The organism is Cupriavidus sp. 01L43, assembly GCF_056399925.1.
In genome coordinates this window covers 1-113,020 of the sequence record NZ_JBFTSH010000002.1, presented here as the reverse complement: position 1 = coordinate 113,020, position 113,020 = coordinate 1, and the positions used below count along the sequence as shown (strand labels likewise).

General features: G+C 67.5%; 97 protein-coding genes (1 of these 97 cut by a window edge). 36 read left to right on the top strand and 61 right to left on the bottom strand.

All coding sequences use genetic code 11. The features are described 5' to 3' along the window. The 6 genes in view from AC1DP9_RS03625 to AC1DP9_RS03600 are tightly spaced (at most 40 nt apart) and all read right to left on the bottom strand, a layout consistent with a single transcriptional unit that may run on beyond the window. On the bottom strand, positions 1-1,845 hold the 5' portion of the coding sequence (locus AC1DP9_RS03625; RefSeq protein WP_477106641.1) for a hybrid sensor histidine kinase/response regulator. It extends 126 nt beyond the left edge of the window; 1,845 of the gene's 1,971 nt are visible here — the first part of the coding sequence; its start codon is at positions 1,843-1,845; its stop codon lies off the left edge, out of view. Then, complete coding sequence (locus AC1DP9_RS03620) at positions 1,838-2,755, bottom strand: sensor histidine kinase (RefSeq protein WP_454757040.1); 918 nt, start codon at positions 2,753-2,755, stop codon at positions 1,838-1,840. The genes AC1DP9_RS03625 and AC1DP9_RS03620 overlap by 8 nt, the downstream gene beginning before the upstream one ends. Before the next feature lie 40 nt (positions 2,756-2,795). After that, positions 2,796-3,842 (bottom strand): ATP-binding protein, encoded by a 1,047-nt coding sequence (locus AC1DP9_RS03615; RefSeq protein WP_477106640.1) that lies wholly within the window; start codon positions 3,840-3,842, stop codon positions 2,796-2,798. Beyond that, positions 3,817-4,242, bottom strand: a complete 426-nt coding sequence (locus AC1DP9_RS03610; RefSeq protein ID WP_477106639.1) for an anti-sigma regulatory factor — start codon at positions 4,240-4,242, stop codon at positions 3,817-3,819. Before AC1DP9_RS03610 ends, AC1DP9_RS03615 begins: the two co-directional genes overlap by 26 nt. Position 4,243: 1 nt before the next feature. After that, positions 4,244-4,606 (bottom strand): STAS domain-containing protein, encoded by a 363-nt coding sequence (locus AC1DP9_RS03605; RefSeq protein ID WP_092293251.1) that lies wholly within the window; start codon positions 4,604-4,606, stop codon positions 4,244-4,246. A gap of 13 nt (positions 4,607-4,619) precedes the next feature. Next, on the bottom strand, positions 4,620-5,468 hold the full coding sequence (locus AC1DP9_RS03600; RefSeq protein ID WP_092293253.1) for an STAS domain-containing protein: 849 nt from the start codon (positions 5,466-5,468) through the stop codon (positions 4,620-4,622). A 276-nt stretch (positions 5,469-5,744) separates the two neighbouring features. On the opposite strand from AC1DP9_RS03600, the gene AC1DP9_RS03595 reads away from it, so the two are divergent. Genes AC1DP9_RS03595 through pdeM form a run of 5 tightly spaced genes read left to right on the top strand, consistent with a single transcriptional unit; the run spans position 5,745 to position 12,197 of the window. Beyond that, positions 5,745-6,002 carry a hypothetical protein gene (locus AC1DP9_RS03595; protein WP_092293255.1) on the top strand — a complete coding sequence of 86 codons (258 nt, stop codon included), beginning with the start codon at positions 5,745-5,747 and terminating at the stop codon, positions 6,000-6,002. 36 nt (positions 6,003-6,038) lie between these two features. After that, positions 6,039-7,115, top strand: coding sequence for a ligase-associated DNA damage response exonuclease (locus tag AC1DP9_RS03590; RefSeq protein WP_092293257.1), 1,077 nt, complete (start codon positions 6,039-6,041; stop codon positions 7,113-7,115). Then, positions 7,112-8,812, top strand: a complete 1,701-nt coding sequence (locus AC1DP9_RS03585) for an ATP-dependent DNA ligase (RefSeq protein WP_477106638.1) — start codon at positions 7,112-7,114, stop codon at positions 8,810-8,812. The genes AC1DP9_RS03590 and AC1DP9_RS03585 overlap by 4 nt, the downstream gene beginning before the upstream one ends. Next, a complete protein-coding gene (locus AC1DP9_RS03580) occupies positions 8,809-11,508 on the top strand; it encodes a ligase-associated DNA damage response DEXH box helicase (RefSeq protein WP_477106637.1) in 2,700 nt (899 codons plus the stop codon). The genes AC1DP9_RS03585 and AC1DP9_RS03580 overlap by 4 nt, the downstream gene beginning before the upstream one ends. Then, the gene (pdeM, locus tag AC1DP9_RS03575) at positions 11,505-12,197 is read left to right on the top strand and encodes a ligase-associated DNA damage response endonuclease PdeM (RefSeq protein ID WP_477106636.1); all 693 of its coding nucleotides are present in this window, start codon (positions 11,505-11,507) and stop codon (positions 12,195-12,197) included. The genes AC1DP9_RS03580 and pdeM overlap by 4 nt, the downstream gene beginning before the upstream one ends. 1 nt (position 12,198) lies before the next feature. Here pdeM and AC1DP9_RS03570 read toward each other — a convergent pair whose 3' ends face one another. Then, positions 12,199-12,720, bottom strand: coding sequence for a CinA family protein (locus tag AC1DP9_RS03570; RefSeq protein WP_477106635.1), 522 nt, complete (start codon positions 12,718-12,720; stop codon positions 12,199-12,201). A gap of 327 nt (positions 12,721-13,047) precedes the next feature. Between AC1DP9_RS03570 and AC1DP9_RS03565 the strand changes: the two genes are divergently transcribed. Then, positions 13,048-14,133 carry a flavodoxin family protein gene (locus tag AC1DP9_RS03565; RefSeq protein WP_477106634.1) on the top strand — a complete coding sequence of 362 codons (1,086 nt, stop codon included), beginning with the start codon at positions 13,048-13,050 and terminating at the stop codon, positions 14,131-14,133. Between the two features lie 16 nt (positions 14,134-14,149). On the opposite strand, the gene AC1DP9_RS03560 is transcribed toward AC1DP9_RS03565, so the two are convergent. After that, a complete protein-coding gene (locus AC1DP9_RS03560; RefSeq protein ID WP_477106633.1) occupies positions 14,150-16,096 on the bottom strand; it encodes a PAS domain-containing hybrid sensor histidine kinase/response regulator in 1,947 nt (648 codons plus the stop codon). Between the two features lie 243 nt (positions 16,097-16,339). Between AC1DP9_RS03560 and AC1DP9_RS03555 the strand changes: the two genes are divergently transcribed. Further along, the gene (locus tag AC1DP9_RS03555; RefSeq protein WP_441591016.1) at positions 16,340-17,479 is read left to right on the top strand and encodes a Rieske 2Fe-2S domain-containing protein; all 1,140 of its coding nucleotides are present in this window, start codon (positions 16,340-16,342) and stop codon (positions 17,477-17,479) included. Between the two features lie 25 nt (positions 17,480-17,504). Here the strand turns inward: AC1DP9_RS03555 and AC1DP9_RS03550 are convergent, their stop codons facing one another. Beyond that, a complete protein-coding gene (locus AC1DP9_RS03550; protein ID WP_477106632.1) occupies positions 17,505-18,584 on the bottom strand; it encodes an alkene reductase in 1,080 nt (359 codons plus the stop codon). A gap of 130 nt (positions 18,585-18,714) precedes the next feature. Here AC1DP9_RS03550 and AC1DP9_RS03545 point away from each other — a divergent pair, with 130 nt between their 5' ends. The 3 genes from AC1DP9_RS03545 to AC1DP9_RS03535 all read left to right on the top strand — a co-directional run bounded on the left by AC1DP9_RS03545 (position 18,715) and on the right by AC1DP9_RS03535 (position 21,939). Beyond that, a complete protein-coding gene (locus tag AC1DP9_RS03545; protein WP_477106631.1) occupies positions 18,715-20,304 on the top strand; it encodes a phospholipase D family protein in 1,590 nt (529 codons plus the stop codon). Positions 20,305-20,366: 62 nt separating this feature from the next. After that, entirely contained in the window at positions 20,367-20,702 is a 336-nt protein-coding gene (locus tag AC1DP9_RS03540; RefSeq protein ID WP_477106630.1) for a helix-turn-helix transcriptional regulator, read from the top strand. Further along, positions 20,692-21,939, top strand: coding sequence for a type II toxin-antitoxin system HipA family toxin (locus AC1DP9_RS03535; protein ID WP_477106629.1), 1,248 nt, complete (start codon positions 20,692-20,694; stop codon positions 21,937-21,939). Before AC1DP9_RS03540 ends, AC1DP9_RS03535 begins: the two co-directional genes overlap by 11 nt. Before the next feature lie 36 nt (positions 21,940-21,975). Here the strand turns inward: AC1DP9_RS03535 and AC1DP9_RS03530 are convergent, their stop codons facing one another. The 9 genes from AC1DP9_RS03530 to AC1DP9_RS03490 all read right to left on the bottom strand — a co-directional run bounded on the left by AC1DP9_RS03530 (position 21,976) and on the right by AC1DP9_RS03490 (position 32,139). Then, on the bottom strand, positions 21,976-23,043 hold the full coding sequence (locus AC1DP9_RS03530) for a 2-aminoethylphosphonate aminotransferase (RefSeq protein WP_477106628.1): 1,068 nt from the start codon (positions 23,041-23,043) through the stop codon (positions 21,976-21,978). Then, positions 23,030-24,235, bottom strand: a complete 1,206-nt coding sequence (gene aepY, locus AC1DP9_RS03525) for a phosphonopyruvate decarboxylase (RefSeq protein ID WP_477106627.1) — start codon at positions 24,233-24,235, stop codon at positions 23,030-23,032. Before aepY ends, AC1DP9_RS03530 begins: the two co-directional genes overlap by 14 nt. Continuing rightward, positions 24,232-25,941 (bottom strand): phosphoenolpyruvate mutase, encoded by a 1,710-nt coding sequence (aepX, locus tag AC1DP9_RS03520; protein ID WP_454757048.1) that lies wholly within the window; start codon positions 25,939-25,941, stop codon positions 24,232-24,234. The genes aepY and aepX overlap by 4 nt, the downstream gene beginning before the upstream one ends. Continuing rightward, the gene (locus tag AC1DP9_RS03515; RefSeq protein ID WP_477106626.1) at positions 25,938-26,723 is read right to left on the bottom strand and encodes a phosphocholine cytidylyltransferase family protein; all 786 of its coding nucleotides are present in this window, start codon (positions 26,721-26,723) and stop codon (positions 25,938-25,940) included. Before AC1DP9_RS03515 ends, aepX begins: the two co-directional genes overlap by 4 nt. Positions 26,724-26,804: 81 nt before the next feature. Further along, the gene (locus AC1DP9_RS03510; protein WP_092301090.1) at positions 26,805-27,806 is read right to left on the bottom strand and encodes a flippase-like domain-containing protein; all 1,002 of its coding nucleotides are present in this window, start codon (positions 27,804-27,806) and stop codon (positions 26,805-26,807) included. Next, positions 27,803-28,630: a HalD/BesD family halogenase gene (locus AC1DP9_RS03505; RefSeq protein WP_477106625.1), complete on the bottom strand. Its 828-nt coding sequence runs from the start codon at positions 28,628-28,630 to the stop codon at positions 27,803-27,805. The genes AC1DP9_RS03510 and AC1DP9_RS03505 overlap by 4 nt, the downstream gene beginning before the upstream one ends. A 7-nt stretch (positions 28,631-28,637) precedes the next feature. Then, complete coding sequence (locus AC1DP9_RS03500) at positions 28,638-29,312, bottom strand: CDP-alcohol phosphatidyltransferase family protein (protein WP_092301098.1); 675 nt, start codon at positions 29,310-29,312, stop codon at positions 28,638-28,640. 195 nt (positions 29,313-29,507) lie between these two features. Next, a complete protein-coding gene (locus tag AC1DP9_RS03495) occupies positions 29,508-30,770 on the bottom strand; it encodes a cytochrome-c peroxidase (RefSeq protein ID WP_477106624.1) in 1,263 nt (420 codons plus the stop codon). 64 nt (positions 30,771-30,834) lie between these two features. Next, positions 30,835-32,139: an alkaline phosphatase family protein gene (locus tag AC1DP9_RS03490; protein ID WP_477106623.1), complete on the bottom strand. Its 1,305-nt coding sequence runs from the start codon at positions 32,137-32,139 to the stop codon at positions 30,835-30,837. Between the two features lie 151 nt (positions 32,140-32,290). Between AC1DP9_RS03490 and AC1DP9_RS03485 the strand changes: the two genes are divergently transcribed. From AC1DP9_RS03485 to AC1DP9_RS03475, 3 genes are read left to right on the top strand one after another with little or no spacing between them, the layout of a single operon-like run. Next, positions 32,291-32,914, top strand: coding sequence for a TetR/AcrR family transcriptional regulator (locus AC1DP9_RS03485; protein ID WP_092301320.1), 624 nt, complete (start codon positions 32,291-32,293; stop codon positions 32,912-32,914). A gap of 54 nt (positions 32,915-32,968) precedes the next feature. Further along, positions 32,969-33,325 carry an ArsR/SmtB family transcription factor gene (locus tag AC1DP9_RS03480; protein WP_092301107.1) on the top strand — a complete coding sequence of 119 codons (357 nt, stop codon included), beginning with the start codon at positions 32,969-32,971 and terminating at the stop codon, positions 33,323-33,325. Beyond that, a complete protein-coding gene (locus AC1DP9_RS03475; RefSeq protein ID WP_477106622.1) occupies positions 33,309-34,274 on the top strand; it encodes an SRPBCC domain-containing protein in 966 nt (321 codons plus the stop codon). Before AC1DP9_RS03480 ends, AC1DP9_RS03475 begins: the two co-directional genes overlap by 17 nt. Positions 34,275-34,307: 33 nt before the next feature. Here the strand turns inward: AC1DP9_RS03475 and AC1DP9_RS03470 are convergent, their stop codons facing one another. Continuing rightward, a complete protein-coding gene (locus AC1DP9_RS03470) occupies positions 34,308-36,314 on the bottom strand; it encodes an FUSC family protein (RefSeq protein WP_477106621.1) in 2,007 nt (668 codons plus the stop codon). A gap of 135 nt (positions 36,315-36,449) precedes the next feature. Here AC1DP9_RS03470 and AC1DP9_RS03465 point away from each other — a divergent pair, with 135 nt between their 5' ends. Then, positions 36,450-37,340: a LysR family transcriptional regulator gene (locus AC1DP9_RS03465; protein WP_441644214.1), complete on the top strand. Its 891-nt coding sequence runs from the start codon at positions 36,450-36,452 to the stop codon at positions 37,338-37,340. A gap of 74 nt (positions 37,341-37,414) precedes the next feature. Here the strand turns inward: AC1DP9_RS03465 and AC1DP9_RS03460 are convergent, their stop codons facing one another. From AC1DP9_RS03460 to AC1DP9_RS03360, 21 genes are all read right to left on the bottom strand, one after another. Next, positions 37,415-42,529, bottom strand: a complete 5,115-nt coding sequence (locus AC1DP9_RS03460; RefSeq protein ID WP_477106620.1) for an ESPR-type extended signal peptide-containing protein — start codon at positions 42,527-42,529, stop codon at positions 37,415-37,417. A 146-nt stretch (positions 42,530-42,675) separates the two neighbouring features. Further along, positions 42,676-43,842: an ABC transporter permease gene (locus AC1DP9_RS03455; RefSeq protein WP_092301122.1), complete on the bottom strand. Its 1,167-nt coding sequence runs from the start codon at positions 43,840-43,842 to the stop codon at positions 42,676-42,678. A gap of 22 nt (positions 43,843-43,864) precedes the next feature. Further along, complete coding sequence (locus tag AC1DP9_RS03450; RefSeq protein WP_092301125.1) at positions 43,865-45,019, bottom strand: ABC transporter permease; 1,155 nt, start codon at positions 45,017-45,019, stop codon at positions 43,865-43,867. Positions 45,020-45,053: 34 nt separating this feature from the next. Further along, the gene (locus AC1DP9_RS03445) at positions 45,054-45,767 is read right to left on the bottom strand and encodes an ABC transporter ATP-binding protein (protein WP_441590997.1); all 714 of its coding nucleotides are present in this window, start codon (positions 45,765-45,767) and stop codon (positions 45,054-45,056) included. Positions 45,768-45,804: 37 nt separating this feature from the next. Further along, on the bottom strand, positions 45,805-47,013 hold the full coding sequence (locus AC1DP9_RS03440) for an efflux RND transporter periplasmic adaptor subunit (protein WP_477106619.1): 1,209 nt from the start codon (positions 47,011-47,013) through the stop codon (positions 45,805-45,807). Between the two features lie 76 nt (positions 47,014-47,089). After that, on the bottom strand, positions 47,090-48,502 hold the full coding sequence (locus AC1DP9_RS03435; protein ID WP_441590993.1) for an FAD-binding oxidoreductase: 1,413 nt from the start codon (positions 48,500-48,502) through the stop codon (positions 47,090-47,092). Between the two features lie 28 nt (positions 48,503-48,530). After that, the gene (locus AC1DP9_RS03430; RefSeq protein ID WP_092301134.1) at positions 48,531-49,238 is read right to left on the bottom strand and encodes a FadR/GntR family transcriptional regulator; all 708 of its coding nucleotides are present in this window, start codon (positions 49,236-49,238) and stop codon (positions 48,531-48,533) included. Between the two features lie 133 nt (positions 49,239-49,371). Continuing rightward, entirely contained in the window at positions 49,372-50,385 is a 1,014-nt protein-coding gene (locus AC1DP9_RS03425; RefSeq protein ID WP_477106618.1) for a cytochrome c-type biogenesis protein CcmH, read from the bottom strand. Then, positions 50,378-50,917, bottom strand: coding sequence for a DsbE family thiol:disulfide interchange protein (locus AC1DP9_RS03420; RefSeq protein ID WP_477106617.1), 540 nt, complete (start codon positions 50,915-50,917; stop codon positions 50,378-50,380). Before AC1DP9_RS03420 ends, AC1DP9_RS03425 begins: the two co-directional genes overlap by 8 nt. Further along, the gene (locus AC1DP9_RS03415) at positions 50,914-52,923 is read right to left on the bottom strand and encodes a heme lyase CcmF/NrfE family subunit (RefSeq protein ID WP_477106616.1); all 2,010 of its coding nucleotides are present in this window, start codon (positions 52,921-52,923) and stop codon (positions 50,914-50,916) included. The genes AC1DP9_RS03420 and AC1DP9_RS03415 overlap by 4 nt, the downstream gene beginning before the upstream one ends. After that, entirely contained in the window at positions 52,920-53,375 is a 456-nt protein-coding gene (ccmE, locus tag AC1DP9_RS03410; RefSeq protein WP_477106615.1) for a cytochrome c maturation protein CcmE, read from the bottom strand. Before ccmE ends, AC1DP9_RS03415 begins: the two co-directional genes overlap by 4 nt. Beyond that, positions 53,372-53,524, bottom strand: a complete 153-nt coding sequence (locus AC1DP9_RS03405; protein ID WP_477106614.1) for a heme exporter protein CcmD — start codon at positions 53,522-53,524, stop codon at positions 53,372-53,374. Before AC1DP9_RS03405 ends, ccmE begins: the two co-directional genes overlap by 4 nt. An 18-nt stretch (positions 53,525-53,542) precedes the next feature. Continuing rightward, entirely contained in the window at positions 53,543-54,304 is a 762-nt protein-coding gene (locus tag AC1DP9_RS03400) for a heme ABC transporter permease (RefSeq protein WP_477106613.1), read from the bottom strand. A gap of 4 nt (positions 54,305-54,308) precedes the next feature. Continuing rightward, entirely contained in the window at positions 54,309-54,974 is a 666-nt protein-coding gene (gene ccmB / locus AC1DP9_RS03395; RefSeq protein ID WP_092301152.1) for a heme exporter protein CcmB, read from the bottom strand. Next, complete coding sequence (gene ccmA / locus AC1DP9_RS03390; RefSeq protein ID WP_477106612.1) at positions 54,974-55,609, bottom strand: cytochrome c biogenesis heme-transporting ATPase CcmA; 636 nt, start codon at positions 55,607-55,609, stop codon at positions 54,974-54,976. The genes ccmB and ccmA overlap by 1 nt, the downstream gene beginning before the upstream one ends. Positions 55,610-55,666: 57 nt before the next feature. Continuing rightward, positions 55,667-56,257, bottom strand: coding sequence for a NapC/NirT family cytochrome c (locus tag AC1DP9_RS03385; RefSeq protein ID WP_477106611.1), 591 nt, complete (start codon positions 56,255-56,257; stop codon positions 55,667-55,669). Positions 56,258-56,276: 19 nt separating this feature from the next. Next, entirely contained in the window at positions 56,277-56,750 is a 474-nt protein-coding gene (locus AC1DP9_RS03380) for a nitrate reductase cytochrome c-type subunit (protein WP_255370982.1), read from the bottom strand. 30 nt (positions 56,751-56,780) lie between these two features. Further along, complete coding sequence (napA, locus tag AC1DP9_RS03375) at positions 56,781-59,276, bottom strand: periplasmic nitrate reductase subunit alpha (RefSeq protein ID WP_477106610.1); 2,496 nt, start codon at positions 59,274-59,276, stop codon at positions 56,781-56,783. Next, positions 59,248-59,631, bottom strand: a complete 384-nt coding sequence (locus AC1DP9_RS03370; RefSeq protein WP_092301167.1) for a chaperone NapD — start codon at positions 59,629-59,631, stop codon at positions 59,248-59,250. Before AC1DP9_RS03370 ends, napA begins: the two co-directional genes overlap by 29 nt. 86 nt (positions 59,632-59,717) lie before the next feature. Then, positions 59,718-59,876, bottom strand: a complete 159-nt coding sequence (napE, locus tag AC1DP9_RS03365; protein ID WP_092301325.1) for a periplasmic nitrate reductase, NapE protein — start codon at positions 59,874-59,876, stop codon at positions 59,718-59,720. Between the two features lie 167 nt (positions 59,877-60,043). Then, complete coding sequence (locus AC1DP9_RS03360; protein WP_477106609.1) at positions 60,044-61,174, bottom strand: L-talarate/galactarate dehydratase; 1,131 nt, start codon at positions 61,172-61,174, stop codon at positions 60,044-60,046. A 213-nt stretch (positions 61,175-61,387) separates the two neighbouring features. Here AC1DP9_RS03360 and AC1DP9_RS03355 point away from each other — a divergent pair, with 213 nt between their 5' ends. Beyond that, positions 61,388-62,392, top strand: a complete 1,005-nt coding sequence (locus AC1DP9_RS03355; RefSeq protein ID WP_477106608.1) for a LacI family DNA-binding transcriptional regulator — start codon at positions 61,388-61,390, stop codon at positions 62,390-62,392. Positions 62,393-62,401: 9 nt separating this feature from the next. Here AC1DP9_RS03355 and AC1DP9_RS03350 read toward each other — a convergent pair whose 3' ends face one another. Further along, positions 62,402-63,889: a SulP family inorganic anion transporter gene (locus AC1DP9_RS03350; protein WP_477106607.1), complete on the bottom strand. Its 1,488-nt coding sequence runs from the start codon at positions 63,887-63,889 to the stop codon at positions 62,402-62,404. A gap of 146 nt (positions 63,890-64,035) precedes the next feature. Between AC1DP9_RS03350 and AC1DP9_RS03345 the strand changes: the two genes are divergently transcribed. The 4 genes from AC1DP9_RS03345 to AC1DP9_RS03330 all read left to right on the top strand — a co-directional run bounded on the left by AC1DP9_RS03345 (position 64,036) and on the right by AC1DP9_RS03330 (position 67,741). Further along, complete coding sequence (locus AC1DP9_RS03345) at positions 64,036-64,752, top strand: ABC transporter ATP-binding protein (RefSeq protein WP_477106606.1); 717 nt, start codon at positions 64,036-64,038, stop codon at positions 64,750-64,752. Continuing rightward, complete coding sequence (locus tag AC1DP9_RS03340) at positions 64,749-66,023, top strand: ABC transporter permease (protein ID WP_477106605.1); 1,275 nt, start codon at positions 64,749-64,751, stop codon at positions 66,021-66,023. Before AC1DP9_RS03345 ends, AC1DP9_RS03340 begins: the two co-directional genes overlap by 4 nt. Before the next feature lie 5 nt (positions 66,024-66,028). Further along, a complete protein-coding gene (locus AC1DP9_RS03335; RefSeq protein ID WP_477106604.1) occupies positions 66,029-66,682 on the top strand; it encodes a DUF3299 domain-containing protein in 654 nt (217 codons plus the stop codon). A gap of 135 nt (positions 66,683-66,817) precedes the next feature. Next, positions 66,818-67,741, top strand: a complete 924-nt coding sequence (locus AC1DP9_RS03330; RefSeq protein ID WP_477106603.1) for a LysR family transcriptional regulator — start codon at positions 66,818-66,820, stop codon at positions 67,739-67,741. Between the two features lie 30 nt (positions 67,742-67,771). Here AC1DP9_RS03330 and loiP read toward each other — a convergent pair whose 3' ends face one another. Together loiP and AC1DP9_RS03320 are read right to left on the bottom strand one after the other, a co-directional pair. Further along, the gene (gene loiP, locus AC1DP9_RS03325) at positions 67,772-68,521 is read right to left on the bottom strand and encodes a metalloprotease LoiP (RefSeq protein WP_477106602.1); all 750 of its coding nucleotides are present in this window, start codon (positions 68,519-68,521) and stop codon (positions 67,772-67,774) included. Positions 68,522-68,697: 176 nt separating this feature from the next. After that, entirely contained in the window at positions 68,698-70,416 is a 1,719-nt protein-coding gene (locus tag AC1DP9_RS03320) for a cation:proton antiporter domain-containing protein (protein ID WP_092301184.1), read from the bottom strand. Positions 70,417-70,623: 207 nt separating this feature from the next. On the opposite strand from AC1DP9_RS03320, the gene AC1DP9_RS03315 reads away from it, so the two are divergent. After that, positions 70,624-71,049 (top strand): DUF1801 domain-containing protein, encoded by a 426-nt coding sequence (locus AC1DP9_RS03315; protein WP_477106601.1) that lies wholly within the window; start codon positions 70,624-70,626, stop codon positions 71,047-71,049. A gap of 9 nt (positions 71,050-71,058) precedes the next feature. On the opposite strand, the gene AC1DP9_RS03310 is transcribed toward AC1DP9_RS03315, so the two are convergent. Continuing rightward, entirely contained in the window at positions 71,059-72,771 is a 1,713-nt protein-coding gene (locus tag AC1DP9_RS03310; RefSeq protein WP_477106600.1) for a sigma-54 interaction domain-containing protein, read from the bottom strand. Between the two features lie 165 nt (positions 72,772-72,936). On the opposite strand from AC1DP9_RS03310, the gene AC1DP9_RS03305 reads away from it, so the two are divergent. From AC1DP9_RS03305 to AC1DP9_RS03285, 5 genes are read left to right on the top strand one after another with little or no spacing between them, the layout of a single operon-like run. Next, a complete protein-coding gene (locus AC1DP9_RS03305; RefSeq protein ID WP_092301194.1) occupies positions 72,937-74,484 on the top strand; it encodes an acyl-CoA carboxylase subunit beta in 1,548 nt (515 codons plus the stop codon). Positions 74,485-74,540: 56 nt separating this feature from the next. Then, positions 74,541-75,527, top strand: coding sequence for a tripartite tricarboxylate transporter substrate binding protein (locus AC1DP9_RS03300; protein WP_477106599.1), 987 nt, complete (start codon positions 74,541-74,543; stop codon positions 75,525-75,527). A gap of 3 nt (positions 75,528-75,530) precedes the next feature. Beyond that, positions 75,531-77,648, top strand: coding sequence for an acetate--CoA ligase family protein (locus AC1DP9_RS03295; RefSeq protein ID WP_477106598.1), 2,118 nt, complete (start codon positions 75,531-75,533; stop codon positions 77,646-77,648). Further along, positions 77,645-79,066 (top strand): acetyl-CoA carboxylase biotin carboxylase subunit, encoded by a 1,422-nt coding sequence (locus tag AC1DP9_RS03290; RefSeq protein ID WP_477106597.1) that lies wholly within the window; start codon positions 77,645-77,647, stop codon positions 79,064-79,066. Before AC1DP9_RS03295 ends, AC1DP9_RS03290 begins: the two co-directional genes overlap by 4 nt. Beyond that, positions 79,066-79,278: an acyl-CoA carboxylase biotin carboxyl carrier protein subunit gene (locus tag AC1DP9_RS03285; RefSeq protein ID WP_092301205.1), complete on the top strand. Its 213-nt coding sequence runs from the start codon at positions 79,066-79,068 to the stop codon at positions 79,276-79,278. The genes AC1DP9_RS03290 and AC1DP9_RS03285 overlap by 1 nt, the downstream gene beginning before the upstream one ends. Positions 79,279-79,299: 21 nt before the next feature. Here the strand turns inward: AC1DP9_RS03285 and AC1DP9_RS03280 are convergent, their stop codons facing one another. The 6 genes from AC1DP9_RS03280 to AC1DP9_RS03255 form a co-directional block, all read right to left on the bottom strand. After that, positions 79,300-80,238 carry a tripartite tricarboxylate transporter substrate binding protein gene (locus AC1DP9_RS03280; RefSeq protein ID WP_477106908.1) on the bottom strand — a complete coding sequence of 313 codons (939 nt, stop codon included), beginning with the start codon at positions 80,236-80,238 and terminating at the stop codon, positions 79,300-79,302. Positions 80,239-80,316: 78 nt separating this feature from the next. Further along, on the bottom strand, positions 80,317-81,648 hold the full coding sequence (gene eno / locus AC1DP9_RS03275) for a phosphopyruvate hydratase (RefSeq protein WP_477106596.1): 1,332 nt from the start codon (positions 81,646-81,648) through the stop codon (positions 80,317-80,319). Positions 81,649-81,673: 25 nt separating this feature from the next. After that, positions 81,674-83,092 carry a pyruvate kinase gene (pyk, locus tag AC1DP9_RS03270; RefSeq protein ID WP_477106595.1) on the bottom strand — a complete coding sequence of 473 codons (1,419 nt, stop codon included), beginning with the start codon at positions 83,090-83,092 and terminating at the stop codon, positions 81,674-81,676. A 13-nt stretch (positions 83,093-83,105) separates the two neighbouring features. Continuing rightward, positions 83,106-84,398 carry a glycerate kinase type-2 family protein gene (locus AC1DP9_RS03265; protein ID WP_477106594.1) on the bottom strand — a complete coding sequence of 431 codons (1,293 nt, stop codon included), beginning with the start codon at positions 84,396-84,398 and terminating at the stop codon, positions 83,106-83,108. A gap of 22 nt (positions 84,399-84,420) precedes the next feature. Then, the gene (locus AC1DP9_RS03260) at positions 84,421-85,785 is read right to left on the bottom strand and encodes a dicarboxylate/amino acid:cation symporter (protein ID WP_092301217.1); all 1,365 of its coding nucleotides are present in this window, start codon (positions 85,783-85,785) and stop codon (positions 84,421-84,423) included. A 144-nt stretch (positions 85,786-85,929) separates the two neighbouring features. Further along, the gene (locus tag AC1DP9_RS03255; RefSeq protein ID WP_092301220.1) at positions 85,930-87,018 is read right to left on the bottom strand and encodes a tartrate dehydrogenase; all 1,089 of its coding nucleotides are present in this window, start codon (positions 87,016-87,018) and stop codon (positions 85,930-85,932) included. 116 nt (positions 87,019-87,134) lie between these two features. Between AC1DP9_RS03255 and AC1DP9_RS03250 the strand changes: the two genes are divergently transcribed. Beyond that, positions 87,135-88,058, top strand: coding sequence for a LysR family transcriptional regulator (locus AC1DP9_RS03250; RefSeq protein ID WP_144195318.1), 924 nt, complete (start codon positions 87,135-87,137; stop codon positions 88,056-88,058). A 14-nt stretch (positions 88,059-88,072) separates the two neighbouring features. Here the strand turns inward: AC1DP9_RS03250 and AC1DP9_RS03245 are convergent, their stop codons facing one another. The 5 genes from AC1DP9_RS03245 to AC1DP9_RS03225 all read right to left on the bottom strand — a co-directional run bounded on the left by AC1DP9_RS03245 (position 88,073) and on the right by AC1DP9_RS03225 (position 92,819). Beyond that, a complete protein-coding gene (locus tag AC1DP9_RS03245) occupies positions 88,073-89,176 on the bottom strand; it encodes an NAD(P)H-dependent flavin oxidoreductase (RefSeq protein WP_441590959.1) in 1,104 nt (367 codons plus the stop codon). Positions 89,177-89,190: 14 nt separating this feature from the next. Further along, positions 89,191-90,099, bottom strand: coding sequence for a LysR substrate-binding domain-containing protein (locus tag AC1DP9_RS03240; protein ID WP_477106593.1), 909 nt, complete (start codon positions 90,097-90,099; stop codon positions 89,191-89,193). A gap of 91 nt (positions 90,100-90,190) precedes the next feature. Then, positions 90,191-90,898, bottom strand: coding sequence for an SDR family NAD(P)-dependent oxidoreductase (locus AC1DP9_RS03235; protein ID WP_441590956.1), 708 nt, complete (start codon positions 90,896-90,898; stop codon positions 90,191-90,193). A 247-nt stretch (positions 90,899-91,145) separates the two neighbouring features. After that, complete coding sequence (locus tag AC1DP9_RS03230; protein ID WP_441590954.1) at positions 91,146-92,198, bottom strand: alpha/beta fold hydrolase; 1,053 nt, start codon at positions 92,196-92,198, stop codon at positions 91,146-91,148. Between the two features lie 147 nt (positions 92,199-92,345). Then, positions 92,346-92,819, bottom strand: coding sequence for an aminoacyl-tRNA deacylase (locus AC1DP9_RS03225; protein ID WP_477106592.1), 474 nt, complete (start codon positions 92,817-92,819; stop codon positions 92,346-92,348). Positions 92,820-93,108: 289 nt separating this feature from the next. On the opposite strand from AC1DP9_RS03225, the gene katG reads away from it, so the two are divergent. Next, positions 93,109-95,361: a catalase/peroxidase HPI gene (katG, locus tag AC1DP9_RS03220; protein WP_477106591.1), complete on the top strand. Its 2,253-nt coding sequence runs from the start codon at positions 93,109-93,111 to the stop codon at positions 95,359-95,361. Positions 95,362-95,400: 39 nt separating this feature from the next. On the opposite strand, the gene AC1DP9_RS03215 is transcribed toward katG, so the two are convergent. Then, entirely contained in the window at positions 95,401-96,339 is a 939-nt protein-coding gene (locus AC1DP9_RS03215; RefSeq protein ID WP_477106907.1) for a VirK/YbjX family protein, read from the bottom strand. A 468-nt stretch (positions 96,340-96,807) separates the two neighbouring features. Here AC1DP9_RS03215 and AC1DP9_RS03210 point away from each other — a divergent pair, with 468 nt between their 5' ends. Both AC1DP9_RS03210 and AC1DP9_RS03205 read left to right on the top strand, forming a co-directional pair. After that, positions 96,808-97,809: a hypothetical protein gene (locus AC1DP9_RS03210; RefSeq protein WP_477106590.1), complete on the top strand. Its 1,002-nt coding sequence runs from the start codon at positions 96,808-96,810 to the stop codon at positions 97,807-97,809. Positions 97,810-97,926: 117 nt separating this feature from the next. Then, positions 97,927-98,313: a hypothetical protein gene (locus AC1DP9_RS03205; RefSeq protein WP_477106906.1), complete on the top strand. Its 387-nt coding sequence runs from the start codon at positions 97,927-97,929 to the stop codon at positions 98,311-98,313. 8 nt (positions 98,314-98,321) lie between these two features. Here AC1DP9_RS03205 and AC1DP9_RS03200 read toward each other — a convergent pair whose 3' ends face one another. Then, positions 98,322-99,125, bottom strand: a complete 804-nt coding sequence (locus tag AC1DP9_RS03200) for an SDR family NAD(P)-dependent oxidoreductase (protein WP_477106589.1) — start codon at positions 99,123-99,125, stop codon at positions 98,322-98,324. A 69-nt stretch (positions 99,126-99,194) separates the two neighbouring features. Between AC1DP9_RS03200 and AC1DP9_RS03195 the strand changes: the two genes are divergently transcribed. Beyond that, positions 99,195-99,803: a TetR/AcrR family transcriptional regulator gene (locus AC1DP9_RS03195; RefSeq protein WP_441590948.1), complete on the top strand. Its 609-nt coding sequence runs from the start codon at positions 99,195-99,197 to the stop codon at positions 99,801-99,803. Here AC1DP9_RS03195 and AC1DP9_RS03190 read toward each other — a convergent pair. Next, positions 99,769-100,662 (bottom strand): LysR family transcriptional regulator, encoded by an 894-nt coding sequence (locus tag AC1DP9_RS03190; RefSeq protein WP_477106588.1) that lies wholly within the window; start codon positions 100,660-100,662, stop codon positions 99,769-99,771. The genes AC1DP9_RS03195 and AC1DP9_RS03190 overlap by 35 nt on opposite strands. A gap of 111 nt (positions 100,663-100,773) precedes the next feature. Here AC1DP9_RS03190 and AC1DP9_RS03185 point away from each other — a divergent pair, with 111 nt between their 5' ends. From AC1DP9_RS03185 to AC1DP9_RS03170, 4 genes are all read left to right on the top strand, one after another. Next, on the top strand, positions 100,774-101,940 hold the full coding sequence (locus AC1DP9_RS03185) for a mandelate racemase/muconate lactonizing enzyme family protein (RefSeq protein ID WP_441590944.1): 1,167 nt from the start codon (positions 100,774-100,776) through the stop codon (positions 101,938-101,940). 196 nt (positions 101,941-102,136) lie between these two features. Beyond that, a complete protein-coding gene (locus tag AC1DP9_RS03180) occupies positions 102,137-107,248 on the top strand; it encodes a trifunctional serine/threonine-protein kinase/ATP-binding protein/sensor histidine kinase (protein ID WP_477106587.1) in 5,112 nt (1,703 codons plus the stop codon). A 78-nt stretch (positions 107,249-107,326) separates the two neighbouring features. Next, entirely contained in the window at positions 107,327-108,190 is an 864-nt protein-coding gene (locus AC1DP9_RS03175) for an alpha/beta fold hydrolase (RefSeq protein ID WP_477106586.1), read from the top strand. A 12-nt stretch (positions 108,191-108,202) separates the two neighbouring features. Continuing rightward, a complete protein-coding gene (locus AC1DP9_RS03170; RefSeq protein ID WP_477106585.1) occupies positions 108,203-109,606 on the top strand; it encodes an amidase family protein in 1,404 nt (467 codons plus the stop codon). Between the two features lie 68 nt (positions 109,607-109,674). On the opposite strand, the gene AC1DP9_RS03165 is transcribed toward AC1DP9_RS03170, so the two are convergent. Both AC1DP9_RS03165 and AC1DP9_RS03160 read right to left on the bottom strand, forming a co-directional pair. Continuing rightward, complete coding sequence (locus AC1DP9_RS03165; RefSeq protein ID WP_441590937.1) at positions 109,675-110,016, bottom strand: DHCW motif cupin fold protein; 342 nt, start codon at positions 110,014-110,016, stop codon at positions 109,675-109,677. 16 nt (positions 110,017-110,032) lie between these two features. After that, complete coding sequence (locus tag AC1DP9_RS03160) at positions 110,033-110,923, bottom strand: LysR family transcriptional regulator (protein WP_477106584.1); 891 nt, start codon at positions 110,921-110,923, stop codon at positions 110,033-110,035. 150 nt (positions 110,924-111,073) lie between these two features. Here AC1DP9_RS03160 and AC1DP9_RS03155 point away from each other — a divergent pair, with 150 nt between their 5' ends. Continuing rightward, positions 111,074-111,466 carry a carboxymuconolactone decarboxylase family protein gene (locus AC1DP9_RS03155; RefSeq protein ID WP_477106583.1) on the top strand — a complete coding sequence of 131 codons (393 nt, stop codon included), beginning with the start codon at positions 111,074-111,076 and terminating at the stop codon, positions 111,464-111,466. Positions 111,467-111,506: 40 nt separating this feature from the next. On the opposite strand, the gene AC1DP9_RS03150 is transcribed toward AC1DP9_RS03155, so the two are convergent. Then, positions 111,507-111,914 carry a MarR family winged helix-turn-helix transcriptional regulator gene (locus AC1DP9_RS03150; RefSeq protein WP_477106582.1) on the bottom strand — a complete coding sequence of 136 codons (408 nt, stop codon included), beginning with the start codon at positions 111,912-111,914 and terminating at the stop codon, positions 111,507-111,509. Between the two features lie 9 nt (positions 111,915-111,923). Here AC1DP9_RS03150 and AC1DP9_RS03145 point away from each other — a divergent pair, with 9 nt between their 5' ends. After that, positions 111,924-112,724, top strand: a complete 801-nt coding sequence (locus AC1DP9_RS03145) for an SDR family NAD(P)-dependent oxidoreductase (RefSeq protein ID WP_477106581.1) — start codon at positions 111,924-111,926, stop codon at positions 112,722-112,724. The last annotated feature ends 296 nt before the right edge of the window (positions 112,725-113,020 follow it).

Genomic DNA, 113,020 nt, shown 5'->3' with positions numbered 1-113,020 from the left:
GGTCAGGGCGATGGCTGGCGTGCGCGCCCGCGAGGCCACCGCCTCGCGGATGCGCACTTCGCGGATCAGGTCGTTGCCATCGCGGCCGGGCAGGCCGATGTCGCTGATGATGAGGTCCGGCGTGGCGGCCTCGATTTCATCCAGCGCGGTCTCGCAGTCGCGCGCGGTGCGCACCCGCGCGCCGTCGTTCGACAGGATGGCCGACAGCGCCGCCGCCGCATCGTCATCGTCCTCAACCAGCAGCACGTCCAGCGCGTTCAGCGGCACGCCCGGCTGGATCGCCGCCACCTCGGCGCGCTCGGCGCCCGGTTCGGGCGAGCCCGGCTCCACCAGCGGAATCGAGACCTCGAACATCGCGCCTTTGCCCTCGCCATCGCTGGCGGCATGCACCGTGCCGCCGTGCATCTCGGCCAGATGCTTGACGATGGCCAGCCCGAGCCCCAGGCCGCCGTGCTGGCGCCGGTTGGCGTCGTCGCTCTGCGTGAAGCGGTCGAACAGCAGCGGCAGGAAGTCCGGGGAGATGCCGCGCCCCTGATCGATCACGCGCACGCGCAGCGTCTCGGCGTCTGAGCTGGCCTCCACGCGCACCGCGCCGCCCTCGGGCGAGAACTTGATGGCGTTGGAGAGCAGGTTCCACAGGATCTGCTGGAAGCGCGCCGGGTCCAGCCAGGCGCGGGGGACCAGCGTGGCCGGCAGGATCACGTCCAGCGCCACGCGCCGCTCGGCGGCCTGCGCCTGCATGCTGTCCAGCGCGCCGCCGATCACATCGGCGGGGTTGGTCAACTCGCGCTCCAGCTTCATCTTGCCGACGTTGAGCATCGACACATCGACCAGATCCGCCACCAGCCGGCGCTGGATCGCGATATTGCGCTCCACCGCCGCCAGACCGCGCCGGCCTTCCTCGGACGCCACGTGGCGGCTCAGTACATGGGTCCAGACCGAGATCACGTTCAGCGGGTTGCGCAGTTCGTGCGAGAGGATGGCGATGAAATCGTCCTTCATCCGGTTCAGCCGCTCCACGGCGGCGCGCGCGGCCTGCTCGCGCTCGATCAGCTGCTCGCGCTGGCGCTCCAGCAGCACGCGGTCGGTGATGTTGGACACCACGGCCACCTTCACGCCGTTCTCCAGCACGGCCGAGATGCTCCATTCCAGGTGCATGGTCTCGCCCTGCGCGTCGCGCAGCGGAAACGCGCCCTGCCAGCCGTCCTGCAGGTGCTGGCCGGTGGCCTCGGCCACGCGCGCCACCCAGTCAGGCGGGGCGAAGGCGGCCACATGCTGGCCGATCAGCGCCTCCGCCGGGCGCTGCAACAGGCCCAGCATGGCCGGGTTCAGGTCGACGAAGCGCCCGTCCAGATCCAGCGTGCAGATACCGCCGATGGCCTGGTGGTAGATCGCCCGGAAGCGCGCCTCGCTCTCGCGCAGCGAGCGCTCGGCGGCGCTGGCGCGCAGCAGCGAGGAGATCGTGGCCACCAGCACGGCCGGCTCGGCCGGGTGGACCAGGTAGGCGCTGGCGCCAGCGTCCAGGCCGCGCACCTTGTCGTAGTCGGCCACGTAGGTGGCGGAGAGGTGTACCACCGGCACGGTGGCGGTCTCGGCGCGCTCGCGCAGGCGGCGGCAGACCTGAAAACCGTCGATGTCCGGCAGGTTGACGTCGAGCACCACGGCGGAGACGCTGGTGTCGGCGCGTTGCAGCGCCTCCTGGCCGCTCTCGGCCTCGATGGTGCGGAAGCCGGCCGCGCTCAGCACGCGCACCGTGGCGTAGCGCGTGACCGGGTTGTCATCGACCACCAGCACCAGCGGCGGGGTGTCGCCCCTGCCGATGGCCGCTACGATGTGATCAGCCATGATGGTCTCCGGCAGGCGCGTCCGTTGGCACGGGCAGCGCCACCGGCACGGTCACGTAGAAGCGCGAGCCCACGCCGACTTCGCTCTCGAAGCCCACATGCCCGCCGAGCAGCTCCGCCAGTCGCTTGCTCAGCGCCAGCCCGAGGCCGGAGCCCCGGTAGCGCCGCTGCAGCGGGGAGTCGATCTGCACGAAGTCCTGGAACACCTCGCCGTGAGACTCCGCCGGGATGCCGATGCCGGTATCGCGCACGGAGAACGTGATGGTGTCGTCGCCGTCGCACACGGCCGAGACGCGGATCTCGCCGCTCGGCGTGAATTTCAGCGCGTTGGAGACGTAGTTGCGCAGGATCTGCGAGAGCTTGCGGTCGTCGCTGAACAGCTTGGGCACGTCGTGCGGGGCCTCGAAGATCAGCGACACCTCCGGGTTGGTCAGCACGGGCTTGAACATGCCGCGCAGGGCATCGAACAGCGCCACCATGTCGAACCAGGCCGGCGACACATCCACGCGGCCCGCCTCCAGCCGCGCCAGGTCGAGCAGGTCGTTGACCATCTCGGCGAACTCGGCGGCAGTGTCGCGCACGAACACCACCTGCTTTTCCTGCTCGGGGGTGAGCGGGCCGTCCACGCGGTCGATCAGCAGCCGGGTAATGCTCTGGATGGCGACGATCGGCGTGCGGAACTCGTGGCTCATATAGGCCAGGAAGCGGCTCTTCAGCTCGGTGGCCTGGCGCAACTGGTCGGCCTGGATGTCCAGTTCCGAGTACAGCGCCAGCACGCCGCGATTGGTCTCATCAAGCTCGGCGCGCAGCGCCTCCACTTCCTGGGTGCGCGCCGCCAGCGCGGCCTGGAGTGCGGCGGGGTCGGTGTCGGGGGAGGCGGTCGGGTGGGTCGGGTGGGTGGGGTGGGTCATAGCGGCCAGTCTCACGGTGTCTTGCGGGGGCCCGGGGGCATCACCGCTGCGCGCGGCGAACCACCACGACGGTGGCATCGTCGCGGCCCCGGCAGAATTTCCAGAACACGAACGCGGCCACCAGCGACGGATCGCGCTGCAGCACGGCCGGGTCGTCCAGCCGCCAGCGCGACTGGATGCCATCCGAATGCACGATCAGCACGGCGTGCGGCGGCCACTCCACCTCCTGCTCCTGCACGGCCCGCATTTGCAGGCCGGCGGTGCCATTCTGGACCAGCAGCGTGCGGTCGTCGATGCCGGATATCACGCGCGCCATGACGTTGCCGGCGCCGGCATAGCGGATGCATTGGGCGCCGGCGTCCACGCGTGCGGCCGTCACGGCGGCGCCGCGCGTGGTGCGCAGCGCGCCGTGCGCCAGTTCCAGGTAGCGGCCGGGATGGCTGCCCCGGGCCCGGGCGAACACGGACAGCGCCACGGCGGCGGCTTCGGCGGCGTCGGGGCCGTGCCCCAGGCCGTCCGCCACCACCACGTCGGCGCGGTGGTCGTGCACGGCCACGCTCCAGCCGTCGCCGCTGACCGTCTCGCCCGGCGCGGCCACGCAGACCGCGCCCACATCGAAGCCGTCGCTGGTGCGGCGCGCCGTGCCGCCAGCATCGCGCTCGCGGTAGAAGCGCGCCAGGATCAGCGTGCCCTGGCCGGGCCGTGTGTAGATGTCGAAGTCGTCGGCCAGCCGGCTGACCGCGCCGAGGCCCTGGCCGGCGCTGCCGCCGGTGGAATAGCCGTCCCGCAGGCAGGCCTGGAGGTCCGCCATGCCGGGGCCATCATCGATCGAAATCAGCTCGATGGCGATGCCGTCGCCCAGTTGGCACGCTGCCACCAGCAGCCGGCCGCCCCGGGCGTGGTTGACGAGGTTGTTGCCCAGTTCGTTGACGGCTACGGCCAGCCGGCCGGACTGGATGGCATCGAAGCCGTGCCGCCCGGCCAGTTCGGCGGCGGCGCGGCGGGCCTCGCCCACGCGGCTGCGGTCGCCCATCGGCACGGCGATGTGCGGGCCCAGGTTGTTACTTCCACCGAGTGATGCTGACACAGGTTCCCTCGCCAACTTTGGTTCTGATGGCGAACTCGTTCACCAGCCGTTTGCTGCCCGACAGGCCCATGCCCAGCCCGCTGCCCGTGGTCCAGCCGTCGACCAGCGCCTGTTCCACGTCCGGAATGCCGGGGCCCTTGTCCTCGAAATGCAGCCGCAGGCCCTTGCGGATGCCCTCGGCCAGCATCTCCCAGCGCATTTCGCCGCCGCCGCCGTACACCACGGTGTTGCGGGCGAGTTCGCTGGCCGCCGTAATCATCTTAGTCTGCTCCGCCAGCGAGAACTTCAGTTGGATTGTCAGCGTGCGCACCATCGCGCGCGCATGGACGATATCGCGCTCGTCCTTGAGCGGGGCGCTGCCCGTATCGGCCAGCTCGGTGGCCACGGCAGGGGTGGCCATCTCAGGCCACCCGCGCGGCGGCGTCGAGCATCTGCATGCCGCGCTCCACGCTCAGGGCCGTCTTCACGCCGCCCAGCGAGAGCCCCAGCTCCACCAGCGTGATGGCCACGGCCGGGCGGATGCCCACCACCACCGTGGTCGCGCCGAGGATGCGGCTGATGTCCGAGATGCTCACCAGCATGCGGCCGATGAACGAGTCCACCATCTCCAGCGCCGAGACGTCGATCAGCACGCCGTGCGCGCCGGTCTGGTCGATGGTGGAGGCAATGTCTTCCTGCAACATCAATGCGGTCTGGTCCTGCATGTCGATCTGGATCGTGACCAGCAGGTTCTTGCCCATCCGCAGGATTGGAATCCGTTCCATGGCGCCTCCGGGTTCAGGCGGCGCGGGTGACGGTGTGGCCGGTCATGCGCATGGCCGTGGCCAGCGCGTCCGCCAGCGTGGACTTGGTGATGATGCCCTGCAGGTCGATGCCAAGATGGACGATGGTCTGCGCAATCTGCGGCCGGATGCCGCTGATGATGCTTTCCGCGCCCATCAGGCGGATGGCCGTGACGGTCTTCATCAGGTGCTGCGCCACGAGGGTGTCCACGGTGGGCACGCCGGTGATGTCGATGATGGCCAGCTCGGAGCCGGTGTTCACCAGGCGCTCCAGCAGCGTTTCCATGACGATCTGCGCGCGGCTGCTGTCCAGCGTGCCGATCACGGGCACCGCCAGCACGCCGTCCCAGAGCTTGATCACGGGCGTGGACAGCTCCAGCAGTTCGTGCTGCTGGCGCATGATGATGTCCTCGCGCGTCTTCTGGTAGGTGGAGACGGTCCACTGCGCCATGCGGTCCACGATGGACGAGGCGGCCCAGACCACCTCGATCTGGCCCTCCACCTCGCCGCGATGGCGCTGCAGGCCATCGAACAGCGGGCGCTTGAGCGCCAGCACGAAGCCGCTGGTCACGTCGGCCGTCTCGCCCTGCGCCGCGCGGGCGGCGGACAGGTGCGACAGCGTGTCCCGCAGGGTGGTCCAGGCACGGCTGTCGAAGTTGCTCGCGTCGGCATCCGCCGACAGGCCGGTGTCAAGCGCCTTGAGAATGGCGCGCTGCTCGGTCTCGAGGTTCTGGCTCAGGCCGCGGCCGCCCGTGTAGGTGTGATATTCGGCGGTCCAGCCGCGCAGGATGGTGTCCGGGTCCTCGCGCAGGAGGTCCGCTAGTCGCTGGTTTTCTGGGCGCATGAAGGTGTGAAAGATGGGAGGGATCGGGCAAGGGGGCGTCCGCGGCTGACCACGCCGCACGGCAGGACGTTGAGTCGATTCTAGGAGAGATTCATAGTCGACACTATCGGCGCCCGGCTGATTGACGCCGTATGGGAAATCGGCATTCTGCTCTCTAAGTGATGCATTGGTAACTTTGTGAGAATGCGCCGACAGCCGAACGGGACACCCCACGCTGGCCGGCGCCGCCCCGGGCCGACTACGCTGGATAAGGATCGTCAGGTCGGGAGGATTTCCGTGGATTGGCTCGATGCGCTGCAATGGCCCGCGATGGCGGTGACGGTGGCCGCCACCTGGCTGGTCGGCAGCCGCGCGGCGGGCCGCCGCAAGGTGGGCTTCTGGGTCTTCCTGGCCAGCAACGCGATGTGGGTGGGCTGGGGTTTCCATACCGGGGCGTGGGCGCTGGTGGTGCTCCAGTTCGCGCTGGCCGCGCTGAACGTGCGGGGCATGGCGGAGGCCCGCAAGGCGCGGCGCGCGGGGCCGTCCGCTACCTGACGCCCCGCCTATATATATAGAGGGGGATGGATCCCGATGGCCGACCTGATCGTCGCGCGGCCGGAAGGGCTGTACTGCCCGCCCGGCGACTTCTATATCGACCCGTGGCGCCCCGTGGCGCGCGCCGTCATCACCCACGCCCATTCGGACCACGCGCGCTTCGGCCACGGCAGCTACCTCTGCGCCGCCCCCGGGCGCGGCGTGCTGCTGGCGCGGCTGCCGGGCATCGCGCTGGAGACGCTGCCCTACGGCGAAGCCATCACGCATCACGGGGTGCGGCTGAGCCTCCATCCGGCCGGACACGTGCTGGGCTCCGCCCAGGTGCGGCTGGAACATGGCGGGCAGGTCTGGGTGGCCTCCGGCGACTACAAGGTCGAGGCCGACGGCACCTGCGACCCGTTCGAGCCGGTGCGCTGCGACACCTTCATCACAGAAAGCACCTTCGGCCTGCCGATCTACCGCTGGCCGACGCAGGCCGCGCTGATGGCCGAGATCTTCGGCTGGTGGCAGGCCAACGCGGCGGCGGGGCGGGCGAGCGTGCTGTACTGCTACGCCTTCGGCAAGGCGCAGCGCATCCTGCACGGGCTGATGCGCCATGCGGGCGCGGACGTGGCCCTGCCGGGGCCCATCGTCGTGCATGGGGCGATGACCACGCTGAACCAGGCCTATGCGGATGCCGGCGTGGCCCTGCCACCCACCCTGACCACGGCGGACCTGCCGGCGCGCAGCCCGGCCCTGCGCCGCGCGCTGGTGGTGGCGCCGCCGTCCGCGCAGCGCTCCACATGGCTGCGCCGCTTTGGCGAGGCCGCCGATGCCTTCGCCAGCGGCTGGATGCAGTTGCGCGGCACGCGGCGCCGGCGCGGCGTCGATCGCGGCTTCGCGCTGTCCGACCATGCGGACTGGCCCGGGCTCCTTTCGGCGATCACCGCCACGGGCGCGCCGCGCGTCATCGTCACGCATGGCAACGTGCCGGTGATGGTGCGCTACCTGTGCGAGCAGGGCTGGCAGGCGCAGGCGTTCCAGACCGAGTATGGGGACGACGCCGGGGACGATGACGAGCCGTCGCAGGAGACCGTGGAAACCCCGGTCGAAACCCCGGAGGCAGCGCCATGAAAGCCTTCGCCGACCTCTACGCGGCGCTGGACGGCACCACGTCCAGCAACGCCAAGCTGGCGGCGCTGGTCGATTACCTGCGCGCCGCGCCGCCCGAGGACGCCGCCTGGGCGGTCTACTTCCTGTCCGGCGGCAAGCCGCGCCAGCTCGTGCCGGTGGCGATGCTGCGCGAACTGGCCCGGCAGGCCACCGCGCTGCCCGAGTGGCTGTTCGAGGAAAGCTATCAGGCCGTGGGCGACCTGGCCGAGACCATCGCGCTGTTGCTGCCGGCCACGCCCCACATCGACACGGCCGGGCTGGCCGAATGGGTCGAGCAGCGCCTGCTGCCGCTGCGCGGCCAGCCGCCGGAGGTGCTGCGCGAGCGGCTCGATGCGCTCTGGCGCCCGCTCGACGCGCGCGGGCGGCTGGTCCTGTTCAAGCTGATCACGGGCGCGTTCCGCGTGGGCGTGTCGCGGCTGCTGGTCACCCGCGCGCTGGGCGAGGTGGCTGGGCTGGACGCCAAGCGCGTGGCCGAGCGCATGGTCGGCTACACCGACATCTCGCGCCGCCCCGATGCCGCGCACTACCTCGCGCTGATCGCCCCGGACGATGCCGGGACGGCGGCGGGCGAGGGCGCCCTCGCCACCTTGCAGCGCGGCGGCCAGCCCTATCCGTTCTTCCTCGCCCATCCCTTGCAGGCCCCCGTGGAGGACTTCGACACCGTGCTCGGCGCCCCGGCCCGCTGGCAGGTGGAATGGAAGTGGGATGGCATCCGCGCCCAGCTGGTGCGCCGGGCCGGCGCCACATGGCTGTGGTCGCGCGGCGAGGAACTGATCACCGAGCGCTTTCCCGAGCTGGCCGAAGCCGCCGCCACGCTGCCGGACGGCACCGTGCTCGACGGCGAGATCGTGATCTGGCAGGACCGCCGCGTGCAGCCGTTCGCCTTGCTCCAGCAGCGCATCGGCCGCAAGACGCTCGGCGCCAAGCTGCTGCGCGAGGCGCCGGCCATCCTGATGGCCTACGACCTGCTCGAATGGCAGGGCGAGGACTGGCGCGCCCGCCCGCAGGCCGAACGCCGCGCGCGGCTGGAGCAGGTGATTGCCGATCACGTCCACCCGGCGCTGGAGCTGAGCCCGCTGGTCGATGCCGACAACTGGGCGCGCTACGCCACGCTGCGGGAGACCTCGCGCGAACTGGGCGTGGAAGGCTTCATGCTCAAGGCCGCCGACGCCGCCTACGGCGCGGGGCGGACCAAGGACGTGGGCGTCTGGTGGAAGTGGAAGATCGATCCCTACACCGTGGATGCGGTGCTGATCTATGCCCAGCGCGGCCACGGCCGGCGCGCCAGCCTCTATACCGACTTCACCTTCGCAGTCTGGAACGCCCCGCCGGGCACGCCGGAGCGCGCGCTGGTGCCGTTCGCCAAGGCGTACTCGGGGCTGACCGATGCCGAGATGCGCGCGGTGGACGCCATCGTGCGCAAGACCACCGTGGAGTCCTTCGGCCCGGTGCGCAGCGTCACGCCGACACTGGTCTTCGAACTCGGCTTCGAGGGGATTTCCCGCAGTGGGCGGCACAAGAGCGGCATCGCCGTACGGTTTCCGCGCATGCTGCGCTGGCGCACGGACAAGCCGATCGAGGAGGCCGACACGCTGGCCACGCTGGAGGCGATGCTGCCGGGCGCCGCGCGCTCGGTGCCGGCCGAGGATGCCGCATGAGCGAGGCCGCACCGTTCGTCCGCGCCCCGCCAGTGGTAGACACGCTGCCGGCGCTGTTCGCGGCCCGCCACTGGCAGCCGTTCGATTTCCAGCGCGACGTGTGGGACGCCATCGCCCACGGCCAAAGCGGGCTGCTCCACGCCACCACCGGCACCGGCAAGACCTACGCCGCGTGGCTCGGCGCGCTGCTGGCCTTCGCCGAACCGCCCAGCCGCGCCGGCGCCACGCCGCCGCCGCTCACCGTGCTGTGGCTGACGCCGATGCGCGCGCTGGCCGCCGACACCACGCGCGCCTTGCAAGCCCCGCTGGCCGAACTCGGCCTCGACTGGACCGTGGGGCTGCGCACCGGCGACACCGGCAGCAGCGAACGCGCCGCGCAGGCGCGCCGCCTGCCCACGGCGCTGGTGACCACGCCGGAGAGCCTCTCCCTGCTGCTGACCCGCGCCGACGCACGCGAGGCGCTGGGCCGCGTGCGTCTGGTCGTGGTCGATGAATGGCATGAGTTGATCGGCTCCAAGCGCGGCGTGCAGGTGCAACTGGCGCTGGCGCGGCTGCGGCAATGGCAGCCCGGGCTGATGGTCTGGGGACTGTCGGCCACGCTCGGCAACCTCGACCATGCCAGCGACGTGCTGCTGGCCGGCCTGCCGGACGATCGCCGGGTGCTGGTGCACGGCCACACGCCGAAGACGCTGGTCATCGACACGCTGCTGCCGGACGCCGCCGGGCGCTTTCCGTGGGCGGGGCATCTCGGCCTGTCGATGCTGCCGCACGTGGTGCGCGAACTGGAATCCACCAGCACCGCGCTGGTCTTCCTCAACACGCGCTCGCAGGCCGAACTCTGGTATCAGGCCTTGCTCGATGCACGCCCCGAGTGGGCAGGCCAGATCGCGCTGCATCACGGCTCGCTGGACCGCGCCGTGCGGGACTGGGTGGAGGTGCATCTCAAGAACGGCGCGCTGCGCGCCGTGGTGTGCACGTCGAGCCTGGATCTGGGCGTCGACTTCCTGCCCGTGGAGCGCGTGCTCCAGATCGGCTCGCCCAAAGGCGTGGCGCGGCTGTTGCAGCGCGCCGGACGGTCTGGCCATGCGCCGGGGCGGGCGTCGCGCGTGACCGTGGTGCCCACGCACAGCCTGGAACTGGTGGAAGCCGTGGCGGCGCGCAACGCGGTGCGCGCTGGCCGTATCGAGGCGCGCGAGTCCCCGGACAAGCCGCTCGACGTGCTGGTCCAGCATCTGGTGACGGTGGCGCTCGGTGGCGGCTTCCGCGCCGATGACCTGCTGGCCGAGGTGCGCACCACCTGGGCCTATCGCGCGCTGAGCGACGAAGAATGGCAGTGGTGCCTCGACTTCGTGCGGCAGGGCGGGAGCACGCTGTCCGCCTATCCCGACTATCGCCGCGCGATGCCCGACGAGGCCGGCGTCTGGCGCGTGCCCGATGCCCGGCTGGCGCGCCGGCACCGCATGAGCGTGGGCACCATCGTCAGCGATGCCACGATGCAGGTGCGATTCTGGACGCGCGCGGGCAGTGGCGGGGCCTCGCTGGGCACGGTGGAGGAGGGCTTTATCGCGCGGCTGGCGCCCGGCGACTGCTTCCTGTTCGGCGGCCGGCTGCTGGAACTGGTGCGCGTGCAGGAGATGACCGCTTACGTGCGCCGCGCGGCCGGCAAGCGGCCCTCGGTGCCGCGCTGGAACGGCGGCAAGATGCCGCTTTCCACCGAACTGGCCGAGGCCGTGGTCGATACGCTCGAAGCCGCCCAGCTTGGCCACCTCGACCCGGCCAGCACGCCTGAACTGCCGCTGATCCAGCCGCTGGTGGAGCTGCAGGCGCGCTGGTCGGCGCTGCCCACGCGCGCCACGCTGCTGGCCGAGACCCTCCATTCGCCCGAAGGCTGGCATCTGTTTCTCTACCCGTTCGCGGGCCGCTCGGTGCATCTGGGGCTTGGCAGCCTGCTGGCGTGGCGGCTCGGGCAGCAGGTGCCGGCGACGTTCTCCGTGGCCGTGAACGACTACGGGCTCGAACTGCTGGCCTCGGCGCCGCTCGACTGGGCGCACTGGCTGCCGCTGGTGCTGGCCGAGGAACGCCAACGCGACCTGGCCGCCGACGTGCTCGGCAGCCTGAACGCGGGGGAGCTGTCGCTGCGGCGCTTCCGCGAGATCGCCCGCGTGGCCGGGCTGATCTTCCAGGGCTACCCCGGCGCCCACAAGAGCGCGCGCCAGTTGCAGGCGTCATCGAGCCTGTTCTACGAGGTCTTCCGCAAGCACGACCCGGCCAACCTGCTGCTCGGGCAGGCCGAGCGGGAGGTGCTGATGCAGGAGTTGGACGCTCACCGCCTGGCCGACACGCTGGCCCGGCTGGGCGCGCTGCGGCTGGACCTGCACGCGCTGAAGCGCCCCTCGCCGCTGGCCTTTCCGCTGGTGGTGGAGTTCCTGCGCGAAAAGCTGAGCACCGAGAAGCTGGCGGACCGCATCGCCCGGATGCTGGCCGAGCTGGAGGCGGCGGCAGGGCCGGTGGGCGATGCGAAGGAAAGCCAAGCGGATGCCGATGCTGATGCCGCGCAGGTGGCCGAGGTGGCGCGCTTCGGCATGGCAGATCACGTCAAGTCACGTGGACGCAGTGGTGGAAGAAGTGGGGCCAGCGGTCGCGCACGTCGCTCGGGGCGCCCGCGCAAGCCATCGAAACCGCTTCCGCTGCTATGAGCCAGCCAGACGCCGCCACGCTGCATGCCTTCGGCGCCCACGCCGTGGAGGTGGCCGGGGAGACGCTGTGGCTGCTGCCCGAGCACGCCATCTGGTGGCCCGGCGCGGCAATGCTGCTGGTGGCGGACGTCCATATCGGCAAGGCCGCCGCGTTCCGGGCGCTGGGGCAGCCGGTGCCGCCCGGCACCACGGCGGAGAACCTCGCCCGGCTGCACGCGCTGGCCGTGCGCTATCCGGCGCGGGAGCTGGTGTTTCTCGGCGATTTCCTGCACGCCCGCGCCGCGCGCACGGCGGCGGTCATCGTCGCGCTGCACGACTGGCGCCGGGCGATGCCGGCCCGCGTGCGCTGTACGCTGGTGCGCGGCAACCACGACACCCACGCCGGCGACCCGCCGCCGGAACTCGGCATGACCGTGGTCACGGAACCGCTGCGGGCCGGCCCGTTCGCGCTGTGCCATATGCCGGGCGCTTCCCCGGACGGCTATGTGCTCGCGGGCCACCTCCATCCGGCCGTGGTGCTGCGCGGCAGCGGGGCCGACGCGCTGCGGTTGCCGTGCTTCGTGCTGGGGGAGGCGGGCGGTATCCTGCCGGCCTTCGGCGCCTTCACTGGCCATGCCACGATCCGGCGCGCGCCGGGGCAGCGGGTCTATGTGGTGGGGGATGGGCGGGTGTGGCCGGTGCCTGGGTAGGTCAATCCCGGCCGGCGCCGCGCTGTGCCTGTTCGTAGTAGTGCTGGATGCGCAGCAGCGCGTAGTCGGCGGCAGCGAAGCGCACGGTGTTGCGGTCGCCGTCGAAGCGCCGCGTCTCCGTGAACACGGCCAGCGGGGCAGTGCGGCCCGGCATCCGCAGCACCCACGCGAAGCACTGCGTGCCAGCCGGGGTGTCGTCGGGCGCGTTGCCGTCGGCCACGCCCGTGTTGGCAATCGCCAGATTGGCATCGGCCAGACGCAGCACGCCGTGCGCCATGGCCAGCGAGACGGCCTCGCTGGTCAGCCCGTGGCGACGGATGACTTCCTCGGGCACACCCAGCACCGAGGTCTTGATGTCGGGCGCATAGGCCACCACGGCGCAGCGCAGCACGTCGCCGCAGCCGGGCACCTCGGCAATGCGCGACGCGATCAGCCCGGCCGTGCACGACTCCGCCGTGGCCAGCCTGAGACCATGGCGCGCGAGGAATTGCGCCGTATCCCGGATTTCAGGACTTTCTTTCATGTCGATGCCTTGTCGAGTGATGGCGTGGAGGGGCAGGTTTTGTGCCAGCGCGGCTGGAGCCGCCGGCCCTCTCCCCCGGCCCCTCTCCCGCAAGCGGGCGAGGGGAGCACACCGGCAGGCTTTGATGGGCCCCTGGTTTTCTCCCCTCTCCCTCCGGGAGAGGGGCGGGGGAGAGGGACGGCGTATCCACGGGCGACGCCGCGCGCAAAACCTGCATCGTTCTCCACGCATCCCCTTGTAAGACTTGCCAAGCCGCCCCACTGGCGGGCGCTGCGGGGTGGCGCCTATCTTGCAGAGACCTATGCGTCACCACAGATGGGGAACGCCATGGACAAAGACGCCGCCCACGACGTGCGCAAGGGGCAGGTCACCGAAAAAATGCCGCGCGAGGCGTTTCGCGAGCGCTTCCGGGCGCGCTTCTACGACCCGGCGTTCCGCGCCGAAGAGGCCGCGATCGACCGGCTCGAAGCCATCGCCTGGGCCGCCTACGCCGACAGCCGCAAGGCGCCGCTGACCGCCAAGGCCGGCCCGGGCGCGGCGGACCCCGGCTACGACGTCTCCGTGGAATGGCTCGCCGCCCGGGACGCCATCGCGGCAGCGCAGCAACGGCAGTCAGACCCCGCCACGCCGCCCCGCGTGCTGCTGGTGGTGGCTGCCGCGCGCAACGACTTCACCTGCCCAGGCGAGATGTCGAAGTCATGGCGGCTCGCCGAACTGGCCCGGGCGCGGCTCGAACACGATGGCATGACCGTCGATGTGCTCGACCTCAGCGTGCTGACCTCGGACCCGGACCGCCAGATCCACCCCTGCAAGGGCTGTGTCTCCACCGCCATGCCGCTATGCCACTGGCCGTGCAGCTGCTATCCGAACCACGCGCTCGGGCAGGTCAACGACTGGATGAACGACCTCTACCCGCGCTGGGCCGCCGCGCACGGCGTGATGATCATCACGCCGGTGTACTGGTATCAGGTGACCAGCCCGCTCAAGCTGATGATGGACCGGCTGGTCTGCGCCGATGGCGGTAACCCGGACCCGAGTAGCACACACGGCAAGACCGTGCCCGAGGCCAAGGCACTGGAACTGAAGGGTTGGGACTACCCGAAGCACCTCGCGGGCCGGGTCTACGGCCTCGCGGTGCATGGCGACGTGGCCGGCATCGAAGGCGTGCGGCGCGCGCTGTCTGACTGGCTCGACTGGATGGGGCTGGTCGATGCGGGGCAGAAGGCCCGGCTCGACCGTTTCATCGGCTATTACAAGCCCTACGCGACGTCGCACCGCGAACTCGATGTCGATGGGGACGTGCAGCGCGAGGTGGAAACCGTGGCCGGGGCCGTGGCCAGCGCGGTGCGGCTGCGCCGGTCCGGCGGGCTGCCGCAGGCGGATGAGGCGCTGCGGGCGCCGCGTGTGAAGTAGGGGAGATCAGCCGGAATCAGCCGGCGTCGATGGCCTGGAGCAGCGCCTCCAGTTCCACCGGCTTGACCAGATGCCGGTGGAAGCCGGCCTCCTGGGTCTGCTGGCGGTCCGAGGCCTGCCCGAAGCCGGTCATCGCGATATAGCGCGTGTTGGCCAGCGTGGGCATCTGGCGCAGCGCGTGGACCACCGCGAAGCCGTCCATGCCCGGCATGGCCAGGTCGACCAGCGCCACGTCCGGGCGCACGCGCGCCGCCGCGTGCACGGCTTCCATGCCATCGTAGGCAATCGTCACGGCGTGGCCGGACATCTCGAGCAGGATCGCCATGCTGTCGGCGGCGTCGCGGTTGTCGTCCACCAGCAGCACGCGCAGCGGCCGGGGCGTGCCGGCGGCGGCATCGGCGTTCTCGCTGGCCGGATTGAACGCCGCAGCCAGCGGCAGCTGCACCGTGAAGGTGGCGCCCAGCCCGGGCCCCTCGCTCGTGGCCGAGACCGAGCCGCCGTGCATCTCCACCAGCGAGCGGCACAGGGACAGGCCGATGCCCAGCCCGCCCTGCGCGGTGCTGCCGGGGCGGTCTTCCTGCACGAACAGGTTGAAGATCGTGTCGAGCGACTCGCGCGCGATGCCCCGGCCATGGTCGATGATCTGGATCACCAGCGTGCGGTGGCGCACCATCGACGTAATCGAGATCGACGCGCCCGGCGGCGAGAACTTGGAGGCATTGAGCAGCAGGTTCTGGATCACCTGCACCAGCCGCGTGCGGTCCGCGAACAGCGGGATGTCCTCGGTGGCGGCGGTTACGCCCACCGGCTGGGACTTGGCGGCCAGCGTCGGCTCGGCGGCCTCGATGCCGAGCGCGATGATCTCGCGCGCCTGCATCGGCTCCCGCCGCAGCTCGATCTTGCCGGCGGCGATGCGGCCCACGTCGAGCAGATCGTCCACCAGCCGGGTGAGGTGGGTCATCTGCCGGTCGATCAGGCTCAGGCTCTTTTCGGTGACGGCGGGCTCCTGCGGGCGCAGCCGCATCACGGTCAGTGCGTTGCGGATCGGCGCGAGCGGGTTGCGCAACTCGTGCGAGAGCGTGGCCAGGAACTCGTTCATGCGGCGCTCCGATTGTTCAAGTTCGACCAGCCGCTTGCGCTCGCTCATGTCGCGCGTGACCTTGGCGAAGCCGCGCAGGTTCTGGCGCTCGTCATAGACCGCCGTGATGGTCACGTTGGCCCAGAACAGCGAGCCATCCTTGCGCACGCGCCAGCCCTCGTCCTCCACGCGGCCCGTGGCGCGGGCGATGGCCAGCTCGCGGCCGGGCTTGTCCGCCGCCAGGTCCTCGGCGGGATAGAAGACCGAGAAGTGCTTGCCGACGATCTCGTCGCGGCGGTAGCCCTTGATATAGGAGGCGCCGGCGTTCCAGCTCATCACCCGGCCGTGCGGGTCGAGCATGAAGATGGCGTAGTCCTTGACACTCTCCACCAGCATCCGGAAGGTTTCCTCGCTCTGGCGCAGGGCCTCGGCGGCGAGGCGCTGCTCGGTCATGTCGCGCGTGACCTTGCCGAAGCCGAGCAGGTGGCCCTTGGGGTCGCGCAGCGCCGTGATGACCACGTTGGCCCAGAAGCGGGTGCCGTCCTTGCGCACGCGCCAGCCTTCGTCCTCGAAGCGGCCGATGCGCGCGGCGGTCTCCAGCTCCATGCCCGGCCAGTTACGCGCGCGCGCCTCGTCGGTATAGAAGCGGGAGAAATGCTGGCCGACGATCTCGTCGCGCGCATAGCCCTTGATCCGTTGCGCGCCGGTGTTCCAGCTGGTGACGTGGCCCTCGGCGTCCAGCGTGAAGATGGCGTAGTCCGTGACGGCTTCCACCAGCGTGCGCAGGCGTTCGCTATCCACATCGTTGGGCGAGGCGGCTGGCGAGGGCCCCGAAGGCTGCGAAGGCGGCGGGGGCGGGGAGGGTGGGGATGCGGGGCGCGGCATCGTGTTGGCTGGCTTCAGATCCTCCAAGGATACATAGATTTCGACCATTTCTGGCCCGGTGGCTACCCGCAGGCAGGAGATTCCCACCCATCGGGCAGGCCGGGGCTGTCGCCGCTCCGCAACACGTGGCGCGGGGCGTGCCGGGGTGGGGTAACGTCGGAGAAATGCCGACATACCGGGGGGGCGCAATGGGGTAGACTCGATCGCTTCCCTGCCAGTCCTGGCTCCACGGAGACGCCACGCATGTATGCCGAGTCCGCGCTTGACCGCCGAACCATCGATTCAGCCGTGCAGGCGGAGCCGCCGCCAGCCGCCATGGCGGCGCCGCAGCCACTGGCCGGTGACGTCGGCGTGCGGGACCTGCGGCGCGTGCCGATCCACCCCGACTACTGGTATCCGCTAGCCTGGTCCAAGGAAGTGAAGCGCGGCAAGGCGCACGGCGTGCGCTTCGCGGGCGACCCGATCGTGCTGGTGCGCACCGAGAGCGGCAACGTGTTCGCGCTCGAAGACCGCTGCGCCCATCGACAGGTGCCGCTGCACGCGGGCGTGGTCGATGGCGAATCGATCCGCTGCTGCTACCACGGCTGGACCTACGATTGCACTGGCCGCTGCATCGACGTGCCCTACCTCGGCAAGGAACGCCTCCCCAACGGCGTGCGCGCCTACCCCTGCAAGGAAGTGGCTGGCCTGATCTTCGTCTTCCCCGGGGACCCCGCGCTGGCGGACAGCAAGCCGCTGCCGGCCTTCGCCTCCGTGGCGGACAAGCAGTACAAGACCCGCCGCCTGGGCCGCGCGGTGAAGTGCCACTACTCGTTCATGCATGAAAACCTGATGGACATGAACCATCAGTTCCTGCATCGGCGCCAGATGGGCATGATGCGCGCGCGCTCGGTCGGGCGCAGGCGCGGCGAGGGCTTCGTCGAGGTCGATTACACCTTCACCCGCGAGGGCGGCAAGCAGCCCGTGGGCGAGGCGCTGGTGTTCAGCAAGGACGGCGGGGAGGCCAGCAAGGATGTGATGACGGTACGTACCGTCTATCCCTATCAGACACTGCAGATTCGCTCGGGCAGCGGGACGCTGGTGATGGACCTGTGGATTGCCTACGTGCCGCTGGACGCGGCGCAGCGCACCAACCGGACCTTCGGCATGCTGTCGATTCGTCGCCCGGGGCTGCCGTTCGCGCTGGACCTGGCGTGGCCGCTGCTGGTCTGGTTCACCGAACGGATCTTCAAGGAAGACCGCGAGATCGTGGAGATGGAACAGGCCGCCCACGACAAGCAGGGCGCGGACTGGAACCACGAGGTGTTCCCGGTCATCCGCGACCTGCGCGACCTGCTGCGCGAGTGCGGCGGCCGGACGGTGATTCCGATCCAGAAGATCTGAACCCCGTCCCAGCCGACCTACGCCATTACGACGCCGACGCGGTTTCCAGCGTCGGGTAGTCCGTATACCCGCGCGTCTCGACGCCGCCCGTGCCGTACATCGTGGCCGGGTCGACCGCGTTCAGGTCGGCGCCCAGCCGCAGCCGTTCCACCAGATCCGGATTGGCGATGTACGCGCGGCCGAACGCCACGGCGTCGGCATCGCCCGTCGCCAGCACAGCCGTCGCGGCGGCCTGGTCGAAGCCATCGTTGGCGATGATCGCGCCACCGAATTCGCGCTTCAGCAGCGGCAGCAGGGCGCCTTCGCCCGGCGTCTCACGCACGAACAGGAAGCCCAGGCCGCGCTGGCCCAGCGCCCGCGCCACATGGCCGAAGGTCTCGGCCGGCTGGCTTTCGGCCATCGAATGGCTGGGCGAACGCGGCGCCAGATGCACCCCCACGCGCTTGGCGTCCCACACGGCCGTCACGGCATCCGCCACTTCCAGCAGGATGCGCGCGCGGTTCTCGATCGATCCGCCGTATTCATCCGTCCGCACATTGCTGCCGTCCTGCAGGAACTGGTCGAGCAGGTAGCCGTTGGCGGCGTGGATGGTCACGCCATCGAAACCGGCCGCCTTGGCGTTGGCGGCGGCGCGGCCGAAGTCGGCCACCACGGCGCGGATCTCGTCACGCGTGAGTTCACGCGGCACCACGAAGGGACGCTGCGGACGCAGCAGGCTCACATTGCCCCCGGCCGCGATCGGGCTCGGCGCCACAGGCTGGCGGCCATTGAGCAGGCTCGGGTCGGAAATCCGGCCCACGTGCCACAGCTGGGCCACGATGCGGCCGCCGGCGGCGTGTACGGCATCCGTTACTTGTTTCCAGCCTGCTACCTGCTCGCCGGACCACAGGCCCGGCACGTTCTGGTAGCCCACGCCGTCTTCGGAGATGGGCACGCCCTCGGAAATCAGCAGGCCGGCGGAGGCGCGCTGGGCGTAGTACTCGGCCATGACCGCGTTGGGGACATGCACGGGCTCGGCGGCACGCAGCCGGGTCAGCGGCGCCATGACGATGCGGTTCGGCAGCGCCAGGTCACCAATTTGCAGGGGATCGAACAGGGTGGGCATAAGCATATCCGTCACGGTTATAAAGCTTGCAAACTGCAAGTAACGCAAGCTTAGCAGCGCGCGGTAAGATCGCAAACGTCGATTTCGACCCACTCAATTGTTGCGGGTGGAACAATCCAGGAGCGGTCCGATGCGCGTTGCAAACTGGCTGATGGCGGCAGGAGTGATCGTGATGTCGATGCTGGGGGCGGGCTGCGCCAGCCTGCCGCCGCATCCGGCCCAGCCACCGACACAGGCCCTGGCCTTGGCCGATTCCGCCGATACCGCACTCGGCCGGGCACTGGCGCCGCGCCTGGCGCAGCATCCCGGCGAATCGGTGTTCTATCCGCTCACCGCCGGCGCCGATGCCTTCGCCGTGCGCCTCGCGCTGGCCCGCACCGCCCAGCGCAGCCTGGACCTCCAGTACTACATCTTCGATGCCGACGACACCGGCCTGACCCTGCTCGCCGAGGTTATGGCTGCCGCCGACCGTGGCGTGCGCGTGCGACTGCTGCTGGATGACCTCCACACGGATGGCCAGGACCAGGCGCTGGCCGCGCTGGACGCCCATCCCAACGTCGAAGTGCGCCTGTTTAATCCGTTTGCCAACCGGGGCGTGCGGATGTTCGAGTTCGCTACTGATTTCCGGCGCGTGGACCGGCGCATGCACAACAAGTCGATGACGGCGGACAACCAGCTCACCGTGGTGGGCGGCCGCAATATCGGCGATGCCTACTTCGCGGCCAAGTCCGATGTCGATTTCAGCGATCTGGACCTGCTGGCGGCGGGCCCGGTGGTGCCGCAGGTCTCGGCCGTGTTCGACGATTACTGGAATGCCGAGGCCACCTATCCGCTCGCCACCCTGGCGACGCCCCAGTCGGACGCCGAGACCGTGGCCTTCCAGCAGCGCGTGCGCCAGTACCTGGACGACCGCAAGGTCAAGCTGCGCGCCACGCCGTACGGCAAGACCGTGCTGGAGTCCGGCGTGATCCGCGCCATCCAGCAGGAGGCGCTGCCGGCCTACTGGGGCCGCGCCACGGTGATCGCCGACCGCGCCGCCAAGGTCACGCTGCCGCCCGAGGACGATTCGACCCACGCGATTCCGGCGCTGATCAAGGTGCTGGGCAGCGCGCAGCACGACCTCACGCTGGTCTCCCCATACTTCGTGCCCGGCGGTGCCGGCATGGCGTGGCTGACCGGGCTGCAACAGCGCGGCGTGCAGGTCCACATCCTCACGAATTCCTTCGGCGCCACCGATGTCTCGGCGGTCCACGCCGGCTACGCCCCGCGCCGCGAGGCGCTGCTCCGGGCTGGCGTGTTGCTCTATGAACTCAAGCCCAGCGCCTACGCGGAAATGGCGAAGGAGAAAAAGGGGCACGGCATGGGCGGCAGCAGCCGGGCCAGCCTGCACGCCAAGACCTATATGGTCGACCGTCGCCTGCTGTTCATCGGCTCGCTCAACCTGGACCCGCGCTCGGCGCGGCTCAACACCGAGATGGGCATCGTCGTGGACAGCGCGCCGCTGTGCGACATGCTTGGCAAGCGGCTCGACGATGCCTTGCTCGACGCCGCCTACCAGGTCGTGCTGCTGCCCGACCCCCAGACCGGCAACCTCCAACTGGCCTGGATCACCCGGGAGGACGGCGTGCTGCGCACCTACACCAGCGAGCCGGACATGAGCACCTGGAACCGTATCGGCCAAGGCTTCATGCGCCTGCTGCCGGTGGAATCGGAGTTGTGATGACGGAGGCACATGCGTACCCGTGCTTGCTATAACAAGCAGTAACGCCAATAATGCTTGTTATGACACGCCCGATCGCCTCGCCACTGCCCCCTGAAGTCGGATTGCGCCTCGCCGCGCTCGGCTCCCGTATCCGGGACGCCCGGCAGCATCGCAAGCTGCGCCAGGTCGATCTGGCGGAGCGCGCCGGCCTGTCCCGCTCGACCATCGAGGCCATCGAGCGCGGCAGCCCCGACACCGCCATCGGCGCCTTCGCCCGCGCCCTCTGGGTCATGGGCCTCGACCGCGAACTGGACGTCGTGGCCGACGCCGCGCTCGACCAGGAAGGCGCCGCACTCGAATACCAGCCCGGCGAGCGCCGCGTGCGCATTCGAAGGGCACTCGACAATGACTTCTGAAATCTGGGTCTGGGCCTGGCTGCCGGGCGACACCGAGCCCACGCTGGCCGGCCGCTTCCGCCACACGAAACTGCCCGGCGGCGGCACGCCACGGTATCGTGGCGAGTTCGTCTACGGCCGCTCCTATCTGACCAACCCGGACGCGCTCGCACTCGACCCGGTGCAACTGCGGCTGGTGGACCGCGTCTACGAGACCACGGCGCTGGAAGGTGTCTTCGGCCCGATGCGCGATGCGATGCCTGACGACTGGGGCCGCTATGTCATCGACCGGCTCTTCGGCCCGCCGGCCGACCTGACGGGCTATCTGCTGCGGGGCGAGGGCGACTCGATCGGCAATCTGGGTTTCAGCACCTCGCGGGAGATCCCGCCCAAGACCTATTCGCTGCCCGGCTACGACATCCTGCCGCTGACGCGCGGGGTGCTCCGGGGCTTGCAGGAGCGCCGGCATGTCGATCCGGCGCTGGTTGGGCTGGTGCGCCCGAACACCAATCTGGGCGGCGCACGCCCGAAGATGACAATCGGGCATGAGGGCAAGCAGTGGATCGCGAAGTACCCGACGCAGGAAGACCATGGCGCGCCGATTGCCCGCGTGGAGCGGGCCATGCTGGGGCTGGCGCAAGCCTGTGGCATCCGTTCCGTCAACACCCGCGTGGTGGAGGACGATCTCCTGCTGGTAGAGCGTTTTGATCGGGCGCGCAGTGCCGATGGCACCGGCTGGCGGCGCGACGCGTTCCTGAGCGCCCAGACCGTGTTCCACGCCAATGTCGATGTGCAGGCCTACGCGTTCACAGGCAGCTACGCACGGCTGTCGCGCGAAATGGCCCGCTTCAGCGAGACGCTAGCCGCGGACCGCGTGGAGCTTTACCGGCGGATGGTGTTCAACTGCTGCATCGCCAATACGGACGACCACGAGCGCAACCACGGCTTTCTTGCCGGCGATACGCCGGGGCTGTACACGCTCTCGCCGGCCTACGACCTGGTGCCGCGCCAGCACGCCACCCGGCGCAGGGAGCACGCGCTGGCCATTGGCGAGGAGGGTTTCGTCGCCACCCGGCAGAACATCCTGAGCGACTGCGCGGTCTTTGGCCTGACGCGCGCGCAGGCGGAGGACATCCTCGACGAAATCGCCGGGACGGTGCAAGGCCGCTGGAAACAGGGATTGATGGCCGAGGGGATCGGCGAGCAGGAAGCCGACGACTGGGCCGTCTGCTTTACCCCGCTGCCGGATTCCCTCTGATCGATTAGCCGACCGACTCGCCGATCGACTAGCCGACTAACGCTGCGTCAGCGCCTTGAAGCCGTCCACCAGCCGGTCGATGTCGGCCGGGGTGATCGCGCCCATGGTGGAGATGCGGAACAGTTGCGCGGACAGGCCGCCCTGGCCGGCGTAGATCACGAAGCCGCGCGCCTTCAGGCCGTCGTGAAGTTGCTCGTACGTCACGCCTTGCGGCAGTTTGTACGCGCGCAGCACCACGGACGACTGGGTGGCGGGCCACAGCGGTTCGATGCCGAGTGCCGCCAGCCCCGCGCGGGCTTGTTCAGCCAGCGAAGCGTAGCGTTGATGACGCGCCTGCCAGCCGCCTTCTTCCTCGTGCTCGCGCAGGGCTTCCACCAGCGCGTAGTACGCGTGCACGGACGGCGTGAACGGCGTGTTGCGCTGGTCCTGGAGCTTGGCCAACCGGCCGATGTCCAGGTAGTAGGTGCGGCTGGCCGCCTGCGCCAGCGCGCTGCGCCGGGCGATGACGAAGGCCGCGCCGGGCACGCCGTGCAGGCACTTGTTGGCCGTGGCGGACACGGCGTCGATGTTGCCGCCGAAGTCGATGGCCTCCGCGCCGAAGCTGCTCACCGCATCCACCAGCAGGCGCACGCCGTGTTCCTGGCAGAGCCGGTCCACGGCGGCGATGTCGTTGAGCCGCCCGGTGGTGGTCTCGTGATGGATCACCGCCACGTGCGTGATCGCCTTGTCAGCCTTGAGGGCGGCGGCGATACGGTCGAGGTCGGGCGCGTCCATCCAGTCGTGCTTCACCAGCGTGTGCGCGATGCGGTACTGCGTGGCGATCTGCGCGATGCGCTCGCCATAGACGCCGTTCTGCACGATCAGCAGCTTGCCCTGCTCGGGGACGAGGCCGGCGATCATGCTTTCCAGCGCGGCGGTGCCCGAGCCCGTCATCAGCACGGTGGACCATGCGGCGGCGTCGAGCGCGTAGATCTTCAGCAGCCGCGCGCGGGCTTCGTCCTGAAGGTCGAAGAACTCGCTTTCGCGGTGGCACAGGTCGGTTTGCAGCAGGCTCTGGCGCACACGCTCGGAGAGCGTGACGGGGCCCGGGTTAAGCAGCAGCATGGTCGGTGCCTTGGCTTGTGCCTTGATCGGCGCCGATCTGGCGGCCGAGGCGGGTCTTGACTTCCACCGGCGTCACGGTCGGGCGCGGCAGGCCGTCCGGCGTGCCGGCGCGGGTTTGCAGGCAGACGAAGGTCGGGCCGGCCTTGGCCGTGGCGGCGCCTTGCAGGACCTGGTCGAGCAGGTCGAGGTGATCGCCCTCGGCTGCCGACGCGTAGCCGCATGCAGCCGCCACCGAGGCGAACGACACGTTGTGCGACACCGTCGACTGGCCGCCCGTGGAGTCGTGCGCGTTGTTGTCCAGCAGCACATGCGTGAGGTTGGCCGGGCCGTAGGCGCCCAGCGTGGCGAACACGCCCATGCGCATCAGCGCGGCGCCGTCGCCATCGATGGCCACCACGCGCAGGTCCGGGCGCGCCAGCGCGAGGCCGAGCGCGAACGGCGTGAGGCAGCCCATCGAGCCGACCATATAGAGCTGGTTCGGCCGATCATCGAGCGCATAAAGCTCACGACCGCAAAAGCCGGTGGAGGCCAGCACCACGGTGCCGTCGACCGGCGTATGGGCGATCACGCGGGCCAGTGCGTCGCGGCGGCTCGGCAGTTCGGCGGCCGGCACGTTGCGGCGCGACACCTGCGGCGTGGCCTTGGGCCGTGCCTGCGGCGGCGTCTGGGCCGTCAGCGGATAGGGCGCCACGCTGGCTTTCTGCATGACCAGCGCGTAGGGCCGGCCGGTGGCGTCCATATGGGCCACCGCCCGGTCCAGCGCGGGGGCGACGTCGGCCGGCTCGGTCGGGAACAGCTCCCATGGAATCTCCATGGTTTCCAGCATGGCCGGCGTGACCGGGCCCATCAGCGCGTGCTGGGGCTCGTCATGCACGCCGGGCTGGCCGCGCCACGTCACGATCAGCAACTGCGGCAGGCGGAACGTCCACGTCAGCGAGGTCAGCGGGCTGACGGCATTGCCGAGGCCCGAGTTCTGCATCATCGTCACGCCGCGCACGCCGTTTTGCGCGCCTTGCGTCACGCCGGCGATAAAGGCGACGGCATCGCCCTCATTGGCCGCCGAGACGTAATGCAGCGAGTTGTCCTGCACCACGTAGTTGATGAACGGCGTCAGGTACGAGCAGGGCACGCCCGCGTACCACTGGAAGCCACGCTCGCGCGCGGCCTCCACGAACTGGACCGCCTCGATCATCGGGCGGCCTCGCCGTCAGCCTCACCGTCGACATTCCCCAGGGCGTACGGCGTCTGCGTATGGGCGAAGTCGCCGGCACGGCGGAAATCGTCCAGATCGTTCACACCGCGCCAGTGGCCGTGCACGTACTTGACCTCGACCTTCTCGCCGGCTTCGACCAGCGCGTTGAGCAGGTCGGGCAGGTCGAGCTGGTCGAAGTCAGGCCGCTCGCGCAGCTTGGCCAGCAGCGCCTGCAGCTTGGCGCGGCCTTCGCCACGCACGCTGAACAGGCCGATCCAGCGGCCATTGGGCTGGGCTTCGCCGGCGGCGGGCAGGGTGTCCGAGACCTTCTTCAGGGTGATGGTCTGGCCGAACAGATCGCGATCGTCGCCGCCCGAGCACCAGGCGAAGTCGCGCACGCTCTGGTTCGACGGTGCGGTCTGCGAGGAATCCACCACCACGCTGAACGGGGCGTCGGATTCGAGCAGGTCGCGCAGGATGTAGCTGCGGAACAGCAGGTCGCCGTAGGCGATCACGGTGTCGGTCTGCATGGCATCGGCCGCGCAGGCCAGCGAGGCCAGTTCGCCGGTCTGGGCGTGGCGCTCGTTGACCGCCAGCTTGATGCCGGCCGTGTCGATGGCCTGCGCCTGGTAGCCGCCCACCACGGTGATGTCGTTGATGCCTTGCTTCTTGAAGCCATCGACCAGCCAGCGCAGCAGCGGCTTGCCGGCCACCGGCAGCATGATCTTGGGCTTGTCTTCGGTCAGCGCCTCCAGGCCCTTGCCACGGCCCGCCGCCAGCACCACGGCGGCACCCGGCACCTGCGCGCCGGACAGGTAGATCTTCTCGGCGGCCGAGTACTCGTCGGCGTCCTGCAGGCGGAAGATCTCGTTGACGGAGGCAATGCGGTCTTCCACGTTCACCAGCGTTTCGCTGTCGTGGATTTCGCGGGCCACGGCCTGCATTGACGAGGCCGCCACGCGCACCAGGTGGTTGGCCCAGATCACGAGGCTGATGCCCGCCTTGCGGAAGGCCTCGGTCGGCGTGCTGTAGTACTTCGTCGGCACGATGACCAGCGGACCCCGGCCCGCCCATTCACGCGCGAAGGTCAGGATCTCGTCCGGCTTGGACAGCTTGCTGTGGATCAGGATGGCGTCGGCGCCGGCCTGACGGTAGGCCTCGGCGCGGCGCAGGGCTTCTTCCATGCCCCAGCCGGCGATCAGGGCCTCCACGCGGGCGACGATCGAGAAATTGTCGTCGGTCTGCGAGTCCTTGCCGGCCTTGATCTTGCCGCAGAATTCGTCGATTTCCGCCAGCGGCTGGCGCTCGCCGTCGATGAAGCTGTTGGTCTTCGGGAACTGTTTGTCCTCGATGCAGACGCCGGCAATGCCGCGCTGCTCGAGCTTGCGCACCAGACGGCGCACATTGTTGAAGTTGCCGTAGCCGGTGTCGCCGTCGAGCAGGATCGGCAGGTCGCTGGCATCGGCCATGAACTCGAGGTTGTCCACCACCTGAGTCCAGCTGGCCTCGTTGTTGTCACGCACGCCGAACTGGGCCGAAATGGCCAGCCCGGAGGCCCAGATGCCCTTGAAGCCGGCCTCGCGCACGATGCGCGCGGACAGCCCGTTGTGGGCTTCCATGATGAATTCGAGCTGGTTGGACACCAGCATCTGGCGCAGACGGGCGGCGCGGGAGGTGGCGAGCAGGTTCGGGTCGATGGCGTTCATTGTGCGAATCCCACGATGGGCAGAAGTTGGGGCAGGACTTCATTGGCGGCGCGTTCGACGTCGCCGGGGAAATCGATCTCGATCCACGGCGCGCCGGTTACGTCGGCCGTGTCGAACTGGTGGCTACGCTGGGCCAGCGACTCGAGCAGCAGGTCGCGGACGGCTTCCTCGTGCGGCATGTTGGCGCGGCCCGAATCGACGTAACCCTTGACGATCTCGGCCAGCCGGCGTGCCGTGTGTTCCTGGAATCGGAAAAATCCTACGGATTCGCCGATGGTGTCGTACTGGAGGTCGGCCATCAGCTGCTTGCGCAGCTCTACCGGCACGCCGTCGCGCAGGCAGAGCTTGACGGGCTCGTCGCCGGCCTCGAAATCGCGGTCGATCAGCAGGCGGTTGACCGTCTCGCCGGCCACCAGTGCGTTGAGAATGCGCTCATCGTAGAGCACGTCGGCGTCCATCAGCAGGACGTCGCCGCCGCGCGTGAGGGCGTCCGCCACGGTGTGCACGGTCAGCACGCTGCCGAGGTCGAAGCGCGGGTTCAGCACGATTTCCACGGGCGGGTGACCGGCCGGGCGCTCGATCTGGGCCAGTTCGGCCTGCACTTGAGTGGGCTCGAAGCCCAGCGCCAGCACAACTTCCGTGACGCCGGCCGCGTCGAGCATGCGCAGGTGGCGCTCGAGCAGGGTGATGCCGTCAAAGCGCAGCAGGCACTTCGGAAACTGCTTGCCCGCCTGTTGCTGAAGCCGCAGGCCCAGGCCCGCGGCGAGAATGATTGCTCGCATTATTGTCTGTTCACCTTGCTTGAGGATTTGCCTGGGGATGTATCCGGGGGTTGCCTGGGTCGACGGGTTATTCGATATGCATTATTCGGAGCCCTGCCACGCGGCCTGCCGGGTGCGCCGGCGCTGGTATCGACGCTCGCTGTGATGCAGGTAGAGCAGGCCCGGAATGCCGAGCACGAGTTCGCGCACGCGCTTGGCCAGCGACATCGCCAGCGCGGCATCGGGCGGCAGGCCCACCAGCGGCGCCAGCAGCAGATAGCCGCCTTCCTGCGCACCGAGCGAGCCGGGAATGGCGAACGCCGCGCCACGAATCGCCTGACCCACGCTCTCCAGCAGCAATGCCTCGTGCCAGCTCACCGGATGGCCCAGGAAGTAAAGAATCAGCCAGACCTCGCCGGTGCCAACGATCCAGCCGGCCAGATTCAGCATGAAGCTGGCGGCTACCTTGCGGCGGTCGCGGTAGAGGGCGCGGATGGCCTCGTCCACGGCATCGGCGCGCAACGCCAGATCATCCCAGTTGCGCTTGCCGAACACGCGCGCGGCCACGCGCATCACCCGGCCGAACATGCCGCGCCGCTGGAGGATGCAGAAGGCCAGCACGCACAGGGCCAGGACCACCGTCACGGCGATGATCGGCGTGCGCTGGTCGGAGAGGTTGCCTTGCGCACCGAACAGCAGAATGCCGAGCAGTGCGAACAGCATTTGGGAGAGCGCCTGCGTGGTCGTGCTGACGGTGATGGCCGCGGCGGCGTCGCGCATGCGGGCGCCATGATGGGCGAGGTAGCGCACCATCAGCACCGGGCCGCCGATCTGGCCAGCCGGCAGCAGGCTGTTGACCGACTCGCCGGCCCAGCGCGCACGCAGCGCGGTGCAGAACGAGCCATGGTGCGCGGTGCGGTCCACCAGCACGGCGATGGCGGCGGCGTCCAGCGCCAGCGGTACCACGTGGAACGCGGCGACCACGGCCAGGCCCCAGCCGGCCGACATCAGCGTGGTCGTGACCGCGCCAAAGCCTTGCCATGCCAACAGCGCGACAAACAGCGCCGCGCCAATCGTCAGCAGAATAAATGCGGCACGCGTCACTTGCCAGACTTCCCGCCTGATAGCAGGCGCTTGAAGACCTGCCGGAAGCCGAAATAGGCCACCGCGTCTTTCATATTGGAGATAAAGCGCAGCCACGGCCGCATGCCCGGATCGGTCACGTATTCGAAGGTCAGCGACACGCGGATCTCGTTCGGGCCGGCCGGGGTGATGCGGTGGCGCAGCTTGTCGCCATCGAACAGCACGATGCCGCCCGGCGGAATCTGCACCGCGCCCGGTTCATCGGGCACCTCGAGGTTGCGGGTGTGGAGTTCGTATTCGAGCCGGCACGAGGACTCGTCCAGCACGCCGATCAGCAGCGTGTAGCGCCGGCCGTCGTAATAGGAGGTGTCGTAGTGCCAGCCGATATGGTCGCCCGGGCGCGTGTAGTAATAGAGCGCGTAGGCGTGCGGGTCGGTGGGCGGGCAGACCTGGAGCTTGTCTCCGGTGACCTGTTCGAGCCAATGAATCAGCGCGGGCGATCGATAGAGTTCGGCAATGAAGGGCGCCTGCTCGTCGATGGTGTGTCGGCTGACGCTGCCGCCCTGCTTGTGGCCGGGCAGGTAGTTGCGGTTCAGCCCCGGCTGGAGCGCGCGGGCCAGCGCCTCCAGCTCGGCGCACTGCTCGGGCGGCAGGAATGTGTCGAGGTAGAGGAACGCGCCCTGGCGGTCGAAGTCGGCGCGCAGCGCGGGCGTGTCCAGCCCGGCCGCCGCGCGTGCCACGGCGGCATCCGGGTGGCCCGCATGACGCGGAGGCGGCGCGGGAGCGTCGATGACTGGATCGAGCGGGGAATCGAGCGCGATGTCGCGGGTAGCCTGTTCCGTCATGGCTGCCTCAATGTTTCGTTGGGGTGCCGACCGCCTGGGGGCGCCGCATGACGCGCCAGTAGTCGATGATCACAAGCAGGGCAAACAGCGGCGCGCCAACCGAGGCCAGCGCCAGGAACGGTCCGATGCTGCTGGTCAGCGTGACCAGCGGCAACAGGTACAGCACGTCCTCGGTCTCGAACCCGGCGGCGGAAGCCTGCTTGGTGCCACTCTTGCCAACCCGCGATTCTATACGCATGCGCAGGAAGAAGATCAGGGCCACCGCCAGCCCGGCCACGGTGCCGCGGCCCACGGGGCCGATCGCCTCGGTGGTCGCGGGCGCGGTCGCGCCAATCGCCATGCCCATGCTGACGAACAACAACACGGTAATCAGGGCGTCGCTGGCCAGATCGTAGAAATGCCCGATCTTGCTGCCTTTGCCGCTGATTCGCGCCAGTTCGCCATCGGTGTGATCGATGAAGTTGGACAGCACGACCAGCAGGGCGCCGTAATTGGTCCACGCGTAGCCCCCCTGCGCCAGGCAGGCAACGCCGGCCAGCCCGATGAGCAGGCGCAACGTGGTCAGGTGGTTCGGGGTGACTCGGGTATTCCGGAGGGGCCGCACAAGGCGGCGGGCAAGGCGGGCATCCCAGGTGGGCGGCATGGGCGGCTCATCCGGGAAATTCGGGGATTTCTGGTTCATCCGTCAACAATCTGGAACGCGTCCCGGCGCGGAGGGGCCGGGCGATGCGCAACACTACGCCGGTGGCGCGGGAATGACAAGCGCACCAGAATACGCCTTTTTGCGGGACGGCGCACTGAGGACGGGCCCGGCGGGCGCTGGGGGCGGCACCTGCAATGTGGCGCTGGCGCCGCCCCGGGGCGGGCGAAAAGCGGGCTAGGGCCGGAAGCCGTCGTCGAGGGTGCGCAGGAACGCCACCACGTCGCGGATCTCTCGGTCGTCCAGCGCCGGGCGGGCACCGGGCTTGCGGTCCATCGGCGGGTCGAAGTCGTCGATATTCTGGCGCAGCGCGGGCGGCAGGTCGTCGTAGGCCACGGTGCGGCCACGCGCATCGCGCCCATACCATTTGGCCGGTTTCAGGTCGCGCTCGACATAGAAGCGCACCACGTCTTCCAGATTGTGGAAGCGCCCGTTGTGGAACCACGCGCCGCGCTGCGCCGTGTTGCGCAGCGTGGGGGTCTTGAACATGCCGCAGTAGCCCTGCTGGGCGGCCTGGTCGGTGCGCTTCGGGCCGCACAGGCCGAGGTCGTAATACTGCGGATTGGCGTTGGCGGCGATCTCCGGGTTGCGCGGCACGCCGAGCGCGGCGAACTGGTAATCGGTCAGCAGCGGATGGGAGCCGTCGGCGCCCTTGTCGATGCGATGGCAGGCCGCGCAGTTGCCTTTCGCCGGGTCCGAGAACAGCCGCAAACCGCGTGTCTCGGCGGCGCTGAGGGTGGTTTCGCCATCGAGGAAGGCGTCGAATTTGCTGTTGTAGCGATGGAAGCTGGGGTCGTCGAGCTGGAAGCGCTCGAGGGCCTGGGTGGCGGCATCGAAGGCGCGCTGGGGATCGTCGAACACATTGGCGCCGAAGGCGGCGCGGAAGGCGTCGCCATAGGCAGCACGTCGTAGTTTGGCTACGACGGCTTCGCGGTCCGGGTTCGCCATCTCGTCCGGATCCAGCAGCGGGCCGCCGGCCTGCTCGCGCAGGCTGTTGAAGCGGCCATCCCACATCAGGCCACCCGTCGGCGGGCTATCGGTCTCGGTCAGCCGCTCGCTGAGGCTGGCCACCTGCACCTTGTGCCAGATCGGCGTGCGATTGAGGGTGTACGCCAGGGAGGGCGTGGCGCGCTTGCCCTGGCGGGTGAGGTCCGGGCCGCCAAGCTGCACGGCCAGCGCATTGGGCGGGCCGTAGCCGTGGGCGGGATCGTGGCAACTCGCGCACGATTGCCGGCCCGAGGCAGACAGCGTGGGGTCGAAGAAAATCGCCTTGCCGAGGCTGGCCAGCGTGGCGGCGTCGGGCTTGGCGGGGGCGGGGGCTGACGCGGCGGCGGCCGGGGTGGCAGCATCACGCGGCTGGCAGGCAGCCAGCAGGCTCACACACATAGCCAGCCACAGCAGGGCGCCCAGGCGGCGCGGCAATCCGGTATCGAGGGTCATGGCAACGGCAAGCCGCCGGGCGCTTGCGCAACCCGGCGGCAGTCAGTGGTCGATCAGATGACGATCAAAGGTTGGTGAAGATATCGGTGCCGAAGCTCACCAGCCCGTCCTGCGCCGCGTACCCAAGGTAGCCGCCCACCTGGAAGATGTCTTCCAGGCTCTTGAGCATCGAGTAATGGTTGTACGGCGTGGTGGACACCGTGCCCGGCTTGATGAACGGCGAGAGCAGCACGGCGCCGGTGCGGTCGCCGCCATGGCTCTGGGTGACCAGGTTGATGTCGTACGGATAGTGCGACACCGAGGCCGGGAAGCTCTGCGTGATCGGGAACGTGACGTTCGGGCCGGGTTGCTGGTTGCAGCAGGTCTGGCCAGAGAAGATCATGTTCAGCGTCGGCGGCGTGGTGGTGGTGTCGATGGCCTGCGACGAGTACGAGCTTTCATCGAAATTGATGATGATCAGGCCGTCCTGCTGGTAGGCCGGCGAAGCCATGATGATCGGCACCCACTTCTGCAGGAAGGCATCGGCCGAGACCAGGCCGCCCGGCGCGCCGTCCACGCACGGCGAGTCGTGGCCGTCGTTGCAGAGGTTGGGCGTGATGAACGTGAAGTTCGGCGTGGTGGCCACGGTCTTCAGGTCGTCGGTCAGCTTGTTCAGGTTGACCACGCTGGTCGCGCAGTCCGGCGAGTCGGTGATCGAGTGGAAGTAGGCGAACGGGTTGTGGCGCGTGGCGTACTGGTCCGCCGGCACGCCGCCGGCCGTGGCGGCCTGGGGCGACTGGGTGGCATCCGTGGCGTTCAGGACCGGGTGGCCGCAGGTGGCGGATTCGCGGGCCGGGTCGTTGCCCATGTCCTCCATATAGCCCTTCCAGGCCAGGTTCACGGCCTTGAGCTGGTCAGGCAGCGTCTTGATCGAGGCCGGATAGACGCAGCCCGTGCCGATGGCCTGGCCGTGGTCGGCCATGCCGGTCAGCGCGAAGTCCTTGTAGACCATGCAGTCCATCTGGGTGTCGGCGGTGACCGACTGGCCGCTGATCATGGCGATGTAGTTGCCCAGGCTGACGTGGCTGGTGCCGAAGTACTGCTGGAGGTGCGCGCCCTGGGCAACCAGGGTCTTGGAGAGGTAGGGTGCCTTCGAGTCCGCCGCGAAGGTGGTGGCGTAGTTCTGGTTCTCGAGCGTGATCACGAACACGTGGCGCACCGACTGGATGGTCTTCGGCACGACCGGGGCCGGGACTTCGGCGGCAGGCGGCGTGGTGGTGGTGCTCTTGTTGTCGTCGGAGCCGCAGGCGGAGACAGCCAACGCGGCCAGCGCGGCGCAGGCGGCGGCGGGCAAGGCGGCCAGCCAGCCGGCTCGGGGGAGCTTGAACATTCGGGATTTCCTTGTTGTCGTGGGTGCGCGCGCGGCCGGACCATGGGCTCTCTTGCCACGCGCGGGCCAGATATAAACAAACTTGTATGTTTGTTTTGTGACAGTTGAGGAATCAATGGCGACACAGGGCGATGTGGCTACAATCGCGGCCATGCCGACCCAAGCCGAGCGCAGCGCGTCCACCAGACAGGCGCTGATCGATGCCGCCACCCAGTTGTTGATCGAACAGGGCTATGCCGCCTTTGGGGAGGCGCGCGTCTGCGAAATGGCTGGCATCAGCCGCGGGTCGCTGCGGCATCAGTTCCCGGAAGGGCGCTACACGCTGCTGCCGGCGATGGTCGAGCAGCTGATCGATACCGAGGCCGCGCGCCTGGCCGCGCTCGGGCCGATGCCATCCCGCGTGCGTCTGCACCTGATGCTCCATGCGCTGGTGAACCGCCGCCAGCGCCACACCTCGCTGGCCATCCTGGAAGTCTGGATGGCCGCGCGTGGCGATACCCGGCTGGCCGAGGCCATCGGCCCGCTGCTGGCCACCGTGCCGGCGCGGCTGTTCGGGCAGGGCCCGAACGACCCGTCGCAGCCGGAGTTGCTCGCGCTCCGGCTGTTCCTCCACGGCGCGACCCTCCACAGCTTTTCCGCCGACTACGACGCCGACAAGGTCGCCGATGCCGTGCAGTGGCTGATCGGCCAGCTCACGCCGCCCCCCGAACTGCCCGCCGTGCTGGCGCGCATCGCCGCGCTACAGGCGCAGCAAGCTTCTCGCCAACCCGCCTGAAGATTTGTTGCTAAAGTCCTTGCTTAACTATTTGCCGTCGCTATACTAAAGCACATGCTTAACCAATCTGATCCTCTCGATATGACGTTCCAGGCGCTGGCCGACACCACGCGCCGGACCCTGCTGGTGCAACTGTCACGCGGCCCCGCGTCCGTGACCGACCTTGCCCGGCCGCTGGCGATGTCCTTGCCGGCCGTCATGCAACACCTGGCCGTGCTGGAACAGGCCGGGCTGGTGCAGTCGCAGAAGGTCGGGCGGGTACGCACGTGCCGGATGGCGCCGAACGCGCTGAGTCAGGCCGAGCAGTGGATCAGCGCCCGGCGGGCCGAGTGGGAAGGCCACTTCGACCGCCTGGGCGAATACCTGGAAACCATGAAGAAGGAGGCAACCCCCGATGGCGACGGCAACTGAAGATACGGCAACCCAATTGGCGCAACCGCGCCCACTGACGGTCTCGCGCGCGTTCAACGCACCCAAGGAACTCGTGTTCCAGGCGTGGACGTCCGCCGAGCACGTCAAGCACTGGTTCTGCCCGCAAGGGTTCACGATTCCCGAGGCCGAGGTCGAGCCCCGCGTGGGCGGCAAGTTCGACTACTGCATGCGCGCGCCGGATGGGCAATCGCACTGGGTGCGCGGCCATTTTGTCGAGATCCTGCCGAACGCGCGGCTGGTGATCGACATGACCGTGGTCGGCGGCGACGGCGCCGCACTGTTCAACGCCCTGACCACGGTGTCGTTCGAGAACGTCTGCGGCGGCACGCAGCTCGATGTCGAGCAGCGCTACACGCTGCTGGACCCGGTCGCCGGCAATTTCACGCGCGGCGCCGCGCAGGGCTGGGCCGAGACGCTGGACCGCCTGGAGGTGGAAGTGGCCCGTATGGCCGATGCGCCGCCCGCCGAGCGCTCGGTGGTGCACGGCATCTTCCGCATCGAGCGCACCTTCAAGGCCACGCCGGCGCAGGTCTTCCGGGCGCTGACCGACCCCAAGGCCAAGGCGCAATGGTTCGGGGGCGGCAAGGACTATCAGGAACTGGCGCGGACCATGGATGCCCGCCCCGGTGGCCGCGAGCACCTGAAGGGCGGCTGGGCCAACGGGCTGGTCTCGACCTTCGATGCCATTTATTACGATGTGGTGCCCGGCGAGCGTCTGGTCTACGCCTACGAGATGCATATGGGCGAGCGCAAGATCTCCGTCTCGCTGGCGACCTTCGAAATGAAGCCAGCCGGCGATGGCACGCGGCTGGTCATGACGGAGCAGGGCGCTTTTCTCGATGGCTATGACGATGCCGGTTCGCGGGAGCATGGCTCAGGGCTGCTGCTCGACGCGCTGGCGCAGTATCTGGCGGGGGCGGTTGTGTGAAGGGGTTTTCTCTCGCACGCTTTCTCGATGCGATCACGCATCTTGAGCCGCCTGCCCTCTCCCCCGCCCCGCTCCCGGAGGGAGAGGGGAGCACCCCCTCGGCCCGTCAACGGACGGCGGTTTGCTCCCCTCGCCCGCTTGCAGGAGAGGGGCCGGGGGAGAGGGATTGCGCGGAATGCGCGATATCACCTCGTCCTCACCGTGGACAAGCGTCACGCGTAACACCACCAGCGCGCTGATTACGGCAGCGTTGTCACGTACATCCGCAACCGCGCCGAGGGCTTCCCCGATCCGAGCCGATAACTGCGCCGGCGCTGGCACCGCCTCGCCCGTCCGCAGCCGTCCGCGATAGTGCCGCGCCACCCCGCTCAACACGCGCCGCACGGGTTTGCGCGCGGCGGGCGGCAAGGTCGGCAGCGCCTGCTGCAGCGTCAGCGTGCAGTAGCCCACCTGCAGTTCCGTGAAGCCGTCCGAAGCCAGCCGGTCCGCGCTGGCACCGAGGCGCGGCATCAGTTGCCCGAAGCGGTCCAGCATGCGCGCGCCCAGCGGCGCGGGGTCGCCGCGCCACGTGGCGGCCTGCGCCAGATCCTGCCAGCTCGCGCGGATCAGCCGGTGCGCGGCCACATGCGCCCCGAACGGCCGCGCCAGCGTCGCCCAGAGCGGCGCGAACAGCATCGCCGCCGCGTTCGCCAGACTCGTGTTGAAGGCGCCGAGCAGGTTGGCATCGTAAATACTCTGGATATTGGCGAACGAGGCCGTGTTGACCGACAGCAGCATTGCAATCAACTGGAAGCCGGGCCGCGCGATCAACAGGCCGATGCCGAGGTAGGGCAGGGCGAGCATGCCGACCAGCGCCTCGAAGGTCTGCGCGTGCGGCACGACCAGAAACAGGTAGTACGACGCCACGCCCAGGCACGCCAGGCTCCAACGCGCGAACACCGGCGTCACGCGGCGCGGTTCGTCGAGGGTGGCGAAGAAGCAGCACGCGATGGCCGCCACCGCCACCGGTCCGCCCCCATCCTCCCATCCGGAACACATCCAGATCAGCCCCGCGCAGAACACGGCCAGACCCGTGGAAGCCGCGCCGAACAGCAGCATGCCGTGATCGTGATAGCGGCTTGCCGTGGGGCTTTCTGACGGGGCGATGCGCGCCGAGGCCGGCGGGGCGGCTTGCGTGGGACGGTCGCCGATGCCGTGCTGGAGGGCGTCGCAGGTGGCTAGCAAGTCGTCCATCCGGCCGCGCAGGAAATCGGCCGTGTCTTGCAGGGCGGGGTTGGCGTGCGGCGCGCGCGGTTTGGCCCGTAGCACGCTGTCCAGCGCGGAGAGCGTGGGCATCAGCCGCGACATGGTCTCGCGCAGCGCCCGCGCGTGGTGCAGCGTGTGCCGGCTCTCGGTATCGAACGACAGGTGCGCGATCATCTGGTCCAGCGCGAGCATGTCCGCCGCCAGCCGGTGGCGGCTGGCGCTGGCGTGCGGGTCGGCAGCGAGGATGTCGGCCGACCAGGCCCGGGCATCGCGAATCCACTCCCCGGCGCGCTCGCGCAGCGCCGGCGCCACCTTGGCCGGCAGCACGATCGCCCCGACCAGCCCCGCGCAGACGATGCCGATGACAATCTCCTCGATGCGCGCCACCGCCACATCGAAAATCTCCCCCGGATGGCTCACGGCCGGCAGCGCCACGATGGGCAGCGTGTAGGCGGCCAGCAGGAACACATAGCTGCGCGGGCCGCGCTCCAGCAGCGAGAGGTAGACCAGCCCCGTGATCCACAGCGCGATGGCGCCCGTCAGCACAATCGGCATATTGACCAGCGCCGGCACCGTGACCACGGCGGCGGTGGCGCCCAGCACCGTGCCGGCCACGCGATAGGCGGCCTTGGAGCGCGTGGCGCCCGTGAGCGGATGCGAGACGAAGTAGACCGTGGCCATGGCCCAGTAGGGGCGCGGCAGGCCGAAGGACAGGGCGATATAGAGCGCCAGCATCGCGGCCGCGAATGCCTTCAGCGAGAACAGCCACTGTCGGGCATGCGGCCAGCCAGCCATGATGGGAATCGTCCGGGGGCGGAAGTGTGTGGGAGCGTTGCGGGGCAGTGTAGCGAACTGGCGATCATTCCCTGCATGATTTAAAATTCGTCGATCCAGTCGGAATTTTCATATCAATCGATCCCGGGGAATGCCATGCCCATCGACATCCGCGCGCTGCGCTACTTCGTGGAAACCGCGCGGCTCAAGAGCTTCACGCAGGCGGCGGCGTCGCTGTACGTCACCCAGTCCACCATCAGCAAGATGGTGCGTCAGCTGGAGGACGAGGTGGGCCAGCCGCTGCTGATCCGCGAAGGCAAGTCCGTGCGACTGACCGATGTGGGCCGGGTGGTCTACGACCGTGGGCAGGAGGCGCTTGGCGTAGTGCATCGGCTGACGCTGGAAGTGGCGGATCTGTCGTCACTCGGGCGCGGGCAGCTGACCGTGGGCCTGCCGCCGATGGTCAACCTGTTCTTCTCGCCTGCGGTCAGCGCGTTCCGTCAGCGGTATCCGAATCTCGAACTGACCTTGTCCGAGCATGGCGGGCAGGTGGTCGAGCAACAAGTGGCGAATGGCGAACTTGAAGTGGGCGCCACGGTGCTGCCCGGCGACAGCGGGCTGGATCTCGCCACGCGCGAGTTCGCGCGGTATCCGATCTGGGTGGTCGGCCCGCGCGGCGCGCCCTGGGCGGGTGGCCGGACGGTGAAGCTCGATGCGCTGCGCGAGACGCCGCTGGTGCTGCTCACCGACGAGTTCTCGCTGACCCGCAAGCTGCGTCAGGCGTTTGCCACGGCCCGCATGGCGCCGCGCGTGGTGGCGCAGAGCGGCCATTGGGACTTCCTGGTGTCGATGGCGGCCGCGGGCCTTGGCACCACCTTTCTGCCTGAACCGCTGCTGGCGCGGCTGGATGCCGCCGACACCCTCGCCATGGCCCGGCTGACCGAGCCGACCATGGACTGGGCGATGGCCCACGTCTGGCCGCCGGGCCGCTACCTGTCTCACGCGGCGCGCGCGTGGCTGGCGGTCTGCGAAGAGGTGATCGGGTAATCAGGCAAACGAAAAAAAGCCGGGCAAGGCGCCCGGCCGAAGTCACTGCATGGAGAGGCGGATTCGGATCCGTCTTAGAACTGCTTGACCACCTTGAACATCACGCCATAGTCCTTCACGCCGTCCTGGTCGGCCGTGTAGCCGTTGGCGGACAGGTTGAGCAGGTCCTTGGCGTAGCCCACGCTGACCGTGCTGTTGTAGTTGAAGCGGCTGCGCTGGGTGGCGTCCGGCAGCGCGAAGCGCGCATCCGGGGCACCAGCCAGGCTGGCCTGGCGCTGGCCGGCGCCGTAGAACAGGTTCGGCCCGCCCTGCAGGCGCACGCTGGCGTTCAGGCCGTTCGCGTGCTGATAGCCCAGCTTCACACCGCCGATGGCGTCCATCGCCGTGGTGGTGGCGCCCGAGACGTTGAGGTTGTAGGCCCCGGCGCCTTGCTCGTTCACCGCGTGGTCGCGGGTCTGGCGCATGTCCAGGCCCATCATCGGCGTGACGGTGAAGCCCTTCGCCACTTCCACCGGCTTGCCGACCACGAAGTTGGCGCGGTACTTGTCCTGGCCGTTCTTCGAGGAAGCCGTCTCGTTGACGCTGCCGTAGTTGAGCGAGCGGCTCGATTCGAGACGATGCTGCTCGAACTGCAGGTCACCGGAGAGTTCCAGCCCGGCGGCGATCGGGTTGACGTACTGCACGCCGGCGAACTGGCTCACGCCCGAGAGGCCGTTGCTGGCGGCGGCGTTGGAGCCGGCGTCGATGCTGGCCAGGTTGGCCACGCCGTAGCGCACGGCCACCTTGCCCTGGTCGCCCACGCTGAAGCGCGAGGACAGCACGGCCATGTCGTACTCGGAGCCAGCCAGGCGGGCGCCGGGGGTGCCACGGGTGACCATGTTGAAGCCCAGGCCGCTCGGGGTTTCCTTGACGTTGTCGGCCAGCACGCTGAAGCGGTTGCTGAGCACCTTGGCCTGGTTCATGGCCTGGCCGAAGCCCTGGCCGGTGAGTTGGCTCACGCCCTTGGTGACTTCGGCGGCGGTGGCCAGGTTCAGGCTCTGGAACACGGCGTTGTTGGAGTAGGCGCCTTCGAGGGCGGCGGCGGCGTCCTTGAGCTTGGCGTCGGTCACCACGTCCTGGTAGGCGTTCTTGGTCATCGTCACGTCGATGCCCTTGGCGTCCTGGGCCGCGTTGGCGGTCCAGACGGCGCTGTCGGACTGGATGTTCTGGGCGCCGGTGATATCGGTGCCCTGGAACACGTTGTCGAAGGTGACCGCCTTGGCGGCGGTGCCGGCGGCGAAGGCAGTGTCGACCTTGACCTCGGAGACGTCCAGATGGTTGCCGCGCAGGGTGCCGGCGGTGCCGTTGGCGTTGGTGCCGACCTGGTAGCCGCGCAGCAGCATGCGGGGGGCGACTTCAGGGGCGGGCGTGGGCACGGAGCCCTGCCCGGGGAGCTTCTCCTGAGTCGCGATAACCTTGTCTGCGCCAGTGATAGCCGCAGCGCTGCCCGGGGCAAAGATCGCACAGCCGGTGTCGCAGGCGAGGTTCACCGTACCGTTGTTGACGACCTTGCCATTGCCGCCGAAGGCGTACGAATCATCGGCATAGACGTTGATGACACCGGTAGCGTTGTTGGTGATCTCGTTCGCGGTGTTGCTGCCCTTGATGCCGATCAGGCCCGTGCCGTTCGTACCGTCCGCCTTGCCGGCTTCGGTGCCGACATTGAGCGTACCGGCATTGATGATGTTGGTGGTGTAGCTCGACGCGGCGCCCAGAATGCCCACCGCCCCGTTGCCCTGCACATTGATCGTGCCTTCGTTGCCGAAATTGGTGGCACGGCCCATGCTGATCAGTGCCTTCTCGGCGCCGTTCATCACGCCGTTGATCACACCCGTCGAACGGTTGACCAGCCAGTTGTTGGGCCTGTCCGTCGCGTCGCCATGGGCGGTCTTGAGGGCGGCGTAGCCGTCGGTGGCCGTGATCGTGCCGGCGTTGTTGAACGGCTGGCCGCCAGGCAGGGAGCTGATGTTGACCAGCGCGCCAGTGCCCGGCGCCGTATTGCGCAGGGTGCCGCCCTGTTGATTGGTGACGTTGAGCCGGCCCTGGATGGCATTGCCCGCGCTCACTGTCCAATCGCCGGTATTGACGATGTTGTTGGTATAGGACGCCGCCGTTGCGCTGCCGTGGAAGTTGCCTTCATTAAAGAAGGTGGCGTTCGAAGCGAGCGTCAGCAGTTCCACATTCATCGTGGCACCGGCCCGGTTGTACCCCGTGCCGCTCCGCACCGCGCCGGCCGCCAGCGTGCCCTTGTTCTCGAAAGAACCCAGCGCCAGCGAGTTCGACGGCGACGAGAAGCTGGCGCCTTGCTGGTTGAGCAGCCATTTGCCGCGCATGTCCAGCGTGGCGGCGTTGGTCACTGCGCCATAGTTGGTGAGATGGTTGGCGGCGACATAACCCAGGGGGTCATCCAGCGAGACGGACTGGCCTGTTCCGGCAATGACGTCGGTCAGCACCTCAGCCATGGTCGGCGCCGCCCCCCTATGCGCGTCGCTCGGGTCCATGGCCGCGCCGTTGAAGTTCACGCTGCCATGGTTGACGACCAGGCCGTTGCCTTCGGTATAGAAGGCGCGGCCCAGATCGGTGTTGACGTTGATGACCCCGCCCTGCTCGTTGATGGCGGTACCGCCGGCGAGTGCGCCGAGTCCGATCAATTGGTGCGCGGTGCCGTCGGCAACCGTTGCGGCGTCGGCGTCAAGATTGATGGTGCCGGTATTGACGGTCGTGCCGCCGGAGAGCGCCAGCATGCCGAAGCCGGAGTTCTTGACGCTGATCGTGCCCGTGTTGGTGGCCCTGGCATTTTCGCCGTAAGGGGCGTCAGTGGAACCTGCCAGCATGCCGGCGCCACGGTAATAGGACGTCGTGGTGGTGTAGGGCGTGTGACCGGTGATCTGGCCCTGGGCGTCGACGACCGCCACCGCGCCATTGAGCGATACCTGGCCGGCGTTCAGCGCGGTGCCGTTCGCGCTGGCGGACGGCCCGAATAGCGCTGCGCCCTCCAGGACGATGGAGCCATTGGCGCCATTGGTGACCGTGCCGTAGTTGTTCGCCAACTGGGCATAGCCTGCGTCGCCGGCCCAGCGTAACGGATATATATTGACGCCGTTGGTGGAGCGCGGCGTGGCGGACGAAGTCATCCGGATCTCCCCACTGTTGTCAGCGGTCGAACCGGCGCCGCGTACCAACTGCATGGCGGCAGAGTGATTGTTGGACGATCTCGAATTGGTAGCGGAAATCGTGCCGGAGTTCTGCAGCCGGGCGCCCGAGCTCGCCGCCATGAGTACCGTAAAGTCCCCGCTTGCACGGATGGCGCCCGCGTTGGCGATCGTGCTGCCGGCGCCGGCAGCGGCAAGCACGCCTCCGTCGTTATAGGAGTAGTGCGCGTTCGCTACATGGTCTATGTCGAGAACGGACGCGTCGGTCATTTTCAGTGAACCGCCGCCCTGGACCGTTGCGAACTTGGAGTCCTGGCCCCGAAGCGACAAGTTCTGGATGGCGGATTGGCCGCTCACCGTCACGGAGCTCTTGCCGTTCACGGCGATGCCCGTCGGCGTCATATGGTTTTTGTTGGCGTCGCTTGCCTCGAGCCGCACCATGACGCCACCATCGACATTGACGGTGTTGTTGTCCCCGGTGACCTGCAGGCCGCTCCATTGTTGCGACTGGCCGCTTCCGGTGATCTGCCCCGTTGCCGCGATGTTGATCGCGCCGTCCACTGAGACCTGGTTGTCGTTGCCGCTGACGGATACACCGCGTGTGACGAAGGAAGCACTCATTTGCGTCACGTCGGTGCCGATGTCCTCGTTGGCCACCGTGACGTTGCCGTTGATCCTGACTTTGCCATGGTCACCCTCGACGACAACGCCCTGGCCGCCCTGGAGGACACCTTCCGCATTGCGGGCGACCGTGACGTTGATATTGCCGCCCAGTGTGACATCCGCCTGGCTGCCGGAAATGCCGGCGCCCGTGGCGTTCTTGCTGACCTGGATGTCGCCCGTGTTGGTAAAGCGCGTGAAGTCGCCTTCGGCGGGGTTTTCGGCGGCCACGCGGATGCCGATGGAGCCGGCGTCCGCCACGTCGATCTTGGCTGCGGACTGTACCGTGGCGCGACTGCCGGTGATGTCGACGCCCCGGGCGCCGTCGCGCACGGTCAGCGTGCCGCTGAGGTTGGCGCTTGCGTCATCGCCGGTGATCGAGAACAGCGAGGAGCCGGCGCCAGTGCTGGTGGCGTCGATGTTGGACGCCTGGACGTCGGCACCGTTGCCGGTGATCCGGACGGCGGTGCCGCCGCCGTCCACCGTGACGGTGGTCGGTGCAGCGGCGTCCTTGCCACCGAGCGAGACCTTGGCGTTGTCGCCCGTCATGTCGACGCCGGTGGAGGCCGGCCCGGACACCGCGGTCGTGCCGTCCAGGGACACCGAGCCTTGATCGCCCTCGATCCCGACGCCCGTGCCGCCTTCGGAGACCGTGGTTTCGCCGCCGATGACCACCCTGGCGCCCTTGCCATGGATGGAGGTGCCGGTCGAACCCTCGCCGGAGATGGCGGTGTGGCCGTTGATAAGGAGCACGGTGTTGTCTTCATCCAGACGCAGGCCGGTGGCGCCGTTGGCGACCGCCAGGTTTTCGGTGCTATGAATGAGGGGCGCGGGCGGCTCCGTCGGAGTGACCGGGGTCGCCGGGGCGAGCGACGCGGCCGGGGCAACCGGAGCAACCGGGGCCGCCGGGGTAACAGGCGCGGCGGCATCGCTGTGGCTGCCGCTGCCGCTAAACAGCGCGGCAAGACCGGCGGCGCCGGCCACGATGCCCGAGCCAATCAAGGCCTGATGATCGGAAGAACCTGAATTTTCCTCGCAGGTGTCGGCAATCGGCATGCCATCGGCATCCAGTTGCGGCTCGCACACGGCGGCGTCCGGGGTGCCCGGGCCGACCTCGCCCAGCTCTTGCGTGGCAACCGGCTGTTCCGCCCAGGCGGCTTCGGCGCCAATCTCCTGCGCCATGCCGGTGGCTTGCATGGCAAGCAGGGCGGCCGCTACGGCCGTGGCGACGACGGCCTTGCGCACGCTGCTGCGCTTGCCGTGGGACTTGGCGATTTCGGAAACGGCAACCCAGGTGCCAAGGGATTCGTTAAAGACTGCGCGATAGGTGGTGTTCATTTCTGCTCTCCATGAGTGTGCATGGAGGGTAGAAATGAAGCGGTCTGCGCTGAATGGTAGAAACTTTAGAAACCGGGAGACGCCGGGGGGGCCCCCCCGACCCGGTTTCGATCCGGATCTATCCGATCACCCGAACGGGTTTCCGATCAACGCGCGCGCAGCGCATCCACGATATTCAGGCGCGACGCGCGCAGCGCTGGCAGGAATCCGCCGATGAAGCCCATCGCCATCGAGAACAGCAGCGTCTTGACGACGATGCCCGGCGTGAGCAGGAAACGGAACGACAGGTCGGCGAAGGTCTGGAAGTTCGTCGTCGAAAATGACGCAAACTGCATCAGCGCCGCGCAGGCCAGCCCGGCCACGCCGCCGACAAAGCCCAACAGCACCGCCTCGATAAGAAACGCCGCGAGCACATTGGTGCGCTGGAAGCCCAGCGCGCGCAGCGTGCCGATCTCGCCCACGCGATTGGCCACCGAGGCGTACATCGTGATCATGGCGCCGATCATCGCCGCCACGGAGAAGATCGTGGTCAGCGTCAGCCCAAGGATGTTGATGAAGGTGGAGAGCGCGCGCGACTGGTCGCTGTAGAACTGCTGCTCGCGCTTGGCCTCGTTGGCGAGGCGGGGGTCCACGTCGATGTCGGCCCGGAACTTGTCGAAGCCGTCCGCCTGGCCCAGCCGCACCACCATCGACGAATAGCTGGTGCGCCGGAACGACTGCATGAGCTGGTCTACATCGCCCCAGATCTCGGAGTCGAAGCCGCTGCCGCCGGCGTCGAAATGGCCCACCACGGTCCAGTCGCGCTGGGCAAAGCGCAGGTGGTCGCCAATGCGCACGTTGCCGAAGCCCTTGGCGATGCTGCTGCCGACGATGATCTCCGACGAACCCGGCCGGAACACGCGCCCGGCCGTGATACGTACCTGCGGGCGCAGCGTCACGCCCTGCGGCGATATCCCCCGGATCACCACATTGGCCGGGGAGGCCGCGCCGCTCTTGGTCAGCGAAATCAGCACCACGGCCTCGCGCGAGGCCATCGGCCGACCCTCCTTGTTCATCGCCACGGCCGGGTGCATCTCCATGGCCGCCGCCTGGTCGCGGGTGATCGCGCTCTGGATCTCGGTTTCGGCGCCCTTGCGGATCAGCACCACGTTGTCCGCCTCGCCGGTGGTCACCAGCGTCTGCTTGAGGCCGGCGTCGAGCATCAGCATCGCCGCGAAGACGAAGACCACCAGCGCCAGCCCGCCCGCCGTGAGCGCGGTGGTGAGCCGCCGGGCCCAGACGTTGCGTGCGATGTAGTGGAGTGGGATGACCATGTGGGGGAGGGGGCCGGGCCGGTCAGCCGATGGCCCGCAGGCCCTCGACGATGCGCACGCGCGCCGCCTGCACGGCCGGCACGATGGCCGCCGCCACGCCGCAGACGAGTGCGCAGGCCGCCTGCATCGCGGCGGTTTCGTGCGACACCGTGAACACCGGGAACACATTGCCGACCGTCGACTTGAACAGATTGGCGGCCGGTGGGGTCAGTAATATGCCGATGGCGCCGCCGATCATGCACAGCACCATCGACTCCCCGAACACCAGCATCGCCAGGAAGCCCGGCCCGAAGCCAAGTGCCTTTAGCGTCGCATATTCGGTGGTCCGCTCGCGGGCGCTCATCGCCATGGCATTCGCCATCACGGCCATCACGATCACGATCACCACGTACGACACCACGCGGATGGCCGCGATGATCTGGTTGGACATCGCCACGAAACCGAGCTGGAACGCCTGCTCCGTCTCGGTCATGGTCTCGGCCAGCGAGTTGCGGAAGACGTCGTCCACGCGGCGGGAGACGGCGGCGGCATTGTCCGGGTTGTCGATGCCGAGGATGAACACGCCCACCTGATCCGGCTTGCCGACGGCCTTCTTGCGGATGCTTTCGTTCAGGTACTCGTAGTGGAACAGCATCTGCCGCGTGATGGTGGACTCATCGCGGCCTTCCATGATGCCGCGCACGACGAAGTCCCACGTGCCGGGGTAGATCGTGCCCTTGAGCGGGATGACATCGCCGATCTTGAAGCCGTACTGGTCGGCCAATTGCCGGCCCACCAGCGCGCCCCGGCGGTCGCGCCGGTAGTCCGCGCGCTGTTCGGGCGGCAGGATCAGTTCGGGATACAGATCGATGTAGTTGTCCGAGACGGCGAACTGGGCGAAGAAGTTCTTGGGGTCGCGATAGGTGCCCGCGAACCAGCTTGAGCGGGCGACTTGCGTCACGCCCTCCACGCCACGGATGCGATTTTCGTAGCTCAGCGGCAGCGGAAACACCAGCGAGATCGAGTTGCGCGTGACCAGCCGCGCGTTGGACGCCGCCGCCGCGCCGGCGTACCAGGCATCCACCACGGTCTGGAGCAGCCCGTAGGCCAGCACGGCGATGACCAGCCCGAGCACGGTCAGCGCCGTGCGCAGCTTGTGGCGCATGGCGTTGCGGGCGATCAGCCGGGGCAGGTACATGGCGATGGGGTCCTGATGTCCTGGAATGCTGAAACTAGCGCCGGCCGGCCAGCAGTTCGCCCTTTTCCAGATGGACGAGCGAGCGCGCCGCCTCGGCCGCGTGGGCGTCGTGGGTGACCATGATGATGGTCTTGCCGGCGTCGGCATTGAGCCGTTGCAGCATGGCCAGGATCTCGGTGGCGGAGGTGCGGTCGAGGTCGCCGGTGGGCTCGTCGGCCACGATCAGCGTGGGGTCGGTAATCAGCGCGCGGGCAATCGCCACGCGCTGCTGCTGGCCGCCGGACAGCTCGGACGGGTAGTGGTCCATCCGGTCGGCCAGATTGACCATGCCCAGCACCATCTCCACGCGCTCCCGCCGCTCATGGCGCGACAGGCGCGTCAGCATCAGCGGCAGTTCCACGTTCTCGTACGCCGTGAGCACCGGCATCAGGTTGTAGAACTGGAAGATGAAGCCGACGTGCGCGGCGCGCCAGTCGGCCAGCGAGGATTCCGGCAGCCCGGCAATGTCCACCCCGGCCACGCGCAACTCGCCGCTGTCCGGGCGGTCGATGCCGGCGATCAGGTTCAGCAGCGTGCTCTTGCCCGAGCCGGACGGCCCCATCAGCGCGATGAAATCGCCCTCGGCAATGTCGAGTGTGATGTCGGACAGCACCGGCACCGTCTGCGCACCACGCCGGTACGACTTGGCGAGGTGGCGGATGGCGACGAGCGGCTCAGCGGGGCGGGGGGCGGCGGGATCAGTTGTCACGTCGGTTGTCACGTCGGTTGTCACGTCGGTCGTCACGTCACTTCTTCGCCACGGTGACCTTGCTGCCATCGGACAGCTTGTCGGCCGGCGCCAGCACCAGCGTGTCGCCGGGCTTCACGCCCTGCACGGCCACCAGCTCGCCCACGCGGGCGCCCTTGGTCACCGGCACCTGCCTGGCCTTGCCATCCACCACCTGGAACACCACCGGCTTGCCGTCGCGCTCGACAATGGCGGCCGGCTGCACGGCGACCAGCGCCTTGCGGTCCTCGGGCGGCACAGGCTTGGAGAGGAAGGCGATCTTGGCGCTCATGTCCGGCAGCACGCGCGGGTCACGGTCGACAAAACGCACCTTGACCAGCACGGTGGCCTTCGAGCGGTCCACGGTCGGCACGATGCGCGACACCCGGCCGGCCATGCGCAGGTCGGGCAGGGCGTCCAGCAGCAGTTCCACGGGCTGGTCGACGATGATCTTGACGATGTTCGACTCGGACACATCGGCCTCGACTTCGAGGGTCTCCATGTCGGCAATGGTCACGACCGCGCCCTTGGTGTCCGAGGCGGCCGAGAACGGCGTGATGTTGTCGCCGACGTTGGCGTGCTTGATCAGCACCACGCCGTCGAACGGCGCGCGGATCACGGTCTGCTCGACGGATACCTCCGCCGAGCGGGCGTTGGCCTGGGCGGAGGTGATCGATGCCTGCGAGTTGTTGATCGACGCGCGGGCCTTGTTGTAGCGGGCCAGGTCGGCGTCGTACTGCTGCACCGAGATGGCCTTGGGCGCCAGCAGCGTCTCGGAGCGGCGCAGGTTCACCTCGGCATCGCGCAGTTCGGCCTGCTGGAGTTGCAGGTTGGCCTGTGCCACCTGCACCTGCGCCCTGGCCTGGGCCAGCGACGCCTCCACGTCCCGGCTTTCGATCCGGGCGATGATCTCGTCCTTCTTGACGCGCGAACCCTCCAGCACGCCCAGCCATTCGAGCCGGCCCTGCGCCTTGGACGCCAGTGCCGCCTTGCGCTGCGGCACCACGTAGCCAGTGGCGTTCAGCAGGGTGTAGTTCTGGGAGGGGTAGGCGCTGGAGACGGTGACCACCTCCACCGCCTGCGGCCCGGCCAGCCGGGCGCCAATGCCGATCACGGCCAGCACGACCACGGCGATGGCCGCGTAGCGGAGCCAGCGGCGGCGCCCACGCGGCGCGGGCGCCATGGCACTGCGATCGATCTTCAGCCTGCTCAGGTCTTGATCAGCCAATTTTTCAACCGATAGGGTGCGGAAAAGGGCTGACAGTATAGCGCCGTGTGATCCCGACGCCGGCGCCTGCGCGGAATCAAAGCAGCTTGCCCGGATTCATGATGCCGCTGGGGTCGAACACCTGCTTGATGGCGCGCATCAGGCGCAGTTCGAGCGGGTCTTTCAGTGCCAGGAACGCGTCGCGCTTGAGCTGGCCGATGCCGTGCTCGGCGCTGATGCTGCCGTCGTAGCGGGCCACTTCGTCCAGCACGTCCTCGCTGACCGCCTTGCCCTCGTTGAGCGCCCATTTGGCGTCCGCGCCGAGCGGGCGGGACAGGTTGTAGTGCAGGTTGCCGTCGCCAAAATGGCCGAAGATGAACGGGCGGATGCCGGGGTGCTTCGCCAGCAGCCGGGCCTCCATCGACGCCATGAAGGCCGGAATCCGCTCGATCGGCAGGGAAACATCGTGCTTCAGGTGCAGCCCGTCGGCGCGCTGGGCCTCGGAGATCTCCTCGCGCAGCCGCCACAGGCTCTGCAACTGGGCCAGCGAGGCCGAGACCGCCGCGTCGAGGCAGAGACCCTGCTCCAGCGCGTCGCCAATCACCGATTCCAGCAGGGCGTTGAGCACGTCCTCGGGCGCCGTGTCGGCGATTTCCACCAGCACGTAGGCCGGATGGCGCTCCGGGAAGGGCGCCTGCACGCCTTCGGCATGGGTCAGCACCAGTTCCAGGCAGTCGCCCGTAAAGAACTCGAAAGCCTGAAGCCGGGCGCCGCAACGGGCGAACAGCAGCGAGAACAGCTTCAGCGCCTGCTCGGACGATTCCACGGCAGCCAGCACCACGGCGCGCGAGTCGGCGCGCGGCAGCAGGCGCAGCGCGGCAGCCGTGATCACGCCCAGCGTGCCTTCGGAGCCGATCAGCAGTTGCTTGAGGTCGTAGCCGGTGTTGTCCTTGCGCAGCGTGCGCAGGCCGTGGAAGACCTCGCCATCGGGCAGCACCGCCTCCACGCCCAGCACCAGCTCGCGCGTCATGCCGTAGCGCACCACGTTCACGCCGCCGGCGTTGGTGGCGAGATTGCCGCCGATCTGGCACGAGTCCTCGGCCGCCAGCGAGAGCGGGAACAGCCGGTCGGCCTCCTCGGCGGCACGGCGCAGATTGCCGAGAATGCAGCCGGCCTCCACGACCATGGTGTTGGCGATGGTGTCGATCGACCGGATCTTGTCCATGCGGTCCAGGCTCAGGATCACGTTGACGGACCGGTTGTCCGGCGCGGCACCGCCGCACAGGCCGGTATTGCCGCCGCGCGGCACCACCGGCACGCCGGCCTGCTGGCACAGCGCCAGCGCCCGGGAGACCTGCTCGGTCGTGCGCGGCCGAATCACGGCCTGGGCCTGGCCCTTGTAGAGGCCGCGCCAGTCGCTGGTCCACGGCGCCACGTCATCGGGCGCGGTGGCCACCACGTCGGGGCCAAGGGTGTCGGTCAGGCGTTGCAGGAAGGCGGCGTCGGACATGGGATACCTATCTATATATAGAGGGGGTTCAGGCGGCGGCCCGCAGCGGCAGGCCAAGCCGCGCGGCGGCATTGCGAAGATGGGCGGCGGCGGCCAGCCGGGCGGCCTCGGGGTCCGCCGCGCGGATCGCCTCGAAAATCGCCACATGCTCGCCATGCACCTGCTCGGGCAGCCCCGGCTGCTGCTGGGAATTGCCGCGCGCGGTGCGCACGGCGTGATGGAGCTGCAGGTTCAGGTACTGGAGCAGGTCCTGGTAGTACTTGTTGTGGGTGGCGGTGGCCACGGCCACGTGGAACTGAGTGTCGGATTCGGCACCCCGGTCGATGTCGTGCAACTGGGCGGCGAGGGTACCGAGCAGGTCGGCCATACGCCGGAGATCGTCGTCGGTCCGGCGACGCGCGGCCATCGCGGCGGCGGCGCTTTCCAGATCGAGACGCAGCTCGTAGATCGCCGCCAGATCGGCGGCGTCGGCGCCAGCCTGGCCGGACAGGCGGAATCCAGCGTCGCTGACGCGGGAACGGACGGTGCTGCCGAGCCCCTGACGGCTTTCGATCATCCCCTGCGAGCGGAGATGCTCGGTCACTTCCCGGATGACGGCGGTGCTGACGCCGTATTGCTCGGCGAGCTGCTTGCCGGTGGGGAGGCGGGCGCCGACCGGGTAGACGCCGTCCGCAATCTCCGCGCGGAGTTGCTGGATGACGCGTTCGGTGAGGGTGATCGGGCGGGTCGTCTGCATGGGGTGAGACGTTACCTTTTTATGGTTATATGAAAACTTGGGGTAAACGCTGATGTGGTGTTGGCTTTTGGAGTCGCAGCGCCCGCAGGGCGATGTGAAACATGCCGTTGCCAACAAAAGCCAACACCATCCATCAACGAACCGCCCCCCTCGCAACCTCCAAATTCCCCCTAACCCTCCGAGCCGTCTCAGAATCCGCCGGCAGCAACCGATACAACCGCTCCCAATACCCAATCGCCTCAGGCAGCGCCCCCCGCTCAGCCGCATCCGTCCCCGCCAGGGCCAGCGCCTTGGGCTCATCCCCATCCAGCGCCAGCGCCGCCCGCACCTGCTCCATCGGCGCCCCCTCCAGCTGCCCCCCAGCCGCGCTGGCCAGCGCATCCGCATAATCAGCCCTGAGCGCCGCCGCATCCGGGACGAGCGCCACGGCCTTCCCATAAGCCGCCGCCGCATCATCAAACCGTTCCAGCGCCGTATACGACCGCGCCAGCATGTACCACCCATTGGCATCGCCCGGTTCCTGCCGCAGCCGTAGCGCCAGCCGGGACACCATGGCGTCGATTTGCTGCATGTCGACCGTATGCCCATCGCCAGTCGGCAGCGTGGCCGGCGCACTGGCCCACGCCGCGCGGACCATGCCGGGGTTGCCGAGGTGGAGGTAGAGCAGCATCGCCCCGCCTGGCAGCAGGGCCAGCGAGGCGGCGACCACCCAACGGGACCGTCCCGGCGGCGCAACAGAATCGGCCAATTCAGGCGGATCCGTCCGAGGCCGGAACACCGCCCGATGCCGCCGCCGCGCCCGCACCACAACCACCGCAGTGCCGAGCACCAGCAGCGCCGGCCCGAACCACAGCAGCCACGTCAATGGCCGCACCGGCGGGTCGTAGAGCACGAAGTCGCCATAGCGCTGCACGAGGAAGTCCTTCACGGCGGTCTCGCTCGCGCCGCCGCGTAGCTGCTCCCGGATCTGCCCGCGCAGGTCCACCGCGAGGTCGGCGTTGGAGTCGGCCAGCGTCTGGTTCTGGCAGACCAGGCAGCGCAGCTGTTCCGCCAGCGCATGCACGCGGGCGTCCAGTTTGGCGGCATCGTCGGCGCCGTGGGCGGCGCACGCCATCCAGAGCAGGCAGGCGAGCGCCAATCTACGCATGGCCGGGCTCCCGCTCCAGCGTGCGCAGCAGCGGCAGGATTTTCTGCTCGAGCACCTGCGGCGTCACCGGCCCCACCTGTCGATAGCGCACCACCCCGGCTCGGTCGATGACATAGGTTTCCGGCACGCCATACACGCCCAGGTCGATGCCGGCCTTGCCATCCGCGTCCACCAGCGACGCCACGTACGGATCGCCCATGCGCCGCAGCCAGTCGCGCGCGGCGTCGGGCTGGTCCTTGTAGTTCAGGCCGACCAGCGGCACCTCGGACTTCCCGGCGAAGTCGGTCAGCACGGGATGTTCGACGCGGCACGCGGTGCACCACGACGCCCACACGTTCAGCATCCACACCTTGCCTTTCAGGTCGGATGTGGCACGCACGCCCTCGGAAGCCTTCAGCAGCGGCAACTGCAACGCTGGCGCGGGCTTGCCGACCATGGCCGATGGGAGTTCGCGCGGATCGTGCCGCAGCCCGGCGGCCAGCGCGGCGGCCAGGGCGAGGAAGACGGCCAGCGGCAGCAGAAAGCGCGTCATCGCAGCGGCTCCCGGGTGGTGGCGAGCGGCACGGCGGGGCGCGGGGCCGGGGGCGCGGCCTCCGCTTCCACCTCGGCCGTCCGACGTCGATAACGCCGGTCGCAAGCCGCCAGCACGCCGCCCAGCGCCATCAGCACGCAGCCGCCCCAGATCCAGCCGACGAACGGCTTCACGTGGAGCCGCACCGCCCACTGGCCGTCGGCCACCTGTTCGCCGATCGCCACATAGAGGTCGCGGGTAAAGCCATTGTCGATGGCGGCCTCGGTCGTCGGCATGTCCTGGCTGCGGTAGACGCGCCGTTCCGGCGCCAGCGTGGCCACCGTCTGCCCGTCGCGGCTGGCCACCAGCTTGGCGCGGAACGCCGCGTAGTTCGGGCCGCGTACCGGCGCCACGCCCTCGAAGCGGAACGTGTAGCCGCCCACGCTGACCACCTCACCGGCGCGCATCGGCAACTCGCGCAGGCTTTCCTGGCTTTTCACCAGCGTCACCCCGGCGATAAACACGCCCACGCCGACATGCGCGAGCAGCATCCCGTAATACCCGGCCGGCAACTGCCGCAGCGCCGATCGGCCCCGATGGCGCAGCCGGCTGGCGAGGCTGGTCAGCCCGCTGGCCACGCACCAGGTAGCCAGCCACAGTCCGAGCCCGGTCAACGCGGAGCCGTTGCGGAGCGTCGCCAGCAGCGCCAGGGCCACCAGCAGGCTGCCGATGGCGGCCCAGCGCAGCCGTGCGGCCAGGTCGGGCAGGGCGGCATGGCGCCAGCGCACCAGTGGGGCCACGCCCATCAGCAGCACGGCCGGCGCCATCAACGGCACGAAGACCTGTTCGAAGTAGGCCGGTCCCACCGAGATCTTGCCAAGGCCGAGCACGTCCAGCAGCAGCGGATAGAGCGTGCCGAGCAGCACCGTGGCCGCCGCCGCGGCCAGCAGCACGTTGTTGGCGAGCAGGAAGGATTCGCGCGAGACCGCCGCGAAGGCCGCGCGCACCGACACCCGCGGTGCGCGCCAGGCATAGAGCGCCAGCGCGCCGCCCGTGATGGCGCCGAGCAGGGCGAGGATGAACACGCCGCGCGTCGGGTCCACGGCGAAGGCGTGTACGGAGGTCAGCACGCCCGATCGGACCAGGAAGGTGCCGAGCAGGCTCAGCGAGAACGTGAAGATGGCGAGCAGCGCGGTCCACGCGCGGAAGGCGCCGCGCTTCTCGGTGACGGCCAGCGAGTGCATCAGCGCCGTGCCGGCCAGCCAGGGCATCAGCGAGGCATTCTCCACCGGGTCCCAGAACCACCAGCCGCCCCAGCCCAGTTCGTAGTAGGCCCAGGCGCTGCCGAGCAGGATGCCGATGGTCAGGAAGCTCCACGCCAGCGTGGTCCACGGCCGCGCCCAGCGCGCCCAGGCGGCGTCCAGCCGCCCGCCCAGCAGCGCAGCCACCGCGAAGGCGAAGACCACGGCAAATCCCACATAGCCCATATAGAGCTGGGGCGGATGGAACACCATGCCGGGGTCCTGCAGCAGCGGGTTCAGGTCGCGCCCCTCCATGGCCGGCGGCAGCAGGCGGATGAACGGGTTGGAGGCGAACAGCAGGAACAGCAGGAAGCCCACGCTGATGGCGCCCAGCACACCGATCACGCGGGCCCGCAGCGCCGGCGGCAGGCCGCGGCTGAAGCGCGCCACGGCCAGCGTCCAGAGCGCCAGCATCAGTGTCCACAGCAGCATGGAGCCCTCGTGCCCGCCCCAGACCGCCGCCGCGCGATAAATCGCCGGCAGCGCGGTATTCGAGTTGGCCGCCACGTAGCGCACGCTGAAATCGTTGTCGAGGAAGGCCCGCGTCAGCGCGCCGTAGGCTGCCATCACCAGCAGCGCCTGGGCGACGGCGGCGGGGCGGGCCACGGCCATCAGCGTGGCGTCGCCGCCGGGACCCCGCGCGGCGCCGGCAATCGGCAGCACCGCCTGCATCACGGCGACGAACAGCGCGAGGATCAGGGCGAAGTGACCGAGTTCGACGATCATCGTGGCGTGGTCTCCGGGATGCGTGCCTTGGTCTGGGCGGCCTGCTTCAGCGCCTCGGCGGCCTCGGGCGGCATGTAGTTCTCGTCGTGCTTGGCCAGCACTTCGGTGGCCTGGAACACGCCGTCGTGCAACTGGCCGCGCGCCACCACGCCCTTGCCTTCGCGGAACAGGTCCGGCAGCAGGCCGCGATAGACCACCGGCACCTGCCGCATGGTGTCCGTGACGATAAAGCGGATGGTCATGCCGTCGCCCTCGCGGCGCAGCGAGCCGGTCTCGACCAGCCCCCCCAGCCGGAACGCCCGGCCGGCCGGGGCTTCCTGCGCGGCCACCTGCGTCGGGCTGAAGAAGAAGACGAGGTTGCCCCGGAACGCGTTGAGCACGAGTGCCGTGGCCACGCCGGCGCAGGCCAGCGCGGCCAGCAGCCAGCCGAGGCGACGGCGCGGGGTGGTCATGCGCGCGGTGCGTCGCCAGCCGGCAGCCGCCGCGCGGCCCGCGCGCGCCGCGCCAGCAGCATCATTTCCAGCCCCAGCGCGGCAAACGCCACCCCGAAGGCGCCGGCCACATAGCCCAGATGGGGCGAAGACAGCAGGAGGTTCAGCATGATCGGCTCCGGTTCTCGCTACGCCAGCCGTGGCTCGGCGCGCTCGCGCAGGATGCAGCGCACGCGCACCAGCGCCACGGCAATCGTGTACATCCAGCAGGCCAGCGTCATCAGCAGCATGCCGGCCAGCATGGTGTGCGCCATGGATGGCGCGGCGGTCAGGCTCACCGACGCGCCCTGATGCAGCGTGTTCCACCACTGCACCGAGAAATAGATGATGGGGATGTTCACCACGCCGACCAGCGCCAGCACCGCGCAGGCACGCTCGGCGCGGCGCGGGTCGTCGATGGCGTTTTCCAGCGCGAGGAAGCCGAGGTAGAGGAACAGCAGGATCAGTTCGGAGGTCAGCCGGGCGTCCCAGACCCACCACGTGCCCCAGGTCGGCTGGCCCCACAGCGCGCCGGTCCAGAGCGCGATAAAGGTGAACAGCGCGCCGGTGGGGGCCAGCGCGGAGGCCATCATCGACGAGAGCCGCGTGCGCAGCACCAGCGCCAGCGCGCAGTAGCTGGCCATCACGAGGTAGATGAACATCGACATCCACGCTGCCGGCACGTGGATGAAGATGATGCGATAGACCTCGCCCTGCTGGGCGTCCGTCGGCGCCACGCCGAAGCCGAGGTAGAGCCCGGCGATCAGAAGCAGCGCTGCCGCCACGGCGAACCACGGCGTCAGCCGCCGGGCCAGCGGGTCGAAGCGGGCCGGAGAGGCGTAGGCCAGCCAGCGCGACCGGGAGGGCTGGGGCAGTCTGGCGGAGCGGGGCAGGTCGGCCGAGGGTCCCATCGTCTCACTCCATGGCAATGCGCAGGCCGGCAGCGGCGGCCGGCGGACACAGGCACAGCGCCAGTGCCAGGCAGGCGCCCAGCAGCGACAACTGCGGCATGACGTCGAGCCCGGCATCCGCCGCCGCGCCGGCCCCGGCGCCGAAGACCAGCACCGGCACGCAGAGCGGCAGGACGAGGATGCACAGCAGCACCGCGCCGCCGCGCACGCCCAGCGTCAGCGCCGCGCCCACCGCGCCGATCAGGCTCAACACCGGCGTGCCGATCAGCAGCGACGCCGCCAGCATCCACGTGGCCCCGGCCGGCAGCGAGTACTGCTGGGCCAGCACCGGCGTCAGCACCAGCAGCGGCAGGCCGCTGGTCAGCCAGTGCGCGCAGATCTTGGCCAGCACCAGCAGCGCCAGCGGCGCCGGGGACAGCAGCATCTGCTCCAGGCTGCCTTCGGCATGGTCGGCGGCGAACAGGCGCGAGAGCGACAGCATCGAGGCCAGCAGCGCCGTCACCCACAGGATGCCGGGCGCCAGCGCGCGCAGTTGCTGCGGATCGGGGCCGATGGCGAGCGGGAACAGGCTGGCGGCGATGACGAAGAACACCAGCGTGGCGACAAGGCCGTCGCGCCGGCGCCAGGCCAGCTTCAGGTCATGGACGAGCGTGGCGCCGAAGGCATGCATCAGGCGGTGCCCTCCAGCGCGAGCCCGCGCAGGCTGCCGCGCGCCGTTGCCAGTGGCAGCGCCAGCGGGCCGTGCAGGGCGATCACGGCCATGCCGCCGGCGGCCAGATGGGCGTCGAGGCGGGTGCGGAAGTGGTCGGCGGCGGGGGCGTCCAGCGCCGCCAGCGGCTCATCCAGCAGCCACAGCGGGCGCGGTGTGAGGGTCAGCCGCGCCAGCGCGATACGCCGCCGCTGGCCCTGGGAGAGCGTACGCAGGCGCGCATCGGCCATCCGCGCGAGCCCGGCGTCCGCCAGCGCCGCCCGCGCTGCCTCCGGCGTGACCCGGTGGCCGGCCAGCCGCGCCGCATAGACCAGTTGCTCGGTGGCGCTCATGTCGGCATCGAGCCCGTTGTGGTGGCCGAGGTAGGCCACCGCTCGCCCATAGTCCGGATCGCCACCGCGCACGGGCCGCCCTTGCCAGGTCACGGCGCCGGCCAGCGGCACCAGCAGCCCGGCCAGCACCCGCAGCAGCGTGGACTTGCCGCTGCCATTGGGCCCGGTGAGGGCGATGGCCTGTCCCGGCGCCAGGTCGATGTCGATGCCATGGAACACGGCGCGGCCGGCGCGGGCAAAGGCGAGCTGGTGGGCCGCGAGCATGGGGCGGGCCTCAGCCGGAACGGGGTCGGGAGCGGGAACGGGCGCGCGCGGCGTGGGTCATTCGCTGCCCTCGGCCTTGGAGACATCGGGCAGCCGGTGCGCAATGCCCTTGTGGCAGTCGATGCAGGTCCGCTCCTTGTTGGCGAGGTAGGTGGAGTGCATGGCCTGGGCGCGCGGGCTCTGCCGCGTGAAGTCCATCGACTGGTAGTCGTGGCAGTTGCGGCATTCGAGCGAGTCGTTGGCCTTGAAGCGCGCCCACTCGTGCTGGGCCAGCTCCAGCCGATGGGCCTGGAACTTCTCGCGGCTGTCGATGGTGCCGAAGATCTTGGCCCAGACCTCCTTCGATGCCTGCATCTTGCGGGCCATCTTGTCGGTCCAGTTGTGCGGCACGTGGCAGTCCGAGCACTTGGCGCGCACGCCGCTGCGGTTGGTGAAGTGGATGGTGCCCTGCAACTCCTGGTACACGTTGTCGCGCATTTCGTGGCAGCCGGTGCAGAACTTCTCGGTATTGGTGAACTCCAGCGCCGTGTTGAACGCGCCCCAGAACACCACGCCCGCGATGAAGCCGCCCAGCGTGAGGAAGCCGAGGCTGAAATACGCGCTGGGCCGGTTGATGGTGCGCCAGTATCGTTTGAGCAGGTCGAGCATCGCGCTAGTCCGCCAGGTCTTATTTCTTGGCTGCAGTGCCCTTGGGCGCCGCCGGTTTCTTCAGCATGGTCTCCACGTCCGTGAACGTGTTGCCGACCAGCGGCTTGGCGTCGGCCTGCGGCACGTGGCACTGGGTGCAGAAGTAGCGCCGGGGCGAGACATCGGCCAGCACGTTGTTATTCCGGTCCATGTAATGCGTGATGCTGACCGGAATCGCCTGGGTCTCCTCGGTGCGGGTGCGCGCGTGGCAGAACATGCAGCGGTTGTAGTCCTTGTCGAGCTGGTAGCCGTCGATCTTGTGCGGGATGGTCGGCGGCTGCATGGTGTAGTTGCGGGTGCGGCGCACGTCCTTGTTCTCGGTGGGGTAGAGCAGGGGCGGCTTGGACTCGCTGCCGATGGGCGTGGGGCCGCGCATGGCGTCGGTCAGCCCCTTTCCCTCGGACTGGGCCTGCGCGCCGGCCAGCACGAACTGGCTGGCGAGGATCCAACCCATCCAGACTGTTGATCGCATGGCGTGGCCCCCCTATACCTTCACGATCTTGACCGCGCACTTCTTGAAGTCGGTCTGGAGCGAGATCGGGCAGGTGGCGTCCAGCGTCACCTTGTTGATCAGTTGGCTGGCGTCGAACCACGGCACGAAGACCAGCCCGCGCGGCGGCTGGTCGCGCCCGCGCGTCTCGATCCGGGAGCGCATGCGCCCGCGCCGGGACACCACCTCCACCTCCACGCCGCGCCGCAGTCCCATCGCCTTGGCATCCTCGGGATGCATGAACACCACGGCGTTGGGGAAGGCGCGGTACAGCTCGGGCACGCGACGGGTCATCGAGCCGGAATGCCAGTGCTCCAGCACCCGGCCGGTGGCCAGCCAGAACGGGTATTCCTTGTCCGGCGACTCGGCGGCGGGCTCGTAGGGCAGGGCGAAGATGACCGCGCGGCCGTCCGGGTTGCCGTAGAACTGGAAGCCGGTGCCGGCCTTCACGTAGGGGTCGCTGCCTTCGCGGTAGCGCCACAGGGTTTCGCGTCCGTTGACCACGGGCCAGCGCAGGCCGCGCGCCTCGTGGTAGGCGTCGAACGGGGCCAGGTCGTGGCCGTGGCCCCGGCCGAAGCTCGCGTATTCCTCGAACAGCCCCTTCTGGATATAGAACCCGAACGCCTTGGCTTCATCGTTGTGGTAGTCCGGGTTGACTTCCTTGAGCGGGAACTTGTCCACCTGGCCGTTGCGATAGAGCACATCGAACAGCGTCTTGCCCTTGACCTCCGGCATCTTGGCGATCAGGTCCGCCGGCCAGACTTCCTCGATCTTGAAGCGCTTGGAGAACTCCACCAACTGCCACAGGTCCGAACGGGCCTCGCCGGGGGCATCGACCAGTTGATGCCAGAACTGGGTGCGCCGCTCGGCGTTGCCGTAGGCGCCTTCCTTCTCCACCCACATGGCGGCAGGCAGGATCAGGTCCGCCGCGAGCGCGGTCACGGTGGGGTAGGCGTCCGAGACCACGATGAAGTTTTCCGGGTTCCGGTAGCCCGGCAGCCCTTCCTCCATCAGGTTGGCCGCCGCCTGCATGTTGTTGTTCACCTGCACCCAGTACGCGTTGAGCTTGGCGTCCTTGAGCATGCGGTTCTGCAGCACGGCGTGGTAGCCGGGCTTTTCGGGGATGGTGCCGGCCGGGATCTTCCAGATCCGTTCGGCGGTCTCGCGGTGCTTGGGGTTGGCGACCAGCATGTCCGCCGGCAGCCGGTGGGAGAACGTGCCCACCTCGCGCGCGGTGCCGCAGGCCGAGGGCTGGCCGGTCAGCGAGAACGGGCTGTTGCCCGGCGTGGCGATCTTGCCGGTCAGCAGGTGGATGTTGTAGACCATGTTGTTGGCCCAGCTGCCGCGCGTGTGCTGGTTGAAGCCCATGGTCCAGAACGACACGACCTTGATGTTCGGGTCGGCGTAGAGGGCGGCCAGCTGTTCGAGCTTGTCGCGCGGCACGCCGGAGAGCTTGCTGACGGTGGCCACGTCGTACTTCGCCACGAACTTGGCGAAATCGTCGAACGTGATCGGCGTGGCGGCGTTGGGGTCGGCCGCGTTCTTGGCCTTCTTCTGCAGCGGGTGGTCCGGGCGCAGCCCGTAGCCGATGTCGGTCACGCCCTGCTTGAACACCGTGTGCTTGTTGACGAAGTCCTTGTTGACCTTGTTATTGGCGATGATGTAGTGGGCGATGTAGTTCAGGATCGCCAGGTCGGTCTGCGGCGTGAAGATGATCGGCAGGTCGGCCAGTTCGTAGGAGCGGTGGGTGAAGGTAGACAGCACCGCCACGCGGGTCTTGGGCGCGGAGAGGCGGCGGTCCGTCACCCGGGTCCACAGGATCGGGTGCATCTCGGCCATGTTCGAGCCCCACAGCACGAAGGCGTCGGCCACCTCGATATCGTCGTAGCAGCCCATCGGCTCGTCCATGCCGAAGGTGCGCATGAAGCCGGCCACGGCGGAGGCCATGCAGTGCCGGGCGTTCGGGTCGATATTGTTCGTGCGGAAGCCGGCCTTCATCAGCTTGGAGGCCGCGTAGCCCTCCCAGATCGTCCACTGGCCCGAGCCGAACATGCCGACCGCCGTGGGGCCTTTCTCCTTCAGCACGCGCTTGAACTGGGCGGCCATCACGTCGAACGCCTTGTCCCAGCTCACCGGCTGGAACTCGCCGTTCTTGTCGTACTGGCCGTTCTTCATGCGCAGCAGCGGCTTGGTCAGCCGGTCCTGTCCGTACATGATCTTGGAGAGGAAGTAGCCCTTCACGCAGTTCAGGCCCTTGTTGACCTCGCACAGCGGGTCACCCTGGGTGGCCACCACCTTGTTTTCCTTGACCGCCACGGTCACGCCGCAGCCGGTGCCGCAGAAGCGGCAGGGCGCCTTGTCCCATTTCAGGCGGGTCAGGTCGCTGTCCGTGACGAAGTTGGCCGCGTCCGCGCCCAGCGGAATGCCGCCCACCGAGGCGGTGGCGGCCACGGCCGTCTGCTTAATAAAGTCCCGGCGAGTGACTTTCATCGACAATCTCCGTGTCCATGTCGCACGCATCCTCGTTGTGCTGGTAGACCAGGGTGGCCGCCAGCACGCCGTCCAGCTGATGGAGGAACGTCAGATGCGCCGCGATGGCGCGTGAGGTGGGGGCTTCCAGCGTGACGACGAGCTTGCCGGCGTCGCTGGCGGCGTGGATCTCGGCACCGGCCAAACCGGCGATGGCGCCGCGCACGGCATCGAGGCTCGCCGGCTGGGTGTGCACGAGCACGCCGGCGATGTGCCACTGCTGCGCATCGGCGTCATCAGGGCTCTCTGCGCGGGTGTCTCCCGGCTGCGCCGTGGGGAGTGGCGGCTCGGGGGTGGAATGCGTGGTACCTGGCATGACTGTCCTTGCGGCAGCAGGCCGCGTCGTTCAGTGCTACAGGAACTGCAGGCGTCACCCCACCGGGCGACGTCGGTCCATGCCAATCAATGCGTGGGCGGGCCGCTGACGAGCTGGGTCATCCAGACGATGAATCCGTACCCGGCCACGACGATGACGGTCAGCACCGGCACCATCACGGCGGTCAGGAACAGGAAGCTCCGGAGTTCTTCTTTCTTGCGCTGCGGATCGTCGGCGACAGCCATCGCAAAGTCCGGCATGGATTTCGTGGGGACGGGATCATTTAAGGAAGCGCATCCGGTGATGTCAAGCGCGCATTGGGCCAATATGGCACGGCGTGATGTGTGTGGGGCGTGCGGAGGGCGTGTATCGGGCGATCTCTGATAAGTCAGAGACCGCCCCGGGGCGAGGCTCAGGGCTGGGCGCCGAACTCCGTCTGCGCGCGGGTCCAGGCGCGGGCCTGCTCGCTGATGGAGACGCCCAGGCCGGGGCGCGTGGGCACGGTGATGCGGCCGTCGCGGATCTCCAGCCGCTCGTTGAACAGCGGTTCGAGCCAGTCGAAATGCTCGACCCACGGCTCGCACGGATACGCTGCCGCCAGATGCACATGCAGTTCCATGGCGAAGTGCGGCGCAATCATCAGCCCGGCGTGGTCGGCCAGCGCCATCACCTTCAGGAACGGCGTGATGCCGCCCACGCGCGGCGCGTCGGGCATCAGGTAGTCGGCGGCGCGGTGGCGGATCAGGTCCCAGTGTTCGGCGGCGCTGGTCAGCATCTCGCCGGTGGCGATGGGGGTGTCGAACTGCGTGGCCAGCGCGGCGTGGCCTTCGTGATCGTAGGCGTCCAGCGGTTCCTCGATCCAGACCAGGTTGAACGACTCGAAGGTGCGGCACATGCGCTGCGCGGTGGGGCGGTCCCACTGCTGGTTGGCATCGACCATCAGCGGCACGGCATCGCCCAGATGCTCGCGGACGGCGGCCACGCGGCGCAGGTCTTCGGCGCGGTCTGGCTGGCCCACCTTGAGCTTGATGCCGCCAATGCCGCGCTCGACGGACGCCGCCGCGTTCACCTTCAGCTGGTCCAGCGGGGTGTGCAGGAAGCCGCCCGAGGTGTTGTAGCAGCGCACGGCATCCCGATGGGCGCCCAGCAGCTTGGCCAGCGAGAGGCCGGCGCGCTTCGCCTTCAGGTCCCAGAGCGCCACGTCGATCGCGCCGATGGCCTGCGTGGACAGGCCGCTGCGTCCCACCGAGGCGCCGGCCCAGCACAGCTTGTCCCAGATCCTGGCGATGTCGCTGGCATCCTCGCCCAGCAGGGCCGGGGCGATCTCGCAGGCGTGGGCGTACTGGCCGGGGCCGCCGGCCCGCTTGGAGTAGCTGAAGCCGAGCCCGGCGTGGCCATCGGCGGTCTGGATTTCGGCGAACAGGATGGCCACCTCGGTCATCGGCTTCTGTCGGCCGGTCAGCACCTTGGCGTCGCTGATCGGGGTGGCGAGCGGCAGGTAGCAGGTGGAGAGGCGGATCCAGGCGATCGAATCGGGAGACATGCGGGTTCCTTTTCAGGGTATGACAACGTTGTCATTCAAGGGCGGAATGCCAGGCTGGGATGCGTCGTATTGGCCACGTGGTCGTTGTTTATGGACTGGATGCGCGCCAGTTCAGGCAATCGTCGGTAGAATGCTAACGTTGTCATACGACTGGGTCAACCCGTCGGCCGACATCGTATCTCCATCCATCCGCTTAAACCCGCCAGAACCCGCATGCCCCAAGCTCCAGCGTCGAAGTCCGTCACGCTCCATGATGTCGCCCGGCAGGCCGGCGTCTCGCTGATTACCGCCTCGCGGGCGTTGAGCAATCCGGGCATGGTGTCCGAGGCCACCATCGCGCGCGTGCGCGAGGCCGTGGCGGTGACCGGCTACATCCCGAACCTGCTGGCCGGCGGGCTGAAGTCCCGCAAGAGCCTGATGGTGGCCGCGCTGGTGCCGAACATCGCTGTGCAGCAGTTCCTGCCGACCGTGAAGGCGCTGACCGATGCGCTGGACGCCGCCGGCTACCAGTTGATCCTTGGCCAGACCGGCTATGACCACGCCCGGGATAAGCGGGAGGAGGCACTGCTCGCCACGATGATCAGCCGTCGCACGGACGGCATCGTGGTGACCGGCCTGATCCATTCGCAGACCGCGCGCGACCAGTTGCGCCGCGCGGGTATTCCGGTGGTGGAAACCTGGGATTTGAGCGATCGGCCCGTGGACATGGCGGTGGGCTTCTCGCACCTCAAGGTGGGCAGCGCCATCGCTGGCTACTTCCTCGGGCAGGGGCGGCRCCGGCTGGCCATCGCCACCGGCGACGACCAGCGGGCCGCCGTGCGGCGCGAGGGCTTCCTGTCCACGGTGGGCCACGATGTGCCGACCGTGGTGGTACCCGCCCCGAGCAGCCTCGAATACGGCCGCAAGGCGCTGGCTGACCTGCTGGCGCAGGCCCCGGACATCGAGGCAATCTATTGCAGTTCCGACCAGCTCGCGCAAGGTGTGATGATCGAAGCACACGCGCGCGGGCTGCGCATGCCGCAGGATCTGGCGATCTGCGGCTTCGGCGACGCCGACTTCGCCGCGCACATGAACCCGCCGCTGACCACCGTCCACGTGGACGGCGCGCAGATCGGCGAACTGGCCGCGCGGCAGTTGCTGGCGCGTTTTCGGGGCGAGCCGGTGCCCGAGTCGGTGATCGACGTGGGCTTCCGCATCATCGAGCGGGGCACCACGTAAGGCTCGGTGCTAGTGCGCCGCTTCTGGCGGCGTGGCCTCGGCGCCGGCTTTGTCATGCGTGCCGAAGCGCTCCACCATCGTCACGCTGGCCCGATTCAGGCCGGTGACCTCCACCGCCACGCCGTTGCGGCGGAACTTGTGGACGATGCGGTCGAGCGCCTCGATGGCGGTGATATCCCAGAAATGCGCGTGGGACAGGTCCAGCCGCACCTGGCTGACCGGCTCGCGGAAGTCGAACGCCGCTACCAGCTGCTCCGACGAGGCGAAGAACACCTGCCCGCGCACGGCGTAGCGGCGCGTCTGGCCATCGGCGTCCAGCGTGGCGTCCACGTGCAGCACACGCTGCACCTTGGCGGCGAAGAAGACCGCGCTCAGCAGCACGCCCACCAGCACCCCCAGCGCCAGGTTGTGCGTGGCCACCACCACGATCACCGTCGCCACCATCACCACCGACGAACTCTTCGGATGGGTGGCGAGGTTACGCAGCGAGCGCCAGCTAAAGGTGCTGATCGACACCATGATCATCACCGCCACCAGCGCCGCCATCGGAATCTGCTTGACCCACGGCCCCAGGAAGACCACCAGCACCAGCAGCAGCGTGCCGGCCACGAAGCTGGACAGCCGGCCCCGGCCACCCGACTTCACGTTGATGATGGACTGGCCGATCATGGCGCAGCCCGGCATGCCGCCCAGCACGCCGGCGACGATATTGGCGATGCCCTGGCCCCGGCATTCCTTGTTCTTGTCGCTGGCCGTGTCGGTGAAGTCATCGACGATGGCCGCCGTCATCAGCGACTCCAGCAGCCCAACCACGGCAATCGCCACCGAGTACGGGAAGATGATGCGCAGCGTCTCCAGCGTGAACGGCACGGCAGGCAGGGCGAAGCTGGGCAGGTGGTCCGGGAAGGCGCCCATGTCGCCCACCGTGCGCACATCGAGCCCAAGCAGGGCAGCGATGATCGAAATCACCACGATGCAGACCAGCGGCGACGGCACCGCGCGGGTCAGGCGCGGGAACAGGTAGATGATGGCCAGCCCGCCTGCCGTCAGCGCGTAGACCGCCAGCGGCGCGCCGATCAGCTCCGGCAACTGCGCCAGGAAGATCAGGATGGCCAGCGCATTGACGAAGCCGGTGACCACGGAGCGCGACACGAAGCGCATCAGCCCGCCCAGCCGCAGCAGGCCCGCGCCGATCTGGAACAGGCCGGCCAGCAGCGCGGCGGCAAACACGTACTGCACGCCATGGTCCTTGACCAGCGAGGTGATCAGCAGCGCCACCGCGCCCGTGGCGGCGGAAATCATGCCGGGCCGGCCGCCCACGATGGCAGTGACCACGGCAATCGCGAAGGCCGCGTACAGGCCGACCTGCGGATCGACACCGGCAATCAGCGAAAACGCGAGCGCTTCCGGAATCAGGGCCAGGGCGACCACGGCGCCCGCGAGCAGATCGCCACGGATATTCGACAGCCATTCCTGGCGGAGGGTATGTAAAGACATTGGGGGCTTAAAGCGGAGGATGGGGCGGATTGATGCGGCGCGTCATTGTAAGGGCATTCGGCTAATCGTTGACGGCTCAAGCGCCTCGCCATTGCAACCGAGTTGCGTTAATATCGGCGGCTCCTTTGCTGGTTCGACTCACCTCAATGGCACGCCCAGACCCCGCACCGCCCGTTGCTGCGCTCCGCGATATCGCCTTCGCCTGGCCGGGCCAGGACGGGCCGAGCCTGCGGGTGGATCATTTCGTCGTGGGCGCCGGCGAGCACGTCTTCGTCTCCGGCGCCAGCGGCAGCGGCAAGAGTACGCTGCTGGGCCTGCTGGCGGGCGTGCTGACTCCGGGACAGGGCCGGGTCGAAGTGAACGGCACCGACCTGACCGCGCTGTCCGGCGCCCGGCGCGACCGCTTACGCGCCGACCACATCGGCATCATCTTCCAGCAGTTGAACCTGCTGGCTTACCTGTCCGTGCTCGACAACGTGCTGCTGGGGTGCAAGTTCTCGGCCCATCGGCGCCAGCGCAGCGTGGCGCAGGGCGGCAGCCCGGCCGAGGCGGCGGGCATGCTGCTGGCGCGGCTGGATCTGCCGGAGTCGCTGTGGCACCGCCCCGCGGCGCGGCTGTCGGTCGGCCAGCAGCAGCGCGTGGCTGCCGCGCGGGCGCTGCTCGGTCGGCCGGAGCTGGTGCTGGCCGATGAGCCGACCTCCGCGCTGGACGCGGATCGCCAGTCGGCCTTCATGGACCTGCTCCAGCGCGAATGCCGCGCGGTGGGCGCGAGCCTGGTGTTCGTCAGCCATGACACGCGCCTGATGCCGCGCTTCGACCGCCATGTCGCCATGCCGCACGGCTTTGTCGCGGTGCCCGCATGATGACGCTGACCGGCATGGCGGCCCGCAGCGCCTGGAACCGCCGCTACAACCTGCTGCTGATGATCGTGGCGATTGCGCTGTCGACGGCACTGCTGCTGGGCGTGGAGCGGCTGCGCCATCAGGTGCGCACCGGCTTCGCGCAGTCGATCTCGGGCACCGACCTGATCGTCGGGGCGCGCACCAGCCCGGTCCAGCTCACGCTCTCTACCGTGTTCCATCTGGGCGGCGTGACCCACGGCATGTCGTGGGCCAGCGCCCAGCGCATTGCCGACCATCCGCTCGTGGCGTGGACCATCCCGGTCTCGCTCGGCGATTCCCATCGCGGGTTTCCGGTGCTGGCGACCTCGGAAGACTACTTCCGGCACTTCCGTTACGGCGACCGCCGTCCGCTGACACTGGTCGAGGGGCGGCCGTTCGGGGCCGTGTTCGAGACCGTGCTGGGCGCGGAGGTGGCGCGGCGGCTGGGCTACCGGGTGGGGGACCGCATCGTGCTGAGCCACGGCGAGCCCGCGCATGCCGACGACGACCATCATGCGGACCATGCCGACAAGCCCTTCGTGGTCACCGGCATCCTGGCCCCGACCGGCACGCCGGTCGATCGCACCGTCCATATCCGGCTGGACGGCATGGAAGCCATCCACCTCGACTGGCAGGCCGGCGCGCCGGTGCCGGGCATGTCGATTCCGCCGGCGCTGGTCGGCAAGTTCCAGCTGACGCCCACGCACATCACCGGCGTGCTGGTGGGCCTGAAACTGCGCTCACGCGTGTTCGCGCTGCAGCGCGAGATCGACGAAGATCCGCACGAGGCCCTGATGGCGGTGCTGCCCGGCGTGGCGCTCGACGCGCTGTGGCAGATCGTCGGCGTGGGCGAGAAAACCCTGCTGGGGATGTCCGCGCTGATCGGCGTGGTCGGGCTGGCGGGGCTGGTGTCGTCGATCCTGGCCGCGCTCGGCGAGCGGCGGCGTGAACTGGCCATCCTGCGGGCGGTCGGCGCCCGTCCCATCGACCTGTTGATCCTGCTGGCGAGCGAAGGCTTTGTGCTGATGCTCGTCGGCACGCTGGCCGGCTACCTGCTGCTGACCGGGCTGTCACTGGCCGGCGCGCCGTGGCTGGAGGCCCGCCTTGGCGTGGCGCTGCCGGTGGCCTGGCCCCGGGCGAGCGAGCTGCCGCTGCTGGGGGCGATCATTGCCGCCGGCGCCATCGCCTCGCTGTTGCCGGGGTGGCGCGCCTATCGCCTCAGCCTGAGCGACGGGCTGACGCCGCATACCTGAGATCGATGAAGCTATTCACCAAGCCGCGCCTGTCGGCGCCCGTCCTGGCCACCGCCGCTGTCATCGGCCTGATCTGCATCGCAGGAATGGTGCGCTGGCTGTGGTGGCCGTCCGCCGATCGGCCGAAGTCCGACCAGCCCTACACGGTGGGCCAGACGCTGCCCCCATCGCCCGCCCCGGCATCCGGCACCAACTACCGCGAAATCGACTGGCAGGCCCTGCTGCCCAAGGGCTGGGACCCGATGGCGCCGTTCAAGGGGCTGCCGCTGCAGGAGATGGAAGACGGCGACCCGCGCGCGCAGGCCGCGCTGGAGAAAGCGCGGGCGTTCTGGCGCGACGCGCCCATCGAGACCGCGCTCGACGGCGAGGCGGTGCGGCTGCCCGGCTTCGTGGTGTCGCTGGACGGGGAGGGCGAGGCGATCCGGGAATTCCTGCTGGTGCCGTACTTCGGCGCCTGCATCCATGTGCCGCCCCCGCCGTCGAACCAGGTCGTGCACGTGCGCGCGGCCCAGCCGCTGGCGGGCCTGCGCACGATGGACACGGTCTGGATCAGCGGCGTGATGCGCGTGGAGCGCGCCGAAACCATGATGGGCGACGCCGGTTACGCGATGCACAATGCGCGGCTGGAGCCGTATCAGCCCCCGCAGCCGGCACGCTAGGCCGCGCCCCGGTCACAGCCCGTCCGGCGGCAACAGGTGGACGTTGTACGGGCGGGCTTGGTGATCAGCCCAATCAGCGGGGATGCGGCAGAATGCGCTTTCCGCACCCCCGCGCCCCCAAATCGTGATGATCCGATGCTCAGACTCGAGGACCTGACCCTGTTTGTCCGCAGTGCCGCGCTCGGCAGCTTTTCCAGCGCCGCGCGCGAAGCCGATCTGCCGCCTGGGCAGGTCAGCGCAGCCATCCAGCGGCTGGAACGGGAGCTGGACCTGCGCCTGTTCGTGCGCTCCACGCGCAGCCTGCGGCTGACGGCCGAGGGTGAGCGATACCTGCCTTATGCCACCGATGTGCTCGCGCTGCTGCACGAAGGTCACGAGCGTTCCCGGAGCGAGGAGGGGGATCTGAGCGGGGTCCTGCAGGTGTCGGCGCCGTCCGATGTCGGCCGCAACGTGCTGCTGCCGTGGATCACGGCGTTCTGCGCGAGCCATCCGCGCCTGTCACTGCGGCTGCTGCTCTCGGACCGCGTCAGCGATGTGTTCCGGGAGCCGGTCGACGTGGCCATCCGCTACGGACTGGCCGAGGACGCCAGCTATGTGGCCCTGCCGCTGGCCCCCGAGAACCGCCGCGTGCTGGTGGCATCGCCCGACTATCTGGCCGCGCACGGGCGGCCGGCAAGCCTGGACGACCTGTCGCGCCACCGCTGCGTGCTGTACCTGCTGGGCGGGCGCCTCTATGACAAATGGGTGTTTCCGGTGGAGGGCAAGCGCCGGCTGGTGGCGGTGAACGGGGCGATGATCTGCGACGATGCCGACGTGGCGCGCCGCTGGGCGGTGGCGGGGCAGGGCATCGCCTACAAGTCGTGGCTCGATGTCTGCGCGGATGTGGAAGCGGGCACGTTGGAGGTGGTGCTGCCGCACCAGCCGGGCGAGAGCGCGCCGCTCAGCCTGATCTGCCCGCATCGCAAGCAGTTCTCGCCGGCGGTGCGCCAGTTGCAGGCGCTGTTGCGCGAGCGGCTCGCCCCGCTGGAGGCCCGGTTGCGCGACATCGCCACGCCCTAGGCCCCTTTTTTCGTATTGGTCGTACGGGTCTTACTTCGATGCGACCTTGCTGATGCGGCCCTCGATATGCTTGGCGCGCGCTTCCGAGCCCGGATGCGAGCCGAACATGCTCGACTTGCCGCCATCGAGCTTGGCCAGCTTCTCGAACGCGGTGACCAGCGCCTTGGTATTGGCCTTGTTCTTGGTCAACAGGTCGAAGGCGAAGTCGGCGGCGGCGGTCTCCTGCGCCTGCGAGAACTGCGCGTTGACCAGCTTTTCGCCGAGTTCACCCAGTTGGGAGGAAGACAGCGCGGCCATGGCGCCGTTGGTGGCGCCGACCGCACTGCGCGCGGCGGTGGCGGCGTAGGCCACCTGCATGGCCTTCTTGCTGTGGCCCAGCGCCACGTGGCCGAGTTCGTGGCCCAGCACGCCGCGGACCTCGTCGTCGCTCATCATGTCCATCAGGCCGCTGTAGACCCGCACGCAGCCGTTGGCCATGGCCCAGGCGTTGACGTCCTTGGTCAGGTACACCCGCACGTTGAGATTGGGCACATCGCTGTTCTTCAGCCCGGCCATGACCTTGGTGAGGCGTTTTGCGTAGTTGGTGCGGGGGCCGGCGGTCTTGTTGGTCTGGTCGGACTCGGCGCAGGCCTGGTCCGACAGCGATTTCACCTCCGCGTCGGTCAGGGTGGCGGCCTGCGCCAGCGAGGTGCCGGCGGTGACCAGGCTGTTGACATCGGTGCCGGCGCAACCGGCGAGCAGGGCAGTGGTGAGCAGCGGAAGTACGAGGAAGCCTTTCATAGCGGTTCGCGAGGTAGTGGCGGGAGTTTCCCGGGAATGGGAGGCTATGCCACTTCATCGCGGGCGAACCCGCATCCAGATCAAGGTCCGCCGTGTTTCCGCACGCTGGCTAAGGAAATCGGATTTCTGCCAATCGCATCAATCCTGAGGTAATCGTGAATCGATCCTGACGCGACTCAAGCCGTGGCCTCATGCGCGCCGCGCGGCACGAAGCGCCCCAGTACATGGCTGGTCATGCCCTTGGCCAGCTCCTCCTCGCCATAGAACACCGTGCCGAGCCCTTCCTTGCGCAGCAGCGCGGACTCGTCCTCGCTATGCGTGCGCAGCACGATCTCCACGTTGGGGTTCAGCGTCTTGGCGGTTTCCACCATCTGGCGCACGTAGAGCGGCTCCGGCACGGCAATCACCAGCATCGCCGCGTGGGCGATATGGGCCTGGATCAGCACCGCCGGGTCGGCCGCATTGCCCGAGACCGCCGCGAAGCCCGCGCGGCGCAGGGACTCCACACGCTCGCGGTTCTCGTCCGCAATCACGAAGGGAATGCCGCGCTCCTGCATCGCCTGGGCAATCCGCTTGCCCACGCGGCCGTAGCCGACCAGCACCACCTGGCCTTCCAGAAACTTGCGCTCGGTGGTCATCGGCAGCTCGGCGTAGGGGTCGCCGCGCTGCTCCAGCCGCCGCGCCAGCGCCGATCGCTTGAGAATCCACTTTCGCAGCGGCTCCACGCCGGCAAACAGCAGCGGATTGATCGCGATGGAAATCAGCGCGCCGGCCAGCACCAGGCTCATGCCTTCCTCCGGCAGCAGCCCCAGCGTGACCCCCAGCCCGGCCAGGATGAACGAGAATTCGCCGATCTGCGCCAGGCTGGCGGACACCGTCAGCGCCGTATTGAGCGGATAGCGGAAGGCCAGCACCAGCGCGAAGGCCGCCAGCGACTTGCCGAACACGATGATGGCGACCACGGCCAGCACGTGCAGCGGCTGCTCGATCAGGATGGCCGGCTTGAACAGCATGCCCACCGAGACGAAGAACAGGACCGAGAACGCGTCGCGCAGCGGCAGCGATTCCTCGGCGGCGCGATGGCTGAACTCCGACTCGCGCATCACCATGCCGGCGAAGAAGGCGCCCAGCGCGAACGACACGTTAAACAGTTCGGCCGCCCCATAGGCAATGCCAATCGCCACGGCCACCACGGCCAGCGTGAACAGCTCGCGCGAGCCGGTCTTGGCCACCTGCCACAGCAGCCACGGCAGGATGCGCCGCCCGGCCACCAGCATCAGCGCGATAAACGCCACCACCTGGAGCAGCGTCTGGAGGATGGTGAAGCCGAGCGCCTGCGCGCCCTGGTCTGGCGCGGCGTTTGTGCCGCCGAGCAGCCCGGCCAGCGGCGGCAGCAGCACCAGCACCAGCACCGTGGCGAGGTCTTCCACCACCAGCCAGCCCACGGCGATGCGCCCGTTCATGGTTTCCAGCACGTTGCGGGTTTCCAGCGCCTTGAGCAGCACCACCGTGCTCGCGCACGACAGGGAGAGGCCGAAGACCAGCCCTGTGCCCAGGCTCCAGTCCCAGATCCACGCCACCAGCATGCCCAGCGCGGTGGCAATCGCCATCTGCACCACTGCCCCGGGAATGGCGATACGTTTTACCGCGAGCAGGTCGCGCAGCGAGAAATGCAGGCCGACGCCGAACATCAGCAGCATCACGCCGATTTCGGATAATTGCGAGGCCAGATGAACATCGGCGACGAAGCCCGGCGTGCCGGGGCCGATGATGATGCCGGTGACGAGGTAGCCGACCAGGGCGGGAATCTTGACGCGTTCGGCCAGGAAGCCAAGCACGAGGGCGATGCCGAAGCCGGCGGCGATGGTGGTGATGAGGGTGAAGTCGTGGTCCATGCGTCGTCTGCGGGGTGCTGCGCAAGCGGCCAGTGAAATGCTGGGGCGAGGGGCAATTGTAACGGCAGGTGCCCGGCCTCGACGGYGGGGCCCATGAAAAACGGGCAGATTCCGGCCAGCGCCCGCCAGCGGGGGCTTGGCAAGGTGCGCCACTTCGACAACCATACACGCACCAAAAGGCGGATAAATACGAGAGGAGAGGCGGGAATGACCCAAACGAAGACCAAAGCCCCGGCCAAGACCGCAACCAAGGCCACCGCGCCAGCGGACGAGTCCCCGGCAGCCCTGATCGACGCCCGGATCGCGGAACTGGGCGACTGGCGCGGCGAAACCCTCGCCCGCCTGCGCGCGCTGGTGAGGGAAGCCGACCCCGAGGTGGTGGAGGAATGGAAGTGGCGCGTGCCGGTGTGGTCCCACGACGGCATCCTGTGCACCGGCGAGACCTACAAGAGCGCGGTGAAGATGACCTTCGCCAAGGGGGCCTCGCTGAAAGACCCTTCCGGCCTGTTCAATTCCAGCCTGGACGGCAACACCCGGCGCGCCATCGACTTCCGCGAGGGCGAGAAGATCGATGCCAAGGCGCTGAAGGCCCTGATCCGTGCCGCCGTGGCGCTGAACCAGGGCAAAGGCTAGGCGCCCGGTTCAGGCTTCGCCGCCGCGCTCGAGCATCTTATATAGATGGGAGCGGGAAATGCCCAGCTCCAGCGCGGCCTGCTTCTTGTTGCCGCCATGGCGGGCGATGGCCTGCAGCACGGCGTCATAAGCGAGGTCGCGCAGCCGGGCCGCCGCCGGGGCCGGGGCATCCTCGGGCGCGAAGACCTGCCCGAGCGGGTGCGTTGCCGGCCCCGTCATCGTCGCCACATGGTTTTCCTCGCCCCGGGCGAAGTCCTGCACCCGGAGCCGGCTGCCGTCGCAGAACACCAGCGCTTCCTCGATCTTCTGCCGTAGCTGGCGCACATTGCCGGGCCAGCGCCGCGAGGCCAGGTGCCGTGCCACGTCGGGCATGACCTGCGGCACCGGCACGCCGTTGCGCTGGCAGAACGCCTGCACGAAGTGATGGAGCAGGGCGGGAATGTCCTCCAGCCGCTGGCCCAGCGCCGGCACGCGCAGCACCACGCCGCTGAGGCGGTAGTAGAGGTCGAGCCGGAAGCGGCCACCGTCGATCAGCGCCTGAATGTCGCGGTTGGTGGCGGTCACGAGCCGGAAATCCACCCGCCGCGCCTGCCGGCTGCCGAGCCGCTCGACCATGCGGTCTTCCAGCACGCGCAGCAGCTTGACCTGCATCTCCATCGGAATATCGGCGACTTCGTCCAGGAACAGCGTGCCGCCGGCTGCCTGTTCGAGCTTGCCGGGCTGGCCATGCCGATGGCTGCCCGTGAAGGCGCCCGCCGCATGGCCGAACAGTTCGGCCTCGATCAGCGTGGCCGGGAACGCGGCCAGGTTCAGGCTGACCAGCGGCGCGGCCTGCGTCCCCTCGTCATCGCCCTGCACGCCATGCGACCCCCGGCCGGCGCTGTGGATGGCCCGCGCGACCAGTTCCTTGCCCGTGCCGGACTCGCCCAGCACCAGCACGGGCACGTCGAGCCGCGCCACGGTCTCGATCTCCCGGCGCAGCCGCTGCATCGGCGCGCTCTCGCCAATCAGCAGGCCAACTCCCGAGTCGCGCTGGCGCAGCCCGTGCAGTTCGCGCCGGTAGTGCGCCAGCTGCGACCGCAGTTCCTCCACCTCCTTGTGCATCCGTCCGATGGCCTCCGGCTCCTTGAATAGGACCTGTCCGATCGCGCCGACCGTCTTGCCATCGGCAACGATGGGCACCCGGTTCACCACGCGCGTCACGCCATTCATCCGCTGAAGCTGGCCGATCTCGGCCTTGCCGGTCGCCGCCACGTGGCCCAGCCGGGAATTCGGGATGACCTGCTCGGCGGGGCGCCCCGTGCCTTCCCCAGTGCGCAGGCCGAAGAACGCCTCATGGACGGGACTGATGAAGCGGATACACCCCGTGTGGTCCACCACCGTGATCGCCTGATAGGGATTGGTCAGGAAGTGTTCGAGGATGGCGTCCGCAAACGGCACTGCGCCGAGGAAGTCGAACAGCGCCGCCCCGGCCGCCGCGCGGCGCAGCAGGATGGTCTGTTGGCTGGCATCGAGCAAGGCCAGCCCGATATGGCGCTCGCCATCGACCTCGATATCGAAAATGCGGCCGGCATGGTGGTTCTCGGCGGGGGGCAGTGCGGCCACGCCGGCCTGCGCGGCCCGGGCGATGGCCGGATTGCGGGCTGTGCCCGAGGCGGCGAGGGTCTCCCCGCCGGCCCCGAGCACCAGCGCGCCCAGGCTTTGTGTCTTCACTGACGACATTGATTGTGTCTCCATGCGGGACATCTGAGTGTCCTCGTGCCGGACACTCTACCGGCCAGTCGAAAAAATCGCAATGAAATCAATGTGCTTCATGGCTGGCACGGGTAGTGCGTTAGCTCTCGGATAACACCCATACCCATAAGCCCGAAGACACAGAGGAGACACATGTCCTGGCAGCCGGAAATCGACGAACTGGCCTATCGCAAGCGACTGGCCGCCGAACTTGGCGGACCCGACAAGGTCAAGCGCCACAAGGACGCCGGCAAGCTCACCGTGCGCGAGCGCATCGAGGCCATCGCGGACCCCGGCAGCTTCCGCGAGGTGGGCGCGCTCACCGGTAGCGGCCAGTACGACAGCAATGGCCGGCTGGTGGGCCTGACCCCGGCCAATCTGGTGATGGGTCGCGCACATCTGGGTGGCCGTCCCGCCGTGCTGGTCGGGGATGACTTCACGGTGCGCGGCGGCGCCAACGACGGCGCGGTGGGCGACAAGCTGATCCACGCCGAGAAGATGGCCCACGACCTGCGCCTGCCGATGGTGCGGCTGGTCGATGGCACGGGCGGCGGCGGCTCGGTGCGCAATATCGAGAACCGTGGCTACACCAATATCCCCACCATGAAGGTGTGGCAGCACGTGGTGGAGAACATGTCGGTGGTGCCGGTGGTGTCGCTGGCGCTGGGCTCGGTGGCCGGCATGGGCGCGGCGCGCGTGGCGGCCAGCCACTACTCGGTGATGGTCAAGGGCACGACGCAACTGTTCAACGCCGGCCCGCCCGTGGTGGCGCGCATCGGCCAGATCCTGGAAAAGAACGAGCTGGGCGGCAGTCAGATCCACACCCGCAACGGCGTGGTCGATGACGAGGTGGCGAGCGAGGAAGAGGCCTTCGACCGGGCCCGCCGCTTCCTGTCCTACCTGCCGCCGTCCGTGTATGAGCTGCCGCCGCGCGCCGCGCCCGCCGACGACACGCGCCGCCGCGACGAATGGCTGCTCTCCGCCATCCCGCGCGAAAGCCGCCAGGTCTACAAGATCCGGCCGATCGTGCAGGCGCTGGTCGATCAGGACTCGTTCTTCGAGATCGGCAAGCACTGGGGCCGCGCCATCGTCACCGGGCTGGCGCGGCTGGATGGCTGGCCCGTGGCCGTGGTCGCCAGCGACCCGTACTACTACGGCGGCGGCTGGGACGGCCCCACGGCCGAGAAATTCACCCGCTTCCTGGACATGGCCGAGGCCTTCCACCTGCCGGTGGTCAACCTCGTCGATATCGCCGGGTTCCAGATCGGGCTGGAGGCCGAGAAGGCCGGGATCATGCGTTACGGCGTGCGCGCGCTGGCGGCGGTCTATCAGGCCACCGTGCCGTGGTGCTCGGTGATCGTGCGCCGCGCCTACGGTGTGGCGGCGGCGGGGCACCAGCACATGGGTCGCTTCAACTTCCGCTATGCGTGGCCGTCCGCCAACTGGGGCTCGCTGCCGATCGAGGGCGGGCTGGAGGTGGCCTACAAGGCCGAGATCGAGGGCGCCGACGACCCGGTGCAGAAGCGGGCCGAGATCGAGCAGCGGGTGCGCAGCCTGACCTCGCCGTTCCGCAGCGCGGAAGCCTTCGTGATCGAGGACATCATCGACCCGCGCGACACGCGGGCGCTGCTGTGCGAGTTCGCCAACCTCGCCGCGCCGCTGCGCGAGGCGGGGGTGCGCAAGTTCGGCATCCGGCCTTGAAAGCGTTCGGCAACCCCTAGCCAAAATCCTAAAAAAAGAATCAGGAGACAAACCGCATGCAACGCAGATCCCTACCTTCGCTGTGTCTCGGCCTGATGGCCACCACGTTGGCCACCACGCTGGCCGCGCCGGCCTTCGCGCAGGAGAACTGGCCCGCCAAGCCCGTCACCATCGTCGTGCCGTTCCCGGCGGGCGGCATGACCGACCTGCTGGCGCGCCGCATCGCCCGTGACATGCAGGCCGAGCTGAAGCAGCCCTTCGTGGTGGACAACCGCGCCGGCGCCAGCGGGCAGATCGGCACCGAGATCGTGGCGCGCGCCAACCCGGACGGCTACACGCTGCTGGTCTCGGCCACGCACCACGTGATCAACCCAGCCATCCGGCCCAAGCTGCCTTACAACGCGTCGAAGGATTTCACGAACATCGCGCTGCTGGCCACCACGCCCAACGTGCTGGTGGTCAACAACAAGGTGCCGGCCAACAATCTCCCCGAGTTCCTGGCCTATGCGAAGAAGCAGACCGAGGGGCTGTCCTACGGCTCGTCGAGCATTGGCGGCGCCACGCATATGTCCGGGGAGCTGCTGCGCCTGATGACCAAGGTGCCGATGACGCACATTCCGTACAAGGGCGCGTCCCCGGCGCTGGCCGACCTGCTGGGCGGCCAGATCCCCGCGCTGTTCCATGACGTGATGACCATGGCGCCGTACGTGAAGGACGGCAAGGTCAAGGCCATCGGCGTGACCTCGGCCAAGCGCAGCGAGGCGCTGCCCAACGTGCCGACCATTGCGGAGCAGGGCGTGCCCGGCTACGAAGCCACCACGTGGATCGGCTTCTACGGCCCGGCCAACCTGCCGCGCGCGCTGGTGGAGAAGCTGAACCACGCAGCGGTCAAGAGCATGAACAGCGCCGAGGCCAAGACCTACCTGACCCAGAACGGCACCAGCCCCGGCGCGCTCAACGCCGAGCAGTTCGGCAGCTTCGTGCAGGCCGAACTCGACAAATGGAAGCGCGTGGCCATCGAGGCCAAGGTCAAGGTGGACTGAGCGATGGCGGATACCAAGGAGCAAGCTTCGTTGTTGTCATTGCTGGCGCCGCGCTCGGTGGCGGTGCTGGGCGCGTCCGACAACCCGATCAAGGCCGGCGGCCGGCCCATCGACTATATGCGGCGCCACGGCTACGCCGGGCGCATCTACCCGGTCAACCCCAAGCGGGCCGAGATCCAGGGCCTGGCGGCTTACCCCGACCTGGCCGCGCTGCCGGACTCGCCCGATGTGGTCGTCATCAGCGTGGCCGGTACCGAGGCCGAGCAGGCCATCGAGCAATGCATCGCGGTGGGGGCCAAGGGCGCGGTGATCTACTCGTCTGGTTTTGCCGAACTGGGCGAGGCCGGCGCGGCGCAGCAGCAGCGGCTGGTGGCGCGGGCCCGCGCCGGCGGCTTGCGGCTGTTCGGGCCGAACACGCAGGGCGTGGCCAACTTCGCCACCGGCGCCGTGCTGCATTTCTCGACCATGATCAACGAGGAAGCGCCGCAGGACGGCCCGGTGGCCATCGTCAGCCAGAGCGGCGCGGGATCGTCCATCGTCTATGGCGGGCTGCGTCGCAAGGGCATTGGCGTGCGCTATATGGTGGCCACAGGCAACGAGGCCGACGTGACCGCCGCCGAAACGCTGCGCGCGATTGCCGAGGACGACGCCGTGCGCGTGATGCTGCTGTACGTGGAATCCCTGCGCGACCCCGACGTGCTGGCGCAGGCCGCACGCATCGCCCATGCGCGCGATGTGCCGATCCTCGCCGTCAAGGCCGGCCGGACCCGCGCCGGGCAACTGACCGCCAGCTCCCACACCGGGGCGATGGCCGGCGAGGACGCGCTGGCCGATGCCTTCCTGCGCCAGCACGGCATCCTGCGCGTGAACGATTTCCGGGAGTTGTCCGAGTACGCGCAGATCTTCGCGGGCGGCCAGCGGCCGCGTGGCCGCAAGGTGGTGGCGATCAGCAACTCGGGCGCCACCTGCGTGCTGGCGGCGGACGCGGCGGAGTCCCACGGGCTGGACCTGTGCCAGTTCGACGAACCCGGCACCGCCGCGCTGCGCGCCGTGCTGCCCGGCTATGTCTCGGCGCGCAACCCCATCGACATGACCACGGCGCTGCTCGGCCAGCCGCAGATCTATGGCCAGACGCTCGACGCCGTGGCGGCCCAGCGGCAGGCCGACCTGATCTTCGTCGGCTTTCCGATTGGCGGCGAAGGCTACGACTTCGACGATTTCTCCGCACAGACCGGGCGCTTTGCTTCGGCCAGCGGCGTGCCGGTGGCGGTCAGCGCCAATCAGGAGTGGGTGGCGCAGGCGTTCCGCGCGCAGGGCGTGCCGGTATTCGACAGCGAGCGGTCCGCCATGCAGGCGCTGGCTTTGCTGGCCGAATATGGCGAACGCCGCGAGGCGGCGCTGGCCGCGCCCTTGCCGGCTGGCGTGCCGGCAGGAGTACTGACGCACGCGGCTCCTGCCCAGGCGCTCGATGAAGTCCGCAGCCTGGCCGAACTCGCGGCGGCGGGCCTGCCCGTGGTGGCGCACCGGCTCTGCCACAGCGCCGACGACGTGCGCCGTGCCGTGTCCGAACTGGGCGCGCCGGTGGTGGCCAAGGGCGTGTCCCCGGACATCACGCACAAGTCCGAGCACGGGCTGGTGAAGCTGAACCTGTCCGGCGAGGCCGCCGCCGTGGCCGCCTTCGACGAGATCGACCAGATCCTGCACAGGATGGAAGTCCGCCACGGCGGCGTGCTGCTGGCGCGCCAGCAACGCGGCGCGTTCGAACTGGCCGTGGGCGCCCATATCGATCCGGCCTACGGCCCGGTGGTGATGGTCGGGCAGGGTGGCGTGCTGGTGGAAGCGCTGCAGGACGTGCAATTCCTCGTCGCGCCGTTCACGGCCAGTCAGGCGCGGGCCGCCATCGGCCGGCTGCGCATCGCCCCGGCGTTCGCCGCGCTGCGCGGCATGGAAGCGGTGGACCTCGACCAACTGGCCGACATGCTGGTCCGTCTGGGCGACTGGATGGTCGCGGCGCGCGGCACGGTGCATTCGGTCGATGCCAACCCGGTGATCGTCGCCCGTGGGGCGGTGGCGCCGGTGCTGGTCGATGCGGTGGTGATCCGCGCAGGAGAGACGGCATGAACGACACCATCAAGGTCCGCACGCTGCGCCGCGTGCTGGTGGCCAACCGGGGCGCCGTGGCGGCGCGCGTGATCCGCGCGCTGCGCCAGCTCGGCATCGCCTCGGTGGCGGTCTACTCGGACGCCGACGCCGGCTTGCCCTACCTGCGCGAGGCCGATATGGCCGTGCGCATCGGCGAGGCGGCGCCGCTGGACAGCTATCTGCATCAGCAAAAGCTGCTCGATGTCGCCCGGGAGACCGGCGCGGACGGCGTGCACCCCGGCTATGGCTTCCTGTCGGAAAACGCCGACTTCGCCGAACGGGTGGAGGCGGCCGGGCTCTGCTTTATCGGCCCGTCGCCCGCCTGGATCCGCCGTCTGGGCCACAAGACGCAGGCGCGCGACTTCATGGCCGGCCACGGCATGCCGATGGCGCCGAGTTCCGGCGTGCTGCCGGACGACATGGCTGTCGTGGCTGCCGCCGCCGCGCAGATCGGCTACCCGGTGCTGATCAAGCCGGCTGGCGGTGGCGGGGGCATCGGCATGCTGCCGGTGCGCGATGCGCAAGGGCTGGCCGCCGCCTGGCAGCAGGCCCGCTCGGTGGCGCAGCGCAGCTTCGGGCAGGCGGAGCTGTATCTGGAAAAGCTGATGGAGCAGCCGCGCCACATCGAATTCCAGGTCTTGGCGGACCGTTACGGCGGCGTGCGCATTGTTGGCGAGCGTGACTGCTCGGTGCAGCGCCGTCACCAGAAAGTGTTGGAAGAAGCCCCCGCGCCGGGCTTGTCGGGCGAGGCGGTGGCCGCCATGCGCGAGCGGCTGGCCACGCTGCTGGGCCACGTCGGCTACGACGTGATCGGCACCGTGGAGATGCTGCACACACCCGAGACCGGCTTTGTCTTCCTGGAGATGAATACGCGGCTCCAGGTCGAGCACGCGGTGACCGAGCAGGTGACCGGCATCGACATCGTGGCCGCGCAGGTCCGGCTGGCCTGCGGCGAGCGGATCGACGCCGTGCTGCCGGCCCCCACGCGCCAGCAGGGCCACGCCATCGAGGCCCGCGTCTACGCCGAAGACCCGGTGCGCTTCTTCCCGTCGCCGGGGCCGCTGGACACCTTCGTGCCGCCGCAGGCGCCCGGCATCCGCGTGGAGACCGGCTACGCGCAGGGCCAGCGCGTGACGCCGTACTACGACCCGATGATCGCCAAGGTCATCGCCACCGGCAGCGACCGCGCCGACGCCATCCGGCGCCTGCGTGCCGCGCTGGAGGCGTTCCAGATTGCCGGGGTCAAAACCAACCTGCCGTTCCTGCTGCGCGTGCTGGCCCACCCCGATTTCGCCGATGCCCGCATCGACACGGCCCTGACCCAGCGCGTGCTGGCCACGCCGCTCCAGACGCCTACGCCGAAGCAACCCGAAACCCTTACCGAAAGAGCAGCCTGATGCCCCAGATCGACGCCGCAGTCAGCGGCCATGTGTCCTCCATCGCCATCGAAGCCGGCGCCACCATCTCCGCCGGGGATGTCCTGATGATCATCGAGTCGATGAAGATGGAGATCCCGCTGGAGGCCGAGGCGGATGGCGTGGTCAAGGCCATCCTGGTCCAGCCCGGCGACGCCGTGACCGAGGGCCAGCCGGTGGTGGAGGTCGAGTAACGCGCCAAGGCTCCGGGGGCCTTACTCGATCGTCACCTTGCCATCCTTGACCAGCTTGGCGAACTTGGCGGTCTCGTCGTCGATGCGCTTGGCGAACGCTGCCGAATCGCTGGGCATCGGCTCGGCGCCGGCGGCCAGCATGCGCTGCTGGAAGTCCGGCGAATTGACGATTTCCACGATCTTCGCGCTGAGCTGGGCGACGATGGGCTTGGGCGTGGCCGCCGGCGCCAGGATGCCGAACCACGTGCCGATATCGAAGCCCTTCAGGCCGGCTTCTTCCATCGTCGGCACGTCCGGCAGCACGCTGGAACGCTTGGCCGTGGTCACGGCCAGCGCGCGCAGCTTGCCGGCCTTGATGTGCGGCAGCACCGGGGTCAGCGTGTCGAAGGACATCGTCACCTGTCCGCCCAGCAGGTCGGTAGTCAGCGGGCCGCTGCCCTTATAGGGCACGTGCAGCAGCGGGGCGCCCGTGGCGGTCTGGAACTGCGTGCCGATCAGGTGCTGGGCGGTGCCGTTGCCGTTGGAGCCGTAGGCGAACTCGGTGGGCGACTTCTTGGCCAGCGCCACCAGCTCGGCCACGGTCTTGGCCGGGGTCTTGGCGGGATTGATCACCAGCACATTGGGCACCATCGCCACGGTGGCGATCGGCGCCAGGTCTTTCTGGAAGTTGTACGGCAGCTTCTTGTAGACGCTGGTGGCGATGGTGTGGTGGACGGCACCCATCAACAGCGTGTAGCCGTCCGGGCGGGCCTTGGCCACGTAGTCCGCGCCCAGCGTGGCGCCGGCGCCGGGCCGGTTCTCCACGATCACGGGCTGGCCCAGCTTCTTGGAAAGCTGGTCGCCGATGGCGCGCGCGAGTACGTCGGTGGTGCCACCGGAGGGGAACGGCACGATCAGGCTGATCGGCTTGGTCGGCCATTCCTGCGCCACGCACAGGGCGGAGGCCCCGGCGCCCAGCATCAGCAGCGCGGCACGGAGGAAGCGGGGAAGCGTTTGGGAAGTCGGCATGGTCTGTCTCCTGTATTTATGATTTGTGATTTATTGCTCACTAATAGCGAGATCACTCGCTGACTGCAACACCTGCAAACCCGGTACGCGCAGCGCGGCGCGTCCCGCGAAGGTGGCCGCGCAGCCCAGTTCCGCCTCGATATAGAGCAGGCGGTTGTACTTGGCCACGCGGTCGGAGCGGCACAGCGAGCCGGTCTTGATCTGCGTGGCCGCCGTGCAGACGCTGAGGTCGGCAATGGTCGTGTCCTCGGTCTCGCCGGAGCGATGCGAGATGACCGAGGCGTAGCCGGCCGCCTCCGCCATGTCGATGGCGTTCAGCGTCTCGGTCAGCGTGCCGATCTGGTTGGGCTTGATCAGGATCGCGTTGGCGGCCCCGCAGTCGATGCCCTGCCGCAGGATCGCCGTGTTGGTGACGAAGAGGTCGTCGCCCACCAGCTGCACGCGCTGGCCCAGCCGCTCGGTCAGCAACTGCCAGCCGGCCCAGTCGCCCTCGGCCATGCCGTCCTCGATGGTGACGATGGGGTACTGATCGACCCACTTGGCCAGCAGGTCGACAAAACCGTCCGCCGAATAGGACCGGCCTTCGGACTGCAACTCGTACCGCCCGTCGCGATGGAACTCCGAACTGGCGACGTCCAGCCCCAGCGCGATGTCCCGCCCGGCCTGGAACCCGGCCTGTTCGATGGCGCGCAGGATGATCTCCAGCGCGTGCTCGTTCGAGGCGAGGTCCGGCGCGAAGCCACCTTCGTCGCCCACGGCGGTGGAAAGCCCCTGCGCCTTGAGCACCGCCTTGAGCGTGTGGAAGATCTCCGCGCCCCAGCGCAGGGATTCGGAGAACGACGGGGCGCCCACCGGCAGGATCATGAACTCCTGCATGTCCACGCTGTTGTCGGCATGGGCCCCGCCATTGATGATGTTCATCATCGGCAGCGGCAGGCGGGCGTCGCGGCGCTGGCCTCCGATGGTCCGATAAAGCGGCACGCCGGCCGAGGCCGCCGCCGCCTTCGCCGTGGCCAGCGACACCGCCAGCAGCGCGTTGGCGCCGAGCCGGGACTTCTCCGGCGTGCCGTCGAGCCGGATCAGGCAGTCGTCCACCGCCGCCTGGTCTGCCGCGGGCATGCCGGCCAGCGTGCGGGCGATATCGACGTCGATATGGGCCACGGCCTTGCGCACGCCCTTGCCGAAGTAGCGCCGGGGGTCGCCGTCGCGCAGCTCCAGCGCCTCGCGGGCGCCGGTGGAGGCGCCCGACGGCGCCGCTGCAAAGCCTTGCGAGCCGTCCGACAGCCGCACCTGCGCCGCCACGGTGGGGTTGCCGCGCGAGTCGAGGATCTCGTAGCCGCGAATGTCCTGGATGATGGGCATGGGGGGTTCCTAACGAAATAGCAACTTACTGGACCTGCGCGATTCGCAGCAGATTGGTGGTGCCGGCTACCGCGAAGGGCAGCCCGGCGGAAATCACGATCGAGTCGCCGGCCGCGCCGAAGCCCTCCTTGCGCACGGTCTGGCTGGCCAATTCGGTCATCTCGACCACATCGACCACCTCGTGGCACAGCACCGCGTGTACGCCCCAGGCCAGCGCCAGCCGGCGCGCGGTGGCCATGCGGGGGGTCATGCCGAGGATGGGCACCTCGGGGCGCTCGCGCGCCATGCGCAGCGCCGAGTAGCCGGAACTGGTGTAGGCCACCGTCGCCGGGGACTTCAGCAGCCCGGCCACATGGCGCACCGCCAGCCCGATGGCGTCGGCGGCCTCCGCGCGCGGCGGGGTGTGGGAGGCCTGGATGGCATCGTGATAGAGCGGGTCCGACTCGGTGCGCGAGATGATGCTGTTCATCATCCGCACGGCCTCCACCGGATACCTGCCCGAGGCCGATTCGGCAGACAGCATCACCGCATCGGCGCCGTCGTACACGGCCGTGGCGACGTCCGAGGCCTCCGCGCGGGTCGGCACCGGCGAGGCGATCATCGATTCCAGCATCTGCGTGGCCACGATCACCGGCTTGCCGGCCTTGCGGCAGGCCCGCAGGATCTGCTTCTGCAGCGAGGGCACCAGCTCGGCCGGCATCTCCACGCCAAGGTCGCCGCGCGCCACCATCACGGCATCCGATTCGGCGACGATGGCCTCCAGGCTCTGGATGGCCGCCGGCTTCTCCAGCTTGGCGACGATGCCCGCGCGGTCCTTGACGATGTCCTTGATCTCCAGGATGTCCTCGGGCCGCTGCACGAAGGACAGGGCGATCCAGTCCACGCCGAGCGTCAGGCCGAACTCCAGGTCGCGCCGGTCCTTCTCGGTCATGGCCGACAGGGGCAGCACCACGCCGGGCACGTTGACGCCCTTGCGGTCGGACAGCGTCCCGCCATTGACCACGGTGGTCTCGGCGAAGTCCTTGCCGCAGCGCTCCACGCGCAGGCGGATCTTGCCGTCATCGAGCAGCAACTCGGTCCCTTCCTGCAGCGCTGCGAAGATTTCCGGGTGGGGCAGGCTGACCCGGCTGGCGGTGCCGGCCACGCTGGCGTCGAGGTCGAGCCGGAAGCTGGCGTCGGCGGCCAGCTGGATCGGGCCATCGGCAAACGTGCCGATGCGCAGCTTGGGGCCTTGCAGGTCCAGCAGCACGCCGATGGGGCGGCCCCGGTCCCGTTCCACGGCGCGGATGGTGTCCAGCCGCTGCTTGTGGTCGGCGTGGCTGCCGTGGCTGAAGTTGAGCCGGAAAACGTCGGCGCCGGCTTCGAACAGCGCGTCGATGACTTCCGGCGACGTGCTCGCGGGGCCCAGTGTGGCCACGATCTTGGCATTGCGGGTGCGTCTCATCTTGTTACTCCATTCACCGCGCGATCAGGATGGCGCGGAAGTCATTGACATTGGTCAAGGTCGGCCCGGTGACAACCGCATCGCCGAGCGCCTCGAAGAAACCGTGGCCATCGTTGGCCGCCAGCGCGTCCTGCGGGCGGATGCCGAGTTGCCAGGCGCGCGCCAGCGTGTCCGGGCCGGCCAGCGCGCCGGCGATTTCCTCCTGGCCGTCCACGCCATCGGTATCGCCCGCAATGGCATGCACGCCCGGTTCGCCACGCAGCGTCAGCGCCAGCGAGAGCAGGTATTCCACATTCCGCCCGCCGCGCCCGTTGCCGCGCACGGTGACGGTGGTCTCGCCGCCCGAGAGCAGCACGCAGGGCGCCGTGAACGGCTGGCCGTGCCGCGCCACCTCCAGCGCCAGACCGCCCATGACCTTGCCGACATCGCGCGCCTCGCCCTCGATGGCATCGCCCAGGAGGTAGGCGCGCAGCCCGGCGCGGCGCGCCACGGCGGCGGCGGCTTCCAGCGCCAGCCGGGGCGTGGCGATCAGCGTGGTGTCGATCGGCGGCAGGCGGGTATCGCCGGGTTTGATGGACTCGGACGCGTCCGAATCGAGCACGGCCAGCACATGCGGCGGCACGTCGATGCCGTAGCGCCGGACGATGGCCAGCGCGTCGGCCCGGGTGGTCGGGTCCGGCACGGTGGGGCCGGAGGCGATGTCGATCGGGTCATCGCCGGGCACATCGGACAGCAGCAGGTTGCAGACCCGCGCCGGATGGCAGGCCGCTGCCAGCCGCCCGCCCTTGATCGCCGACAGGTGCCGGCGCACGGTGTTCATCTCGGTGATGGTCGCGCCGGACTTCAGCAGCGACTGGTTGACCGCCTGCTTGTCCGCGAGCGACATGCCGGCCAGCGGCAGCGGCAGCAGCGCGGAGCCGCCGCCCGAGATCAGGCAGATGACGAGGTCGTCCTCGGTCAGCCCGGACACCCGTTCCAGCATGCGCTGCGCGGCGTGGAAGCCGGCGGCGTCCGGCACCGGATGGGCGGCCTCGACGATCTCGATGCGCGCGCACTCCACCCCGTAGCCGTAGCGCGTGACCACCAGCCCTTCCAGCCCCTTCGGTCCCTCCAGCGGGTGCGGCCAGGCATCTTCCAGCGCGCGGGCCATGGCCGCCGAGGCTTTGCCAGCCCCGATCACGATGGTCCGGCCAGGAGACGGTGGCGGCGGGGGCAGGTGGGCGGCCAGCGTGCGCGCGGGCTGGGCGGCGTGGATGGCCGCCTGGAACATCTCGCGGAGCAGTTGGCGGGCCTGGGGGGTGTCCATGGCGGGGCTCGGGGTCATCGGATCAATGGAGGAGCGAGGCATGGGCATCGCCGATGCGGGCCAGCCGGGCGCCGACTGTGGAGGTAGCCGGCTCGGGCTGGTCAGGGATCAGCGCGTCGGGGTCATCGGACAGCTTGCCGTCCAGCGCGTCCTGCAACTGCTGCTGATCCACCGCGCCCACCCAGCGGGCGATGGCGACCGTGCCCACGGCATTGCCGATGGTGTTGGTAATGGCGCGCGCCTCGGACATGAAGCGGTCCACGCCGAGCAGCAGCACCATGCCGGCCACCGGGATCGTGCCCAGCGAGGCCAGCGTCGCCGCCAGCGTGATAAAGCCGGAGCCGGTGACGCCGGCGGAGCCCTTCGAGGTCAGCAGCAGCACCCCCAGCACCACGAACTGGTCGGTCAGCGAGAGCGGCGTGTTGGTGGCCTGGGCGATGAAGATGGCGGCCATGGTGTAGTAGATGCACTGGCCGTCCGGGTTGAAGGTCAGCCCGGCGGGCACCACCAGCCCGACTACCGGCTTGGACACCCCGGCCTTCTCCAGCTTGCCCATCAGCTGCGGCACCACGGATTCGGACGAACTGGTGCCCAGCACCGTGAACAGCTCGTCGCGGATATAGCGCAGGAACTTCCACAGGCTGAAGCCGGAGAGCCGTGCCACGCCGTTCAGCACGATGGCCACGAACAGGAAGCACGTGATGTACATCGTCCCCATCAGCTTGCCGAGCGAGACCACCGAGCCCAGCCCGTACTTGCCGACCGTGAAGGCCATGGCGCCGAAGGCGGCCAGCGGGGCCAGCCGCATGACCATGCCGACCACGCTGAAGATGCCGTGTACGAAGGAATCGAGGAAATCGACCACCGGCTTGGCGCGGGGGCCGATATGGGACAGGGCGATGCCGAACAGCGTGGCGAAGACCAGGATCTGCAGGATGTCGTTGCGGGCCAGCGCGTCGATGATGCTGGTCGGCACCAGGTTCATCAGGAAATCGATAAACGAATGTGACTTTTCAGCCGCATGGGTGTAGGTGGCGATGGCCTTGGTGTCGAGGTGCGCCGGGTCGATATTCATGCCGCGCCCCGGCTGCACCAGATTCACCACGATCAGCCCGAGCACCAGCGCGAAAGTCGACAGCAGTTCGAAGTACAGCAGCGCGCGCACGCCCACGCGCCCCAGCTCCTTCATGTTCTCCATGCGGGCGATGCCCAGCACCACGGTGGCGAAGATGATCGGCGCGAAGACCATCTTGATGAGCTTGATAAATACGTCGCCGAGCGGCTTGAGGTCGCTGCCGAGTTGGGGTGCCCAGACACCCAGTGCCACACCGGCGGCAACGCCGATCAACACCTGGACGTAGAGCTTTCCCAGTAGCTTTCGAATCATGGCTGTCTCCTGCACATTCGAATCTGGCGCGCCTGCGGACCGGCTCTGATGGCCGTTTTTTAGCGTCCGCAGGGCAGCGCGAGCCGCGATCCGGCTCGCAAGGGCCGCCCAGCCAAATGCCGGGACGGCGAGGGGGCGGGAGGGTTAAGCCGCCTTGGCCTGCTTGTTGGCGGCCAGGTAGTCGCAGACCGCCTTGGTCACCTGGACCGTGGTGGCCTTGCCGCCGAGGTCGCCGGTGTGGAGGGCCGGGTTGGCGGTCACGGCCTCGATGGCGGCCATCACGCGCTTGGCGGCGGCGTCTTCGCCCAGGTGTTCGAGCAGCATCACCACGGACCAGAAGGTGCCCACCGGATTGGCGAGGCCCTTGCCCATGATGTCGAAGGCGGAACCGTGGATCGGCTCGAACATCGACGGGTAGCGGCGTTCCGGGTCGATATTGCCGGTGGGCGCGATGCCGAGGCTGCCGGCCAGCGCGGCGGCGAGGTCGCTCAGGATGTCAGCGTGGAGGTTGGTGGCGACGATGGTGTCCAGCGTCTTCGGGCGGTTGACCATGCGCGCGGTGGCGGCATCGACCAGTTCCTTGTCCCAGGTCACGTCCGGGAAGTCCTTGGCGACTTCCACGGCCACCTCGTCCCACATCACCATGGCGTGGCGCTGGGCGTTGGACTTGGTGATCACGGTCAGCAGCTTGCGCGGACGCGATTGCGCCAGCTTGAAGGCGTAGCGCAGGATGCGCTCCACGCCCACGCGGGTCATCATCGACACATCGGTGGCCGCCTCGATCGGGTGGCCCTGGTGCACGCGGCCGCCTACGCCCGAGTACTCGCCTTCCGAGTTTTCACGCACGATCACCCAGTTCAGGTCTTCCGGGGCGCAGCGCTTGAGCGGGCCGTCGATGCCGGGCAGGATGCGCGTCGGGCGCACGTTGGCGTACTGGTCGAAGCCCTGGCAGATCTTCAGGCGCAGGCCCCACAGCGTGATGTGGTCGGGAATCTGGTTGTCGCCGGCCGAGCCGAACAGGATGGCGTCCTTGCCGCGCAGGGCGTCCAGGCCGTCGGCGGGCATCATCACGCCGTGCTGGCGGTAGTAGTCGCCGCCCCAGTCGAAGTTTTCGAATTCGAACTGGAAGCCGGCGCCACCGGCGGCCAGCGCTTCCATCACTTCACGGCCGGCGGGAACCACTTCCTTGCCAATGCCGTCACCGGGGATCGTGGCGATCTTGTACGTCTTCATCTTGTGTCTCCTGGTCAGAATCATCGCTGTAGTGCGTGGGACGGATTCTTGACCGTGGACGCGGTGTTGGATCGACGCTAAAGTTAAACCATCTTTAACCTGACATTAACAATGCCATGAGCGCGACGAGCGGCATTCAACCGTCCGAACTGGGCTTTTTCGCGGCGGTGGCCACGGCGGGCAGCCTGAGCGCGGCGGCGCGGGATCTTGGGATCTCGACGGCGGCGGTCAGCAAGCGGCTGGCCCAGATGGAGGCGCGCATCGGCATGCCGCTGCTGACGCGGACCACGCGCCGGATGGGGCTGACGCCCGAGGGGGAGGTGTTCCTGGAGCACGCGCGGCGCATCCTGGGCGAGATCGACGACCTGAGCCAGTTGCTGACCAGCGCCAAGGGGCGGCCGAGCGGCCTGCTGCGCGTGAACGCCACGCTGGGCTTTGGCCGCATGCATGTGGCGCCGGTCATCGCCGAGTACAGCCGGACCTACCCCGATGTCGATGTGCAACTCCAGCTGTCGGCGGATCCGCCGCCGCTGACGGAGGATGCCTTCGATGTCTGCGTGCGGTTCGGGGAGCCGCCCGACGCGCGGATCATCGCCAAATTCCTGGCCCCGAACCGGCGCCTGCTATGCGCCTCGCCCAAATACCTGCGCGAGCACGGCGTCCCGGCCACGCCGGGGGATCTGGCGCGGCACAACTGCATCGGCATCCGGCAGGGCAGCGATGCCTACGGGGTGTGGCGGCTGACCTCGGGCAAGGGCGCCAAGCAGCGCACCGAGGCGATCCATGTGCGTGGCAATTTGACGACCAATGACGGCGAAATCGCCGTGCAGTGGGCGCTGGAGGGCCATGGCATCGTGATGCGCGCCGAATGGGATATCGAGCGCTACCTGCGCAGCGGGCGGCTGGTGCAGGTGTTGCCGCACTACGCCACCCCCGAGGCGAACATCTATGCCGTCTACCAGCAACGGCACCAGTTGTCGTCGCGCATCCGCCTGTTCGTGGAGTTCCTCGGCTCGAAGTTCAGCGAGTTTGGAACCTGATCAGGCTTGCTTGACTACTCGATCGATGCCCGCAGGCTGCTCAACCGGTCCAGCGCCTGGCGCAATTCGGCGGTCAGTTCGGCGACCAGCGCGCCGGCGGGCAGGGCGCGGGCGAGCGGTACGGCCTGGCCGGCCCATTGTGCGGCGAACTCGCTGACCCCCTTGGCCTTGGCGGCGGCGTGGAGCGCCTTGCCGGCGTCGTAGGTGACGGGATAGTCGGGAATCGCGGGGGCGCCCGGCGCCACGCCGAGGGCCGTGAAGCGGCTGGTGAAGCCCCGCGCGGCGCGGCCGGAAATCGCCCGGGTCAGCGTGGTGGCGCGCGGCTCGGCGGCGGTCAGGGCGGCGCGGTAGGCGGCGTCTGCCGATGATTCATCGCACGCCACGAAGGCGGTGCCCAGTTGCGCGGCCTGCGCGCCCAGTGCCAGCGCGGCGGCAATGCCGGCGCCGTCCATGATGCCGCCGGCGGCGATCACCGGCAGGCTGGTACGTGTCACCAGCACCCGCACCAGCGCCAGCGTGCCCAGTCCTTCGTCATCGCCCTCCGGATCGAACACGCCACGGTGCCCGCCGGCCTCGATGCCCTGCGCGATGATGCCGTCGATGCCCGCCGCTTCGATCTGGCGCGCCTCCCGCAGCGAGGTGGCGCTGGCCAGCAGGAGGATGCCGGCGGCCCGCAGCGCGTCGATCTTCTCCTGCGCCGGCAGCCCGAAATGGAAGCTCACGACGGCCGGCTTTTCTTCCAGCAGCATCTGATACATCGCCTCGTCGGCCACGAAGCTCTTGTAGATCTCGCGCAGGCCGGCAGGCGGCGTGGCGCCGAATTCGGCGAACTGCGGCGTCAGGTATTGCAGCCAGGCGGCCTCCCGCGCCGCATCGGCCTGGGCCGGGGCGTGGCAGAACAAGTTGATATGGAAGGGCTTGGCGGTCAGCGCGCGGGTCTCGCGGATGACCTTGCGGGCGCCTTCGGCGTCCATCGCCCCAACGCCGAGCGAGCCCAGGCCGCCGGCTTCGGACACGGCGGCGGCCATGGCCGGCGTGCTGACGCCAGCCATCGGCGCCTGGATGATCGGCGTGGCGAGGTTGAGGAGGGAAACCAGATTGCGGGCGGCGGAGTTCATGGCTGGGCTTCAGGTTAGGTGGGCGATGAAGGGGATGGGCCTTGCTGCAGTTCCCGCAGGAACGCCGTGTAGGCCGAGGTGGCGAAGCCGGCGCGCTTCACCAGGAAAGTGTGGACGGTTCTGACCGGCACGGTCTGGAGGTGGGCCATTTCGCGATGCACCGCCAGCAGCGAGCGCGGCACGATGCCCACCGCCGACCCGGCGGCCACATAGGCCAGGATGGCGTGGTAGGACGGCAGGTCGATGACCGAGAGCCGGCGGCGCATATCGTCGCCCGCCTGCTCCAGCCAGTCTTCGGCACATTGGCGGTAGGTGCAGCCGCGCGCGAAGGCAGCCAGCTGGTGCAGTGTGACGTCCTGCGGCCGGCGCACCGGCGGGTGCGTGGCGGGCAGCACCAGCACCAGGTCCTCGGTATGCAGGTAGGTGCCGTCGAGGCCGTCGCCCATTTCGGTCAGGTCGATGTCGGCCGGCGCGCCCGTGCCCGGATGCGCCACCACGGCGCAGTCGAGCCGATGGCCGAGCACGGCATCGACCAGCGCCTGCGAGGTGCCCGTGGTCAGCTTCAACGCCACGTCCGGCCAGCGCGCGTGGAAGGCGCCGAGCGGGCGGGGCAGCAGCGTGGCCGCCGAGCTTTCCATCGAACCAAGCCGCAGCGGGCCGCTTGGCGCATCCGTGCGCATCGACTGCCGCGCCTCGTCGGCCAGCGCCAGCAGGCGGTCGGCATAGTCGAGCAGGCGGAGGCCTTCCGGGGTGAGCAACATCTTCTTGCTATCGCGCTGGAACAGGCTGACGCCGAGGCTCTCCTCGAGCTGCTTCACGCGGGTGGTCACGTTCGACTGCACCCGGTCGAGCCGCTTGGCGGCGCGTGTGATGCTTTGCTCACGCGCCACCGCCCGGAAGATCTCTAATTCTGCCAGTTCCACGATTTACGTTCTTCAAGCAAGAATGAAAGTAGATGAAGTATCGTGAATGAAGAACGTCAAGTCAAGGGAATGACTTGGGGTAACCAGCCGCTTAGTGGCCGGCGCTCTGGCCGCCATCGACGTGCAGGATCTCGCCCGTCACGAACGAGGCGCTTTCCAGGAACAGCACGGCTTCGGCAATATCGCCCATTTCGCCCATATGGCCCACCGGGTGCAGTGCGCCGAGTGCCTCATGGGTTTCCGGCGCATGCATCGGGGACTTGATGATGCCGGGCGACACGGCGTTCACGCGGATGCCGGTCTTGGCGTACTCGATGGCCAGGGACTTGGTGGCGGCGTTGATGCCACCCTTGGTCAGCGAGGCCAGCACCGACGGCACGCCGGCGATGGCGTGATCGACCAGGCTGGTGGTGATGCTGACCACGTGGCCGCTGCGCTGCTTTTCCATCTCGGCGATGGCCAGCTGGGTGATGTGGAAGAAGCCGGACAGGTTCACGTTGGTCACGGCGGCGTAGTCCTGCGCGGTGTACTGCGTGAACGGCTTGGCTACGAAGATGCCGGCGTTGTTGACCAGCGAGTCGATGCGGCCGAAGGCTTCCAGCGCCGTGGCCACCACGCGGCGGGCGGTGTCGGGGTCGCCGATGTCGCCGGGGACGATGGCGATATCGGGATCGTCGGTCGGCTTGATATTGCGCGCCGTGGCCACCACGCGGTAGCCGCGTGCACGGTAGGCCTTGACCAATTCGGCGCCGATGCCTTGGGATGCGCCAGTCACGATGACAACTTTTTGCGAGGACATTTCAGATTCTCCTGGTAGGGGTTCGGCGTGTTTGCCTTGGGCTCAAATCTAGTGGAGCCGGCCCCAACGAAGAAGGCATCGCCCACATCAACAGTTTTGCGTGGCGGGAACAAGTCGGGAGGACGGGCGGTGGAAGGCAAAAAAAAACGCGCGCCGGCGGGGAGCCGGACGCGCGCGCTTAGGGGAGCTTAGGGGGAGCTTAGGAGATCGAACTACTTGATGATGTCTGGCGCTGGGCGTTTAGCGCTTAGCGCTTGTCCACGTCCAGCACGGCCTGGGCGAAGGCCACCGGCGCTTCCTGCGGCAGGTTGTGGCCGATGCCGCCGGTCAGGTCGCGGTGCTCATAGCGGCCCGTGAACTTGCTGGCATAGGCGCTGGGCTTGGGGTGGGGCGCGCCGTTGGCGTCGCCTTCCATGGTGATGGTCGGGATGCTGATGGTCGGCGCGGTGGCCAGGCGCTTCTCGAGATCGTCGAACTTCGGCTCGCCCTTGACCAGGTCCTGCCGCCAGCGGTAGTTGTGGATGGTGATGGCCACGTGGTCGGGGTTGTCGAAGGCGGTGGCGCTGCGGTTGAACGTGGCATCGTCGAAATCCCACTTCGGCGACGCCAGCTTCCAGATCAGCTTGGCGAAGTCGTGCGTGTACTTCTGGTAGCCGGCCGCGCCACGGTCCGTGGCGAAGTAGAACTGGTACCACCATTGCAGCTCGGCTTCGGGCGGCAGCGGCACCTTGCCCGCCGCCTGGCTACCGATCAGGTAGCCGCTGACCGAGACCAGGCCCCGGCAACGGTCCGGCCACAGTGCGGCCATGATGTCGGCGGTACGCGCGCCCCAGTCGAAGCCGGCGACGACGGCGGTCTGGATCTTGAGGGCGTCCATCAGCGCGATCATGTCGGCGGCAATCGCCGACGGCTGGCCGTTGCGCATGGTGTCCGGCGAGAGGAAAGTGGTCGTCCCGTTGCCGCGCAGGTAGGGCATGATCACCCGGTAGCCGCGCGAGGCCAGCAGCGGCGCCACATCGACAAAGGCGTAGATGTCGTACGGCCAGCCGTGCAGCAGCAGGGCCACGGGGCCATTGGCCGGGCCGGCTTCGGCGTAGCCCACGTTGAGCACGCCGGCCTGGATCTGCTTGAGCGGAGCGAAGCTGGTGTGGCTGCCCGGCTTGGAGGCCGGCAGCGCGGCGGCCTTGGTGATGGCGGACTGCGCCTGGGCGGCCTGCGACAGCGTCAGTTGCGCGGCGGCCAGCGTTGCGGCGGCGGCGCCCAGGAAACCACGACGGGGCAAATCGATTTTTTCCGACATATTGTTCCTCTCTCCTCGGGTCAGTGATGAACTGACACGAAGTCTATGAGGCCATGGCAAGTGCCATGTGTCGGAATGCACGGTTTTTGTATCGCTGTGTATATGGCGATGCCTGACTGACACGCGGATGCAGAAACCGGGGCTCCCCTAGAGCCGTCGATGGGCGAAATGCCCGCGCCGGGCCCCGGCCATCAGGGCGGCGAACTGCTCGGTGCTCATGTGCACTACCTCGTCGCGGTCCCCGGCTTCGAAGTAGACATCGGGATGGGTCATCAGGCTGTCATCGAGCCAGGTCTGCGTGCCGTAGGCCATGCCGACCGGGGGCAGCGCGCCAGGGTCGCAGTCCCGGAACACCTCGTGCACGCCTTCCGTACGCGCCCGGGCCAGCTGGCGACCGGTCTGTTCGCAGATTTCCGAGAGTTTCAGGTGATGGGTGGCGGGGATCACGGCGGCGAGGTAGCCCCGGTTGTCCTCCAGCAGCACCGTGCGGGCCAGCCGGTCGCCGGGAATCGATATCGGCCGGGCTGGCGCCGCGCCATCGGGACTGCCGTGCCGGTGCACGGTCTCGAACTCGCTCTGCGTCTTGCTCAGGCACCTTGCGAGGGCGGTGGACATGGTCATGAGGGCAACCTCCGAGCGTGGGGCGCTACAGTTGTCTGGAGTACGGGAACTATAGGACAAGCGCCTGACGGCATTTGGTTGGGGCTAACCCGAGCATGGCGGGGGGCCGGGGAGGTGACCCGGGTGGCCCATAGCAAGCCGCTATCGCGACGATTGCAATCGTCACATTTGGTTGACGGCGGCTCTCAACTATATTTTGTGTGCGGCAGGCTTGCCGAGGCAGGCCCACGTGGAAGCGTCGACGCGGAAAGACTAGAACTAGCGTTGGGTACCCCCCAAAGGAGATCGCATGTCTTACGAAAAGTGTCCCTTCAACCATGCCGCCGGAGGCGGCACCACCAACAAGGACTGGTGGCCCCAGCAGTTGCGGCTGGATCTGCTCAGCCAGCACTCGGACAAGTCCAATCCCCTGGACAAGAGCTTCAACTATGCCGAGGCGTTCAAGACCCTCGACCTCGCCGCGGTCAAGAAAGACCTGACGGCACTGATGACCGACTCGCAGGACTGGTGGCCGGCGGACTTCGGTCACTACGGCGGGTTGTTCATCCGCATGGCCTGGCACAGCGCCGGCACCTACCGCATCGGCGATGGCCGGGGGGGTGGCGGGCGCGGCCAGCAACGGTTCGCCCCGCTCAACAGCTGGCCGGACAACGTGAGCCTGGACAAGGCGCGCCGGCTGCTCTGGCCGATCAAGCAGAAGTACGGGCAGAAGCTTTCCTGGGCGGACCTGATGATCCTGTCCGGCAACGTCGCCCTGGAAAGCATGGGATTCAAGACCTTCGGCTTCGCCGGGGGCCGCGAAGATACCTGGGAACCGGACCAGGACGTGTATTGGGGGAATGAAAAGACCTGGCTGGGCGGTGAAGTCCGCTATGGCAAGGGCGCGGCGGGCAAGGATGACGATGGTGGCGTGCTGGTGGCTGACGTCGAGAAGCACGGCCAGGAAGCCAGCCGGACCGATCCCGGCCGCTACCTCGAGAATCCGCTTGGCGCGGTGCAGATGGGCCTGATCTATGTCAATCCGGAAGGGCCCGACGGCAATCCGGACCCCATCGCCGCCGCGTATGACATCCGCGATACCTTCGGCCGGATGGCCATGGATGACGAGGAAACCGTGGCGCTGATCGCCGGCGGCCACAGCTTCGGCAAGACCCACGGCGCCGCGCACCCCGAGAACGTGGGCGACGAACCGGAGTCCGCCGAACTGGAACTGCAGGGTTTGGGCTGGCGCAACAAGTTCGGCACCGGCTGCGGCCCGGACACCATCACCAGCGGCCTGGAAGTCACCTGGTCGAATACGCCGACGCAGTGGGGGAACAGCTTCTTCGAGAACCTCTTCAACTTCGAATACGAGCTGACCAAGAGCCCGGCCGGCGCCAATCAGTGGATCGCCAAGGACGCCCCGGAGTCGGTGCCGCACGCCTATGACCCGGCCAAGAAGCTCAAGCCGACGATGCTGACCACGGACCTGTCGCTGCGCTTCGACCCCATCTACGAGAAGATCTCGCGGCGCTTCAAGGACGACCCGCAGGCGTTTGCCGATGCCTTCGCCCGTGCGTGGTTCAAGCTGACCCACCGCGACATGGGCCCGCGCGCGCGCTATCTCGGCCCGGAAGTTCCGGCCGAGGAACTGCTCTGGCAGGACCCGATCCCGCCGGTGGACCATCCGCTGGTCAATGACCAGGATGTGGCGGGGCTCAAGCAGAAGATCCTGGCTTCGGGGCTGTCGGTCTCGGAACTGGTGTCAACGGCCTGGGCTTCGGCGTCGACCTTCCGGGGCTCGGACAAGCGCGGTGGCGCCAACGGGGCGCGCATCCGCCTGGCGCCGCAGAAGGACTGGACGGCCAACAATCCGGATCAACTCGGCAAGGTGCTCAAGACGCTGGAAGGCATCCAGAGCGCGTTCAACGGTGCGCAGTCCGGCGGCAAAAAGATCTCGATGGCGGACCTGATCGTGCTGGCGGGCGGCGCCGGCATCGAGAAGGCGGCGGAGGCGGGCGGACAGAAACTGACCGTGCCGTTCACGCCGGGCCGCATGGATGCGTCGCAGGACAAGACTGACGTCCAGTCGGTGGGCGCCCTGGAGCCGAAGGCCGATGGCTTCCGCAACTACATCGACGCGAAGGTGCAAGCACCGGCCGAAGCCATGCTGATCGACAAGGCGCAACTGCTGACCCTCACCGCCCCGGAAATGACGGCGCTGATCGGCGGCCTGCGCGTGTTGAAGGTGCAGAGCGGCAAGGATGCCCACGGCGTGTTCACCGATCGCCCGGAAACGCTGACCAACGACTTCTTCCGCAACCTGCTCGATATGGGCGTGCAGTGGAAGCCGGTGTCACGGAATGTGTTCGAGGGTAGCGACAAGTCCGGCAAGGTCCGCTGGACCGGCACGCGCGTGGATCTGGTGTTCGGCTCGCACTCGCAGCTGCGGGCGCTGGCCGAGGTCTACGCCAGTGAAGACGGCAAGGAGAAGTTCGCCAAGGACTTCGTGGCGGCGTGGGTCAAGGTGATGAACCTGGACCGGTTTGACCTGAAGAAGTAAGGGGGGGAGGGCGCCGGACGGGAGTCCGGCGCCCCCGCCTCAGGCTGCCACGCCCACGGCAAGCCCCATCGATTCCGCCACCGCCGGCGTATTGGCGGCCTCGGCACCATCGACATCAAGCCACTGGCTGACCGCGCCCCGTACCGTCTGCGCCAGCGCCTGCTTGCGGCGCCAGGCGGAGCGCTTTTTCGAGGCGATTTCGGCGATGTCGCGCTCGGGTTGCCGCACGGGGATCTCGATATTGCCGGCGGCGTCTGGCGTGCCGTGGTACTCCATCCAGAATCCCTCGTAGTCGCACTGGATCTCGCGCGGCGTATGGCGCTGGCGGCCGACGTGATTCGCCCGGGACACCGCCGTCACGCGGCGCGCGCCAATATGGCCGGCGAAGGCCAGCAGCGCTTCCATGACCACGTCCTTGGGGCGCAGGCCCTCGCAGGCGCGCGTGGCGATGCGGATGCGCTCCCGGGCGGTCTCGCCCATCGTGCCCTGCAGGCCGCCGATGAACACCTCGGGGCCGGCCGGGCCCTGGCGCAGGTAGAAACTCAGTTGGGCGAGGCAGATGCCGGCTTCCTGGTCGATCCAGTAGAACGCCAGTTCGCCTTCCCTGGGATTGGGACCGGGATCGGCCAGGCGCAGCTGGTAGACGCCGTCCGCCGAGGTCCAGGTCAGGCCGCCTGACATATAGATACGGTCGCAGACGCAGGCCGGCACCATCGCGGCCATGACGGCGTAGTGCTCGATCATCAGCCGGGCGCGCTCGTAGAAACACAGGCCCAGCGCGCCGAGCGGGCGGAACGGCTTCTCCAGCACCAGCGGCCGGGCCGTGGCCACCCGCTGCAGCAGCACGCAGGACGCCGCTGCGCCCAACCACAGGCGGGCGGCATTGCCACGCGTGGCCGCCACGGCCAGCAGCCGCAGGCGTCGAGACAGCCACTTTCGGCTGCCCGACGGGTAACAGATCGACGACACCGAGGCCACGGCAGTCAAATATTTCAGATACCGGGCCGGAAAATGCTCAAAGCGTCCCGCTGCGTCGGCTTGGGAAAGCCCCCGCAAGGTCAAAAATGTTGCTTGCACGACTTAACGCTCCCCTGATTCACGCGCCGTTCCTTCGATGGGAACTGGCTGCGCATATGGCTTCCCTGTCCGCAACGCCCAAAATGAGCGCCAGGTATGGCTAGCCCGTCACTTTTTTCTTGTCGTGCGGGGTGTGCAGGCCAGCTCGTAATATTTCGTAACGCTTTGAAATATTGCCGGTTGACAGGGGGATACCCGGGGGATGCCTTCTTTTGGGGAATACCTCCGGCAATCCTCCTTCGGGGGGATGTGTCGCTTAAGACATAAATCGGACACACAGCGTTAAAATCCTCGCCGCCGCGCATGCCAGCATAGGGATGCCGGGGGTCCAAGACATCGAAAAATCAAAAGCAATTTTTGGGGAAATCCATGAAGAGGATGGGAAATCTGGTGGCCTGCGTCATGCTGGCCGGGGTTCTGGCCGCCTGTGGCGGCGGTGACGGGGATGGCGGCAGCGCGCTGAACGTCAGCGCCACAGGCAGCCAGACGCAGGGCACCAGCGTCGGCGCGGGGGGAAGCACCACGCTGAACGTGCAGTCGAGCGACTTTATTCGTCTGCAAACCAGCCAGCCGGTGCGCTGGCAGGCAGTGATCACGAGCGACAAGACGACGGTCACCAACCAGGTGCTGACCGAGACCCAGTGGTCCGGCAATCTGGTCAGCCCCACGGGCGACGCCATCACCCTGACGGCGACGCAGGTCAGCGATCCGTCCAAGGTGTTCACGCTGAAGATCGCCGTGGCGCCGCAGCGCTACAACGGCGTGGCGTACAAGGTGGGCGAGGTGGCGACGTTTGCGGAGACGCAAGTCCGCTTCAACGGCACCACGACGACCGAGAACCTGGCCTATACCATCGCCTCCGTGAGCAACGGGCGGGCGATGATCACCAGCGCCGACGCCATCACGAACGCGCCGGACACCAGCTACGTGCAGGACCTGGATCGCAACCGCCTGTCGCGCACGTACACCAACGGCAATGTGTGCACGTATTCGCCCAAACGCACGCTCTATGAGCTGCCGCTCTACGTCGGCAAAACCTGGACCGGCGCGTGGGACTACGCTTGCCAGATGGGTTACACCGAAAAGGGCGCGGTGGTCGGCAAGGTGGAAACGTATGAAAGCATCACGACGCCGGCTGGCACGTTCAACGCGCTGCGTCTCGCTTTCACGATCACGTACACCAACTCGAACGACACCCAGCTGCCCAATGGCGCCGCGGGCAACGCCACCTACAAGGAGACGATCCTGGGCTGGTGGGCGCCGGACCTGGGCCGCATCGTCAAGTGGCAGTCGAACTATTCCTATGCAACGGGTTTCGCAAATCCGACGTATATGACGACGTACACGCAGACGCTGACCAGCCTCCGTTGATCGCTCGCTGACGAAGCACAAAGTAGTAGGGCTCCCCGCAACGGGGAGCCTGATCACCGCCCGGGGATTCTCAGGTAGCCTATGCCGGGCACACCTGCCCGCCTGACCGCCCACGCCATGCCCACCGCCATCCGCAACGCGCTTGTCTGGATCTTCGATGCATTCGAGCGGGATCCCACCTACGTCTGCAAACGGATGTTTGGCAGCGATGCCGCCTACATCGACGGGAACCTGTGCCTGATCGCGGCGGATCGCGACGACCCGTGGAACGGGCTGCTGGTTTGCACCTCCCATGAGCACCACGCCGCGCTGATCGCGGACATGCCGGCCTTGCGGCCGCACCCGGTGCTAGGCAAATGGCTGTATGTGCCCCAGGCCGATCCGGCGTTCGAGGAAGCTGCCGAATGGCTGGTGGCACGCGTGTTCGAACGGGATGCACGCGTGGGCGTAGAGCCGAAGCCCTCCCGGCGGCGGAAGGGATCGATGCTGCCGAAGAACGGTTAGGGGAGGTCTCACGATACCGAACGGATCGTGCCGCCGTCGACGCGGATCGTGGCGCCGCTGACATAGTCGGCGTATCGGCTGCACAGGTAGGCGACGGCGGCGGCGATCTCCTCGGGGCGGCCCAGGCGCCCGACATCGTTGGGCACCATGTCGCGGACGCAGCCCCGCTCGATCTCTTCCCAGCTGACTCCCCAGCCGTGGTGCGGCGCGATCGATTCGAGCAGGCTTTTGACCGCCGGCACAAGGATGGCCCCGGGGGCGACGATGTTCGACGTCACACCGGTACGCTTCAGTTCGCGAGCCAGCGATACCGCGAGGTTATGGCGCGCGGCGAGCGACGCGTTGTAGTCCGGCAGGCCCGCCCCCGGTTGGCCCGCCAGGCCGCCGCCGATCTGGATCACGCGCCCCCAGCCGCGCTCGCGCATCGCGGGGACGAACCGCTGGATCATCCGCACGGCGGACAGGACATTGGCCTCGAAGGTCTCGGTCCATTGGTCGGGCACGGCAGTCGTCCAGTTCAAATGCTGGTAGCGGCCCGCGTTGTTGACCAGGATGTCGACAGGGCCGCCTTTGCGAACCTGCGTGGCGACGGCATCGGCGCCGGCATCGGTGGAAAGGTCGCCCAGGGCCAACCCGGCCATCCCGCCGCTGGCCTCGATCTCCGCGATCACCGCATCCGCCCGCTCCCGGTTCCTGCCGTGCACGATCACGGTCGCCCCTTCAGCGGCCAGCATCTTTGCTATCGCTTCACCGATCCCTGCGGTTGCGCCCGTTACCAGGGCGCGTTTTCCCTTGATTTGCAAATCCATCATCCACTCCAGTGGGCTAAAGTTCTACAAGTGTATAATTTCGTTTCGTGAAAGTCTACGAGTGTAGAAATTATGAAGGCACTGGGCAAGAAGGGCGCTGCAACGCGACAGGTCATCCTGGATGCCGCGCGACAGTCGTTTACGGCATCGGGCTATGACGTGGGGGTTCGGGAGATCGCCGAGGCTGCCGGCGTGACGGCCATGCTGGTCAATCGTTACTTCGGATCGAAAGACCAGTTGTTCGAGGAGGTGGTGGATACGGTGCTGGCCGCGCCCGGCATCGTGACGGCGGAGGTCATGGACGATCGGCCCGCCATGCAGGCGTTTTGCAGGGCGCTGGCGCGCGGCTTGGTGACGCGGACCATGCCCGAGGCCACGCCGATGGACGGTTTCCTGATCATGCTGCGTTCGGCAAATAGTCCGAAGGCTTCGGCGATTCTGCGCGGCAAGTTCGAGCAGGTTTTCGCACAGCCGCTGGCCGCGCGGCTACCCGGGCCCCAGGCTGGCCAACGCGCCGCGATGCTGCTGGCCGTGATTGCGGGCGTTCAACTCATGCGCCAGGTGGTTGAGATGGCGGGGCTGACTGAAGCGGATCCGGAGGACCTTGCCGTCCAACTGGAGGGGATTTTCTGCTTGCTGGCCGGGATTACGCCTGAAACTGTTCGACCAGGAAATCGATAAAGGCCCTGGCTCGGGCGGTTTGATTCCGGCGCTGGGAGTAATACACGAACAGGTCAGCGGAGGGGATCTTGTCATCGGGCAGGACGACGCGGAGGCGTCCGCTCTCGAGATACTTGGCCAGATCCCATTCCGAGCGAATCAGGATGCCGTGACCGTCCAGCGCCCACCCCAGGACAATATCTCCGTCATTACTCGATAGCGCGCCATCCACCTTGACGGTCTCCTGACGACCGTCATGTTCCAGACGCCATACGCCGTAGGCGTCGTCATTTTGTCGATGGACAATGCAGCGGTGGTGGGCAAGGTCCGCCGGCGATTTTGGGGTGCCATGCCGCTCCAGGTAGCCCGGCGACGCGCAAAGGAATCGTCGGTTCGACATAATGCGCCGCGCGGCCAGGCGGGTGTCCGGCAGGGTCCCAAAACGGATGGCCAGGTCGAAACCGCTCTCCACGAGATCCACCGGCCGGTCTGTCACTTCCAGCTGGACTTCGACGTGCGCATAGCGCCGTGCGAATTCCGAGACCAGCGGTGCGATGGTGGTTCGACCGAAGCCCAGTGAGGCATTCACTTTCAATAGCCCGCGTGGCTCGGCGCCGCTGCTCGATACGACGTTCTCCATTTCCCGGAGGTCCGCCAGGATGCGAGTCGCATAGGCGAGATAGGTCTCGCCTTCATTTGTCAGGCTGATGCTGCGCGTGGTGCGGTTCACCAGCCGGACACCCAGGCGGCTCTCCATCAGTGCGAGCCGCTTGGTTGCGGCGGGAGGGGTGAGATTCAACTCGCGCGCCGCGCCTGAAAGGCTGCCCAGCTTGGCAACCAGCACAAAGAACTCAAGCTCCGAGGCGACGTCAGCTTTCACTTGGATTTAATAATGTTTTGAATTGGATTCAATTCTAGAGCATGGTTCTCCGCCTACGCTACGGATTCCCCACGCGTATGCGTGTGCTATCTGTGCATCAGGAGACACATCGTGAGAATCGTTGAAATCCGGGAGAAGACGCTCCCCATCAGCTCGCCCATCCGCAACGCTTATATCGATTTCAGCAAAATGACCCTCAGCCTGGTGGCGGTCATTACGGACGTGATCCGTGACGGCAAACCGGTGGTGGGCTACGGCTTCAACTCGAACGGCCGCTACGGCCAGGGCACGCTGATGCGCGAGCGGTTTATCCCGCGCCTGATGGAAGCCGATCCCGATTCGCTGGTGGACGCCACCGGCAACAACCTGGATCCGCACAAGGTCTGGGACACGATGTTCAAGAACGAAAAGCCCGGCGGGCATGGCGAGCGCTCCGTGGCCATCGGCACCATCGACATGGCCATTTGGGATGCCGTGGCGAAAATCGAAGGAAAACCGCTGTTCCAGTTATTGGCGGACCGCTATGGCAACGGCCAGCCTGACCGCAAGGTGTTCGTCTATGCCGCCGGCGGTTATTACTATCCCGGCCAGGATCACGGCAAGCTCAAGGACGAGATGCGCAGCTATATCGACCGTGGCTATACCGTGGTGAAGAAGAAAATCGGCGGTGCGTCATTGGACGAAGATCTGCGCCGCATCGATTCGATCCTGAGCGTGCTGCAGGACGGCCAGAAACTCGCGGTGGACGCGAATGGCCGCTTCGACCTCGACACCGCTATTCAATATGCGAAGGCGCTGTCGCAATACGACCTGTTCTGGTACGAGGAGCCGGGCGATCCGCTGGACTTCGAACTCCAGGCCACGCTGCGCAATTACTACGACAAGCCCATGGCCACCGGCGAGGACCTGTTCTCGATGCAGGACGCCCGCAATCTGATCCGCTATGGCGGCATGCGTCCAGATCGTGACTGGTTGCAATTCGACTGTGCACTGAGCTATGGCCTGGTCGAGTATCTGCGCACGCTCGACATGCTCAAGCAACACGGCTGGTCGGCCAGCCGCTGCATTCCGCACGGAGGACACCAGATGTCGCTGAATATCGCCGCTGGCCTGGGCCTCGGCGGCAATGAAAGCTATCCGGACCTCTTCCAACCGTTTGGCGGCTTTCCGGACGGCGTGAAGGTAGAGAAAGGCTACCTCACGATGCCTGACTTGCCGGGTATCGGCTTCGAGGGTAAGTCGGACCTGTACAGCGTGATGCGGCAACTGTCGGCGTAAGCCGCACGGTTAAATAAACGAAACGGAGGCAACCGAGCGGATCAGTAATCGGCCCGTGACCGGGTGAGATTGGGGGGTATCATCGCTTCATAAGCGTTGGTGCGCCCCAGCCCCTTCAGGGGTTCAATCGGCTCGGGAGAGGATTCTGAAAGATTTCATTAATGAGACGGAAGGCCTGGCTGGCGCGAGGCTGACGTTGCTTCGCGATGGTCCGATCGAACTCTACCGCGCACAGTTTGTGGATTCGTCGGTAATCGCTGCGATACCCGTGGCCCCGGTGTCCGAAACCTCCCTCGAGCAGCTGCGCTACGAATACAGCATCAGAGACAAGTTCGATGGCGGCTTTGCACTGCGCCCCTTAAGGTTCACCGTACATAATCAAAACCCGGCTCTGCTGCTGCACGATTCTGGTGGCGAGATGCTGAAAGACCTGATCTCAGGCGCCATGCCGCCGGAGATTTTCATTCGCCACGCACTGCTCGTGGCGTCGTCGCTGGCATCCGTCCATGACGCAGGCCTGGTCCACGGGGGATTGACGCCTTCGAACATCATGGTGCATCCAGGCGAGCTACGTGCAAGGTTGACGGGTTTTCGTGCGCTAGCCTTGATGCCGACGCTGTCCGCATTCGCTGGCGGAACGGAACGGGAAATGGACCGCGAGGCGCTGCACTATATGGCCCCGGAAGCGACTGGGCGGGTCAATCGAGTCTTCGACGAACGCTCAGATCTATATTCACTGGGCTGCATTTTCTTCCACATGCTGACCGGCCGCGTGCTTTTCCCCGGCGTTTCGCCATCGGAGCTCATCCATGCGCATATCGCTCGTCGTCCTGACGAAGATGTGCTCCTTGATCTGAAACGAAGTTTCAACGCGCGCCTCGTTGAGCTTGTATGTCGACTGCTGGCCAAGGAGCCAAGCGAGCGGTATCAACGGGCTTCCGATGTTGTTGACGATCTGGTTGCCCTGACCACAGTGAATCATCCGCGAACAGCAACCTTGGGACAAAGGCGTCGATCGGGTGCAGGTCTGTTCCGATCCGGAAGGCTGGTGGGTCGCCTGGCGGAGCTTGAGCGTCTTCGCGATGCCATTCAAAGCACGCCGGATGACCAGAAGCGGAGATTATGGTTAGTGGAAGGCCCGGCGGGCATTGGCAAGACCGCTTTAGTCAATCGTCTCAGGTTGGAGGTCGGCGGCAAAACCTGTGAGTTTGCGCAAGGCAAATGCGAGCTTGGGGATGGTGTCACACCCTATGCCAGCTTGTCCCGGGCCCTTCACGCACTCTTGAGAGCGGCGCTTGGATATCCTCCGCTGCAGTATGCGCAACTGCAGCGAAGGCTCCGCGAGGCCTTTGCCGACGAATCATCGATCATCACGACCATTTTCCCGGATTTCAGCCGACTCCTGGGAGAACACACGCACCATCCCGCTGTGTCGGCGCACGCAGAAAGGCATCGTTTCCTCGATGCCATCGCAAAGCTATTGCGTGCGTTCGCCTCGAAAGAGCGCCCGCTCTTATTGTTTCTGGATGACTTGCAGTGGGTCGACGAAGCAACGCTCGAGGTTGTTGAATATGTGCTGCAGAACCCGCTCTGTGGTCATGTCTTGTTGGTCGGCGCAATGCGCGACGGGAAAGTCGAGAGCGAGGGGGCTCACGTGCGCCCCTTTGTTCTGACCGATATGGTTGAGCGGATGACACTCGGACCTCTCTCTGGACGGGAAGTGGGCGGGCTCCTGCGCGCAGTCCTGGACGAAGATGATGTCGGGAATCTCACCGTACTCGAGGGCGCCATTTACCGCGGCGGCGGCGGTAATCCGCTTCACACGATACAGCTGGTCAGATCACTCATCGACGATGAGGTCATGGTCTACGACGAGGGCAACGGCGAATGGGTGGCATCCCTGCCGGCACTTGAAGCAAGATCAGACCTCTCAAGCGTGGTCGAGTTGTTGTCAACAAGGGTTGGGAGTCTGGCCCAGGACGCGCTGATGGCAACGCAATACCTGGCGATTCTCGCGGAGCCGTCATCGCTTGAAATCCTGTCTACGGCGATGTGCCGCCCACAAAATCTGGTCGAGCTTTCGCTGCGAGAAGCCCTTGAAAAGCAGTTCATTGTGTTGAGCGACGGTCTCTACTCCTTCACGCACGATCGGGTTCGCGACGCTGTATACGAAACATTCGGCGATCTCGAACGGCAGGAGAAACATCTGGAAGTTGGCAGCAACCTTTGGGAAAACGTTGTCAAGAATGGATTGAAGGTCAGTGTTTTTGTTGTCGCAAACCATTTGACCAGGGCGAGGCTGCCGGTTTCCGATCATCGACGGCGTCAGTTCGCGTTGATCATTCTTGACGCTGCCAATAAGGCTAGGGAAGCGACGGCCTATGAGGCGGCGATTGCGTACCTCGCCAATGCCCGGGATTTGTTGAAAGATCGGGCCGACCTCGACGGTGACTTGCTCGCGGTTATCGAATTGAGGCTTGGAGAGTGCGAGTTCGTGTGTATGCGAACTATTGAAGCATCAGAGCGAATCGCGGCGATATCGAAAGATCTACTGGATTCCAGGCACCGGGCAGAGCTTATTCGACTACGCCTCGCAATGTATGTGACGTTGGACCAGCCCGATAAAGGTCTGGAAGTTGGATTCCGGTATCTCGAAGAGGAGGCCGGCATCGTCTTCTCGAAGGACAATCGATTGGAAGGCGTCGAGGCCGACTATCGGCGACTTCTAGAGCATTACGGAAGCCGTAGTGTTCAAGATCTCGTCAACCTGCAGCTTATGGTCGACGAACGCGTTCGAAATGCGATGGACGTGATGACGGATCTCATACCGGCGGTGATGTTTTCCAGTCAGGACCTCGCCGAATTGATCATTCTTCGAATGATCAACCTCAGTCTTGAATATGGACACTGCGATGCGTCATGTTATGCCTACGTCTGTCTAAGCTTCATTGCTGGAGCCAGATTTGAGGACTATGCGACGACCGCTGTTTTCGGCGAACTCGCGATGCGGCTCCCGGCGGAGCGAGGGCTGAATCTATACGCCGGTCGTGTTCAGATGTGCTTCGGTGCGCTCAGCCTTCCTTGGACGGGCTCCGCCACGGAGGCGAGGCGGCATCTGGAGGAGGCGACGGCACTCACCGACCGCCAGGGTGACATGACGTTCGCCGTCTATTCCCGACGGCACATTGTCACGAATTTACTGTTCAGTGGTGGTGCGTTGTCGGAGGCTCAACAAATCGCCGAGGACGGTTTGAAACTCGCGCGGGATGCTGCGTTTGCGCTAGTCGTTGACGCGTTCATGGCACAGGCGTGGTTGATCCGCGAGCTCAGGGGGGTTCCCGTCGATATCGGGATGCACGATCCAAATGTCGAGTATCTCGATTTGCTGAGCGACTGTATCAGTGGAAAGTTCCATCGGGACATTGCCGCTTTTGCATTTTGGACGTACCGCCTGCAGGTCGCGGTCCTGTGGGGAGACCTGCCCAAGGCAATGGAGGCTGAAGCGCGCGCCAGCGCATCCGTATGGGCGTCTCCCGCCTTTCTGGAGAATGCTGATTTTGTTTTCTATAGCGGACTATTGCGCATCGCCATGGCGAGGACTGCCGCACCTGCCGATCGCGAAGCTCACACGCGTCTTGTGCGAGATCGGGTTCGGCAGATGCAGTGTTGGGCGGAAGCCTGTCCCGAGAATTTTCTCTCGCGCGAGAAATTGCTCGCCGCGGAGCTTTCTGACCTGATGGAGGACAAGGCGAATAGTCTCGCGCTCTATGAAGAGGCGATAGCCTTGGCGGATCAGTCGCGCGATATGCACATTCAGAGCGTCGCCAGAGAGCTGGCATCTCGTTTCGCAGCGCGTTGTGGGCTCCGCTCCGCGCAACAGGGATACCTGGAGCAGGCGAGGAGTGCATACGCTTGCTGGGGGGCGGATGCAAAGGTTCGGCACCTCGATGCGGAGTTTCCCGCGCTTAGAGCAGGAAGGAGCACGGAGTTTCGCGAACTCGGGAACTCACTGTTATGGAGCGAGGATCGTTTCGAAACGGAAATTGTACTGAGGTCGGTCCGGGCCTTGTCGGGGGAGTTCTCGTTACAACAGGTCATGAAGATCATCCTCCAGAATGCCCTGCAATATGCCGGCGCGGAGCGTGCGGTGCTGTGCTTGCTCGAAGACGGCGTGTTGTATGTGGCGGCACGTGCAAAATTGGCACAGGGCCAGTTGGAAATGAATCTCGTACGGACGGTCCTCTCGCCGGAGTTGATTGCGACGCCCATCGCCTACCTGACGCTGCGCAGCAAGGAGTCTGTCGTGCTTGAGGATGCGCGCGATGACCCGCAATACGGACTCGACAGCTATGTTCGGGCACACAGATCGCGGTCGATTATGTGTGTCCCACTCCTCAAGCAGGGTTCACTCACAGGATTGCTGTATCTGGAGAATGCGTTGATCGCAGGCGTCTTCAATGCGACGCGTGTGAGGACCCTTGAGGTTCTCGCATCTCAGGTGGCATTTTCCCTGGAAAACGCGAAGTTGTATGAGAACGTTGAAGCCGAGCATATTCGGCGCGCGGAAGCCGACCGTTACGCCCGAGAGACACAGGAAAAATTGGCACGGGCTGCGCGGTTGACAGAATTGGGTGAACTCGCGGCATTCATCGTGCACGAAGTCAGTCAGCCCATCTCCACGGTGAGCACGTGTGCCCGCGCCGCAATTCGATGGCTGAATCGAGAGATTCCGGACCTTTCGGAGGCCGTGGCGGCGCTCGAGATGATCTCCGCAAGCAGCGAGCGTGCGACGAATATCATCGGAAGCATTCGAGCGATGGTCAAGGAGTCTCGTCCGAATAAATCGAGCATGGATATCCACGAGGCAATACTCGAGGTCTTCAATGTCTTGCGGGAGCGCATTGATGCTGAGAAGGTAATGCTATCGAGCACCTTCGCAACGGATGCCTTGATTGTCTCTGGTGATCGCATATTGCTGCAGCAAGTAGTGATGAATCTCTTGACCAACGCACTCGAGGCAATGAGTGACATGGAAGAGCGAGAGAAGTGCATTGCAGTCCAGACCCATATTGATGAACACCATATGGTCTGGGTGTCAGTCAGCGATACCGGCCGGGGCATCTCGGATGAGATCGCAGCGCACATCTTCGACTCTCTGGCCACCACAAAAGGATATGGGATGGGCATGGGCCTCTCCATTTGCAAGTCGATTGTGGAGGCTCACGACGGGAAGATTGAAGTTTGTAGTGCCGGCGCAGCAGGCGCCAGCTTCCGCTTCTCCGTCCCAATCTGGTGCAATTTCAAATAATCTGGTCTATCCCGACAAGGTGATGCGTCGATAACCGTCAAGCTGTGTGCGTTGATTCAGCAACGACTGTGAGGACGCATGCAGGCCACGCTTAACGGCACCGAACTCTTCTTTGACGTGGATGGCGAAGGATTTCGCCCGGAGCAGGGCACACTGGTGGAAAAGCCGGTGCTGGTGGTCATCCATGGGGGACTTGGATTCGACCATGGCTACCTGAAGCCCGGGCTGTCCGCGCTGCGCGATCAGGTGCAACTGCTTTACGTCGACTTGCGAGGGCAGGGGCGCTCGGGACGCCCACCGCTGGATACCTGCACGCTTGAGCAGATGGCCGATGATGTCGCGGCGCTGTGCGCGTATCTCGGCGTGGGGCAGGTTCATGTGTTTGGCCATTCGGCCGGCGGCTTTGTCGCCATGCATTTGGCGTTGCGCCATCCTGCGCTGGTACGGGGGCTGGTGCTGTGCAGCAGCTCGCCAACCGTGCAGCCGATTATGGACGATAACGGAGAGCCGGCGCCGACGCTGGCCTCGCGCGCCGGGCCCGAAACGATGGCGGTAGCGGCGCGGGTGTTTTCCGGTGACATTACCGCCGAAAGCGTCGAGGCCTTCTTCCGCGAGGTCGGTCCCTATTATGCGGCGCCGTCCCACATGGACGTGCCGCCCGCGCTCACGGCGCTCAGCATCGCTTCGGTCGACATCATGCGGCATTTCATGACGGTGATTGCGCCGTCCTACGACTTGCGGCCTCTCCTGTGCAGCATCTCCGCCCGAACCTTCGTACTGGTCGGCAAGTTCGACTGGGTGTGCCCGCCGCGCGCCAGCCGTGCCCTCGCCCGGGGCATTCCAGGCGCGGTGCTGGTGGAGTTCGATGACGCGGGCCATTTTCCATTTTCCGAGACGCCGACGGCGTTCATCGACGCAATGGCGAATTATTTCGCGAGCTAATACGGAGGGATCATGACTGAACTTTGGCGCCTATCGGCAACTGAACTGGCCTCGCGTATTCGGCATCGTGAGGTGTCTGCCCGCGAGGCAGCAACGTCCGCGCTCGAACGCCTGGATGCCGTCAATCCGTTGATCAACGCGGTGGTCGCACATCGCCCGGAGTCGGTCCTGGCGCAGGCGGATGCCGTTGACGCGGCGTTGGCGCGCGGGGAGGACCCGGGGCCGTTGGCGGGTGTACCCGTCACCACGAAGATCAATACTGACCACGCGGGATTTGCGACGACGAACGGCACACGCCTGCAAGAGGGGCTGGTTGCGCAGCACAACAGTCCGGCCGTCGAGAACCTCGCGCGGGCGGGCGCCGTCCTGCTTGGCCGCAGCAACTCGCCCACGTTCGCGCTGCGCTGGTTCACCGACAATCGGGTCCACGGTCATACAAGCAATCCGCGCAATCCTGCGCTTACGCCTGGAGGATCGAGCGGGGGAGGGGCGGCGGCGGTAACCGCGGGGATCGGCTGTATCGCGCTCGGTACCGACATCGGCGGCTCTATCCGCTACCCGGCGTACGCATGCGGCATCCACGGATTGCGGCCGTCGTTCGGCAGGGTGCCGGCGTTCAACGCCTCGTCGCCCGAGCGTCCGATCGGCGCCCAATTGATGTCCGCGACGGGGCCCATGGCGCGTACGGTGGCGGATCTTGAAGTTGCGCTGATGGCCATGTCCGCGCCCGATGTGCGTGATCCGTGGTGGGTGCCCGTGCCGCTACAGGGTCCCGAGACGGCGTTGCGGGCGGCGCTCTGTTTGCGCCCGGGTGGCATGGAGATCGCCCCGGAAGTGGAAGCTGCGCTGCGCGATGCGGCGCGGCGGCTGGTGGACGCGGGGTGGACGGTCGAAGAGATCGACGACACGCCGCTGATCCGTGATGCGGCCGAAGTTCAGGAGCGACTGTGGCTCGGCGATGGATTCCCGGCGCTCGTCGACGCTGTTACCCGGGATGGCGATCCCGGGGCGCGGGCCGTGGTCGAGGGCGTGCGTGCCAAGGTCAGTGCGATGCCCGGTGACGTCGTCAACAGCTCGCTGGTGCGCCGGACCACGCTGGTGCGTCATTGGCGCGCCTTCCTTGCCAAATACCCGGTGCTGCTGCTTCCTGTATCGGGAGAGCTGCCGTTCCCGGACGGGCTCGACATGCAGGGCGCGGCGGGCTTTCAGCGCGTCTGGGAAGCGCAGCTGACCATGCGGGCACTCCCGGCGATGGGGCTGCCGGGGCTCGTCGTCTCCACGAATCTGGTCGACTCGGTGCCCGTCGGCGTACAGATCGTGGCCAGCCATTTTCGGGAGGACCTGTGCCTGCTGGCAGGCAAGGCAATCGAGGCGCGCGGCACGCCGCCTTCGCCGATCGATCCCTTTACCAAGTGATGGAGGAGAGCCCCGCGTGGTAGCCACATTCGCGGAAAATGCGAATGACGCCGTCAACCTGCTGTGGCTCAATCCACAATGAAGAGCTTGGCGCCTGTCTTGGTATAAGACTGATGTGGCTCCGCGTTGTCGCCCACCTGATAGCTCATGCCCGCCGTCAAAACAAATTTCCGTCCATCTTCGAGCGTTGTTTCCAACTCACCTTCCATGCAGAAGAGGACATGCCCCTTTTGGCACCAATGGTCCGCGAGGTAGCCAGGGGTGTATTCCACCATCCGCACCCGAATCTGATTCGGCTTTTCACCGAAGCATCGCGTGCGCCAATAGGCCATGCCGGTTTCCCCCTGGTGCTCTGTCTTTTCGACTTCCGCCCAGTTGGTCGTCCCAAATGCAAATGCATCCATCTTCATGCTGTTGTTCCTTGTACTAGGAGTGCCGGTTCATAATTGCCGCCTCTACCAGAGTTTCACGTACGCCTTGCCGATCAGCGGGCGAAGCGAGGCCGATGCAAACCGATAGTTCCTCGCCCTCGACCAATGACCTGTAGACGACGCCAGCGCGTCGTAATGCGGTGAACGATTTCGGCAGCAGGGCTATGCCCTTTCCATTCGCCACATCGGCAAGTAGAACGTGATGGTCCGATGGCTCCCTCAATTTGGATGGGGCGAAACCATGGCGGGAGAAAACTGTCTGGCAGTGATCGAAGAACGCGGGCTGTCGCGCACGCTCGAACCAGAAGACCTTCTCACGTGCCAGGTCCGCGAGACCAATTCTTCTGCGTTTGGCTAAAAGATGGCGTGACGGTATCGCGACGACCATCGGCAGTTGGTCGAGTTCCCGGACCTCCAGTTCGTGCGTTTCCGTAGGCAGCGCGATGAACGCTGCGTCCAGTTTGCCAGCGCGAAGCTGTCGTACGAGCCGGGGCGATGTATCGGAGAAGGTCGAGACAACGGTTCCGGGATGACGGGCTTGCACCCGTTGTGCCAGCCCGTGGAACCAGGCTGGTTCCACGGCGCTAGTCAGTCCAAGCCGGAGGTTGGCCGGCAGACCCTTAATCGTGAGCGCTGCCTCGGCCTCGCGAAGCAATTTGGCAATGCTGCGCGCATAAGGGAGCAGCTTCTCCCCAGCGACGGTAAGCGTCACGCCCCGCGTATTGCGGTCAAACAACCGCGTTCCCAACCGTTCTTCGAGTTCTCGAATTGCCCGGCTCAGTGGCGGCTGGGAAAGATGCAGCGTCTCGGCCGCCTGCCGGAAGCTCAGTGCGTCCGCCACGGCAAGGAAAAGCAAAAGGGACCGGGAATCGAGGCGATCAGACATATCAAAAAGGTATCACAAACTTGGTCATTCCGCATCCCGGGTGCGTGCCCTACATTTGCCGCACCAACTCTTCTGGAGAAGATCAATGAACCTGACTCACCATGCTGCCCTGGCCGCTGTTTCCCGGCGCAATTGTCAACGGGGTGACCTATGAACCCAGAACGTTACGAGCGTGGCTTGCAGATGCTGGCTGCAGTGGATGGGGTTGCCGGTCAGAACGTGGTCGAAACGCTGGCGCAATCGTTTCCGGACTTCGCGCGCTACGTGGTTGAGTTTCCATTCGGCGACATCTACGCGCGAAGCGGGCTTGGCTTGCGCGAGCGGGAACTGGCAACTGTCGCAGCGCTTTGCGCACTCGGCAGTGCATTACCGCAGCTTCGCGTGCATGTACAGGCTGCATTGCACGTCGGCTGCAAACCGCGAGAGGTGGTGGAGGTTGTGATGCAGATGGCGGTATATGCGGGATTTCCGGCGGCACTGAACGGCTTGTCCGTCGTACGCGAGGTCTTCACAGAGACTGGGATTCCGCTACCACTGGATTGAGGTCGCGGGGCCGACGCGGAGTTCCGCACACCGGCCGTGCCTAGGCGCGCTTGACGGTCGCATCCTGATCATCGACATACGCATCGAGGAAAGCATCGGAAGCGACATGGTCGGCGAGTGCGCGCAGGGTGGCAGCTGAATCACTACCCAATACCTCCTCCACACGCTGGTTCGCTTTCGCCCAATAGACGATGGCTTCATGCAAGCGGGCGGTACCCACGCCTGTCAGGGATGCACGCTTGGACCGCTTGTCTTGCTCGTCCGTATGCAATTCCACAAGACCATCCCGAATCAGAGGCCGGAGCGCATGCGTCACCGCGGACATCTGAATCGCGAGTTTGCCCGCGAGGTCCCCTGAGCGAGGTGTTGGTGCAAACCAGCTTCTCGAAAATGCTCTTTTCTTCACCTGGCATACCGCCTGCGTCCGCAATCGCGGTAGCGGCTTCATCACGTTTCTTTGTCCACTTCCAGAAAAACTGCCATCGTAACCGGCGCATCATCGGGCATCGGTGCCATCTATGCCGATCGACTGGCCGCTCGCGGCTACGACCTCGTCCTGGTCGCACGGCGCGCCGACCGGCTGGCCGCACTGTCGGAGAAGCTGTCTGAGACTCACGGGGTCAATGTTCAGGTTCTGGTTGCCGACCTCGAGAACGAGGCCGACGTCGCTAAGGTCGAGGCAGTGCTGGCGAACGATGCCAGCGTGCGCGTCCTCGTGAACAATGCCGGCTTCGCGCGACTGCGTCCGCTCGCGCAATCGTCGGTGAACGATTCAACGTCGCAGATCGCGTTGAACATCACGTCGCTGACGCGTCTCACACAGGCCGCGCTGCCCGGATTTCTGTCGCGCAACGATGGGGTCATCATCAATATCGCGTCGGTGCTGGCGGTCCACTCGCTGCCGGTGAGCTCGGTCTATAGCGGCACGAAGGCATACGTGCTGGCTTTCACTCGCGGTCTTCAGGACGAACTCGCGAACACTGGCGTGAAGGTGCAAGTGGTGCTGCCGGCGTCGACCGCGACCGAAATCTGGACGGAAGGTGTCTCCGGCGTGCCGCTGTCCGCGCTCCGCCCGGAAAGCGTGATGAGCGCGGAAGATATGGTCCACGCCGCGCTGGTCGGCCTCGACAACGGGGAAGCCGTCACCTGGCCCTCTGTCGCCGACGAGAGCCTGTGGGCGAAGTACGATGCGGCACGTTCCGCGTTGTTCGCGGCAACGCAGGTTGGCAAGCCTGCCCCGCGCTATCAGAAGACTTGACCGGGGGGCCAGTCTGCGCGGACATGGGCAGTTTCGCTCCTGGCTTGGCGGCAGGGCCGTCAGCTTGGGAGGATGTGGGGGAGGGGTGCGACATTAGAAAAAGCGGCCAACACCTAATGTCTAGGCGGTTCTGAATGGTCTAGGGCGGGGGTGCGGATGAAAACTTGGACTACTTGGAGGTAGTTCATGTATTCGTACGAGGATCGCATCAGGGCGGTCAAGCTATATTTCAAGTACGGGGGAAAGACGGCAACGGTCGTTCGTGAGCTGGGCTATCCGTCGGGCAAGAACCCCTG

Excerpts from the sequence above, each read along its gene's own strand:
- AC1DP9_RS03620 (WP_454757040.1), bottom strand. The coding sequence starts at position 2,755 with ATGACCCACCCCACCCACCCGACCCACCCGACCGCCTCCCCCGACACC.
- AC1DP9_RS03610 (WP_477106639.1), bottom strand. The coding sequence starts at position 4,242 with ATGGCCACCCCTGCCGTGGCCACCGAGCTGGCCGATACGGGCAGCGCC.
- AC1DP9_RS03605 (WP_092293251.1), bottom strand. The coding sequence starts at position 4,606 with ATGGAACGGATTCCAATCCTGCGGATGGGCAAGAACCTGCTGGTCACG.
- AC1DP9_RS03600 (WP_092293253.1), bottom strand. The coding sequence starts at position 5,468 with ATGCGCCCAGAAAACCAGCGACTAGCGGACCTCCTGCGCGAGGACCCG.
- AC1DP9_RS03590 (WP_092293257.1), top strand. The coding sequence starts at position 6,039 with ATGGCCGACCTGATCGTCGCGCGGCCGGAAGGGCTGTACTGCCCGCCC.
- AC1DP9_RS03585 (WP_477106638.1), top strand. The coding sequence starts at position 7,112 with ATGAAAGCCTTCGCCGACCTCTACGCGGCGCTGGACGGCACCACGTCC.
- AC1DP9_RS03580 (WP_477106637.1), top strand. The coding sequence starts at position 8,809 with ATGAGCGAGGCCGCACCGTTCGTCCGCGCCCCGCCAGTGGTAGACACG.
- pdeM (WP_477106636.1), top strand. The coding sequence starts at position 11,505 with ATGAGCCAGCCAGACGCCGCCACGCTGCATGCCTTCGGCGCCCACGCC.
- AC1DP9_RS03570 (WP_477106635.1), bottom strand. The coding sequence starts at position 12,720 with ATGAAAGAAAGTCCTGAAATCCGGGATACGGCGCAATTCCTCGCGCGC.
- AC1DP9_RS03565 (WP_477106634.1), top strand. The coding sequence starts at position 13,048 with ATGGACAAAGACGCCGCCCACGACGTGCGCAAGGGGCAGGTCACCGAA.
- AC1DP9_RS03560 (WP_477106633.1), bottom strand. The coding sequence starts at position 16,096 with ATGCCGCGCCCCGCATCCCCACCCTCCCCGCCCCCGCCGCCTTCGCAG.
- AC1DP9_RS03555 (WP_441591016.1), top strand. The coding sequence starts at position 16,340 with ATGTATGCCGAGTCCGCGCTTGACCGCCGAACCATCGATTCAGCCGTG.
- AC1DP9_RS03550 (WP_477106632.1), bottom strand. The coding sequence starts at position 18,584 with ATGCCCACCCTGTTCGATCCCCTGCAAATTGGTGACCTGGCGCTGCCG.
- AC1DP9_RS03545 (WP_477106631.1), top strand. The coding sequence starts at position 18,715 with ATGCGCGTTGCAAACTGGCTGATGGCGGCAGGAGTGATCGTGATGTCG.
- AC1DP9_RS03540 (WP_477106630.1), top strand. The coding sequence starts at position 20,367 with ATGACACGCCCGATCGCCTCGCCACTGCCCCCTGAAGTCGGATTGCGC.
- AC1DP9_RS03535 (WP_477106629.1), top strand. The coding sequence starts at position 20,692 with ATGACTTCTGAAATCTGGGTCTGGGCCTGGCTGCCGGGCGACACCGAG.
- AC1DP9_RS03530 (WP_477106628.1), bottom strand. The coding sequence starts at position 23,043 with ATGCTGCTGCTTAACCCGGGCCCCGTCACGCTCTCCGAGCGTGTGCGC.
- aepY (WP_477106627.1), bottom strand. The coding sequence starts at position 24,235 with ATGATCGAGGCGGTCCAGTTCGTGGAGGCCGCGCGCGAGCGTGGCTTC.
- aepX (WP_454757048.1), bottom strand. The coding sequence starts at position 25,941 with ATGAACGCCATCGACCCGAACCTGCTCGCCACCTCCCGCGCCGCCCGT.
- AC1DP9_RS03515 (WP_477106626.1), bottom strand. The coding sequence starts at position 26,723 with ATGCGAGCAATCATTCTCGCCGCGGGCCTGGGCCTGCGGCTTCAGCAA.
- AC1DP9_RS03505 (WP_477106625.1), bottom strand. The coding sequence starts at position 28,630 with ATGACGGAACAGGCTACCCGCGACATCGCGCTCGATTCCCCGCTCGAT.
- AC1DP9_RS03500 (WP_092301098.1), bottom strand. The coding sequence starts at position 29,312 with ATGAACCAGAAATCCCCGAATTTCCCGGATGAGCCGCCCATGCCGCCC.
- AC1DP9_RS03495 (WP_477106624.1), bottom strand. The coding sequence starts at position 30,770 with ATGACCCTCGATACCGGATTGCCGCGCCGCCTGGGCGCCCTGCTGTGG.
- AC1DP9_RS03490 (WP_477106623.1), bottom strand. The coding sequence starts at position 32,139 with ATGTTCAAGCTCCCCCGAGCCGGCTGGCTGGCCGCCTTGCCCGCCGCC.
- AC1DP9_RS03485 (WP_092301320.1), top strand. The coding sequence starts at position 32,291 with ATGCCGACCCAAGCCGAGCGCAGCGCGTCCACCAGACAGGCGCTGATC.
- AC1DP9_RS03480 (WP_092301107.1), top strand. The coding sequence starts at position 32,969 with ATGCTTAACCAATCTGATCCTCTCGATATGACGTTCCAGGCGCTGGCC.
- AC1DP9_RS03475 (WP_477106622.1), top strand. The coding sequence starts at position 33,309 with ATGGCGACGGCAACTGAAGATACGGCAACCCAATTGGCGCAACCGCGC.
- AC1DP9_RS03470 (WP_477106621.1), bottom strand. The coding sequence starts at position 36,314 with ATGGCTGGCTGGCCGCATGCCCGACAGTGGCTGTTCTCGCTGAAGGCA.
- AC1DP9_RS03465 (WP_441644214.1), top strand. The coding sequence starts at position 36,450 with ATGCCCATCGACATCCGCGCGCTGCGCTACTTCGTGGAAACCGCGCGG.
- AC1DP9_RS03460 (WP_477106620.1), bottom strand. The coding sequence starts at position 42,529 with ATGAACACCACCTATCGCGCAGTCTTTAACGAATCCCTTGGCACCTGG.
- AC1DP9_RS03455 (WP_092301122.1), bottom strand. The coding sequence starts at position 43,842 with ATGGTCATCCCACTCCACTACATCGCACGCAACGTCTGGGCCCGGCGG.
- AC1DP9_RS03450 (WP_092301125.1), bottom strand. The coding sequence starts at position 45,019 with ATGTACCTGCCCCGGCTGATCGCCCGCAACGCCATGCGCCACAAGCTG.
- AC1DP9_RS03435 (WP_441590993.1), bottom strand. The coding sequence starts at position 48,502 with ATGTCCGACGCCGCCTTCCTGCAACGCCTGACCGACACCCTTGGCCCC.
- AC1DP9_RS03430 (WP_092301134.1), bottom strand. The coding sequence starts at position 49,238 with ATGCAGACGACCCGCCCGATCACCCTCACCGAACGCGTCATCCAGCAA.
- AC1DP9_RS03425 (WP_477106618.1), bottom strand. The coding sequence starts at position 50,385 with ATGCGTAGATTGGCGCTCGCCTGCCTGCTCTGGATGGCGTGCGCCGCC.
- AC1DP9_RS03420 (WP_477106617.1), bottom strand. The coding sequence starts at position 50,917 with ATGACGCGCTTTCTGCTGCCGCTGGCCGTCTTCCTCGCCCTGGCCGCC.
- AC1DP9_RS03415 (WP_477106616.1), bottom strand. The coding sequence starts at position 52,923 with ATGATCGTCGAACTCGGTCACTTCGCCCTGATCCTCGCGCTGTTCGTC.
- ccmE (WP_477106615.1), bottom strand. The coding sequence starts at position 53,375 with ATGACCACCCCGCGCCGTCGCCTCGGCTGGCTGCTGGCCGCGCTGGCC.
- AC1DP9_RS03405 (WP_477106614.1), bottom strand. The coding sequence starts at position 53,524 with ATGCTGAACCTCCTGCTGTCTTCGCCCCATCTGGGCTATGTGGCCGGC.
- AC1DP9_RS03400 (WP_477106613.1), bottom strand. The coding sequence starts at position 54,304 with ATGGGACCCTCGGCCGACCTGCCCCGCTCCGCCAGACTGCCCCAGCCC.
- ccmB (WP_092301152.1), bottom strand. The coding sequence starts at position 54,974 with ATGCATGCCTTCGGCGCCACGCTCGTCCATGACCTGAAGCTGGCCTGG.
- ccmA (WP_477106612.1), bottom strand. The coding sequence starts at position 55,609 with ATGCTCGCGGCCCACCAGCTCGCCTTTGCCCGCGCCGGCCGCGCCGTG.
- AC1DP9_RS03385 (WP_477106611.1), bottom strand. The coding sequence starts at position 56,257 with ATGCTCGACCTGCTCAAACGATACTGGCGCACCATCAACCGGCCCAGC.
- AC1DP9_RS03380 (WP_255370982.1), bottom strand. The coding sequence starts at position 56,750 with ATGGGTTGGATCCTCGCCAGCCAGTTCGTGCTGGCCGGCGCGCAGGCC.
- napA (WP_477106610.1), bottom strand. The coding sequence starts at position 59,276 with ATGAAAGTCACTCGCCGGGACTTTATTAAGCAGACGGCCGTGGCCGCC.
- AC1DP9_RS03370 (WP_092301167.1), bottom strand. The coding sequence starts at position 59,631 with ATGCCAGGTACCACGCATTCCACCCCCGAGCCGCCACTCCCCACGGCG.
- napE (WP_092301325.1), bottom strand. The coding sequence starts at position 59,876 with ATGGCTGTCGCCGACGATCCGCAGCGCAAGAAAGAAGAACTCCGGAGC.
- AC1DP9_RS03360 (WP_477106609.1), bottom strand. The coding sequence starts at position 61,174 with ATGTCTCCCGATTCGATCGCCTGGATCCGCCTCTCCACCTGCTACCTG.
- AC1DP9_RS03350 (WP_477106607.1), bottom strand. The coding sequence starts at position 63,889 with ATGTCTTTACATACCCTCCGCCAGGAATGGCTGTCGAATATCCGTGGC.
- AC1DP9_RS03345 (WP_477106606.1), top strand. The coding sequence starts at position 64,036 with ATGGCACGCCCAGACCCCGCACCGCCCGTTGCTGCGCTCCGCGATATC.
- AC1DP9_RS03340 (WP_477106605.1), top strand. The coding sequence starts at position 64,749 with ATGATGACGCTGACCGGCATGGCGGCCCGCAGCGCCTGGAACCGCCGC.
- AC1DP9_RS03335 (WP_477106604.1), top strand. The coding sequence starts at position 66,029 with ATGAAGCTATTCACCAAGCCGCGCCTGTCGGCGCCCGTCCTGGCCACC.
- AC1DP9_RS03330 (WP_477106603.1), top strand. The coding sequence starts at position 66,818 with ATGCTCAGACTCGAGGACCTGACCCTGTTTGTCCGCAGTGCCGCGCTC.
- loiP (WP_477106602.1), bottom strand. The coding sequence starts at position 68,521 with ATGAAAGGCTTCCTCGTACTTCCGCTGCTCACCACTGCCCTGCTCGCC.
- AC1DP9_RS03320 (WP_092301184.1), bottom strand. The coding sequence starts at position 70,416 with ATGGACCACGACTTCACCCTCATCACCACCATCGCCGCCGGCTTCGGC.
- AC1DP9_RS03315 (WP_477106601.1), top strand. The coding sequence starts at position 70,624 with ATGACCCAAACGAAGACCAAAGCCCCGGCCAAGACCGCAACCAAGGCC.
- AC1DP9_RS03310 (WP_477106600.1), bottom strand. The coding sequence starts at position 72,771 with ATGTCGTCAGTGAAGACACAAAGCCTGGGCGCGCTGGTGCTCGGGGCC.
- AC1DP9_RS03305 (WP_092301194.1), top strand. The coding sequence starts at position 72,937 with ATGTCCTGGCAGCCGGAAATCGACGAACTGGCCTATCGCAAGCGACTG.
- AC1DP9_RS03300 (WP_477106599.1), top strand. The coding sequence starts at position 74,541 with ATGCAACGCAGATCCCTACCTTCGCTGTGTCTCGGCCTGATGGCCACC.
- AC1DP9_RS03295 (WP_477106598.1), top strand. The coding sequence starts at position 75,531 with ATGGCGGATACCAAGGAGCAAGCTTCGTTGTTGTCATTGCTGGCGCCG.
- AC1DP9_RS03290 (WP_477106597.1), top strand. The coding sequence starts at position 77,645 with ATGAACGACACCATCAAGGTCCGCACGCTGCGCCGCGTGCTGGTGGCC.
- AC1DP9_RS03285 (WP_092301205.1), top strand. The coding sequence starts at position 79,066 with ATGCCCCAGATCGACGCCGCAGTCAGCGGCCATGTGTCCTCCATCGCC.
- AC1DP9_RS03280 (WP_477106908.1), bottom strand. The coding sequence starts at position 80,238 with ATGCTGGGCGCCGGGGCCTCCGCCCTGTGCGTGGCGCAGGAATGGCCG.
- eno (WP_477106596.1), bottom strand. The coding sequence starts at position 81,648 with ATGCCCATCATCCAGGACATTCGCGGCTACGAGATCCTCGACTCGCGC.
- pyk (WP_477106595.1), bottom strand. The coding sequence starts at position 83,092 with ATGAGACGCACCCGCAATGCCAAGATCGTGGCCACACTGGGCCCCGCG.
- AC1DP9_RS03265 (WP_477106594.1), bottom strand. The coding sequence starts at position 84,398 with ATGGACACCCCCCAGGCCCGCCAACTGCTCCGCGAGATGTTCCAGGCG.
- AC1DP9_RS03260 (WP_092301217.1), bottom strand. The coding sequence starts at position 85,785 with ATGATTCGAAAGCTACTGGGAAAGCTCTACGTCCAGGTGTTGATCGGC.
- AC1DP9_RS03255 (WP_092301220.1), bottom strand. The coding sequence starts at position 87,018 with ATGAAGACGTACAAGATCGCCACGATCCCCGGTGACGGCATTGGCAAG.
- AC1DP9_RS03250 (WP_144195318.1), top strand. The coding sequence starts at position 87,135 with ATGAGCGCGACGAGCGGCATTCAACCGTCCGAACTGGGCTTTTTCGCG.
- AC1DP9_RS03245 (WP_441590959.1), bottom strand. The coding sequence starts at position 89,176 with ATGAACTCCGCCGCCCGCAATCTGGTTTCCCTCCTCAACCTCGCCACG.
- AC1DP9_RS03235 (WP_441590956.1), bottom strand. The coding sequence starts at position 90,898 with ATGTCCTCGCAAAAAGTTGTCATCGTGACTGGCGCATCCCAAGGCATC.
- AC1DP9_RS03230 (WP_441590954.1), bottom strand. The coding sequence starts at position 92,198 with ATGTCGGAAAAAATCGATTTGCCCCGTCGTGGTTTCCTGGGCGCCGCC.
- AC1DP9_RS03225 (WP_477106592.1), bottom strand. The coding sequence starts at position 92,819 with ATGACCATGTCCACCGCCCTCGCAAGGTGCCTGAGCAAGACGCAGAGC.
- katG (WP_477106591.1), top strand. The coding sequence starts at position 93,109 with ATGTCTTACGAAAAGTGTCCCTTCAACCATGCCGCCGGAGGCGGCACC.
- AC1DP9_RS03210 (WP_477106590.1), top strand. The coding sequence starts at position 96,808 with ATGAAGAGGATGGGAAATCTGGTGGCCTGCGTCATGCTGGCCGGGGTT.
- AC1DP9_RS03205 (WP_477106906.1), top strand. The coding sequence starts at position 97,927 with ATGCCCACCGCCATCCGCAACGCGCTTGTCTGGATCTTCGATGCATTC.
- AC1DP9_RS03200 (WP_477106589.1), bottom strand. The coding sequence starts at position 99,125 with ATGATGGATTTGCAAATCAAGGGAAAACGCGCCCTGGTAACGGGCGCA.
- AC1DP9_RS03195 (WP_441590948.1), top strand. The coding sequence starts at position 99,195 with ATGAAGGCACTGGGCAAGAAGGGCGCTGCAACGCGACAGGTCATCCTG.
- AC1DP9_RS03175 (WP_477106586.1), top strand. The coding sequence starts at position 107,327 with ATGCAGGCCACGCTTAACGGCACCGAACTCTTCTTTGACGTGGATGGC.
- AC1DP9_RS03170 (WP_477106585.1), top strand. The coding sequence starts at position 108,203 with ATGACTGAACTTTGGCGCCTATCGGCAACTGAACTGGCCTCGCGTATT.
- AC1DP9_RS03165 (WP_441590937.1), bottom strand. The coding sequence starts at position 110,016 with ATGAAGATGGATGCATTTGCATTTGGGACGACCAACTGGGCGGAAGTC.
- AC1DP9_RS03160 (WP_477106584.1), bottom strand. The coding sequence starts at position 110,923 with ATGTCTGATCGCCTCGATTCCCGGTCCCTTTTGCTTTTCCTTGCCGTG.
- AC1DP9_RS03155 (WP_477106583.1), top strand. The coding sequence starts at position 111,074 with ATGAACCCAGAACGTTACGAGCGTGGCTTGCAGATGCTGGCTGCAGTG.
- AC1DP9_RS03150 (WP_477106582.1), bottom strand. The coding sequence starts at position 111,914 with ATGAAGCCGCTACCGCGATTGCGGACGCAGGCGGTATGCCAGGTGAAG.